Source organism: Flavobacterium panici (genome assembly GCF_024499525.1).
Taxonomy (GTDB): domain Bacteria; phylum Bacteroidota; class Bacteroidia; order Flavobacteriales; family Flavobacteriaceae; genus Flavobacterium; species Flavobacterium panici.
The window spans coordinates 5,536,457-5,651,799 of sequence record NZ_CP100437.1 but is presented as its reverse complement, the minus strand read 5'-3'; the positions used below and the strand labels follow the sequence as shown (position 1 = coordinate 5,651,799).

At 33.6% G+C, this 115,343-nt stretch carries 101 protein-coding genes, 5 tRNA genes and 1 other RNA gene (2 of these 107 running past the window's edge); 51 read left to right on the top strand and 56 right to left on the bottom strand.

Annotated features, from left to right (window positions below; genetic code table 11):
- Both zwf and gndA read right to left on the bottom strand, forming a co-directional pair.
- Positions 1 to 1,162 carry the 5' portion of a glucose-6-phosphate dehydrogenase gene (gene zwf / locus NLJ00_RS23610; protein ID WP_256635630.1) on the bottom strand. Its footprint begins 368 nt before the window's first position, so the window shows 1,162 of its 1,530 coding nt (coding positions 1-1,162); it begins with the start codon at positions 1,160 to 1,162; its stop codon lies beyond the left edge, outside the window.
- 28 nt (positions 1,163 to 1,190) lie between these two features.
- Complete coding sequence (gene gndA / locus NLJ00_RS23605) at positions 1,191 to 2,600, bottom strand: NADP-dependent phosphogluconate dehydrogenase (RefSeq protein ID WP_256635629.1); 1,410 nt, start codon at positions 2,598 to 2,600, stop codon at positions 1,191 to 1,193.
- Positions 2,601 to 2,929: 329 nt separating this feature from the next.
- On the opposite strand from gndA, the gene NLJ00_RS23600 reads away from it, so the two are divergent.
- On the top strand, positions 2,930 to 3,376 hold the full coding sequence (locus NLJ00_RS23600; RefSeq protein ID WP_256635628.1) for a YybH family protein: 447 nt from the start codon (positions 2,930 to 2,932) through the stop codon (positions 3,374 to 3,376).
- Between the two features lie 2 nt (positions 3,377 to 3,378).
- Here the strand turns inward: NLJ00_RS23600 and NLJ00_RS23595 are convergent, their stop codons facing one another.
- The gene (locus NLJ00_RS23595) at positions 3,379 to 4,194 is read right to left on the bottom strand and encodes a helix-turn-helix domain-containing protein (RefSeq protein ID WP_256635627.1); all 816 of its coding nucleotides are present in this window, start codon (positions 4,192 to 4,194) and stop codon (positions 3,379 to 3,381) included.
- A 255-nt stretch (positions 4,195 to 4,449) separates the two neighbouring features.
- A complete protein-coding gene (mug, locus tag NLJ00_RS23590; RefSeq protein ID WP_256635626.1) occupies positions 4,450 to 4,947 on the bottom strand; it encodes a G/U mismatch-specific DNA glycosylase in 498 nt (165 codons plus the stop codon).
- Positions 4,948 to 5,192: 245 nt separating this feature from the next.
- Between mug and NLJ00_RS23585 the strand changes: the two genes are divergently transcribed.
- From NLJ00_RS23585 to NLJ00_RS23550, 8 genes are all read left to right on the top strand, one after another.
- Positions 5,193 to 5,981 (top strand): SDR family NAD(P)-dependent oxidoreductase, encoded by a 789-nt coding sequence (locus tag NLJ00_RS23585; protein ID WP_256635625.1) that lies wholly within the window; start codon positions 5,193 to 5,195, stop codon positions 5,979 to 5,981.
- A 231-nt stretch (positions 5,982 to 6,212) separates the two neighbouring features.
- Positions 6,213 to 7,019: a phytanoyl-CoA dioxygenase family protein gene (locus NLJ00_RS23580; RefSeq protein WP_053474248.1), complete on the top strand. Its 807-nt coding sequence runs from the start codon at positions 6,213 to 6,215 to the stop codon at positions 7,017 to 7,019.
- Positions 7,020 to 7,172: 153 nt separating this feature from the next.
- Positions 7,173 to 7,859, top strand: a complete 687-nt coding sequence (locus NLJ00_RS23575; protein WP_256635624.1) for a CDP-alcohol phosphatidyltransferase family protein — start codon at positions 7,173 to 7,175, stop codon at positions 7,857 to 7,859.
- 1 nt (position 7,860) lies between these two features.
- The gene (locus NLJ00_RS23570; RefSeq protein WP_256635623.1) at positions 7,861 to 8,292 is read left to right on the top strand and encodes a GtrA family protein; all 432 of its coding nucleotides are present in this window, start codon (positions 7,861 to 7,863) and stop codon (positions 8,290 to 8,292) included.
- A 212-nt stretch (positions 8,293 to 8,504) separates the two neighbouring features.
- Positions 8,505 to 9,080: a DUF4833 domain-containing protein gene (locus NLJ00_RS23565; protein ID WP_256635622.1), complete on the top strand. Its 576-nt coding sequence runs from the start codon at positions 8,505 to 8,507 to the stop codon at positions 9,078 to 9,080.
- Positions 9,081 to 9,288: 208 nt separating this feature from the next.
- Positions 9,289 to 9,843 carry an REP-associated tyrosine transposase gene (locus NLJ00_RS23560; protein ID WP_256635621.1) on the top strand — a complete coding sequence of 185 codons (555 nt, stop codon included), beginning with the start codon at positions 9,289 to 9,291 and terminating at the stop codon, positions 9,841 to 9,843.
- A gap of 387 nt (positions 9,844 to 10,230) precedes the next feature.
- Positions 10,231 to 10,863 carry a ribonuclease H1 domain-containing protein gene (locus NLJ00_RS23555; RefSeq protein ID WP_053474252.1) on the top strand — a complete coding sequence of 211 codons (633 nt, stop codon included), beginning with the start codon at positions 10,231 to 10,233 and terminating at the stop codon, positions 10,861 to 10,863.
- A gap of 252 nt (positions 10,864 to 11,115) precedes the next feature.
- On the top strand, positions 11,116 to 11,670 hold the full coding sequence (locus NLJ00_RS23550; protein ID WP_256635620.1) for an REP-associated tyrosine transposase: 555 nt from the start codon (positions 11,116 to 11,118) through the stop codon (positions 11,668 to 11,670).
- 504 nt (positions 11,671 to 12,174) lie between these two features.
- On the opposite strand, the gene NLJ00_RS23545 is transcribed toward NLJ00_RS23550, so the two are convergent.
- From NLJ00_RS23545 to NLJ00_RS23535, 3 genes are all read right to left on the bottom strand, one after another.
- A complete protein-coding gene (locus tag NLJ00_RS23545) occupies positions 12,175 to 12,579 on the bottom strand; it encodes an XRE family transcriptional regulator (protein WP_256635619.1) in 405 nt (134 codons plus the stop codon).
- A 244-nt stretch (positions 12,580 to 12,823) separates the two neighbouring features.
- Positions 12,824 to 13,221: a transfer-messenger RNA gene (ssrA, locus tag NLJ00_RS23540) on the bottom strand.
- Between the two features lie 134 nt (positions 13,222 to 13,355).
- Positions 13,356 to 14,558, bottom strand: a complete 1,203-nt coding sequence (locus NLJ00_RS23535) for a serine hydrolase domain-containing protein (protein ID WP_053471814.1) — start codon at positions 14,556 to 14,558, stop codon at positions 13,356 to 13,358.
- A gap of 241 nt (positions 14,559 to 14,799) precedes the next feature.
- Here NLJ00_RS23535 and NLJ00_RS23530 point away from each other — a divergent pair, with 241 nt between their 5' ends.
- Complete coding sequence (locus NLJ00_RS23530) at positions 14,800 to 16,002, top strand: NAD(P)-dependent oxidoreductase (protein WP_053471813.1); 1,203 nt, start codon at positions 14,800 to 14,802, stop codon at positions 16,000 to 16,002.
- A gap of 111 nt (positions 16,003 to 16,113) precedes the next feature.
- On the opposite strand, the gene fumC is transcribed toward NLJ00_RS23530, so the two are convergent.
- Complete coding sequence (gene fumC / locus NLJ00_RS23525; protein WP_256635618.1) at positions 16,114 to 17,499, bottom strand: class II fumarate hydratase; 1,386 nt, start codon at positions 17,497 to 17,499, stop codon at positions 16,114 to 16,116.
- Between the two features lie 393 nt (positions 17,500 to 17,892).
- On the opposite strand from fumC, the gene NLJ00_RS23520 reads away from it, so the two are divergent.
- A complete protein-coding gene (locus NLJ00_RS23520; protein WP_026984685.1) occupies positions 17,893 to 18,066 on the top strand; it encodes a hypothetical protein in 174 nt (57 codons plus the stop codon).
- Positions 18,067 to 18,254: 188 nt separating this feature from the next.
- Here the strand turns inward: NLJ00_RS23520 and NLJ00_RS23515 are convergent, their stop codons facing one another.
- Positions 18,255 to 20,768, bottom strand: coding sequence for a TonB-dependent receptor domain-containing protein (locus NLJ00_RS23515; RefSeq protein ID WP_256635617.1), 2,514 nt, complete (start codon positions 20,766 to 20,768; stop codon positions 18,255 to 18,257).
- Between the two features lie 89 nt (positions 20,769 to 20,857).
- The gene (arsC, locus tag NLJ00_RS23510) at positions 20,858 to 21,202 is read right to left on the bottom strand and encodes an arsenate reductase (glutaredoxin) (protein ID WP_180858221.1); all 345 of its coding nucleotides are present in this window, start codon (positions 21,200 to 21,202) and stop codon (positions 20,858 to 20,860) included.
- Positions 21,203 to 21,316: 114 nt separating this feature from the next.
- On the opposite strand from arsC, the gene NLJ00_RS23505 reads away from it, so the two are divergent.
- Positions 21,317 to 22,270, top strand: a complete 954-nt coding sequence (locus NLJ00_RS23505; protein ID WP_256635616.1) for a CPBP family intramembrane glutamic endopeptidase — start codon at positions 21,317 to 21,319, stop codon at positions 22,268 to 22,270.
- 7 nt (positions 22,271 to 22,277) lie between these two features.
- A complete protein-coding gene (locus NLJ00_RS23500) occupies positions 22,278 to 23,318 on the top strand; it encodes an AMP-binding protein (protein WP_256635615.1) in 1,041 nt (346 codons plus the stop codon).
- A 523-nt stretch (positions 23,319 to 23,841) separates the two neighbouring features.
- On the opposite strand, the gene NLJ00_RS23495 is transcribed toward NLJ00_RS23500, so the two are convergent.
- The 3 genes from NLJ00_RS23495 to NLJ00_RS23485 form a co-directional block, all read right to left on the bottom strand.
- The gene (locus NLJ00_RS23495; protein WP_180858227.1) at positions 23,842 to 25,059 is read right to left on the bottom strand and encodes an RsmB/NOP family class I SAM-dependent RNA methyltransferase; all 1,218 of its coding nucleotides are present in this window, start codon (positions 25,057 to 25,059) and stop codon (positions 23,842 to 23,844) included.
- A 149-nt stretch (positions 25,060 to 25,208) separates the two neighbouring features.
- Positions 25,209 to 27,188 (bottom strand): KUP/HAK/KT family potassium transporter, encoded by a 1,980-nt coding sequence (locus NLJ00_RS23490; RefSeq protein ID WP_053471806.1) that lies wholly within the window; start codon positions 27,186 to 27,188, stop codon positions 25,209 to 25,211.
- A 132-nt stretch (positions 27,189 to 27,320) separates the two neighbouring features.
- Positions 27,321 to 28,631, bottom strand: a complete 1,311-nt coding sequence (locus NLJ00_RS23485; protein WP_256635614.1) for a hypothetical protein — start codon at positions 28,629 to 28,631, stop codon at positions 27,321 to 27,323.
- A 238-nt stretch (positions 28,632 to 28,869) separates the two neighbouring features.
- On the opposite strand from NLJ00_RS23485, the gene NLJ00_RS23480 reads away from it, so the two are divergent.
- Positions 28,870 to 29,931: a WD40/YVTN/BNR-like repeat-containing protein gene (locus NLJ00_RS23480; protein WP_256635613.1), complete on the top strand. Its 1,062-nt coding sequence runs from the start codon at positions 28,870 to 28,872 to the stop codon at positions 29,929 to 29,931.
- 74 nt (positions 29,932 to 30,005) lie between these two features.
- On the opposite strand, the gene NLJ00_RS23475 is transcribed toward NLJ00_RS23480, so the two are convergent.
- The 4 genes from NLJ00_RS23475 to NLJ00_RS23460 form a co-directional block, all read right to left on the bottom strand.
- On the bottom strand, positions 30,006 to 30,461 hold the full coding sequence (locus NLJ00_RS23475; protein WP_053471803.1) for a hypothetical protein: 456 nt from the start codon (positions 30,459 to 30,461) through the stop codon (positions 30,006 to 30,008).
- An 18-nt stretch (positions 30,462 to 30,479) separates the two neighbouring features.
- On the bottom strand, positions 30,480 to 30,893 hold the full coding sequence (locus tag NLJ00_RS23470; RefSeq protein WP_053471802.1) for a hypothetical protein: 414 nt from the start codon (positions 30,891 to 30,893) through the stop codon (positions 30,480 to 30,482).
- Between the two features lie 33 nt (positions 30,894 to 30,926).
- A complete protein-coding gene (locus NLJ00_RS23465) occupies positions 30,927 to 31,469 on the bottom strand; it encodes an RNA polymerase sigma factor (RefSeq protein WP_053471801.1) in 543 nt (180 codons plus the stop codon).
- 75 nt (positions 31,470 to 31,544) lie between these two features.
- A complete protein-coding gene (locus NLJ00_RS23460) occupies positions 31,545 to 32,786 on the bottom strand; it encodes an SRPBCC family protein (RefSeq protein WP_256635612.1) in 1,242 nt (413 codons plus the stop codon).
- 343 nt (positions 32,787 to 33,129) lie between these two features.
- Between NLJ00_RS23460 and NLJ00_RS23450 the strand changes: the two genes are divergently transcribed.
- Positions 33,130 to 33,510 (top strand): pyrophosphohydrolase domain-containing protein, encoded by a 381-nt coding sequence (locus tag NLJ00_RS23450; protein WP_053471798.1) that lies wholly within the window; start codon positions 33,130 to 33,132, stop codon positions 33,508 to 33,510.
- A 242-nt stretch (positions 33,511 to 33,752) separates the two neighbouring features.
- Here NLJ00_RS23450 and NLJ00_RS23445 read toward each other — a convergent pair whose 3' ends face one another.
- Positions 33,753 to 34,823: a branched-chain amino acid aminotransferase gene (locus NLJ00_RS23445; RefSeq protein ID WP_180858237.1), complete on the bottom strand. Its 1,071-nt coding sequence runs from the start codon at positions 34,821 to 34,823 to the stop codon at positions 33,753 to 33,755.
- A gap of 311 nt (positions 34,824 to 35,134) precedes the next feature.
- Here NLJ00_RS23445 and mnmD point away from each other — a divergent pair, with 311 nt between their 5' ends.
- Both mnmD and NLJ00_RS23435 read left to right on the top strand, forming a co-directional pair.
- Positions 35,135 to 35,800, top strand: coding sequence for a tRNA (5-methylaminomethyl-2-thiouridine)(34)-methyltransferase MnmD (gene mnmD, locus NLJ00_RS23440; protein ID WP_256635611.1), 666 nt, complete (start codon positions 35,135 to 35,137; stop codon positions 35,798 to 35,800).
- A gap of 166 nt (positions 35,801 to 35,966) precedes the next feature.
- Entirely contained in the window at positions 35,967 to 36,164 is a 198-nt protein-coding gene (locus tag NLJ00_RS23435) for a hypothetical protein (protein WP_053471796.1), read from the top strand.
- A 34-nt stretch (positions 36,165 to 36,198) separates the two neighbouring features.
- Here NLJ00_RS23435 and NLJ00_RS23430 read toward each other — a convergent pair whose 3' ends face one another.
- Positions 36,199 to 37,140, bottom strand: coding sequence for a LysR substrate-binding domain-containing protein (locus NLJ00_RS23430; protein WP_053471795.1), 942 nt, complete (start codon positions 37,138 to 37,140; stop codon positions 36,199 to 36,201).
- A 110-nt stretch (positions 37,141 to 37,250) separates the two neighbouring features.
- Here NLJ00_RS23430 and NLJ00_RS23425 point away from each other — a divergent pair, with 110 nt between their 5' ends.
- The 4 genes from NLJ00_RS23425 (at position 37,251) to can (ending at position 40,629) form a co-directional block, all read left to right on the top strand.
- Positions 37,251 to 37,730, top strand: coding sequence for a Dps family protein (locus NLJ00_RS23425; protein ID WP_256635610.1), 480 nt, complete (start codon positions 37,251 to 37,253; stop codon positions 37,728 to 37,730).
- A gap of 133 nt (positions 37,731 to 37,863) precedes the next feature.
- A complete protein-coding gene (locus tag NLJ00_RS23420; RefSeq protein ID WP_235992049.1) occupies positions 37,864 to 38,142 on the top strand; it encodes a hypothetical protein in 279 nt (92 codons plus the stop codon).
- A gap of 80 nt (positions 38,143 to 38,222) precedes the next feature.
- Positions 38,223 to 39,869 carry a SulP family inorganic anion transporter gene (locus tag NLJ00_RS23415; protein WP_256635609.1) on the top strand — a complete coding sequence of 549 codons (1,647 nt, stop codon included), beginning with the start codon at positions 38,223 to 38,225 and terminating at the stop codon, positions 39,867 to 39,869.
- Between the two features lie 121 nt (positions 39,870 to 39,990).
- Positions 39,991 to 40,629, top strand: coding sequence for a carbonate dehydratase (can, locus tag NLJ00_RS23410; protein WP_256635608.1), 639 nt, complete (start codon positions 39,991 to 39,993; stop codon positions 40,627 to 40,629).
- A gap of 33 nt (positions 40,630 to 40,662) precedes the next feature.
- Here can and NLJ00_RS23405 read toward each other — a convergent pair whose 3' ends face one another.
- Positions 40,663 to 41,865, bottom strand: coding sequence for an LETM1-related biofilm-associated protein (locus tag NLJ00_RS23405; RefSeq protein ID WP_256635607.1), 1,203 nt, complete (start codon positions 41,863 to 41,865; stop codon positions 40,663 to 40,665).
- 118 nt (positions 41,866 to 41,983) lie between these two features.
- Positions 41,984 to 42,511, bottom strand: a complete 528-nt coding sequence (locus NLJ00_RS23400) for a superoxide dismutase family protein (RefSeq protein ID WP_256635606.1) — start codon at positions 42,509 to 42,511, stop codon at positions 41,984 to 41,986.
- Between the two features lie 214 nt (positions 42,512 to 42,725).
- On the opposite strand from NLJ00_RS23400, the gene NLJ00_RS23395 reads away from it, so the two are divergent.
- The 3 genes from NLJ00_RS23395 (at position 42,726) to NLJ00_RS23385 (ending at position 44,280) form a co-directional block, all read left to right on the top strand.
- The gene (locus NLJ00_RS23395; RefSeq protein WP_256635605.1) at positions 42,726 to 43,154 is read left to right on the top strand and encodes an META domain-containing protein; all 429 of its coding nucleotides are present in this window, start codon (positions 42,726 to 42,728) and stop codon (positions 43,152 to 43,154) included.
- A 29-nt stretch (positions 43,155 to 43,183) separates the two neighbouring features.
- Positions 43,184 to 43,705, top strand: coding sequence for a DUF4251 domain-containing protein (locus tag NLJ00_RS23390; RefSeq protein ID WP_256635604.1), 522 nt, complete (start codon positions 43,184 to 43,186; stop codon positions 43,703 to 43,705).
- Positions 43,706 to 43,794: 89 nt separating this feature from the next.
- The gene (locus NLJ00_RS23385; protein WP_053471824.1) at positions 43,795 to 44,280 is read left to right on the top strand and encodes a hypothetical protein; all 486 of its coding nucleotides are present in this window, start codon (positions 43,795 to 43,797) and stop codon (positions 44,278 to 44,280) included.
- A 70-nt stretch (positions 44,281 to 44,350) separates the two neighbouring features.
- On the opposite strand, the gene NLJ00_RS23380 is transcribed toward NLJ00_RS23385, so the two are convergent.
- The 7 genes from NLJ00_RS23380 to NLJ00_RS23350 all read right to left on the bottom strand — a co-directional run bounded on the left by NLJ00_RS23380 (position 44,351) and on the right by NLJ00_RS23350 (position 53,756).
- Positions 44,351 to 45,445 (bottom strand): glycoside hydrolase family 18 protein, encoded by a 1,095-nt coding sequence (locus NLJ00_RS23380; protein ID WP_256635603.1) that lies wholly within the window; start codon positions 45,443 to 45,445, stop codon positions 44,351 to 44,353.
- Between the two features lie 470 nt (positions 45,446 to 45,915).
- Entirely contained in the window at positions 45,916 to 47,721 is a 1,806-nt protein-coding gene (locus NLJ00_RS23375) for an acyl-CoA dehydrogenase family protein (protein ID WP_256635602.1), read from the bottom strand.
- Between the two features lie 222 nt (positions 47,722 to 47,943).
- Positions 47,944 to 49,125: a thiolase family protein gene (locus NLJ00_RS23370; RefSeq protein WP_035647215.1), complete on the bottom strand. Its 1,182-nt coding sequence runs from the start codon at positions 49,123 to 49,125 to the stop codon at positions 47,944 to 47,946.
- A 32-nt stretch (positions 49,126 to 49,157) separates the two neighbouring features.
- Complete coding sequence (locus NLJ00_RS23365; protein ID WP_180858257.1) at positions 49,158 to 49,538, bottom strand: four helix bundle protein; 381 nt, start codon at positions 49,536 to 49,538, stop codon at positions 49,158 to 49,160.
- Positions 49,539 to 49,568: 30 nt separating this feature from the next.
- The gene (locus NLJ00_RS23360; RefSeq protein WP_256635601.1) at positions 49,569 to 51,959 is read right to left on the bottom strand and encodes a 3-hydroxyacyl-CoA dehydrogenase/enoyl-CoA hydratase family protein; all 2,391 of its coding nucleotides are present in this window, start codon (positions 51,957 to 51,959) and stop codon (positions 49,569 to 49,571) included.
- Positions 51,960 to 52,011: 52 nt separating this feature from the next.
- Positions 52,012 to 52,497, bottom strand: a complete 486-nt coding sequence (locus tag NLJ00_RS23355) for a MarR family winged helix-turn-helix transcriptional regulator (RefSeq protein ID WP_256635600.1) — start codon at positions 52,495 to 52,497, stop codon at positions 52,012 to 52,014.
- Between the two features lie 221 nt (positions 52,498 to 52,718).
- Positions 52,719 to 53,756: a helix-turn-helix transcriptional regulator gene (locus tag NLJ00_RS23350; RefSeq protein WP_180858263.1), complete on the bottom strand. Its 1,038-nt coding sequence runs from the start codon at positions 53,754 to 53,756 to the stop codon at positions 52,719 to 52,721.
- Between the two features lie 275 nt (positions 53,757 to 54,031).
- Between NLJ00_RS23350 and NLJ00_RS25065 the strand changes: the two genes are divergently transcribed.
- Together NLJ00_RS25065 and NLJ00_RS23330 are read left to right on the top strand one after the other, a co-directional pair.
- Positions 54,032 to 58,405: a PKD domain-containing protein gene (locus NLJ00_RS25065; RefSeq protein ID WP_269468182.1), complete on the top strand. Its 4,374-nt coding sequence runs from the start codon at positions 54,032 to 54,034 to the stop codon at positions 58,403 to 58,405.
- 15 nt (positions 58,406 to 58,420) lie between these two features.
- The gene (locus NLJ00_RS23330; protein WP_256635599.1) at positions 58,421 to 59,422 is read left to right on the top strand and encodes a PorP/SprF family type IX secretion system membrane protein; all 1,002 of its coding nucleotides are present in this window, start codon (positions 58,421 to 58,423) and stop codon (positions 59,420 to 59,422) included.
- A gap of 370 nt (positions 59,423 to 59,792) precedes the next feature.
- Here the strand turns inward: NLJ00_RS23330 and NLJ00_RS23325 are convergent, their stop codons facing one another.
- Positions 59,793 to 60,407 (bottom strand): HD domain-containing protein, encoded by a 615-nt coding sequence (locus tag NLJ00_RS23325; protein ID WP_256635598.1) that lies wholly within the window; start codon positions 60,405 to 60,407, stop codon positions 59,793 to 59,795.
- Positions 60,408 to 60,529: 122 nt separating this feature from the next.
- Between NLJ00_RS23325 and NLJ00_RS23320 the strand changes: the two genes are divergently transcribed.
- The 4 genes from NLJ00_RS23320 to NLJ00_RS23305 all read left to right on the top strand — a co-directional run bounded on the left by NLJ00_RS23320 (position 60,530) and on the right by NLJ00_RS23305 (position 66,053).
- On the top strand, positions 60,530 to 62,056 hold the full coding sequence (locus NLJ00_RS23320) for a TROVE domain-containing protein (protein WP_256635597.1): 1,527 nt from the start codon (positions 60,530 to 60,532) through the stop codon (positions 62,054 to 62,056).
- Between the two features lie 1,053 nt (positions 62,057 to 63,109).
- Entirely contained in the window at positions 63,110 to 64,531 is a 1,422-nt protein-coding gene (locus tag NLJ00_RS23315; RefSeq protein ID WP_256635596.1) for an RtcB family protein, read from the top strand.
- Positions 64,532 to 64,837: 306 nt separating this feature from the next.
- Complete coding sequence (locus NLJ00_RS23310) at positions 64,838 to 65,173, top strand: S24 family peptidase (protein ID WP_256635595.1); 336 nt, start codon at positions 64,838 to 64,840, stop codon at positions 65,171 to 65,173.
- A gap of 79 nt (positions 65,174 to 65,252) precedes the next feature.
- Positions 65,253 to 66,053: a TatD family hydrolase gene (locus NLJ00_RS23305; protein WP_256635594.1), complete on the top strand. Its 801-nt coding sequence runs from the start codon at positions 65,253 to 65,255 to the stop codon at positions 66,051 to 66,053.
- Between the two features lie 92 nt (positions 66,054 to 66,145).
- Here the strand turns inward: NLJ00_RS23305 and NLJ00_RS23300 are convergent, their stop codons facing one another.
- The 5 genes from NLJ00_RS23300 to NLJ00_RS23280 all read right to left on the bottom strand — a co-directional run bounded on the left by NLJ00_RS23300 (position 66,146) and on the right by NLJ00_RS23280 (position 70,456).
- Positions 66,146 to 66,541, bottom strand: a complete 396-nt coding sequence (locus tag NLJ00_RS23300) for a hypothetical protein (protein ID WP_256635593.1) — start codon at positions 66,539 to 66,541, stop codon at positions 66,146 to 66,148.
- 34 nt (positions 66,542 to 66,575) lie between these two features.
- Entirely contained in the window at positions 66,576 to 67,055 is a 480-nt protein-coding gene (locus NLJ00_RS23295) for a hypothetical protein (protein WP_256635592.1), read from the bottom strand.
- Positions 67,045 to 67,986, bottom strand: a complete 942-nt coding sequence (locus NLJ00_RS23290; RefSeq protein ID WP_256635591.1) for a hypothetical protein — start codon at positions 67,984 to 67,986, stop codon at positions 67,045 to 67,047. Before NLJ00_RS23290 ends, NLJ00_RS23295 begins: the two co-directional genes overlap by 11 nt.
- 2 nt (positions 67,987 to 67,988) lie before the next feature.
- On the bottom strand, positions 67,989 to 69,800 hold the full coding sequence (locus NLJ00_RS23285; RefSeq protein ID WP_256635590.1) for a type VI secretion system Vgr family protein: 1,812 nt from the start codon (positions 69,798 to 69,800) through the stop codon (positions 67,989 to 67,991).
- Between the two features lie 251 nt (positions 69,801 to 70,051).
- Positions 70,052 to 70,456: a helix-turn-helix domain-containing protein gene (locus NLJ00_RS23280; RefSeq protein WP_213256636.1), complete on the bottom strand. Its 405-nt coding sequence runs from the start codon at positions 70,454 to 70,456 to the stop codon at positions 70,052 to 70,054.
- Between the two features lie 158 nt (positions 70,457 to 70,614).
- Between NLJ00_RS23280 and NLJ00_RS23275 the strand changes: the two genes are divergently transcribed.
- From NLJ00_RS23275 to NLJ00_RS23230, 10 genes are all read left to right on the top strand, one after another.
- A complete protein-coding gene (locus tag NLJ00_RS23275) occupies positions 70,615 to 70,761 on the top strand; it encodes a hypothetical protein (RefSeq protein WP_256635589.1) in 147 nt (48 codons plus the stop codon).
- A gap of 813 nt (positions 70,762 to 71,574) precedes the next feature.
- A tRNA-Asn gene (locus tag NLJ00_RS23270) sits at positions 71,575 to 71,647 on the top strand.
- Positions 71,648 to 71,668: 21 nt separating this feature from the next.
- Positions 71,669 to 71,741: transfer RNA gene (locus NLJ00_RS23265), tRNA-Asp, on the top strand.
- 289 nt (positions 71,742 to 72,030) lie between these two features.
- A tRNA-Tyr gene (locus NLJ00_RS23260) sits at positions 72,031 to 72,114 on the top strand.
- Positions 72,115 to 72,279: 165 nt separating this feature from the next.
- Positions 72,280 to 72,353, top strand: a tRNA-Leu gene (locus NLJ00_RS23255).
- Positions 72,354 to 72,562: 209 nt separating this feature from the next.
- Positions 72,563 to 73,087 carry a 3'-5' exonuclease gene (locus NLJ00_RS23250; protein WP_256635588.1) on the top strand — a complete coding sequence of 175 codons (525 nt, stop codon included), beginning with the start codon at positions 72,563 to 72,565 and terminating at the stop codon, positions 73,085 to 73,087.
- 13 nt (positions 73,088 to 73,100) lie between these two features.
- On the top strand, positions 73,101 to 73,886 hold the full coding sequence (locus NLJ00_RS23245; RefSeq protein ID WP_256635587.1) for an ATP-grasp domain-containing protein: 786 nt from the start codon (positions 73,101 to 73,103) through the stop codon (positions 73,884 to 73,886).
- A 67-nt stretch (positions 73,887 to 73,953) separates the two neighbouring features.
- Positions 73,954 to 74,343, top strand: a complete 390-nt coding sequence (locus NLJ00_RS23240) for a hypothetical protein (protein ID WP_143055958.1) — start codon at positions 73,954 to 73,956, stop codon at positions 74,341 to 74,343.
- Between the two features lie 757 nt (positions 74,344 to 75,100).
- The gene (locus tag NLJ00_RS23235; RefSeq protein WP_256635586.1) at positions 75,101 to 76,198 is read left to right on the top strand and encodes a slipin family protein; all 1,098 of its coding nucleotides are present in this window, start codon (positions 75,101 to 75,103) and stop codon (positions 76,196 to 76,198) included.
- A gap of 177 nt (positions 76,199 to 76,375) precedes the next feature.
- Positions 76,376 to 76,921, top strand: a complete 546-nt coding sequence (locus NLJ00_RS23230) for a 3'-5' exonuclease (protein WP_256635585.1) — start codon at positions 76,376 to 76,378, stop codon at positions 76,919 to 76,921.
- A 150-nt stretch (positions 76,922 to 77,071) separates the two neighbouring features.
- Here NLJ00_RS23230 and NLJ00_RS23225 read toward each other — a convergent pair whose 3' ends face one another.
- Both NLJ00_RS23225 and NLJ00_RS23220 read right to left on the bottom strand, forming a co-directional pair.
- Positions 77,072 to 78,850 (bottom strand): AMP-dependent synthetase/ligase, encoded by a 1,779-nt coding sequence (locus tag NLJ00_RS23225; RefSeq protein ID WP_256635584.1) that lies wholly within the window; start codon positions 78,848 to 78,850, stop codon positions 77,072 to 77,074.
- A gap of 178 nt (positions 78,851 to 79,028) precedes the next feature.
- The gene (locus NLJ00_RS23220; protein ID WP_053471762.1) at positions 79,029 to 79,460 is read right to left on the bottom strand and encodes a hypothetical protein; all 432 of its coding nucleotides are present in this window, start codon (positions 79,458 to 79,460) and stop codon (positions 79,029 to 79,031) included.
- Between the two features lie 247 nt (positions 79,461 to 79,707).
- On the opposite strand from NLJ00_RS23220, the gene NLJ00_RS23215 reads away from it, so the two are divergent.
- Positions 79,708 to 79,992, top strand: a complete 285-nt coding sequence (locus NLJ00_RS23215) for a hypothetical protein (protein WP_053471761.1) — start codon at positions 79,708 to 79,710, stop codon at positions 79,990 to 79,992.
- Between the two features lie 227 nt (positions 79,993 to 80,219).
- Here NLJ00_RS23215 and purL read toward each other — a convergent pair whose 3' ends face one another.
- The 4 genes from purL to NLJ00_RS23195 form a co-directional block, all read right to left on the bottom strand.
- A complete protein-coding gene (gene purL / locus NLJ00_RS23210; protein WP_256635583.1) occupies positions 80,220 to 83,873 on the bottom strand; it encodes a phosphoribosylformylglycinamidine synthase in 3,654 nt (1,217 codons plus the stop codon).
- Positions 83,874 to 84,718: 845 nt separating this feature from the next.
- Positions 84,719 to 86,563 carry an endonuclease gene (locus NLJ00_RS23205; RefSeq protein ID WP_256635582.1) on the bottom strand — a complete coding sequence of 615 codons (1,845 nt, stop codon included), beginning with the start codon at positions 86,561 to 86,563 and terminating at the stop codon, positions 84,719 to 84,721.
- A gap of 182 nt (positions 86,564 to 86,745) precedes the next feature.
- Positions 86,746 to 87,345: an XAC2610-related protein gene (locus tag NLJ00_RS23200; RefSeq protein WP_256635581.1), complete on the bottom strand. Its 600-nt coding sequence runs from the start codon at positions 87,343 to 87,345 to the stop codon at positions 86,746 to 86,748.
- Between the two features lie 117 nt (positions 87,346 to 87,462).
- Positions 87,463 to 88,971 carry a hypothetical protein gene (locus NLJ00_RS23195; RefSeq protein WP_256635580.1) on the bottom strand — a complete coding sequence of 503 codons (1,509 nt, stop codon included), beginning with the start codon at positions 88,969 to 88,971 and terminating at the stop codon, positions 87,463 to 87,465.
- Between the two features lie 313 nt (positions 88,972 to 89,284).
- Between NLJ00_RS23195 and NLJ00_RS23190 the strand changes: the two genes are divergently transcribed.
- The 5 genes from NLJ00_RS23190 (at position 89,285) to NLJ00_RS23170 (ending at position 92,164) form a co-directional block, all read left to right on the top strand.
- On the top strand, positions 89,285 to 89,716 hold the full coding sequence (locus NLJ00_RS23190) for a PaaI family thioesterase (protein ID WP_053471822.1): 432 nt from the start codon (positions 89,285 to 89,287) through the stop codon (positions 89,714 to 89,716).
- 5 nt (positions 89,717 to 89,721) lie between these two features.
- The gene (locus NLJ00_RS23185; protein ID WP_256635579.1) at positions 89,722 to 90,786 is read left to right on the top strand and encodes a chorismate-binding protein; all 1,065 of its coding nucleotides are present in this window, start codon (positions 89,722 to 89,724) and stop codon (positions 90,784 to 90,786) included.
- 81 nt (positions 90,787 to 90,867) lie between these two features.
- A complete protein-coding gene (bshB1, locus tag NLJ00_RS23180) occupies positions 90,868 to 91,584 on the top strand; it encodes a bacillithiol biosynthesis deacetylase BshB1 (RefSeq protein WP_053471820.1) in 717 nt (238 codons plus the stop codon).
- Between the two features lie 66 nt (positions 91,585 to 91,650).
- Positions 91,651 to 91,724 (top strand) — tRNA-His (locus NLJ00_RS23175).
- Between the two features lie 269 nt (positions 91,725 to 91,993).
- Positions 91,994 to 92,164, top strand: a complete 171-nt coding sequence (locus tag NLJ00_RS23170; protein ID WP_082356417.1) for a bacteriocin — start codon at positions 91,994 to 91,996, stop codon at positions 92,162 to 92,164.
- 122 nt (positions 92,165 to 92,286) lie between these two features.
- Here NLJ00_RS23170 and ypfJ read toward each other — a convergent pair whose 3' ends face one another.
- The 8 genes from ypfJ to NLJ00_RS23130 all read right to left on the bottom strand — a co-directional run bounded on the left by ypfJ (position 92,287) and on the right by NLJ00_RS23130 (position 104,254).
- Complete coding sequence (gene ypfJ / locus NLJ00_RS23165; protein WP_053471757.1) at positions 92,287 to 93,132, bottom strand: KPN_02809 family neutral zinc metallopeptidase; 846 nt, start codon at positions 93,130 to 93,132, stop codon at positions 92,287 to 92,289.
- A gap of 92 nt (positions 93,133 to 93,224) precedes the next feature.
- Entirely contained in the window at positions 93,225 to 97,277 is a 4,053-nt protein-coding gene (locus tag NLJ00_RS23160; protein ID WP_053471756.1) for a PAS domain S-box protein, read from the bottom strand.
- Positions 97,278 to 97,369: 92 nt separating this feature from the next.
- On the bottom strand, positions 97,370 to 98,164 hold the full coding sequence (locus NLJ00_RS23155) for a DUF2189 domain-containing protein (RefSeq protein WP_053471755.1): 795 nt from the start codon (positions 98,162 to 98,164) through the stop codon (positions 97,370 to 97,372).
- Positions 98,165 to 98,280: 116 nt separating this feature from the next.
- Positions 98,281 to 99,609 carry an aldehyde dehydrogenase gene (locus NLJ00_RS23150; RefSeq protein WP_053471754.1) on the bottom strand — a complete coding sequence of 443 codons (1,329 nt, stop codon included), beginning with the start codon at positions 99,607 to 99,609 and terminating at the stop codon, positions 98,281 to 98,283.
- A gap of 76 nt (positions 99,610 to 99,685) precedes the next feature.
- Positions 99,686 to 100,375 (bottom strand): RluA family pseudouridine synthase, encoded by a 690-nt coding sequence (locus tag NLJ00_RS23145; RefSeq protein ID WP_053471753.1) that lies wholly within the window; start codon positions 100,373 to 100,375, stop codon positions 99,686 to 99,688.
- Positions 100,376 to 100,592: 217 nt separating this feature from the next.
- Positions 100,593 to 101,411: a 3-methyl-2-oxobutanoate hydroxymethyltransferase gene (gene panB, locus NLJ00_RS23140; RefSeq protein ID WP_053471752.1), complete on the bottom strand. Its 819-nt coding sequence runs from the start codon at positions 101,409 to 101,411 to the stop codon at positions 100,593 to 100,595.
- 50 nt (positions 101,412 to 101,461) lie between these two features.
- Positions 101,462 to 102,658 carry an SH3 domain-containing protein gene (locus tag NLJ00_RS23135; protein WP_256635578.1) on the bottom strand — a complete coding sequence of 399 codons (1,197 nt, stop codon included), beginning with the start codon at positions 102,656 to 102,658 and terminating at the stop codon, positions 101,462 to 101,464.
- 168 nt (positions 102,659 to 102,826) lie between these two features.
- Positions 102,827 to 104,254, bottom strand: a complete 1,428-nt coding sequence (locus NLJ00_RS23130; protein WP_053471750.1) for an L-serine ammonia-lyase — start codon at positions 104,252 to 104,254, stop codon at positions 102,827 to 102,829.
- A 319-nt stretch (positions 104,255 to 104,573) separates the two neighbouring features.
- On the opposite strand from NLJ00_RS23130, the gene NLJ00_RS23125 reads away from it, so the two are divergent.
- The 4 genes from NLJ00_RS23125 (at position 104,574) to NLJ00_RS23110 (ending at position 108,642) form a co-directional block, all read left to right on the top strand.
- Positions 104,574 to 106,721 carry a cation:proton antiporter gene (locus NLJ00_RS23125; RefSeq protein WP_053471749.1) on the top strand — a complete coding sequence of 716 codons (2,148 nt, stop codon included), beginning with the start codon at positions 104,574 to 104,576 and terminating at the stop codon, positions 106,719 to 106,721.
- Between the two features lie 24 nt (positions 106,722 to 106,745).
- Positions 106,746 to 107,489 carry a DUF2625 domain-containing protein gene (locus tag NLJ00_RS23120; RefSeq protein WP_082356416.1) on the top strand — a complete coding sequence of 248 codons (744 nt, stop codon included), beginning with the start codon at positions 106,746 to 106,748 and terminating at the stop codon, positions 107,487 to 107,489.
- Between the two features lie 114 nt (positions 107,490 to 107,603).
- Positions 107,604 to 108,266 carry a hypothetical protein gene (locus NLJ00_RS23115; protein ID WP_256635577.1) on the top strand — a complete coding sequence of 221 codons (663 nt, stop codon included), beginning with the start codon at positions 107,604 to 107,606 and terminating at the stop codon, positions 108,264 to 108,266.
- Between the two features lie 13 nt (positions 108,267 to 108,279).
- The gene (locus NLJ00_RS23110) at positions 108,280 to 108,642 is read left to right on the top strand and encodes a VOC family protein (RefSeq protein WP_256635576.1); all 363 of its coding nucleotides are present in this window, start codon (positions 108,280 to 108,282) and stop codon (positions 108,640 to 108,642) included.
- Positions 108,643 to 108,723: 81 nt separating this feature from the next.
- On the opposite strand, the gene NLJ00_RS23105 is transcribed toward NLJ00_RS23110, so the two are convergent.
- From NLJ00_RS23105 to NLJ00_RS23085, 5 genes are all read right to left on the bottom strand, one after another.
- A complete protein-coding gene (locus NLJ00_RS23105; RefSeq protein WP_256635575.1) occupies positions 108,724 to 109,404 on the bottom strand; it encodes a 2'-5' RNA ligase family protein in 681 nt (226 codons plus the stop codon).
- A gap of 5 nt (positions 109,405 to 109,409) precedes the next feature.
- Positions 109,410 to 109,778, bottom strand: a complete 369-nt coding sequence (locus NLJ00_RS23100; protein WP_256635574.1) for an iron chaperone — start codon at positions 109,776 to 109,778, stop codon at positions 109,410 to 109,412.
- 87 nt (positions 109,779 to 109,865) lie between these two features.
- Positions 109,866 to 110,333 (bottom strand): SRPBCC family protein, encoded by a 468-nt coding sequence (locus NLJ00_RS23095; protein ID WP_256635573.1) that lies wholly within the window; start codon positions 110,331 to 110,333, stop codon positions 109,866 to 109,868.
- Between the two features lie 185 nt (positions 110,334 to 110,518).
- Positions 110,519 to 111,469 carry a polysaccharide deacetylase family protein gene (locus NLJ00_RS23090; RefSeq protein WP_256635572.1) on the bottom strand — a complete coding sequence of 317 codons (951 nt, stop codon included), beginning with the start codon at positions 111,467 to 111,469 and terminating at the stop codon, positions 110,519 to 110,521.
- A gap of 5 nt (positions 111,470 to 111,474) precedes the next feature.
- Positions 111,475 to 111,867 carry a DoxX family membrane protein gene (locus tag NLJ00_RS23085; protein ID WP_256635571.1) on the bottom strand — a complete coding sequence of 131 codons (393 nt, stop codon included), beginning with the start codon at positions 111,865 to 111,867 and terminating at the stop codon, positions 111,475 to 111,477.
- A gap of 84 nt (positions 111,868 to 111,951) precedes the next feature.
- Here NLJ00_RS23085 and NLJ00_RS23080 point away from each other — a divergent pair, with 84 nt between their 5' ends.
- Positions 111,952 to 112,788, top strand: coding sequence for a helix-turn-helix domain-containing protein (locus NLJ00_RS23080; RefSeq protein ID WP_256635570.1), 837 nt, complete (start codon positions 111,952 to 111,954; stop codon positions 112,786 to 112,788).
- Positions 112,789 to 112,806: 18 nt separating this feature from the next.
- Here NLJ00_RS23080 and NLJ00_RS23075 read toward each other — a convergent pair whose 3' ends face one another.
- The 3 genes from NLJ00_RS23075 to NLJ00_RS23065 all read right to left on the bottom strand — a co-directional run.
- Positions 112,807 to 113,388 carry an LOG family protein gene (locus NLJ00_RS23075; protein WP_256635569.1) on the bottom strand — a complete coding sequence of 194 codons (582 nt, stop codon included), beginning with the start codon at positions 113,386 to 113,388 and terminating at the stop codon, positions 112,807 to 112,809.
- Positions 113,389 to 113,642: 254 nt separating this feature from the next.
- Complete coding sequence (locus NLJ00_RS23070) at positions 113,643 to 114,767, bottom strand: lactonase family protein (protein WP_053471741.1); 1,125 nt, start codon at positions 114,765 to 114,767, stop codon at positions 113,643 to 113,645.
- A gap of 170 nt (positions 114,768 to 114,937) precedes the next feature.
- A protein-coding gene (locus NLJ00_RS23065) for an MBL fold metallo-hydrolase (RefSeq protein WP_256635568.1) crosses the window boundary here: on the bottom strand, positions 114,938 to 115,343 show its final stretch. The gene runs 698 nt beyond the window's last position; the window shows 406 of its 1,104 coding nt (coding positions 699-1,104); the start codon falls outside the window, past its right edge; its stop codon occupies positions 114,938 to 114,940.

Sequence of the window (115,343 nt, the reverse complement as noted above, 5' to 3'; positions counted from 1 at the left end):
CAGGCTGAATATTGATAATCAATCGGTTTGGTGTCATTCCTTCTTTACCATAAGAAAATGCAGAGTGCGGCACTGGTTTAAACTGGATAATAATAGAAGATTGTTTTTCTTCCATTCTTTTTCCGGAACGTAAATAAAATGGAATTCCCTGCCATCTCCAGTTGTCCAGATAAATTTTCATTGCTACATAAGTTTCTGTATTAGAATCTGGTGCAATTCCTTTATCCTCACGATATCCCGGAACCGGAACTCCTTTTATTTCTCCTGCACCATATTGACCTCTTACAATATAATGATCGACTTCTTCTGGTTTGATTCGGCGAATCGATTTTAAAACATCGGCTTTACGATTACGAATATCATCAGCATTTAATGAAGCAGGCGCTTCCATAGCCGTCATACATAAAATTTGAAGCAAATGGTTCTGAATCATGTCTTTTAATGCACCAACACCTTCGTAGAATCCGCCTCGTTCTTCAACGCCGACTTCTTCAGCCACGGTAATTTGGACAAAATCAATAAAATTACGACTCCATAAAGGTTCAAACATGGAATTTCCAAAACGGAAAGCCAAAATATTCTGAACCGTTTCTTTACCTAAATAATGATCAATTCTGTAAATCTGTTCCTCTTTGAAAGTCTCAGAAAGCATTTCGTTCAATTCAATCGCAGAAGCTTTATCGTAACCAAAAGGTTTTTCGATAATGATACGATCTTGTTTCGGATTTGCCGCAAGTCCAATCTTTTTAATATTGCTTGAAATTGTCGAAATGAAAGAAGGCGTTATCGAAAGATAGAAAAGACGATTGGCACGTTCTCCAAAAGCCAGATCAAAATTGTTGATTTTTTCGTTCAATCCGATATAAGATTCTTCTTTGTCAATATCAAGACTGTGATAGGTTATGTGAGAAAGAAATTTTTCAGTTTCAGGATCAGAAATTCCTTTTCTTCTTGAAAAAGTATTTAGGTTTTCTAATACATAACTGCGAAAATCTTCATTGGTTTTTTCTGCTCTTCCAAGAGCAATAATCTGAAACTTTTCAGACATACGTCCGTCAAGATACAGATTTTGAAAAGCGGGAAAGAGCTTTCTCTTTGCTAAATCTCCGGTTCCTCCAAAAATCACGATGATTGTTGGATTCTTAAGTTTATTTTTAGTCATTGTGTGTAGTTGTGTTGCTTTAAGTTGCTTATTCAGACCATTGTGTATGGAAAACTCCTTCTTTGTCGATACGTTCGTAAGTATGCGCCCCGAAGAAATCACGTTGCGCCTGAATTAAATTTGTTGGCAGATTTGCAGATCTGTAAGCATCAAAATAAGCTAATGAATTCATTAATCCCGCTACAGGTATTCCTTTCTGAACCGCAAACTGAACTGCAGTTCTCATTCCGGCTTGATTCTCTGTTAATTTTGAAGCGATTCCAGCATCTAAAAGCAAGTTTGGTAAATCTGATTTTGTAACATATGCTTTTCTGAAATCTTCTAAAATAGTCGCACGAATGATACATCCGCCGCGCCATATTTTAGCGACAGTTTCTAAGTTTAATCCGTAATTGTATTCTTTAGAAGCCGTATGAAGCTGAGCCAATCCTTGCGCGTAAGTCACAACAATAGAAAGGTATAATGCCGATTTTAAGGCAGCAATTGCTTCGCTTGTATTTACATTACTTTCACCAGCGTTCCAAACTAATTTTTTAGCAGCTTCAATTCTTTCAGGTTTGGTTTTAGACATATCGCGCATGTTAACCGCCGCGTCGATAGTTGGAACCGGAACCTGCAAATCCATTGCGTTTTGCGAAGTCCATTTTCCTGTTCCTTTAGATTTTGCCCAATCCGAAATTTTATTGATTAACAGACTTCCGTCTTCATCTTTTTGTTTCAGGATCTTTCCGGTAATTTCAATTAAATACGATCTAAGATCATCGGTTTGGTTCCACTCTTCAAAAGTTTTCTGAATCGTTTCATCATCCAGATTATAACCTCTTTTCATAAGGTCATAAATCTCAGAGATCAATTGCATGATTCCGTATTCGATTCCGTTGTGAACCATTTTTACATAGTTACCCGCAGAACCATTTCCTAAATATTCTACACAAGGCTCACCGTCTACTTTTGCAGCAATCGCTTCAAAAATAGGGCGAAGTCTTTCGTATGCTTTTTGATCACCGCCCGGCATCATTGCAGGACCGAAACGAGCGCCTTTTTCTCCACCAGAAATTCCCATTCCGAAGAAATGAATCCCTTTTTCAGATAATTCTAAAAATCTTCTGTCAGTATCCGTAAAAAAAGTATTTCCACCGTCGATTATAATATCACCTTTATCTAAATGCGGTAATAAACTTGCGATTGCGCTGTCAACTGGTTTTCCCGCAGGTACCAATAACATAATCGCTCTTGGCTGTTGAATAAGCTCTACAAAATGCTTCACATCTGTAGTTGCTTCAATTGTATGATCAGAATCGGCTTCTTGTTGAAGTGAGTTGACTTTTTCGGTGTCTAAGTCTAAACCTGCAGCCGCAAAGTTATGGCTTGCAATATTTAAAAGTAGGTTACGACCCATTACGCCGAGTCCTACAATTCCAAAATCAAATTTGCTCATAGTTTTTAATTAACTAAATTATTAGAAGTATGTTTTTGCAGCAAAAAGTAAGAGAAAGTATGGTAATTCTTTTTCAATCAATGTTTTGCAGAAAAACAAAGTTTATTTTAATCTTACATTTTAAAATGTAGACCGCTAAGTTAGAGAAAAATGCTGAAACATTAGGAGTAAAATAGTTCACTTTTAGGGTATATTGTGATACTTTTTTAAGTGTTGAAATTAAACTTATTTTGAGTTTAAGTCCGTTTGAAAATCAAAACAAAAGTTGTTCGTTATTTTACAATTTTCCGCTCAAAGGAATGAATTACTTTGAGAAAAAATTATTTAAGATGAAAAGAGCACTTATTTTAAACGGATTATTGCTGCTTACCTGTTGGTGTAATGCGCAAAAGTCAAATTCTGAATTGAAAAACGTCAGAAAGATTATAGAAGCCAGCAATGCAATTTATGCAGATCTCGCTAATAAAAACGACGGATCAATTCTAACAAGGTATACCAATGATGCCTGTTTGTTCCCGCCCAATGCATCTCCTATATGCGGAAGCGAACAAGTTGCTGCGTTTTTTAAAGACGGTCCAAAAGTACACGTTAAGTTTACCATTCAAAATCTGTATGGAGATGGTAAAACAGCCGTAACAGAAGAAAGTTATTATGAAATGACTGATCTGGAAGGTAAAAAATTAGACGATGGAAAAGTAATTGTTATTTGGAAGAAAACAAAAGACGGCTGGAAAATGCACCGCGATATGTTTAGCAGCAACCATCCTGCAAAATAAACCTAGAAACCTACATTGACAGCTTCTTGAAAATCGGTTCCATTTTTTATTAACGAAGCTCTTGATGCAAAAGGAGTAATGCCTGTAAATTTTTTAAACTCTTTTATAAAATGTGCCTGATCATAATATCCGCAGTCATAGGCTATAGTAGTTAACGATTCAGAAGTATTAAGAACTAAATGCAGGCTTTTGTTAAATCGTATTACAGAAGTAAATGCCGAAGGACTTATTCCAATATTGGACAAATAAAGTTTTTGAATATATCTTTCCGATAATCCCGAATGCTTTGCCATTGCAGGCAAATCGAGTGAATTAGTAACAAAAAGATTTTGACTGAGATCTTGAAGCATCGACACTTTTTTTAATCGGGGTTCGTTTTTTTTGAGCTGCTGCAGAAAGTGATTTTCTAAAATATTGATTTTGGAGGCAAGACTATCTGCCTCCATTATTTTTTCATACAATTCCCTATTTTCAACTTGTGCGACATCGTACATATCGGTAGCATAATTTGTAAATTCTGATAATGGATCAGAGAAAAACAACGCACTCGCATGCGGATAAATTCGCGCAATAAGTACCGAAGTTCCTTTTGCAACCGAAAGCCGGGTAGGAAGGGTTAAATGTCCTAAAAGTTCAATCGCCGGAGTATCTTTTCGTCTGCCATTAATAATAGTAGCCGCCATTCCTTCAGAAATATTGATAATGAAATCTACATAACCGCTTGGATAAAACACTTCATTGTCAAGATCTTTTTCGATTGTAACAACAGTATAATTTTTTATATATGGCGCTAAACTGGCGGAAGGTAAAATCTGCATCTGATTTGTCTTAATTCTGAAATTAATTTGTTGACTTATAGCGGATTCTAAATTAAAAATAAATTTGATAAAATGGATGAAACGGTTAGCGGAATTGCGCAAGGAAATATGGTTTGGCTGGTGATTCCGTTTAGTGTTATATTTCCTGGATGTACACTTCACTTGTACAAGTAGGAGAGCACCGAAAATCCTTTTGAAGGAAATGCTAATGATGTGTCTATTTCGCAAATATCTAAAAGGAGTTTTTTTATTTAGTTAAATAATTGTTTTGTATAATTCTGAATATGAAATAACGAGATCGCTAAGTGTAAATCCACGATTTAAACCACTAGGATTAGGTAATATCCAAACTTTAGCCCCGCAAAAATCTTCAGATTGTAATCCCCACGTGATTTGCTTTTTACCAGAAAAAGCTTTGTAAGCTGCTTTACCAAGAAAAGCGATATATTTTGGTTGGAATTTTTTTATCTTTTTCCTGAAAATTTCAATAGAATCATCAAATTCTTCTTTTGAAAGTTGATCTGCACGAGAAGTTGCTCTTGCTACTGCAGTAGTCAAACCATATCCAAGATTTAAAATGTCAATATCGTTTATAGCTTCTATTTGATGTTGAGTAAAACCAGCCTGATGTAATACTTTCCAAAATCGATTGCTTCTTCCCGAAAAATGATGTCCATCTGCTGCTGATTTTAAACCGGGATTAATTCCGCAAAAAAGTACAGTGAGATCTTCTTTAATAATATCAGTTAACATTTATGAAATTCAAATAGTTAATTATAAGTTTTAAAATATCAATGACTTTATATAAGATTTTTGATAACAACAAAGTTAATTAAAGATTTATGTTTTTACACCTTAAAGCCTTATCATAATGGGCTAAAGAAATATTTTTATATAAAAAAGGCTGTCTTATAATTGAATAGTTAGACACTTTAAAAAGTTATTTTCGAGGTACTGGGTTACAATTAATCTTTATATTTGATAATTAAATTAATAAAATGAGCGAAAAAACTAAACCGTATGCCTTAATAACCGGCGCCAGCAAAGGCATTGGAAAATCTATTGCTTATGAATTGGCTAAACAAGGTTATCCATTATTGCTTGCTGCTAGAAGTGAAGAGGAATTAAAAGCATTATCAAATGATCTTCAAGTTAAATACGGCATTAATGCTTTTATTTTATCAATTGATCTTTCGATAAATGGTGCATCGCAAAAAGTAACAGATTGGATAAAAATGAATAACTATCCAGTTGAGATTCTGGTTAACAATGCGGGTTATGGTGTGTGGGGCAATTTTAGTCAGTCTTCTCTAACCGATCAGCTGGGTATGATGCAGCTTAACATGAATGTAGTGGTAGAACTTTCGCATTTATTAGTTCCTATACTTTCACAAGAAAAACAAGCTTACATTTTAAATATATCGAGTACTGCTGCCTACCAAGCCGTTCCTACGCTGGCTATTTATTCGGCTACAAAAGCTTTTGTTTTATCGTTTACTCGTGCCTTGCGTTTCGAACTTGCCCAAACTTCAATCTCAGTAACCTGTTTTAGTCCGGGTCCGGTCGATACCGGTTTTGCTGCAAGAGCTGGTTTAAGTGCTTTAAACAAAATGGCTGAAAAGTTTAATATGCAGCCAGATGAAGTGGCAAAAATGGCAGTAAAAGCCATGTTCAGCAAAAAATCAGAAGTTATTCCGGGTTTTACAAATATTATTTCAGTCTACGCCAATCGCATACTACCAAAGGCTTTTATCGAAAAAACGGCAGCAGGGATTTATAAAATTTAATTTTTTTTCGAAAAAAATATAAAAATATTCTTTGGAAAAGAGAAAATATATATTATGTTTGTATTAAATTCTACTAATTCTATAGAGTATGTCAGATAAAAGAAAAAATATGTTTAATTTTCCTAAAGGTCGAATGCACAAAAACATGCTAATGTATTGTTGTTGCTGTTGTTGCAATCTTTTAGATAAAATTACAAACACTATTATTTCATTTATTAAATCTATATTATCATGGGATCTTCTTATAAAACCTTTACCCTTACTGAGCAATTAACTAATGAGCAAATTGCCTTTTTTAACGAACATGGCTTTATCCATTTCAAAAAATTTATAAACCCTGAAACGGTTTCATCCATCATTGATGCCTCCAAACAAGTGGAGCAAAAATGGATTGAAAATGACCTTCAAAAAATAAACGGTGTTCCAATTAAATATGGAAAAGATTTAGATGGCTCTGCTATTGTGCAGCGTTTTGCTTTTATCAATCAACATCATCAAACCTTAAGTGGTCTTTTACTTGATCCAAGATTTAATGGTTTATTACCATTAGCAGGCGATGGGGCAAGATTAGGAACGGAAGAAAAAGACGGAATGGTTTTCAATCATTATATCAATGGGCCAGAAAGTAAGTTTACTAAAATGGGCTGGCATACAGATGGTTTGAGAGATATTTTTTATGGTGGAAAATTAAACCCAATGCTAAATGTGGGTATTCATTTAAGCACTTTAAAACCTGAAAACGGCGGACTTAAAATTATTCCGGGTACGCACAAGCAGAGTATTTATCAAATGCTTTTCCGTAAAAAATACTTTTTAGATAATAAACCAGATCCACAGGAAGTTTCCATCACTCCAGAAGCTGGAGACTTAACCATTCACGATGGACGTTTGTGGCACAGAGTTGCAGAATCATCTATTCGTGGCGAAGAAAGCAGAAGAAGGGTTATTTATATTCCAATTATAGCAGGAAAATATGCTCCTAAAAACGAGAACAGTCCAACGGTTTTTTATCAACGTTTTGCAGGTATTGTTAAATAATTATGCTGTTTGTTATCGCATTTAGTTATCTGGTTAGATCAGGTAAGCTAAAAAGTGCCACCGATTTTTTTAAAAATACACAAAGAAAAATAAAGTTAAAAATTATAAGCTAGAAGTGATTATACTTTCTGGCTTATAAATACTGGGCTAATAATGGGAAAAGAAACACAGGTTGAAGACTATATTGTAATTGCACAAAGGACATTTTCAGACCGTAAGCGAACTAATATTTTAAAAAAAGCAGAACAGCTAACGATTGTATTTTTGCTTCCAAAAGTGCCTAAATTCATTTCGCCAAACTTACTTACTTTAATTGGTACACTTGGTTCGGGATTAGTTTTTTTAGCTTTTGTTTTAGGAATGTATGTAACAAATTGGTATTTGCTTTTGGGTATTATCGGTTTGGGTATAAATTGGTTAGGCGATTCTTTAGATGGAAGACTGGCTTATTACAGAAATATTCCGCGCCGTTGGTATGGTTTTGCACTCGATATTATTGCCGATTGGATTGGTATTGTACTTATTGGCTTTGGCTACTACATTTATGCTGAAAATGGCACACAAGTATTAGCCTTTGCTTTTGTCGCATTATATGGCTGGTCAATCATCATCAGCCAGTTACGCTACAAAATTACAAATGAATACAGTATAGATTCCGGTTTTGTTGGTCCAACAGAACTTAGATTTATTATTACTTTAATTTTAATTGCAGAAGTTTTATTTCCCGGATCAATTACCTATTTGGCTAGCTTAATCACTATTGTGTTATTTATAATCAATACCATAGATAGCTTTAAACTTTTAAAGCTTGGCGATTTAAAAGATAAAACCCAAGGCTGAAATGTTTAAGAAAAAATCCATTTTAACTTTTCTACAAGCACAAGTTGCGGCATTTGTAGGCGGTATTACCGATTATGGCTTAATGATTTTATTGACAGAAGTATTTAAACTGCATTTTACCTTTTCTATTCTAATCTCCGGAACCGTTGGCGCCATTATCAATTTCAGCATCAATAGATTTTGGGTATTTAAAAATCAATCTGGTTATAGCAGTCCCATTAATAGTCAGCTTTTTAAATTTGCTTTGGTTGTATTGGGAAGTATTTCCTTAAAATCATTCGGCACGCTTATTTTACAACAATCATTTCAAATCGATTACAGAATCGGGAGATTAATCACGGATAGTTTTGTTTCTTATGGATTTAATTATCCACTAATTAAATATTGGGTTTTTAAGACAAACGAAAAACAGAACGCAATCGAATCAAATTAAATTAATCCGTTGCGTGCAATTATTTCAACACATAGAGACATAGTTTAGGACGCTTAAAAAAGGCGTTTCACTTGTTTAAAATAAACATAGCTAGCTATGTGTTAGAAACTAGTTTCTTTTTTATATTCTTTTTTCCGCATCTAACAACTATGTTTCTATGTGTTGAAATAATTGCACGCAACGGGTTTAAATTAGTATATATGCATCTTGTTATGAATAAATTATCATTTAAATATTTTACAAAATCACTAATCGTTATAACGATCTTAGTAAATATAATTTCTGGAAATCTATTGGCGCAATCCAAAAATCCATCGCCATTAAATTTTCCTACTCCTAAAAATATAGATAATATGCTATTTTATATTCAGCGCGACCCAAATATAAACACGGCTATTTATGCCATAAACTATCAGGAAAATGGAAAAATAAACAAAAGCAATCCTATAAAAGCGTATTGGATTCGATATGCGGAGAAAGGAGAAAAAAAAGATTTTAGTTATATACAACGCAAATTTGCCTACGGAATAGAAACTAAAACGGTAAATAATGAGGAGTTTGAGCTTAAATTTGTATCCTATAAAAAGTTACCCTTAACCTTGAAAAAGATAGATTCAGATCAAAAATATCATGTTTTTGTAAGTGTAAACCAGAAAAAAATACAGGTAGAAAAAATATTTGTGCGCATTGAAGGAGGTTCTTTTTGGCTGCCAAATGTAAAGTATGCCGAAGTTACGGGAATTGAGACTTCTTCAAATAAAACAATTACTGAAAGGATGTTGTTATAATAAAAATTCGAAAGTTCCAGGTGTGTTGATTCTTTTTAGAATATTAAAATAAAAGTTGTTCGTAATTTTACAATTTCTCATTTGACAGAATGAGTTCCGCAACGATAGCGCAGATTTGCAATCTGTGCCCGCAAAGTAATTTCTTCAAAACATAAATAAAAAGATTAAAATTTTCCGTTATACTTTTTATTTTTGTAAGAAAAAAGACATGTCAACAAAATACAAAGCAACAACAACTGAGGAAGCATATTTTATAACTATAACTGCTGTAGGATGGATAGATATATTTACAAGACTAAATCAGAAAAATATTTTAATAAATGCTTTAAAATATTGTCAGGAAAACAAAGGTTTGGAAATTTATGCTTACTGTATTATGAGCAGTCATATTCATTTGATTTGCAAAGGGACAAATGGTTTTGTATTATCTGATATTATTAGAGATTTTAAAAAATTTACATCAAAAAAAATAATACAAACTATAATAAATGAACCTGAAAGTAGAAAAGAATGGATGCTTGAATATTTTCAAAAATCATGTGAACATTTAAAAAAGGATCAGAATTATAAAGTTTGGCAAAATGGTTACCATGCAGAACATATTTATAGCAATAAGTTTATTAAGCAAAAAATAGATTACATCCATAATAATCCTGTAAAAGATAAAACTGTTAATTCGGCTGAAGATTATTATTTTAGTTCGGCAAGGAATTATTCCAACTTAGAAAATGATTTAGATGTTGTTTTGTTATACTTATTTTAAAATACTCAACTGCTGTCTTGACTTAGCTTTGTAGGCACAGATTGCAAATCTGCGCTAACGGTAACTGGTAGCGGGTATGCACAACGATAGCGCGGAAATTCTTTCCGTCCCCGTTCCTATATTAATAAAAACTGGTTTTATGCTCAATAAAAATTAAAAACAGGTATTTATACTTTATGAATTTATTTATTAAAGAAGTATTTTGCCTTTTATACAGTTACGGAAAACCGTAAAGTAAAACAATGAAGGTTTTGTATGTTTGGTATTGGACATTGATCAGGCTGGAACTATATAGCTTTTAAAATTGGTAGTTGAAATCATTTTATGGAGGGAATAAGTAAGTTGGGCATAATCTTAATTACGAAATCGTAAATAAATTAAAAAGATATGGCAAAAAAGAAGTTTTACGTTGTTTGGGAGGGTAGAAAAATTGGAATATTCGAAACGTGGGATGAATGTAAGGAAAGTATCCATGGTTTTAATGGTGCCAAATATAAATCTTTTCAATCTTTAGAATTAGCAAAGCAAGCGTATTCAGAAGAATATGATAACTATAAAGGCAAGACATTTTTTGAATCCGAGTTATCTGAAGAAGAATTAAAATTGATCGGTGCACCTATTTTAAAAAGTATCTCTGTAGATGCAGCCTGTAGTGGTAATCCAGGTTTAATGGAATATCAAGGAGTTGAAACTGAAACTAAAAGGGTAATTTTCAAACAAGGTCCTTTTAAAGATGCATCAAATAATATGGGTGAATTTTTAGCTTTAGTACACGCATTGGCACATATGAAAAAAAGCAACGATATACGTCCAATTTATTCTGATAGCAAAATAGCAATATCTTGGATTAGAGATAAAACTTCCAGAAGTAATATTCAAGAAACAGAAAATAATAAAGAAGTTTTTGAACTTATGGAACGCGCAGAAAAATGGCTAATCTCAAATGAATTTACCAACAAAATATTAAAATGGGAAACAAAAGCTTGGGGTGAAATTCCAGCTGATTTTGGTAGAAAATAACTAAAACCTAAATCCAACAGCAGATCGCTCGTCTATACACAACGATAGCGCGGAAATTCTTTCCGTGCCAGTTCCTATATTAATGAAAACTGGATTTTCTTTTTTAAATCTGTCAAGATATACTTTGCGGGCACGGATTACAAATCCGCGCGATCGGGTTTGCAATCTGTGCCCGCAAAGTAATTTCTTCAAAACATAAATAAAAAGATTAAAATTTTCCGTTATACTTTTTATTTTTGTAAGAAAAAAGGCGTGTCAACAAAATACAAAGCAACAACAACTGAGGAAGCATATTTTATAACTATAACTGCTGTAGGATGGATAGATATATTTACAAGACTAAATCAGAAAAATATTTTAATAAATGCTTTAAAATATTGTCAGGAAAACAAAGGTTTGGAAATTTATGCTTACTGTATTATGAGCAGTCATATTCATTTGATTTGCAAAGGGACGAATGGTTTTGTATTATCTGATATTATTAGAGATTTTAAAAAATTTACATCAAAAAAAATAATACAAACTATAATAAATGAACCTGAAAGTAGAAGAGAATGGATGCTTGAATATTTTCGAAAATCATGTGAACATTTAAAAAAGGATCAGAATTATAAAGTTTGGCAAAATGGTTACCATGCAGAACATATTTATAGCAATAAGTTTATTAAGCAAAAAATAGATTACATCCATAATAATCCTGTAAAAGATAAAACTGTTAATTCGGCTGAAGATTATTATTTTAGTTCGGCAAGGAATTATTCCAACTTAGAAAATGATTTAGATGTTGTTTTGTTATACTTATTTTAAAATACTCAACTGCTGTCTTGACTTAGCTTGTGGGCACAGATTGCAAATCTGCGCTAACGGTAACGAGTAACGGGTATGCACAACGATAGCGCGGAAATTCTTTCCGTGCCCGTTCCTATATTGATAAAAACGGGTTTTCTTTTTTAAATCTGTCAAGATATACTTTGCGGGCACGGATTACAAATCCGCGCTATCGGGGTACAGATTGCAAATCTGCGCTAACGGTAACGGGCTTTTTGGTATGCGCAACGATAGCGTATGCACAACGATAGCGCGGAAATTCTTTCCGTGCCCATTCCTATATTGATAAAAACGGGTTTTCTTTTTTAAATCTGTTAAGATATACTTTGTGGGCACAGATTGCAAATCTGCGCTAACGGGTTTACAAATCCGCGCGATCGGGGTTACAATCCGCGCTAACGGGTTAAGATAATATAGAAAAACTCTAAACAAAAAAGAGACTTCAAAAGTCTCTTTATAGAATTAAATATATTTTACAAATTATTATTTATTTATCAATTTTTCAAGCCTCACCATCATTTCATCTTTCTCTTTCAACATACGCTCATATAAAGCAATCTTTTCTTCATGTAGTTTGATCAATTGATCAATTTGATTAACAGTAGAATTGTAAAATACAGATGCAGGTTGTTGACAATTATCAAAAGTATTAGAAATAATATTAATCGCCTGTTCTTCATCAAAATTCTGAAAAGCTTCAACAGGAATTTTTAATACAGCAGAGATTTGTTTCAGCAAGTTATCTTCAATTACATCTTTTTGCTCCAGTAAAGAAATTTTCTTTTGGTTCCAGTCTTCACCCAAATCATAAGCTAACCCTTCCTGCTTTATGTTAAGCATTTCTCTGAAACGTTTTACGTTTCTTCCCTGATGTATTTTCTGTTCCATAATGAATATCAATTTCTAAAGGCTCAAAGTTAAAGCCATTTGGATAAAAAATCCTGAATTTCAAAGATAAAAAAATATACCATAAAACATCGTTTTTGTCAGATATTATGCCAGTTATATTTATATTTTACTTCAATGTTTCGGGTATTATATCAATTTTTGAAAAGCAAAAATTAGAAAATTACTTATTTTATTAAGTTTTAACATTAAAAAAAGCCTGTAAACAATAAGTTTACAGGCTTTTTTGTGGAGTCGCCGGGAATCGAACCCGGGTCCAAACAAGCAACTAAAGAGCTTTCTACACGCTTATTTCCTGATTAGATTTTCGATGTTAAGCTAGGCCAGAAACAGCCACCGAACACTTATCTTCTTAAGTTTCGAAACCCACCCGAAGCTCATGGATTTCTAGGTTTATTTTTACGGTTCCCCTTGACGGAACGCCACAAACCAAGGCTTTCCAGGAGAATCCAGCTTCTCTACCTTGTAGAGACGTGGCGCAATCTTACTATGATTCGGATTATGCAGCTAAAGCGTAATTATTTTCGCCGTGTAAAAGTTTGAGATCTTATATTTACGAGCAAGGTCTCAATGCTCGACGTGCTTACTGTTCAATTCGACTTGCTGTCAAAACCAGTCGACCCCAAAAATTAAGTCTGCAAATTTAGAGTATTTGAAATTACTTTCTGCTAAAAATTTCAGAAAAATTCGAAGTCAAAAGCGTAAAGTCTTTAAAGTATTTGACTTTAAGACTTTTGACTTTCGACTTTAGGACTATTTTATTCCTCGTCTTTAAAATTAAAAGGATAATCTCCAAAAATTGGAGCTAATTTGCGGACAGCATAAGTGTTTCTTGTCATTTTGTTAGATAACGCTATAATGGTAACGTTCTCTTTCATTAAAGTAATGTAAGATGAGGTATTGCCATGCCACCAGCCATTATGGAAATAATAGTTTTGGCCGGTTTCCCAATTAATCATTCTAATTCCTAGACCGTAATTTTTAGTTCCCTTACGCTCGTTGCTGTAACCTGTATAAACTTGTTTTAATAATTCAGGTTTTAAAAAGTCAGGTGATTGTCTTGCACGGTCAAATTTTAGAAGATCTCGTACTGTCGAAAAAACATTTTTATCTCCATAAACATTGTCCAAGTAATCAAAACCAATTTCTACACCATTTCCTTTATATGATGGAACAATTGTTTTTCTGTCTTTGTCATCGTCAAAAACATACGTATGCGTCATTCCTAAAGGTTTAAAAATCATTTGAGACATTGCTTCTTTATATTTCAAGCCGGTAATTTTTTCAATGATAAGTGCCAGCATTGCATAATTGGTATTGCAATAGCTGAAACGAGTTCCGGTTTTAGATTCTAAACCAATATCTTTAGTTGCCAAAAGATTTAAAATATCCTTATTTGTCAACTGATTATGTCTGTCCCAAACCGATTTATCGTGATCAGTAAAATAAGCATAATTACGCATTCCGGTGCGGTGGCTTAAAAGCATTCTAATGGTACAGTCTTCGTAAGGAAACGTTTTTAAAATTGTATTTACTTTTTGGTCTAAATCTATTTTACCCGCATTCACCAATTTTAAAATGGCTGTTGCCGTCAATACTTTGCTGACAGAAGCAATTTGTACAGGTGTTTCTGCCGTTATTTTAGTTCCTTCATTTTTATTGGCAAAACCATTGTATTTTTCATAAATAATCTGACCATTTCGGGCAACTAAAAAACTTCCGTTCATGCTGTTGTTGGGCCAGTTTTTATAATAAAAATGATTTATTCTGCCAATTACCGAATTTTTATAAGCCTGAGAAATTTTCTTTTCAGGACCTAACGGCTTCATTTTAGGTAATGTATCTTCGACTGTAGGAGTAGTAGCTGTTTTTGTTTTATTGTCATTACCACAAGAGCTTAAAACTAATACTGAGAAAAGTATTTGTGGTATCTTTGTTTTTTTAAGGAAAATCATTTGCATCGTTCTTTAAAAACAAATATATCGAATTCAATTTTGTTGTATTCTCAGTTTTTGATGGTTTAAAAACGTCTTTTTAACATAATTTTAAGAACTGTTTTTTTTATTTCTTTGTTTTTCAGCTACTAACGGTTTTTAAACATTCTAAATAGTAAATTAGAAACAAAAATTTAACTATATTTGTTATATTTGAAACAAATACGATGTAAAAAGTTATATTATTAAATGCTTTAAATTTATTTAAATGAAATTTGGAATCATAAAAGAAAGAAAAAACCCACCAGACAGAAGAGTTGTTTTTTCTCCAAATGAGCTGACAAAACTAAAACAAGTCTATCATGACGCTTCTGTTGAAGTTGAAAGCTCAGATATTAGAGTTTTTTCTGATGCAGAATATAAAAATATGGGAATAAACGTTACAGAAGATGTTTCGGATTGTGATGTTCTTTTTGGTGTAAAAGAAGTTCCTGTTGACAATTTAATTCCAAACAAAGCATATTTCTTTTTTTCTCATACGATAAAAAAGCAGCCACATAACAGGAAATTACTTCAGGCGATTTTAGAAAAAAATATTGATTTATACGATCATGAAACTATTGTAGATTCGCTGGATCGTCGATTAATTGGTTTTGGTAAATATGCCGGAATGGTTGGTGTATATAACGGAATCCGTGCTTTCGGAATTAAATTCGAATTATTTAAACTTCCAAAAGCTGAAACTCTTTCTGGAAAAGAAGCTTTGATTATGCATTTAAAACGCATTACAATGCCAGCTTTAAAATTTGTCATTACCGGAACAGGAAAGGTTGGGAGCGGGGCAAAAGAAATTTTGGATGCTATTAAAATAAAAGAAATCACGGTAGACAATTATCTGACTAAAAAATATGCGCAGGCAGTTTATGTTCAGTTAGATGTTTTAGAATATAACAAACGTATTGACGGTCAGGTTTTAGATTTTAATGATTTTGTCGAAAATCCTGAAGCTTATACTTCTGATTTTGAAAAATTCACGAAAGTTTCAGATATCTATTTTGCAGGTCATTTTTATGCAAGTAATGCTCCAATGATTTTGACCAGAGAAATGTTAAACGCAAGCGACTGTAAACTAAAAGTGGTGGCAGATATTTCATGCGACGTAAACGGACCAATTGCAAGTACACTTCGTTCTTCGACAATTGCAGAACCTATTTATGGTTATTTTCCTTTAGAAGATAAAGAAGTAGATGTTTTTCATCCGGCGGCAGTTGTTGTTATGGCGGTTGATAATCTTCCATGCGAAATTCCAAAAGATGCCAGCGAAGGTTTTGGAGAGCAATTTATGGAGCATGTAATTCCGGCTTTTTTCAATGGAGATAAAGATGGAATTTTAAAACGCGCAAAAATCACCGAAAACGGAAAACTTACAGAAAGATTCAGCTATTTACAAGATTATGTAGACGGTAAATAATTGTGAATTGTTAATTATAAATTGTTAATTAATTAAAAGAGCTTTCTAAATTTAGAAAGCTCTTTTTTTATAGTATTAAAAATAATTAACCATTTATAATTCACCATTAAATTAAACCATTTCTTCCGGTTTAACCCAAGCGTCAAAATCTTCAGGAGAAACGTAGCCTAAACGAACTGCTTCTTCTTTCAGCGTCGTTCCATTTTTGTGAGCGGTTTGAGCAATTTCAGCGGCTTTGTAATAACCAATTTTTGTGTTTAAAGCGGTTACAAGCATTAGAGAATTATCTACTAATTCTTTAATACGTTTGTGATTTGGTTCGATTCCTTGTGCACAATGTTCGTCAAATGAAACACAAGCGTCACCAAGCAAACGTGCCGATTGAAGAAAGTTTGCGGCCATAACTGGTTTAAAAACATTCAATTCATAATGTCCCTGCATTCCGCCAACTGCGATTGCCATATCGTTTCCAATAACTTGGGCGCAAACCATAGTTAAAGCTTCACATTGTGTAGGGTTTACTTTTCCGGGCATAATTGAAGATCCAGGTTCGTTTTCCGGTATATGAATTTCTCCAATTCCTGAGCGTGGGCCAGAAGCTAACATTCTAATATCATTGGCAATTTTATTTAAGGAAACAGCCAATTGTTTTAAAGCTCCGTGTGTTTCCACAATGGCGTCGTGTGCAGCCAAAGCTTCAAATTTGTTTTCGGCAGTAATAAAAGGATGTTTGGTAAATTGAGCGATATATTCGGCAACTTTTACGTCGTAACCTTTTGGAGTATTTAATCCGGTTCCAACTGCAGTTCCTCCTAAAGCAATTTCAGATAAATGGGCTAAAGTGTTTTTAAGTGCTTTTAATCCAAAAGCTAATTGCGCTGCATATCCTGAAATTTCCTGTCCAAGAGTTAAAGGCGTTGCGTCCATTAAGTGCGTACGGCCAATTTTTACAACATCCTTAAATTCATTTGCTTTTTTTACCAAAGTTGCGTGTAGTTTTTCAACTCCCGGAATTGTGGTTTCAACCACCATTTTGTATGCAGCAATGTGCATTCCGGTTGGGAAAGTATCATTTGATGATTGAGATTTATTTACATCATCATTTGCTTTTATAAATTGTTCGCCTTCGCCAATTTCAAAACCTTTTAATACTTGGGCGCGGTTGGCAATTACTTCGTTTACGTTCATGTTACTTTGTGTACCTGAACCTGTCTGCCAAATTACAAGTGGGAATTGATCATCTAGTTTTCCTTCCAGAATTTCGTCACATACGGCAGCGATTGCGTCTCTTTTTTCTATTGGTAAAACTCCCAGATCAAAGTTGGCATAAGCGGCTGCTTTTTTAAGATAGGCAAATCCTTCGATGATTTCCTGCGGCATTGAAGCTGAATTTCCAATTTTGAAATTATTTCTTGAACGTTCTGTTTGAGCACCCCAATATTTATCGGCAGGGACCTGAACTTCGCCCATGGTGTCTTTTTCTATTCTGTATTTCATTTTGTGTAAATATGTTGTTTGTAATATTGTATTTTGTTTGGGTAAATGGAACGCTGATAACGCTGATTTACTTCGTAAAGACTCGGATTGAAACGGATTTTTTATTTTGGTGTTTAAGATTTCTTTTGAATACGGATTCTAGCCCCGATAGTAGCGGAAATCCTTTTATGTTTTTTCTTTAAAAACATAAAAGATTGCAGCGGATAGCGGGAAATAGCTCCTGAAAATACTCATGTTCTTCTGATAGTTGAATAATTTATCGAAAAATAAGCTTATTTAAAATGAGTATAAATATACGGATAAATGTTATTTAACGAAAATTGATTTAGATTTTATTGCTGAGGAAAAATATATAGCCTACATTTGTGGTAACATTCAAAAATTCCGGAAAACATGTTTGAATTTTCACAGTACTTAGGCTTTTTACTTTTCTTAACCATACTAACTATAGGGTTTTGGTTAATGTTTTTCTTGGTTGGTTTCGTATCTTATTGGGTTACGGGAGCTAGCTGGGAAATGTTCAAAGAAAAGAGAGCTAAAAAAAGACAAGAAGAACAATCAATTTAATTTGAATTGATTTCATAAAAGGATTCGTGAAAACGAGTCCTTTTTTTATGCTAAAAACTAAAATAAAATTTCAATAAAAAAATCCCAAATTCCAATGAGCTAATCAATTGGAATTTGGGATTTTTAGTATTGAAATTTATCCAGTGAAATTGGAATTTGGGATTTTTAATATTGGAATTTAACTTATGTTATCCAGGGAAATCTCCACCGCCATCACCGCCGCCATCATTTTTAGGCTGTGCGTTTCTGTCTCTATCACTTTTTGGTTTGTTGAAACGATATGTAAATGATAAATTGAACTGACGTTTACGGAACTGCATTTCGCTATACGATTTTTGACTTTCACGAGTGACATCATTTTGAAGATAGGTGTCAGACTTCATGATACGTGAGTTGAAAATATCGCTAATATTGAATGCAATTGTTGCTTTGTCTTTTAAGACATCTTTACTAAATGCCGTATTCATACCAAACTGACCTAAGTTTTTACCCTGAGCCGTTTTTTGTTCGCCATTGTAAACAGCACTTAACTGCCAGTCTATTTTGTATGGCAACGTTAATTTTGAGTTGATTCTGGCAAACCATGTATTAGCTTGATTATCCAGATCTTGTACAACTGTATTTCCTTTAGTGTCTATATAAGTATTTTCACCGGTAGTTTTTACATTGTAAAAGTTGAAGTTACTGTTGATTCTCCATACTTTGAATGGTGTATAATTAAGAGTAAACTCAAAACCAAATTTTTGCTCTCTTCCTAAGTTAATTGGACGGCTTAAAATAACCGGAATTCCATCAACTGGATTATCCGGTGTAGGAGTTACAACATCACCATCTGGAGTTACAACGTCACCTGTAGGGGTTCTCACAAAACTGAAAACGTCTTTTGTGTTTTCGAAATATGCCGAAGTATTAAAGGTTAATTTATCCCAGCGTTTGATGTATCCAATATCGTATTTGTCTGTCAAAGATGGATCTAAGTCCGGATTTCCCTGAAAAATATTAACATTACTAGAATAGTTTGTCGCAGGATTCATGAAACGTCCTCTAGGTCTTGATAAACGCTTACTATAACTTGCTGTGAAGTTACTTTGATCTGAAATTTCATAACTAATGAAAGCACTTGGAAACAGGTTATTGTATTTTTTAGTGTTGAAATCGTTACTATCTAATAGGTTTACCTGAATATTAGTGTCTTCCCAACGTAATCCAAATAAATAAGAGAATTTATTGACTTTGAAACCGTATTGCGTGTAAATTGCGTTTATGTTTTCCTTGTATTCTAAAGTATTTGATAATTTTGGATCTGGTTGACCATCAATCCCAGTTATTACATATTCGTTGTTCAGGTCACCAAAACTTCCTTTATATCCGGCTTCAAACTGGCTTCCTTTTCCTAACGGTAATACATAATCTGCTTGTAATTGTACTTGTTTTTGAACCTGATCGTTCAAGGTATTATTGAAATTTGGTGATGCTGTAATGGTACTGTTACTATCATCTGTATTTCTTGAAATCGATAAATCGGCAGTAAGTTTATGTCCTTTATCGTTGAAATTTTTGATTAAGTTTGAGGTATATTCTACGTTTTCACTTCCGGTAACACCATCATTTAAACGGTATGAATTACCAGTAAAATCATGCGCTGCGCCAAAATTACTATAAGTGATATAGTCTCTTGTGTCACCAGAACTCTTTTGATAATTAATGGCATTTGTCCAGAATGTGTTTGGAGCAACAGTCCATTCTATACCAGCTCTTCCGTTAAATCCGTCAGAAGTTCTTTTAGTATCACGATCTTCATCAAGAAATCCTTTTGGAGTTCCGTCAGCATTTAAATATTCTGTGTTAGTTAAACCTGCACCTTCACTTGTTCTGCGGTTGTAACCAAGAGTGGTGAAATAGTTTAATTTCTCTGTTTTGTAATTTAAATTTCCGCTTAAACCATACGTTTCAGGAAGTCCTGTCGAAGCAATAAAAGTTCCATTTAAACCCTGATTTTTTCCTTTTTTAAGAATAATATTGATGATTCCTGATCCACCTTCGGCATCATAACGTGCTGATGGATTGGTAATAACTTCTACTTTATCAATGGCATCTGCAGGAAGCTGACGTAAAGCTTCTGCAACATTTATAGCGTTTGAAGGTCTTCCGTCAATTAAAATTCGGATATTGTCACTTCCTCTTAAACTTACATTTCCTTCGGTATCAACAGAAACAGATGGGACATTATCTAAAACGTCGCTTACAGTTCCTCCTTTTACCATCATGTCCTGACCAACATTATAAACTTTTTTATCCAGTTTAATTTCTACAGATGATTTTTCGGCACGAACCACAACTTCGTTTAATTGTGCAGCATCTTCAGATAAATTTACAACACCTAAATTGGTGTCTTCCTGGATACTTTTTTGTTTAATTTCAGTCGATTTAAACGAAATGAATTCTACTTTTATATCGTAAGTTCCCGGAGCAACAGCTACTTCAAATTCACCTTTAGGATTGGTTATCCCGCCGGCAATAACTTTTGTGTCATTTGGTGCCATAATCGAAATTGTAGCATACTCAAGCGGCTGCTTGCTTACTTTTTCGAAAACTTTTCCGGTAACTTTTACTTTATTTCTTGCTTGTGGTCCTTGTTGCGCATAGTTGTAAAAGCCTGTAAAAAGCATCACGAGCATTACAACAAAATTGATTTGTTTCATTTTTTTCTGGTTTCTTTTCTTAGACAGCAAATGTACCTTTTGGTTTAAAAAGCAAGATCACAAAAAAATGTTAATTGATTATTTTATAATCAGTCTAAAAAAGAGGCAACTTTGTCTAAATCCCTTCCAATAATAGCTTTTCCGTCCTTTACAACAATAGGTCTTTCGATTAAAATTGGGTTATCTGCCATTGCCTGAATAATTTGGTCATCGCTCAAATCTTTTCCTTTGTAGTTTTCAATCCAGATTTTTTCTTTGGTTCGAACCAATTCATTGGGCTGAATATTTAATTCTTTAAGAAGTTTTTTTAGGTCCTCAAAACTCGGAGTATCTGTTAAATAAGGAATTATCTCATATTCTTGTTTGGTATCTTCAATAAAAGCCAAACAGCTTCTTGATTTTCCACAGCGTGGATTATGGTAAATTTGTATCATTTTCTTATATTTAAAGTCTGCTAGAATAAAATCTCTCAAAAAGAGTTCTATTTAGTACAACAAAAATAGGATTTCCTATTTAAATCGAATTCTCATTTCAAAAATTTTAAATATATGTTTTTAGAGCAAGGAGTTAAACCTGAAAATCATTTTTGGAAATATCTTTTAGGATCTGTTTTTATTATTACAGCTTCATTTGTAGGTCAAATTCCTTTTTCTATTGCAGTTCTTTATAAAAGTTTTAAAGAGCACGCCGCTTTCCCGACGGATAATGATTCGGCTTTAAAAATGTTTGAGCCCAATCTTACCTTATTTTTAGTAATGCTTTCATTTGTTTTTGCTTTTGCAGGAATATATTTTGTGGTAAAATATATGCATCATCAAACACTTTTATCGGTAACAACGGGAAGAAAAAAAGTAGACTGGAACAGGATTTTATTTTCTTTCCTTCTTTGGACAATATTTTCTGTAATCAGTTTTTTGGTGCTTTATTTTCAATCTCCAGAAAAATTTGTCTGGAATTTTAAATTAGTTCCTTTTTTGATTTTAGTGGTTGTAGGAACAATTTTAATTCCCATTCAAACCAGTACAGAAGAATATGTTTTTAGAGGATATTTGATGCAGGGTTTCGCTAATCTGGCTAAAAATAGATGGTTTCCGTTAGTTATGACTTCACTGATATTTGGTTCCATGCACATTCTTAATCCCGAAGTGACCAAGATGGGATATATTATCATGGTTTATTATATAGGAACAGGTTTATTTCTCGGGGTTATAACTTTAATGGATGACGGAATGGAACTGGCTTTGGGCTTTCATGCTGCAAATAATCTTATTGGGGCTTTATTGGTCACTTCAGATTGGTCGGTTTTTCAAACACATTCTATTTTTAAAGATATGTCAGATCCTTCTGCCGGAGCAGATGTTATTTTGCCGGTTGTGATCGTTTATCCTATTTTGCTTTTTATTTTTAGTAAAAAGTATAAATGGACGAATTGGAAAGAGAAATTAACGGGTAAAATCGATGAATCAAATAATGAGGTTTCAGAATTTTTAAATTTAAACTAACAGGATCATGCCAAACTTAACACATAAAAATGTACATAATTATTTTAAACTTGATGGATACCATCTAAACGCTGCAGATTTGTGCCGTATTGGATATAGTTTTATTAAAGAAGGCGATGTCTACGAACGTGCCATTGGAGAATTTTTTCTGGATTGGTTTGATCATAAGGATTATATCGAAATGACCACTTCTGGAACTACCGGACTTCCTAAGTTAGTTAGATTAGAAAAACAAGCCATGATTCAGTCGGCATTAGCAACGGGAGATTTCTTCGGTTTAGAACCGGGAAATAAAGCTTTGCTTTGTCTGCCAACTCAGTTTATCGCCGGAAAAATGATGCTGGTTCGCAGTTTGATTTTAGGATTAGAATTAGATGTCGTAGTTCCGAGTACAGAACCTTTGGCTTATAATAATAAAAAATATGATTTTGCTGCGATGGTTCCTTTACAGGTTCAGAATTCGCTTGAAAAATTAAGTAATATAAAAAAGTTAATTATTGGCGGAGCAAAAACCGACAGTGACCTCATAGAGAAACTTCTGCCTTTTAAAACAGAAATTTACGAAACGTACGGAATGACCGAAACGATAACGCATATTGCTGCTAAAAGAGTGGGAGAAAGTGCTTTTACAATCTTGCCAAATGTAAAAATCGAAAAAGATGATCGCGGCTGTCTGGTAATTTATGTTTCCTCTATTTCTGAAGAGCCAATTGTTACTAATGATTTAGTTGATTTAGTAAATGAAAATCAGTTTATATTTTTGGGAAGAATCGATAATGTAATTAATAGTGGAGGAGTGAAGCTGATTCCGGAGCAGATTGAAGCAAAATTAATTGGCAGAATTAGTAATCGCTTTTTTGTAACGGGTGTTCCCGATACTGTTTTAGGTGAAAAACTAATTTTAGTTATTGAAGGTGAAAAATATGATTTCTCTGCTGACTTTTTTGATGTTTTAGGGAAATTCGAAAAGCCGAAAGAAATTGTTTTTGTTCCGAAATTTAAGGAAAATGAAAATGGTAAGTTATTACGTAAGTCGAGTTTAAGATAGATAAGGAAATTCCTATATTTTAAATTCCAAATTCCAATTTTTCGCAATCTTGTCATTTCTCCCTTCGGTCGAAATGATAAATAAGGAGTTGTTTTGAATTATAAAAATCCCAAAATATAAAATTCCAAATTCCAATTTTTATATTGGGATTTGGGATTTTTTTGTGGAATGTTTAGTCCCTACGGGACAAATGTTGACGGCGTCTTTCTATGTTTTTACCGATATTTAATCTCTACGAGATATTCTGAAAGAGTGTGGAGTATTTTTAAGGTATTACATTCTTAAGAGAAACTCTATTAGGAATTAGGGGTAGATAAAAAATAAGCAACAGAAAAAAATATTCTATGAGAAAAAAACTCCGTTAGGAGTTACATGTCGGTAGAAAAATAAAGACGACCCATAAAAATGTCCCGTAGGGACTAAACAAATTTGGCAGTAAAATATCCCAAAGTAAAAATTCCAAACTCCAACTAAAAAATTGGAATTTGGAATTTAAGATATTAGAATTTAAAATATTAAATTTTTATTTTGTTTTACGCTCTAATAAAGCCATATAAAATCCATCAAAACCAGATTCTGAAGCCAGTATTTTACGATCCTGAATAAACGTAAATTCTTTTCCGATATCTGTTTTTAAGAATTTCTCTACTTGTTCCTGATTTTCTGATGGTAAAACAGAACAAGTTGCATAAACTAATTTTCCGCCTGGTTTTACAATTTTAGAATAGCTTTCTAAAACCTCACTCTGAACTTTACGAATGTTATCGATAAATTCAGGCTGTAATTTCCATTTAGAATCCGGGTTTCTTTTTAAAACTCCTAAACCGCTGCAAGGTGCGTCAATTAAAACACGATCTGCTTTTTCATGCAGTTTTTTGATCACTTTTGTAGTGTCAATAATGCGGTATTCAATATTAAAAGCACCATTTCTTTTGGCTCTTAATTTCAATTGTTTTAGTTTGCTTTCGTACAAATCCATTGCAATCAATTGCCCTTTGTTTTCCATTAAAGAAGCAATATGCAATGTTTTTCCACCCGCTCCGGCGCACGTATCAACAACACGCATTCCTGGTTTAACATCAAGAAAACCGGCGACTAATTGTGAGTTAGCATCCTGAACTTCAAAAAGTCCTTGTTTAAAAGCATCTGTCAAGAATACATTTGCTCTTTCTTTTAAAACTAAAGCCTCAGGCTGATCTTTTAAATATTCAGTTTCAATATTTAAATCCATCAAGGTGTTTCTCAGGTTTTCTTTAGTTCCTTTAAGGGTATTAGTTCTTAAAATAACTTTAGCAGGCTGATTTTGAGCAGCAATTTCTTTTGCCCATACTTTTTCGCCAAGTTCTTTTACGCCTAATTCGTCCATCCAGTCCGGGATAGATTCTTTTAATGCTCTAACTTTTGAAAGTTCGTCAAAACGTCCTTTTATTTTTCTTTCAGGAGTTCCTTCTAATTGTCTCCAATCCGGAATTGGATATCCTCTTAAAACTGCCCAAACCGCAAACATTCTCCATAAATTGTCTCTGTCGAAAGGTTCTTTTACTTCTGCAATTTCTGCATATAAACGTTTCCAGCGAACAATTTCATATATCGTTTCAGCAACAAACTTCCTGTCAGAACTTCCCCAACGTTTGTCTTTTTTTAATGCTCTTGCTACCACTTTATCTGCATATTCTCCTTCATTGAAAATTGCGTTCAAAGAATCGATGGTAGTATAAACTAAATTTCTGTGTAATCTCATTTTAATTATTTGAGTTGCAAAGGTACTATTAATTGATTGAAAGTTAAATTTTTAATTATGATTGTTATTTAGCTTTCCTTTTTAAAAGAGAAAAACACTCTTATAAAGTTTTAAAAGAGTGTTTTTCTGAAGAGATTTCTGCTAGCAGATTATTCTTTTGCAGTTATCCTTGTCAATCCGATATTTTCCGGAGCATGAAGCACCATCGGGAATTTTTCTACTTTTACCGAGCTGCTGTCTAATCCAAAAGCTCTTTCTTCAGATAAACTCAGTTTCTTAATAAAGAAATAAGAATTCATGATAATATTTTCGTGCCATCTTAAATCATTGTCATTTGATAAGAATTTCTCAGACAATACAAATTTAAAGTCACCAATAATATTGTTTTTGTTTAATGATTCGTAACGGCTGGTTATATCAACTTCTCCGCGTTTTACCATGTCACGAATTACTTCTCTAAACATTAAATTGATTTTTGTAGGTTCTCTAAATCCTAAGTTAAAATCGATTCTATAAATATCGTCTTTCGCGATTTCGGTAACTTTATATTGTGTTTTATAAGGTTCAGTCAAAATATTTACGTGTACAAACCAGTAAATATCAGCTCTTTTTGGACGTTTTTGTAAAATCGAATAAATTACTTTTTCCTCCAGCTCATCAACACGGTTCGCGTTTGTCATATAAACTAGATGCGTTGCGTATTTTGGAATCGATAAGTCTTGGCTTAATTCTACTAATACTTTTTTATAATCCTCAATTTTGATGATTTTAGTATAGCTTTTGTTGATTTTCTTAGCTAAATACCAAATTGTCATTATCGAAATAAGAAGTGTTGCAATGATTAAAGTTACATAACCTCCTTCGGCAAATTTTGTAATGTTCGCGATCAGGAAACTGAATTCGATCAATAAATAAATTGTGATAAGCGGAACCATGAAATACAATTTCACACGCTTCATAATTAAATAATAATTCAGCAAAATGGTTGTCATAATCATACATAAAATGATCGCTAAACCATATGCATGTTCCATATTTCCTGATTTTTCGAAGTGTAATACAATTCCAACACAACCAAAAAACAATAACCAGTTGATTGACGGAATATATAATTGTCCTTTAACTTCTGTAGGGTATTTGATTTTTACTTTCGGCCAGAAATTCAAACGCATTGCTTCATTTATCAAAGTAAATGATCCGCTGATAAGTGCCTGAGATGCAATTACGGCAGCTAAAGTTGCCACTACAATTCCGAATGGTAAAAACCAATGCGGCATAATCAGATAAAACGGATTCCCATTTTCTCCTCCTAATTGCTGTAATGTACTTCCTTCATGATGAATTAAATAAGCAGCCTGACCAAAGTAATTTAATACTAAAGTAGTTTTTACAAATATCCAGCTGATTCTAATGTTTTTTCTACCGCAGTGTCCCATATCTGAGTACAAAGCTTCGGCTCCTGTTGTACATAAAAATACAAATCCAAGAACAAAAAAGCCGTCAGGATGAACAGAAAGTAAATGGTAAGCATAATAAGGATTTATAGCTTTAATAACTTCCGGGAAATGGATAATTTGTATAAAACCCAGAGTTCCAAGCATAGCAAACCAAATCAGCATCATTGGTGCGAAAAACTTACCAACTAACTTAGTTCCAAACTGTTGTATGGTAAATAAGATGAAAAGAATAGTGATTACAATAGAAATAATGGTCTTTGTTTCCATTGTAGGGTAGAATGCCCTAATACCTTCAACTGCAGACGAAATCGAGATGGGCGGTGTTATAATACCATCGGCAAGCAAGGCGCTTCCTCCAATAATGGCGGGCACAATGAGCCACTGAATTTTTGTCTTTTTGACTAAAGCATATAATGCGAAAATTCCACCTTCACCATGATTATCGGCACTTAAAGTAATTAGTACGTACTTTATTGTAGTTTGTAAAGTAAGAGTCCAAAAAACACAGGAAATACCTCCTAATACAATATCAGCATTTATGGTATGATCGCCAAGAATAGCTTTCATTACATACAAAGGAGACGTTCCAATGTCTCCATAAATAATCCCCAATGTTATCAATAAACCCCCTATAGACAACTTACTATGTAAGTTTTTATGCGATGCGCTCATGTATATTTTTAATAAAAGACGGTTGCAAATTTACTCTTTTAAAACAAATTAGCCGCTATTATAATTAAAAAGATAAAAAAAAGCACAATCCCCAAATTGTGCTTTTAATTTTTGATATAAATTGAGATATTCTTAACCTCTTCTTCCGCCGCCTCTAGAGCTTGAACTGCTTTCTCTTTGCGGTTGGCTGCCTCTTGATTCCTGACTCATTCTTGGTGATTCAGAACGTTGTGGAGCACTTTGCGGTCTTGAAGCATTTGAATTGCTTTGAGAGCTTGATCTGTTTTCGTAGCTTCTTGGAGCTTCAGTTCTTTGAACAGGAGCAGATTGAGTTTGAGCTGGTCTGCTTGCTCTGTTTTCAGAATAGCTTCTACTAGGCGCTTCATTTGTTTGTGAAGATGTTCTGTTGCTATAATTTCTATTTTCTGAGTTTCCTCTTGGAGCAGTAGCTGTTGAGTTGTTTCTGTTATAATCACCTCTTGGCTCTGTTCTCGGAGTATTATCAGTTCTTACAGGAGTATTTACAGTACCGGCATTATCTCTGTTGGCTGCTGCACGATTTGTGTAACTTCTGTCAGAATTATTTCTGCTGCTATTGTTGTAATCTCTGTTTGTATTTCTATTTTCAGTAGAAGTTACTCTTCCTGTGTTTGATCTGTTAGAACCGTAATTGTTTTGAGATCTGTTAGCTTCTCTGCTTGCAACTCTTCTTTGATCTAAATCATATCTGTTGCTTACATTAGCATGTCTTTGAGCAAAACTATTGTTTGGTCTCATTCTTTCATAACCATAAGTACGTCTTGATTCATAAAGAACCGGAGCTCTGTAACTTCTTCTTGTAGTTACATAATTGTAATTGTTGTGAACATTAATACATACATTTACATTGTTTCTGTATCTGTAAACTGGATAAGGTCTCCATGCTGAGTAATAAGTAGGGTAGTAACCCCAATACCAGGTAGAGTAGTATGGTCTGTAATTAGTAACCCAAAATGAAGTATAAATTACCGGAGCTACACTATAAACCGGCTCATAAATATAGTTGTCACCATATAAATAAGTATTACCTACAACCTGAACGCTTACTTTATTATAATTATCTCTTTCAACATCAATCGTAGCCACATCCTGATAAACATCGCGATCTAAAACGGCCTGAATAATTACAACGTGAGTTCTGTCTTCTACAGATTCAATTACACGTAAATAATCAACCTCGTCATCGCCATTTAGGTCAAGGTTTGATATTTGATATTTAGGATCATTTAATCTTCTTTCAAAATCCTGAAGATTAGCAGATTCTCCAAACATTGAAGCAACTGCTCTTAAATCTAAATTATCACTTATATCTGAGTTTTTTGCGTAAACAGTAGTTTGGTTTTGTGCCGCACATGAACCAAAAACTAATGCTACAACCGCTATTAAAAGTAATTTCGTTTTCATGACTAAATCATATTAAATTATTTGTGATAGGAGTTATCCAATTACTGTGCCACAAATTAATGTTAGAGGTTTTTGGTTTGTAAATAGCACGTTTGTAGTTTGTTATGTTTTTGTTGAATTGTAATTGGATTTTGATTGAACAAAAAATACAGGAAATTATTATTTTCTGAAAATAAACAAAACATATTTGAGATGTTAGAAATAATTGTATTTTAGCATTGAACAAATCTTAATTTTTATGAAAAAACTAATTTTATTTTTTGGTGTTTTTATTTTATTAATGTCTTTTAGAACGCTTAATATCAGCAGTAAAAAAGCTTATAATAGTGGTTTTATATCAGTAAAAATCGATACATTATTTCAGGATAAAATTAGCATACGAGCAATCTTAATTGATAAAGATAAAGTTTGGTATGGAGGAGATAACTCACGTTTTGGTTATTACGATTTAACTAAAAAAGAAAAATTTGAAGAACATATTTATCGTGATACGTTAAAATTAGAGTTTAGAAGTATTGCACAAAACTCAAAAAACATCTTTTTACTAAGTGTTTCTAATCCGGCTTTGCTTTATTCAGTTTCTAAAAAAGACCATAAAGTTAAGTTAGTGTATAAAGAAGTGAATGCAAAAGTTTTTTATGACAGTATGCAGTTTTGGAATGATAAAGAAGGAATTGCTATTGGAGATCCTACAGAAGATACTTTTTCTGTAATTGTAACTCGTGACGGAGGAGAAACGTGGACAAAATTATTGTCTGATAAATTGCCTACAAATGCAATCGGAGAAGCCGCTTTTGCCGCAAGTAATACGAATATAGTTGTAAAAGGAGATGATACCTGGCTGGTTTCTGGTGGAAAAAAGGCTCGTGTATTTTATTCTCCTGATAAAGCAAAAACATGGAAAGTAGTTGAAACTCCTATTGTTCAGGGAAAAGCTATGACAGGTATTTACACAGCTGATTTTTATGATGCAAAACATGGTTTTATTGCAGGCGGTGATTATGATCTTCCAAATAAAAAAACAGGCAATAAAGCTTTTACCAAAGATGGCGGAAAAACATGGGAATTAATTGGTCAGGATCTGGGCTTTGGATATGCTTCGTGCATACAATATGTTCCGGGTGGAAATGGTAAAGAAATTATCTGTGTTGGTTCTGAAGGAATTCAATATTCTCAAAACGGAGGCGAAAACTGGACACAATTATCTACAGATTCTAAACTTTTCACGATTCGTTTCGTGAACAGAAATACTGCAATTGCTGCAGGTTATAACAAAGTAGTTCGTTTAAACTTTAAATAAAAAACAAGAACCCTAAATAATAAAGTAAGTATTATTATATAGGGTTCTTATCACTGTTGTTTCTTCAAAGGAATTTATTTTCCTGCTTTATCCCGATATTGTTTTAATAATTTTCGGTTAAAATCATCTTCAGATTTCTTAAGCTTTAATATTTTTTTTGCCGGCAATACCTTTTTTATATTTGTCATAAACTTTTCACGTAAAAGATATAATTCTTTATCCGTGCATTCAATTTGAGATAATAGCGTAGTAGCTTCTTTTTCTGAAATTGAATTTATATTGTCATCGTCCAGTTTTTTCAGGTACGTTTTCATTTTATCATGACGCAATTCAAATTGTTTGTCATCGTATGCATTGTAAATGGGCCAAAATTTCTCTGCTTCTGTTGGTGTAAGCTCAAGTTCTGTAGTCAAAAACGAAACTTTAAAAGCTTTAATTTTTTCACGTTTTTCATCTGTTTTATCATTTTGGGCATAAAATGAAAAAGTAACTAAAAACAGAAGTAATGCTAATATATTTTTGATTTTCATATTTGTATAATTTTGTTTTTATTCAGAAATTAAATTTTCAATATTAGGATTTGTAGCCAAAATATCCTCTAATGTCTCTTCTTCAAGGGCTACATTCTTATTTAGTTTGTCAATATCTTTAGTATCTAATTCTTTAATTAAATCGTATTGATTTAAGTTTGACTGATAAGCCAGATAGGTTTCTAATGTTGCTTCGTCAAGTTCTTTTGATGCTTTATAATAGTGATTAGCAGTTGGGATCAAAAAGGCAATAAAAATTGCGGCCGCAGCAGCTATCGAAATAACTTTTTTGCGTTTATAAAGAGGAATTACTTTTACTTCTCTTTCATTAATCTGTTCTAAAACTTTTGCCGAAAGGGTATCAAAATAATGATCCGGAGTTTTAAATCCTGATTTTACTTTCGGTTCGTTTTCTAATTTAAATTCTTTCATAATGTCTGTAAGATAAGATTAGCTATAAAAGGTTTAATTTGTTGTAACATATAATTCTATTTTTTTTACCGCATGATGGTAAGATGCCTTTAATGCACCAACGGATGTGCCAAGAATTTCTGCGATTTCTTCGTACTTTAATTCCTGAAAATATTTCATTTTAAAAACCAGCTGCTGTTTTTCCGGCAGTGTAACGATTGCTTTTTGAAGTTTGATCTGGATTTCATCTCCATCAAAATAAACATCTGCTTTTAGATTGTCGATCGTTTTATTTTGTAAATCTTCAGAAGTTATACCTTTTAATTTTGCTTTTTGGTTTAAAAAAGTCAAAGCTTCGTTTGTCGCAATTCGATACATCCAGGAAAAGAGTTTACTTTCTCCCTTAAAGTTTTTTAAGTACTGAAATACCTTTACGAAAGTATTCTGCAAAACATCGTCTGCATCATCATGATTCAAAACAATATTTCGAATATGAGCATACAGCGGTTTTTGATAATCAGATATAAGTTTTTGAAACGCTGTGTTTTGCGTTTTAGGATCTAATAATTGTTGTATAAATTCCTTTTCGTCGATCAAACTTCTTGATTTATCAATCCTTATATTAACTTAGAATGAACTTTAAACAAAAGGTTTAATCCAACCTTAAAAAAATTAAAATTCAGAGTCTTCTTCTGTTTTTGCAGGAGTTGTTGTTGCGGGTGCTGCAGGTTTTGGTGTAACTGGTTTTTGTACAGCAGGTTTCTGTACCGCTGGTTTTTGCACTGCTGGTTTTGGTCCAGTTGCCGCAGGTGTAGTTGTTCCTGAAGCGTCAGTTTCTGTTTCAGCCTGATAATCTGGTGGTGTAACGGTTGTAGTTGCAGAAGCCGGAACTACTTTTGGTTTAATTGGGAAATAAATTTCTGTAACTAATTTAGAAGGGCTTTTTACATCTAATTTGCTTACAGACAGAATTTCAAGATGTGACCATCCTAATTCTGGTATAATTTTTTGATTGTTGATATAAGCTGTTGTTTTTGCAATAGCTTCGTTTGTATGTGTATAATCTCCTTTTAAAGTGGTTTTAACAGCGTCAAAACCATTTAATTTTCCTGATAAAATATCACTTCCGGAACTAATCGAAATCTCTTTATTAATAGGTAAACAAATCGAGATTTTCGCAAGTCCTTTTGCAGTATCATAAGTATGATAAATAATAAAAGGTTTTCCGTTTGCACTTAAATCATTGGTTTCGCTAAAATGAATCAGTTTCGGAATTACAATTCTCGCATTTTTATTAATCTTAGAAATTTCGCTTGTAAATGTCTGCTTGATATATGGCGTTTCGGTTTTTTTAACCACTCCATCTACTTTTACGGCGTAAGTTTTGGTTTCGTAATCCAGGTTTTTGTCAATGTTTACAAGACTTTTTTCGTAAATAGTTCCAATAACTTTATCTGAACCGCCATTTAATGCTGCATATATTTTAAACAAAAAGCTCATTGTTCCTTTTGCTTTCCAGGTCACTTTTGTTTTTCCTGCAAGAGTATCTTTAAAAGTCCATGTTACATCAGCTTCTGTGCCGTCATATTTCATTTTTTGCTCAATACTTTCTCCGTCCTTTGTTTTTAGTGTAATGGCATTTCCGGCTTCTTCTTCGCTGGACCATGAAAATGAACCTCCGTTTCCGGAAGTTTTATTTGGGAAAGTAAATTTTAAAGACGGATCTTCAACTGCCCAAGATTCAAAATCTTCGTAGTTTCTAAAGTCATTTACATAATTATATACAGTAGCTTTTGGCGAATTGATTACTTTGCTTCTTTCAACAGAAAAAATCCCTTTTTGGGTAGCAACAAAAACGGTAAGAGCAACTAAACTTAATAAAAGTAAAAGAAATAAATATTTTAGAATCTTCATTGGTGCAGGTTTTTCGTAAAGTTATAAATTTTCTTGGGAGTCTAAACTAATAACTAAAAATAATAGATTGTATTATCTTTTTAAAAAGATTTTGATAACAAATAAAAGGGCAATAAAAAGAAGAAATACAAGTAATACTTTATAATTTCCTTTATAAAAAACTTTGTGAAGTGCAAGATCTTTGCGGTAAGCGAAAATCATTACGATTACAAATGCAATAAAAAAACAGAGTCCGAATATTAATTGTCCTTGACTAAACATACTTAAAAATAATTTTTGACAAATTTAGAGAATTGTATACGATTTGTTGCTAATTTGCCGACTCATTTAATAGAATAAAAACATGAAAAAACAACTAGACGCAGTTACTGAATTTCATACTGCTTTTAAAATAGGTCACAGCCAGACGCCAATTGCTGATTTAGGAGAAACTAAAAAACTACTTCGTTATAATTTAATGAAAGAAGAAAATGAAGAATATCTTGAAGCGGTTCAAAATAATGACTTAGTCGAAATTGCTGATGCTCTTGGAGATATGATGTATATTTTATGCGGAACTATTATTGAACACGGTCTTCAGGATAAAATCGAAGCTGTTTTTGATGAAATCCAACGCAGTAATATGAGTAAACTTGGCGAAGACGGAAAACCTATCTATCGCGAAGATGGAAAAGTAATGAAAGGTCCAAATTACTTTAAACCAGATTTTTCAAAGTTGTTATAAAAATAAAATTCTGTGTGCAAATGTTTTAACACGTAGAGACATAGTTTTTTGGTGCTTATAAAAAAGGCGTTTCACTTGCATTAATGCACATAGCTATGTGTGAGAAACGTGTTTCTTTTTGTATTCTTTAATTAAACACATTAAATCTATGTTTCTATGTGTTTAGATATAAGTAATAGAGATATAATAAAAAACCCGACAACGAAATGCTGTCGGGTTTTTGTTTTTATTCTGATTTTGGATTATTGAACTTTAACGGTCCATCCATAAGTATCTTCAGAAAGTTTATTTTGAAGACTTGTTAGTTTTTCTTTTAAGAATGAAGCGTATGAATTCTCGATTGGTGTTAATTCAAAATACTCATCTTTATACGAGAATCCTTTGATAACACTGATAACTGCAGCAGTTCCGGCTCCGAAGATTTCTTTTAAAGATCCGTTTTTAGCCGCTTCCACTAATTCTGAAACAATTACCGGACGAACTTCAACATTCAAGCCTTCTTTTTCAGCCATTGCAATTAAACTTTTTCTGGTAATACCATCTAAAATTCTTTCGCTTGTTGGAGCTGTTAATAAAGTATCGTTGATTCTGAAGAAAACGTTCATTGTTCCGGCTTCTTCTAATTTTGTATGCGTTGCATCATCAGTCCAGATAACTTGCTGGAAACCTTCTTTGTTTGCTAAGTTAGTTGGGTAAAACTGTGCAGCATAGTTTCCGGCAGCTTTTGCAGCACCAATTCCACCATTTGCGGCTCTACTGTAATGTTCAGCAATAATTACTTTTACTTCACCTCCATAATAAGATTTTGCAGGAGAAAGTAAAATCATGAATTTATATTCGTCAGATGGATTTGCAATAACCCCAGGGCCAGTAGCAATCATAAAAGGACGGATATACATACTTGCACCGTTTCCTCTTTGAATCCATTCCTGGTCGATTTTCAATAATTCATTTAAACCTTCTAAAAATATATCTTCTGGAACTTCAGGCATAGCCATACGTACAGCAGAATTGTTGAAACGCTTGTAGTTTTCATCAGGTCTAAACAACCAAACATCATTATTTTCATCTTTATAAGCTTTCATTCCTTCAAAAATCGCTTGTCCATAATGAAAGACTTTTGAAGAAGGATCCATTAAAATCGGTGCATAAGGCTTAATGACCGGAGTCTGCCATTGTCCGTTTTTGTAATCACATTCAAATAAATGGTCTGTAAATACAGCACCAAAGCTTAAGTTTTCAAAGTCTACAGAACTTATCTTAGACGAAGTAGCTTTTCTGATTTCAATTTTGCTTGTTTGAGTTGTACTCATAATTATGTAAAGTTTTTATCTAATTTGTATTCTTAACAGATGAAAATATAACGTAATGATCTGATGAAGAATAGGTTTTCTTAAATGCAAAATTACGGAAAAATATATAATTTACTTGGTAAAACTGCATTAATTCCTGTGTTTAACTGAGATTTATTTATCTTATAATAAACCTAAAATTTTTGCGGAGTTTTATAAGGAATTTATGAAAAAACTATCATTTTTTAAGGCTTTACGCATTTGTTTTGAGTAATTTTGACTTAGAAAATGGGTTACAGATCAATAATTATCCATTGCAAAATTCGAAAATTGTGAAAAGAGAAATAATTAAAACGCTAGATGGTTCAACCACAATTCATTTAGAAGAATGGAACGAAAGTTACCATTCAAAACATGGTGCCATACAAGAAGCAAAACATGTATTTATAAAAAATGGTTTGTCCTTATTTGATAGTAATCCGGTGTCAATTCTTGAAATTGGTTTTGGAACGGGTTTGAATGCTTTTATAACCTTTTTAGAATCAGAACATAAACAGCAGCAAATAAATTATGTTGGGGTAGAAGCGTATCCTGTAAATGCCGAAGAAATTCTGGGAATGAACTATGTTGCCGAACTTGAGGCATTGGAATTTGAGAACATTTTCGAAAAAATGCATAAAACGGAATGGAATGAGAAAAACGAAATTAGCAGCCAATTCTCGTTAACTAAAAGGAAACAATTTTTTGATGAAATAAACGATTTTGAAATTTTTGATTTGATTTACTTTGATGCCTTCGGATATCGCGTGCAGCCGGAGCTTTGGAGTACTGAAATTTTTCAGAAAATGTACAATAGTTTAAAACCTAATGGAGTCCTTGTTACTTATGCAGCCCGCGGAGTTGTTAAAAGAAGCATGATTTCTGTTGGGTTTACAGTCGAAAAATTAGCAGGCCCGCCGGGAAAACGAGAAATGTTTAGAGCCTTTAAAAAGGTGTAATTTAGTTGTTTAGAATGGTTCTATATTGATTTATCTGTACTAAGAAAACGTATTCGTTGCTAAAGTTTTTAAAAAAATAAGTTAAAAAGAAACTTTATATGTGATTTATGTTTACATTTGGTGCGAGTTTAAAAATATAGATAACCCCCAAAAATCTTATTTTATTATGTCAAAAATGATGTTTGATTACACGAAATCAATACTTGAGAGAGTTAGTTTCGACCCGGTACTTTTCTGCAGAGAGTTAGAAAAAGCTATCAAAACACTGTTACCATACGAAATGGAACAATTGCAAGAATGGTTATTAAATTTCATTATTGAAAAACCAGAATTAAAACAAAGTCTACTACTAATTAAAGTATAAAAAAAAGGAGCCAAATTGGCTCCTTTTTTTATGCTTACTTTTTTTGTAGCGGACTAATGATTTGAACGTTCTGAAAAACAATTGCGCCTTTTACAACGCCGGCAATTGTAGATCGAATCGCGTCAATGATTTGCATTTTTAATTCACTCTTTGGGTAAATCAAACTTACCTCACGGGCAGGTTTTGGTTCCTTAAAGTTTCGTAGTTTCAGTTTGTCGGATTCTTTTAAGTCTAATGTGTGCAAGTACGGAAGTAACGTTGTACCCAAACCTTCGTCGGCTAATTTTATTAAAGTTTCAAAACTACCGCTTTGAATCTGAAAATTATTTTGCTCGACGTCAGTACCATTTTTGCATAAATTTAAAATTCCGTCTCTAAAGCAATGTCCGTCTTGTAAAAGTAAAATCTCATTAATGTTTAAATCAGCCACTTCGATTTCTTCTTTTTGAAAGCTGTGATGATGCTCCGGAATGTAAGCTACAAATGGCTCAAAGTATAAAACGATTTCTTTTATTTTTTCATCTTCAAGCGGAGTTGCTGCAATTGCTGCATCAAGATGACCATTTTTTAGCTTTACAATAATTTCATCTGTATTAAGCTCTTCAATTAAAAGCTTCACCTTTGGATATTTCTTAATGAAATTATTCAAAAACATTGGTAAAAGCGTTGGCATAATGGTTGGAATAATTCCTAAACGAAATTCTCCGCCAATAAAACCTTTTTGCTGTTCGACAATATCTTTAATACGATCTGCTTCGTTTACAATATTTTTTGCCTGATTTACAATCTTTTGTCCAATATCTGTAAGCTGAATAGGTTTTTTACTTCTGTCAAAAATTAAAATATTAAGTTCTTCTTCAATTTTTTGAATCTGCATACTTAATGTGGGTTGTGTTACGAAACATTTTTCGGCCGCAAGAGTAAAGTTTTTATGCTCTGCAACTGCTAACACATATTGTAATTGAGTTATCGTCATTTTGATAGTAATTTTTGATACAAAAATAAGTAAATATAATTTTTTTTTATAATTTTTTTAATGAAGATAATTTAAATTTGTAGTAAACTTAGTTATAAAAAATGAAGATTATGAAAACAAATATTTTAGGATTACCTGTAAAAGAGTCAGAATTGTTAGTGAAAGAATTAAATGTTTTATTATCAAATTTTCAGGTATACTATCAAAATTTAAGAGGAATTCACTGGAATATTCGTGGAAAACGTTTCTTCGATTTACATGTAAAATTTGAAGAATTATATACAGATTCACAATTAAAAATAGATATGATTGCAGAAAGAGTTTTAACAATTGGCGGAACTCCATTACATACTTTTGAAGATTATATCAGCAACAATAAATTGACAGTTGGAAAAAATATCTCAAACGATGAAAAAGCAGTTCAGTTAATTGTAAATTCATTATCGGATTTGTTAAAAATTGAAAGAGAAATCCTGAATAAATCTGGCGAAATTAATGATGAAGGTACAAATTCAATGATGAGTGACTTTATTGCAGAGCAGGAAAAAACAATTTGGATGATGAATGCATGGCTTGATGAATCGCTGTAATTTGTTGTTTATGAATGTATTAAAAAGCAGAATGGTCTAGTTTGATTATTCTGCTTTTATGTTTTTGTTAAAATTGTATAAAATTTTTGCCTTGTCGCTTTGATTTTATTTGTTTAACGCTATTTTTGCCACAATGAAAATATTAGCACGCATATTATTATTCATATTTATTGCCTTCTTATCGACCCCGACAATTGTTCAGGCGATTAAGAAAGGAAGTTCGTGCGTGTCTTTTAATTTTTCTGAAGAGGAAGTGCATAAAGAACTAAAATCTGTAGTGCATCCTGTAATTTTAGAACATGAAGCACCGCTTCCTGTTTACATTCAAAAGAAAACGATCGTTTCTGAAAACATCGTAAAACTAGATAATATTTCTCCGAGCATATTTGCTCCACCACCCAACTTGGCATAATACTTCCGATTATTTGAAGAACAACTGTATTTACAGCAAATGCGGCATGGTTCTAATGTATCAATTTTTAGTATTGTATTATGACAAAAAAAATTAATCTTTTTGCCAACCTTAAGTCTGACTTTGCTTCAGGTTTAGTGGTTTTCTTGGTGGCTCTTCCATTGTGTTTAGGTATTGCAATGGCTTCTGGAGCGCCGTTATTTTCTGGAATTATTGCGGGCGTTATTGGTGGTATTGTGGTAGGTTATTTAAGCCAGTCACACATTAGCGTTTCTGGCCCTGCGGCTGGATTAACAGCAATTATTTTAACTGCTATTACTGATTTTGGTGCCTTTGATGTGTTTTTACTGTCTGTGTTTATTGCAGGTCTAATTCAATTGGCATTAGGATTTTTAAAAGCGGGAAGTATATCAAACTATTTTCCAACAAACGTAATTGAAGGAATGCTTGCAGGTATCGGAATCATTATTATTCTGAAACAAATTCCGCATGCATTTGGTTACGATGCTGATTTTGAAGGCGATCAGGCTTTTATTCAAAACGACGGAAGCAATTCATTTTCATTTCTTTTTGATGTCTTAAATCATATCAATTTAGGAGCAGTTGTGATTTCATTGGTTTCACTTGTAATATTAATCTCATGGGATAAAGTTCCTTTTTTAAAGAGATTAAAATTAGTTCCGGGCGCCCTTGTAGCTGTTATCCTGGGTGTTTTATTAAACGAATTTTTTATATCAACAGGAAGCTCATTAGCAATTGCAAAAGAACATTTGGTTTCTTTGCCAGTTCCAAAGTCTTTTGATGATTTTAAATCTATTATAATTACACCAAACTTTTCTGCAGTAACAAATCCGCAGGTTTGGGTTGTAGCTGTTACAATTGCCATTGTAGCTTCTATTGAAACACTTTTGTGTATTGAGGCTTCTGACAGAATGGACGTTCAAAAACGTTATACTGATACTAATGTTGAGCTTAGAGCGCAGGGTATTGGGAATGTTGCGAGTGCACTTTTAGGAGGTTTACCAATGACATCTGTTGTGGTGAGATCATCTGCAAACAATAATGCCGGTGCAAAGTCTAAAATGTCGACTATTATTCATGGTGTACTTTTATTGATCAGTGTATTGTCGATTCCGGCAATTTTAAATAAAATTCCTTTGGCAACTTTAGCTACGGTTTTAATCTTGGTTGGATATAAATTAGCAAAACCAGCAACCTTTATGCATTTCTGGGAAAAGGGTAAATACCAGTTTGTCCCTTTTATCGCAACTTTGGTCTTTGTCGTTGCGACAGATTTGCTTAAGGGAGTTGCTTTAGGAATTATCATTAGTATCATTTTTGTTTTAAGAGGAAATTTAAAAAGAGCTTACATCTTCAAAAAAGAAGAATATGAAGACGGCGATGTCATTCATATCGATTTAGCGCAGGAAGTTTCTTTTTTAAATAAAGCCGCAATCAAACAAACATTAAGTGAAATTCCGGAAAATTCTAAAGTAATTATTAATGCGCATGATACAGAATATATTGCTCATGATGTATTAGATTTAATTCGTGAATTTAAGGAAACCCGCGCTATCGATGAAAATATCAAAGTAAAGCTAAAAGGTTTTAAAGAAGCATACGAATTAGAAAATACTCCGGATAATAACAATCACGTTACGATTGAACATTATTATGATGTTGCAAAACGAGCATTGGTTAAGAAAGAACAAAAAGAAAAATTTTAAACAAATTATATAAATAAAGATATTATTCAGGTTTGAGAAATATCAAAATTTAAATAACTTTACAAAAAAGTCTTTTTGATATGCTTAAGCATTGATAATACCAAGAAAAAACCTAAGAAAGATGAGAAAGTTCTATGAACAAATATTAGAGAACAATAAAAAATGGGTAGAAGATTCATTAGCAAAAGATCCTAATTATTTTGCTGATTTAGCAAAAGGGCAATCTCCGCCATTATTATGGATTGGATGTTCTGACAGCCGTGTTCCTGCAAACGAAATTATTGGGGCAAAACCTGGTGAAGTGTTTGTACACAGAAACATTGCTAACATGGTTGTTCACTCAGATATGAATATGTTAAGCGTACTGGATTATGCAGTAAACGTTTTAAAAGTAAAACACGTTATTGTTTGCGGACATTACGGATGTGGTGGTGTAAAAGCGGCTATGGGTAATTTATCTGTTGGAATTATCGATAACTGGATTCGTCACATTAAAGATGAATACCGTTTACATGATAAATATTTGAATTCTATTGAAGATGAAACAGAACGTTTTAATGCTTTTGTAGAAATCAATGCTAAAGAGCAAGTTTACAATTTAGCTAAAACATCAATTGTGCAATCTGCTTGGAAAAACGGTCAGGATTTGATGCTTCACGGATGGGTTTACGGATTGAATTCTGGTTTTGTAACCGATTTAAATGTAACCATTGCTTCGAATCAAGAACTTGATGATGTTTACCAACTGAGTAATCTATAAAAAATAAAAATCGCCTCAAAAGGGCGATTTTTTTTATTCGTTTTCGTCTAGATTTTCATTAAATGCAGATGGTAACATCGTTGGAATAAACTTGATTAAAATCGGCAGTAATAAACTTCCGCCCGGAAGTAGAAATATAGTCAGGGACGGAATCGTTTTACAAATATCTAAAAGCTGTTTTTTTACTTTTTTCTTTTCTTTCGCATCTAAATCCCTTGTTGTAGAATAAGCTAATAGAACCATTAATTCTTTACTCTGAACAATTTCCTTAATTAACCTGTTTTTGTTTCTTATAATCAATTTTACAACGCTGTGCGTCATCTGATCATAGAAATGCTTAACGGGATTTGAGTAATTAAAATAGGGGATCTTCTTTTTATGAGTCGTAATAAAATCATGAGTGGTGTCAATGCTTGCTTTTACAAAATCATCAGCAACGCCCATCATTGAACCTAGAGAATACAAGAAATACGATTCTTCATTTTCGACAACGCCATCGCTCCACAACGCCATTCCCGCCATGTCAATTAAATAATAATGCTCTAAAGTATTTTTGAAATAATCTAATTGTAAAGTATCTAAAGTGTCTACGGTAACTTTCGAAAATTTAGAATAACGTATAGAAGCTTCAAAAAGTTTAATTAACAAATCGTCGTGCTGCGATTTGATTGTTTTTGTTTTTAAAGCCAAGCCTACGATTCCAAGAACTGTTTCTTCAATTCTTTTCAGATATTTTTCTGGAATTTCTCCGTGTTCTAAATATTGTCTAAAGGCCAAAACATCAATAAACAAAAGCGCATTAGTTACTAAATGCGAAAAGTTTTTGCTGATGATACTGTCATTGGTCTGTACCCTTTCATCAATTATACTTTCTAATGAATGAGAAGGAGTGTCTTTTGGAAGCAGAATCTTAAACAAATTAAACCCTTCCGGATTCATTTGCTTATAGAATTTCAATACTTCCGTAATAAAGTTATTTGGTTCAGAATTTCTTTTTTCTAAACAAAAAACATGATAAAGAGTATTTAATAAGGCAATTTTAGAAATTTCGGTTTTAAACCAGCCTTTTATCGGAATTGGAATTTGAGAATCAATTGCAATGATATGACCGTAGATAAAACCAGTTTCTCTAACTTTATAGTAAAAGGAATCTGTAGTTTCAAAAGGAATTGCCTCTGAAAACTTCTGCTCACTAAAAAACTTATCGATCCAGCCGTGTGCTGATGGGTTAATCATTGAATTGAATTTATAGCTGCAAAGCTATATCTTTTTCTTGTTTTAGAGTGAATTAAAAATAAAATAACCACTAGATTTTTGTGAAATATAGTGGTTATTAGCGTTTTATTATTTTTTATTATTTAATTATACCGGCACAGGCAACTCTTCCGCCCGCATTTCCGGTTGGCTGAGTAGTAAAATCATCTGTTCCCTGATGTACAATTAAACCTTTTCCTAACACATCTTTAGTTGCATCGCCGCAGCCTACGCACCATTCGTCAGTAGTTAAGGTAATAGTTCCGTTACCTTTTTCATCAGCGGTAAAGTTTCCAATATCACCTTTATGATATTCTCCAACTCCCCATTTTCCATGTTTTTTAAAAGTTGGGTTCCAGTGTCCGCCGGCAGAACTTCCGTCGGCAGCAGTACAATCTGCTTTTTCGTGAATATGTATCGCGTGAACTCCGGGCTGTAAACCAGAAACCTTTGCAGTAAAAGTTACTTTTCCATTTTTCTCTGTAAAAGTAGCAGTTCCGGCTACGTTACTACCGCTTTTTGGTTCTAATGCTACAGTCAAAGTTTTAGCATCATTTGATTTTGTATTGGTCTTACAGCCAATGAATAAAGCTGTAATTATAGCGAATGATACGATCAGTTTTTTCATAAATACGGGCATTTTAAATTAAAGATTAAGTAAATTTAACATAAAATAACGGAATAATTTGACTCTAAAAGTTAAAAAAAAGTCAAACTATGCGTCGTAATTTAAGATCGATTGAGCACAAAAACGAAAAATATTGCTTAAATTCGTAATGGTTTTAACGAAAAATTTCTTAAAACATATTCTTCTAATTCGTTCATATTTAATACTTAATGTTATGATGAAAAAGATTTTTATCCTCGTTTTTATTAGTTCGTTTTTATTTTCCTGTAAGTGTCAAAAAACAGATTCAGCCGCAAAACTCGACGGAACCTGGGAACTCAATTATATTACCGGACCGCAAATTACTTTTGATGGTTTGTACCCAAATAAAAAACCGATAATAACATTCAATACAAAAGACAATCAGGTTTCTGGAAACAATAGTTGTAATTCCTATACAGGAAAATTGGTTCTAAATGGCAATAAAATTGACTTTACGCAGCCAATGGCCGTTACGAAAATGATGTGCATTGACGGACAGCAAGGCGAACAAACTTATATGAGTACGCTTCAAAAAATTACATCGTATGATATTACAGATGATGGAAAAACGCTGAATTTAATTTCAGGAGATATTGCAATGATGAGATTTACGAAAAAGTAGACGACTTGTTTTACTTAAAATGATGTGAGATGAAAACTAAATTATTCCTTTTATTAGTGTTGTTTGGCTTTTTGAATTTTTCTGTATCTGCGCAGCAAAAAAGCAAGAAAGAATTAAAAGCCGAAAAAGCATTGCAAAAACAAAAAGAGATTGAAGCTTTAATTGATTCTAAAAATTTTGTTTTTGAAGCCCAAAAAGTCACTCCACAAGGAGGGCGGCTTATTATTTTAGATTACAATACTTATTTTTTGAAGTTTAATGCTGAAAAAACAACTTGTGATCTTCCTTTTTTTGGCCGCGGCTATAATGTGGGTTACGGAAGTGACGGCGGAATTAAATTTGAAGGGATGCCGGAAAATATAAAAATAGGGAAGAAGTCAAAAAATTATAGTGTGAGAGCTACTGTAAAAGGCAAAGACGATGTTTATGATTTAATATTTACTATTTTTTTTGATGGAGGAGCTTCACTTTCTGTCACCAGTAACAATAGATCCCCAATTTCTTATGATGGAGAAATAAGTGCTCCAAGAACACAAGAAACGAAAAATTAAAAAACTTTTTTTATAATATACTCCCATTTTTTAAATCAATATATTTTAGAATGCATAATTATTTAGAAACAAATTTAAAAATCAATACTATGAAAAAATTAAGTCTTATTTTTATTATGGCAGTTGCCGTGTTTTCATCTTATGCACAATCTTCGTTTAAAGAAGATGTAGATGTTTTACAAAGTGTTTACGGAAAATCTAAAGCCGATTTAGTAAAGCAGTATATGAATTTATCAGATGCTCAATCAGCAGCTTTTACAAAAGTGTATGATAATTATGAAACAGAACGAAAAAATCTCGGGCAGGAAAAATTTCAATTAATAAATGATTATGCACAAAACTATGCAACGCTTACAGATGCAAAGGCAGATGAATTAGCAAAAGGAACTTTAAAAAATCATCTGGCTTATGAAAAATTATTCTCTAAAACATACGGACAGGCAAAGAAAGCGGTTGGAGCAATAAATGCTGCAAAATTTATTCAGTTAGAAGTTTATTTGCAGACAATAATAAGAGCAGAGATTTTAGAATCAATTCCGTTTATTGGAGAATTAGACAAATCAAAAATCCAATAAAAACATCTTTATAAAATAAACGGCAGTTACTTAAAAAATAACTGCCGTTTTTTATTTGCTTTAATGAAATTTATTTAGACGTTTTAACTTCATAAATGGCATTAACCATTCCGTCACGGAAACTGTCTAAAGTCAATTCCCAAAACATGATTCCGCCTAGTTTTTTAGATTTTACATATTCTGTTTTTGCTTTAATAGATTTAATGTCATCTGAAGTTGCGAAAGTTTTCGTTCCTACATTATACCAGTATGGAGCTTTTGCTTTATCATCCCAAAAATATTTCCAGCCGTTAGCTTCTGTATAAGTTGTAGCATAGTTTTTAAAGTCAGCACCTTGAAAATGCTCTCCTGCCTGATACAATCCGTTATTGATATTTTCTACATTTTTCCATTGTCTGGTATAAAATGCGCCTCCAATTACTAATTTTTCAGCAGGAACTCCAGCTTTTAATAAAAACTCAACTGCTCTGTCTGTAGATTCTTCTTTTGGATTTGTGCTGTATAAAGGTGTGTGATGCCCCGTAACTTTAGAATATCCATTTACTAAATCATAACTCATAATATTGATACGGTTTACTAATGGAGATACGGCTTTCCAATCAATCGATTCATCAAGATATTTTTGAAAACCTCCCGCAGCAAAACTCAATTCATATTTTTTACCTAAAGTTGAACGAAGAATTTTAAGCAATTCGGTAAAGTTAGTTTTATCAACAGCTTGATATAAATGTCCAGGAAGACCTTCAATTGCAGGATATTCCCAATCTAAATCTAAACCGTCAACTTTAAAATAATCACTTACTTCTTTTACTGATTTTGCGAATTTCAAACGACCATCAGCAGTAGAAAAAGCATCCGAACAAGGTTCGCAGCCTCCCCAGCCGCCAAGAGATAAAACGATTTTTAATTGTGGATTTTTAGCTTTTAGAGAAACTAAATGTTTTATTGTTAGGGAATCTTTAGGAGAATCAACACTTAGTTTTCCATCTTTTAAATGACAAAAGCTAAAGATAATTTGATCTAGTTTATTGACTTCGTACTCGTCAATTAGTTTAGAATCACCAGTATAATAAGCGATGATATCTAATTTCTTATTCTTCTGCGCAAAAATGTTTGTGGATATAAGGCAGATAAATAAAAGGGCAATTAGGCTAATTTGTTTCATTTTATGTTTTTTGAAGATTTAAAACGCTAAATATAAAACATTAGAATTTAAATTTTGCTATCAATCCTGTAACATAACCTCAATTTTAATAAAGATTTGTGAAATAGGTTTAAACCATATAAGTGATATAAGTTCATTTTAGAGTGGACAGAATTTTATTCCGTTCCAATATTCCGTAGAGACGCACAGCAGTGCGTCTAACATAACGTAGATGCACTGCTGTGCGTCTCTACAAAAAATGCCACAGATTTACAGGATTAAAATGATTAAAAAATCTGTGAAAATCCTTTAATCTGTGGCAAAACAAAAAAACATAGTTAGACGCACTGCTGTGCGTTTCTACAAAAAAACATTTTTTTTTAAATGAACTTATATAACTTATATGGTTCAAAAAAACAAAAAAAATAAACCCGCACAGTTTCGGACTTGTGCGGGTTTAAACAAATTAAAAGCTAAAAACTATTTTTGAATTAGAAGCAGTATGAATTTTCTGCAACTAATTTAGAGGCAATTGTTTCTCTTAATGCCACAACATTTGGCAGGTTGGTGTATTTTGTAAAACGTTTTAATCCCATTAACATCATACGTTGTTCGTCACCTTCAGAGAAAGAAGCGATTCCTTCTTTTCCTCTTAAGTTTACGATATCAACCGCTTTGTACAAGTATAATTTTGCCATAGCGATTTGTTCTTTTACTTTATCTTCACCTTCTCTTTTCGCTAATTTCTCAGTTCTAAGAATAGTACTTTCAGCCATGTAGATTTCGATTAAGATATCGGCAGCAGCCATCAATAATTGTTGGTGAGAATCTAAATCCGGACCATATTTTTGAACAGCGCTTCCTGCAACCATTAAGAAAACTTTTTTCAGGTTAGCCACGATTGTTTTTTCTTCTGCAAATAATTCAGAGAAATCTGGAGTATCAAAAGAAGGAATTCCCATTAATTCTTCCTGAACTTTCATTGCTGGTCCAAGTAAATCAACGTGACCTTTCATTGCTTTTTTGATCAACATACCTACAGAAAGCATTCTGTTGATTTCGTTTGTTCCTTCGTAGATTCTCGCAATACGAGCATCTCTCCAGGCACTTTCCATTGGGGTATCTTCAGAGAATCCCATTCCGCCAAAAACCTGAATACCTTCATCAGAACAGTTTTGAACGTCCTCAGAAACGGCTACTTTCAAGATAGAACACTCGATAGCATATTCTTCAACACCTTTTAATTCTGCTTCCTGATGACTAGTTCCTTCAGCTTCACGAGCAGCGATTCTGTCTTCGATATCTTTTGCAGCACGGTAAGAAGCACTTTCTCCAGCGTAAGCGCTAGTCGCCATTTCAGCTAATTTATAACGTATAGCTCCAAAAGATGAAATAGAAGTATTGAACTGAATTCTTTCGTTAGCATATTTTACAGCTCCTGTAGTAACTCTTCTTTGAGCATCAAGACATGCAGCAGCTAATTTAATACGACCAACATTTAAAGCATTCATTGCGATTTTGAAACCGTTTCCTCTTTCAGATAACATGTTTTCGACTGGAACTTTTGTATCGTTGAAGAAAACCTGACGAGTAGAAGAAGCACGGATTCCTAATTTATGCTCTTCTTCATTCATAGAAATTCCGTTTGATGGATCGTTTTCTACGATGAAACCTGTAATATTTTTATCATCACCAATACGAGCAAAAACGATGAAAACGCTGCAGAAACCTGCATTCGAAATCCACATTTTTTGACCTGTAATTAAATAATGAGTTCCGTCTTCAGATAAAACAGCTTTTGTTTTTCCTGAGTTTGCATCAGATCCTGCGCCTGGTTCAGTTAAGCAATAAGCTCCAAACCATTCTCCAGAAGCCAATTTAGGAACGTATTTTTTCTTTTGTTCTTCGGTACCGTAAAGTGTAATTGGCATAGTTCCAATTCCGGTATGCGCACCAAAAGCAGTTGAGAAAGAACCAGTTGCTCCAGAAATATAGTCACAAACCAACATTGTAGAAACAAATCCCATTCCTAATCCACCGTATTCCTCAGGAACCGCAACTCCTAAAAGTCCCAGTTCACCAGCTTTACGCATAGAAGCTTCTGTATAAGCGTAATCTTTTTTCTCAAAACGATCTTTATGCGCCCATAATTCTTTGTCTACGAACTCTTTTACAGAGTCACGCATCATTAACTGCTCTTCAGAGAAATCTTCTGGTGTAAAGATATCTTCGCTCTTTGTTTCTTTAACTAAAAACTGACCACCACGGGTTACGTTTTTTTCGATTGTATCTGCCATTGCTTATGTTTTTTTGTATGTTTTTTTATGATATAATTACCTCAATCTTGTCATTTCGACGAAGGAGAAATCTCCGCAAGTAGCTCTACAAAGATTATCAGCTGTGTGGAAAATCGTCGCGGAGATTTCTCCTTCGTCGAAATGACAAACTGAGCGGTTACTTTGTGGAAATACTAGTGCGATTTCTCGTTCCTCGAAATGACAAACTAAACGATTACTTTCTTATAATACCTCGTAAATCCCCGCAGAACCTTGTCCAGTTCCCACACACATCGAAACGATTCCGTACTTATTACCTCTGCGTTTCATTTCGTCAAATAACTGAACAGAAAGTTTCGCTCCTGTACATCCCAGAGGGTGACCTAAAGAAATAGCTCCACCGTTTACGTTTACGATTTCCGGGTTAATGTTTAATTCGCGAGTTACTGCTAAAGCTTGTGAAGCAAAAGCCTCATTTAACTCAATTAATTCAATATCATTTAATGTTAAACCAGCTTGTTTCAAAGCTTTCGGAATTGCTTTTACAGGACCAATACCCATGATTCTTGGTTCAACACCAGAAGAAGCAAAGTTTACTAAACGTGCAATTGGTTCAAGGTTTAATTCTTTTACCATTTCTTCGCTCATGATTAAAACAAAAGCGGCACCGTCACTCATTTGAGAAGAGTTTCCGGCTGTTACACTTCCGTCAGCGGCGAAAACTGGTTTTAAACCTGCTAAAGCTTCTTTAGAAGTTCCTGCTCTTGGACCTTCGTCTTTATTTACAACGTATGATTTTGTTTCTTTTTTACCATTTTCATTGATGAAAGTCTGCTCAACAGTAATTGGAACGATTTGTTTGTCGAATTTTCCTTCTGCTTGTGCTTTTAATGCTTTCATGTGAGAGTTATAAGCAAACTCATCCTGATCTTCTCTTGAGATTTTGTATTGGTTAGCCACCGCTTCAGCAGTTAAACCCATTCCCCAATAGTAATCTTCGTGACCTGCAGCAGCAACTTTATAATCCGGAGTTGGTTTGTAACCTCCCATCGGAATAAAACTCATACTTTCTGCTCCACCGGCAATGATACAATCTGCCATCCCTGATTGGATTTTAGCAGTCGCCATTCCGATAGTTTCTAATCCAGAAGCGCAATAACGGTTAACTGTTACACCAGGAACATCTTCCACTTTTAGTCCCATTAAAGAGATCAAACGTCCAACGTTTAAACCTTGTTCTGCTTCCGGCATGGCATTTCCTACCATAACGTCATCGATACGTTTTTTGTCAAAATCAGGCAGTTCGTCCATCATAAACTGAATGGTTTCTGCAGCTAATTCATCAGGTCTTTTAAATCTAAAAACACCTTTTGGAGCTTTTCCAACTGCTGTTCTATATGCTTTTACTATATATGCTGTTTTCATAAATGATTGTATTAAGATTGGAGAATTAAGTATTAAGATTTTCCAATTGTTTTGTTGATTTTATCCTTTAGTGATCTTTGAAATGAAAAATTCATATTCGAAACTTCTACTAATTGATTAATAGTTGGTTGAATTAAATCTTCATTAACAAGCTTAAGTCTTTTTGCAAGTATTAATTGGGTTATTAATTCAAAAGTTGAACCATTTGCAATTCCTAAAAAATGCATAAATTCTTTATCTGAATTTCTACCTGAACCTTCAGCAATATTTGAAGGAATAGAAACAGCACATTTTTTTATTTGATGAATTAAATTGAATTTTTCATCATTTGGCAGCAATGCTGAGATTTCATAAACATAAACCGCTATATCCATTGCTTTTTGCCAAATCTTTAATTTTTCAAACTGGTGCATTTCTTAATACTTAATTCTTATTACTTGATACTAGTTTCTCAAAGGTTTTCCTTTAGTTAACATGTACTGGATTCTTTCTAACGTCTTGCGTTCTGTACATAAACTCAAGAAAGCTTCACGTTCGATATCTAATAAATATTGTTCAGATACTAAAGTAGCTTCAGATAAATCACCACCAGCCATTACGTAAGCCAGTTTGTTAGCAATTTTCTTGTCGTGCTCAGAAATGTATTTTCCAGCTTCCATTTGATCTGTTCCAACTAAGAACATACCTAATGCTTGTTTTCCTAGAACTTTAACATCCGTTCTTCTGATAGGTTGTGTATAACCAGCTTCAGCTAATAACAATGCATGTTTTTTAGCTTCAGCAATCTGACGATCTTTGTTTACCACAATAACATCTTTTCCATGTTGAAGAAGTCCAGTGTCAAAAGCTTCATAACCAGAAGTTGAAACTTTTGCCATTGCGATAGTTAAGAAATACTCTTGAAGAACGTTCAATTCCACATCATTTTTGCGGAATAAATCTGAAGCTCTTAAAGTCATTTCTTTAGAACCACCACCACCAGGGATAACTCCAACACCAAATTCAACTAATCCCATATACGTTTCTGCAGCAGCAACTACTTTATCAGCGTGTAAGCTCATTTCGCATCCACCACCAAAAGTCATTCCGTGAGGCGCCACTACAACTGGAATTGAAGAATAACGAACACGCATCATTGTATCTTGAAACAATTTAATTGCCATGTTCAATTCGTCGTATTCCTGTTCAACTGCCATCATGAAAATCATTCCGATATTAGCCCCAACAGAGAAATTCGCTGCCTGGTTTCCAATAACTAAACCTTGGTATTCTTTTTCAGATAAGTCAATTGCTTTATTGATAGCCTGAAGTACATCGCCACCAATTGTATTCATTTTAGATTGGAATTCTAAGTTCAAAATTCCGTCTCCTAAATCCTGAATGATTGCACCACTATTGCTCCAAACTTTTTTGCTTTCGCGGATGTTGTTCAGAATAATGAATGAATCTTGTCCAGGAACTTTTACTTGAGATTTTGTTGGAATGTTATAGAAATAAGTTGCTCCTTCTTTAACAGAATAGAAACTTTCACTTCCAGAAGCCAACATTTCACTAACCCATGCAGCAGGCTCTAAACCTTCAGCTTTCATGATTTCAATTCCTTTGGCAACACCAATGGCATCCCAGATTTCGAATGGACCATTTTCCCATCCAAAACCAGCTTTCATCGCATCGTCAATTTTGTATAATTCGTCTGAGATTTCAGGAATTCTGTTTGACACATAAGCAAACATTCCAGCGAAACTCTTACGGTAGAATTCTCCCGCTTTGTCTGTTCCTTTAACTAAAACTTTAAAACGATTGATTGGTTTATCGATAGTCTTTGTTAGTTCAAGAGTAGCAAAATTTGCTTTTTTCGCAGCGCGGTATTCTAATGTATCTAAGTCTAAAGAAAGAATATCTTTGTCTACTTTTTTATAAAAACCTTGTCCGGTTTTGCTTCCTAACCAATTATTTTCCATCATTTTGTTGATGAAATCAGGAAGTTTGAACAATTCGTGTTGTTCGTCATTTGGGCAGTTTTCATAAATACCGTTGGCAACGTGTACCAAAGTATCTAAACCAACAACGTCAACCGTACGGAAAGTAGCTGATTTTGGACGACCAATTACTGGTCCAGTCAATTTATCAACTTCTTCGATTGTTAATCCCATTTCTTTTACCAAGTGGAATAAACTCTGGATTCCGTAAATACCAATTCTGTTTCCAATAAACGCCGGAGTATCTTTAGCAACAACAGATGTTTTTCCTAAAAATTTAGATCCGTATTCGTTTAAGAAATCCAATACTTCAGTAGAAGTTTTTGGACCAGGAATAATTTCAAATAATTTTAAGTAACGCGCAGGGTTAAAAAAGTGAGTTCCGCAGAAGTGTTGTTGAAAATCTTCGCTTCTTCCTTCGCTCATAAAATGAATTGGAATACCAGAAGTGTTAGAAGTAACTAAAGTTCCCGGTTTACGGAATTTCTCGATTTGTTCAAAAACTAATTTCTTAATGTCTAAACGCTCTACAACAACCTCGATAATCCAGTCAACATTGGCAATTTTTGCCATATCATCAGTTGTATTTCCAGTCGTGATTCTGTTTGCGAATTTTTGACTGTAAATAGGAGAGGGTTTTGATTTTAATGAATTCGCCAAATGTTCGTTTACCACACGGTTGCGAACGGCTTTACTTTCAAGTGTTAATCCTTTTTTAGCTTCAGCTTCAGTCAGTTCGCGAGGTACGATGTCCAGAAGTAAAACTTCAACACCAATGTTAGCAAAATGACAAGCTATACCTGAACCCATAATTCCGGATCCAATTACAGCAACTTTTTTAATTGTGCGTTTCATATTTGTAAAATTTGTTTTTTTGGGTAGAATCTGAATTTTCCTTTAAAAAAGATTATTCATTTTCTGGGTTTTCTGTTTGCTTTGCCAGATCGCTGGCGTTCGTGTGATTGAAAATATTTTTATCCTGAATTAATTCATTTATGATTTCAGAAACTTCGATAAAATGTTTCAGTTTCTCGTCTGATACATGTTTTCTAACTGTTTCATTAAATTTCAGAACTGTATTTTTAGATAAATCTCTTTTTTCTTTTCCAAAATCGGTCAGGTAGATTAAAACACCTCGTCCGTCACTTGGGTTTTTTTTGCGAACAATTAAACCTTTTTCTTCCATAGATTTAAGTGTTCTTGTTAAGCTGGTTGCTTCCATACCCATTCTTGGGCCTAAAGCGGTTGATGGAGTTCCTTCTTCCTTATCCATACTTAAAAGAGCAAATCCTGTTGCCATGGTAGCATCGTACTTTGCAGCCTCTTCATTATACATTCTTGAAACAGCCTGCCATGTAGCTCTCAAAATATAATCTATTGTTTTGTCTTTCATAGGTAACTATATCGATTTCAAATATAATTAAAAAATACTATGCATGCATATAATTTTTTAATAAATTTTTGGTTAGTTAAAAAATCCCACTGATTTAGTGTGGTTTGGTGGTTTATTTAGAGTGAAATATACTATTCTTTTTTTGGATTTTAACATTTTTGATGGTGTCAAAATCTTTTTTTAATTTTAAAATCGGGTTTAATTCTTCATTCTTCAAAAAATTATGAATTTAATTCAATAGAATTTTCAGGTTCGTATCTTGAAATTGAATCCTGAAAAATCTTTTTTATACGATTTCTGAGTCCTTCGGGTCTTAAAATTTCAACACAGCTTCCAAAACCCAGAAAAAGCCTTTCCATTTCATAATTTGGTATTACAAACAAATGCACGATAATACTTCCATCTTCATTTTCTTTAATAACACGCTGAGAAGTATGCAAAGGTTTTGTGATGACGTACGGGGCATTCGAAGCATCGACCCACAATTCAATTCTCCTTGCTTTTAATCCTGAATTGACTGTAACTCCAATTACATCCCTATAATAATTATCTGCATCAAAATCTTCTTCTAAATAAGGAAGATTAAAATCATAATCAATAGAAATTATTCTGTCCAAAGCTAAATTTGTAATTGGCTGTGATGCTTTTTTCTTCCCAATTAAAAACCAGCGGTTGTTGAATTCCTTTAATATAAAAGGATGAAAATGAAATTTAGTTTCTTCTCTCGATTTAAAAGATTTATAAGTAATAATCAGAACCATTTTCTTTATAATCGCCTGATAAATTTCATCTAAATAATGAAGACCTTTTAGATTCTCATTTTTATCCAAATAAATTACAGGTTTTGTATGTGATTTTTCGGCGTAGATTTTATCTTCTAAACGCTGTAAAATATCAGATACATCATTAAAAAGGGAGAAATCTTTGAATTGTTTTAACATCGAAACCGTTTCGGTCAAAACATTCATATCTGTTTCCGTCAATGGAATATCGGTTATCGTGAAATCTTCGTCTTCATATTTATAATACTTTTTATCGTAAACAACAATTGGCGCATTGTAACCCAGCTTTTCACTTCGCATCAATTGAATGTCCATTTGAATAGTTCGCTTACTTATGGGGTTTTCGCGGCCTTCATATTCAAATAAAGCTTCAGAGCAGCATTCGATTAAATCTTCTAAAGTCCATTGCCGGTATTTATTCTGCAAACATTTGTCAATCGTTTTGTACCGAATTAAGGCGTTTTTATTTTGTGACATATATTATATGGGTTTTGGTCGCAAAAGCGTTAATTTTTATTTTATGCCACAGATTAAAAGGATTAAAAGGATTAAAAAAATCTGCTGAAATCTCTTAAATCGGTGGCATAAATAAAACATAGTTTATATTTATTTACAGATAAAAATACTGATTTTATTGTAATACGCAACAGCTTTGCGTAGTAGTTTTAAAACTTATTCAAAATGAGTATTTCTACTATTTTTTTGTTAAATAAAATCGTCTACTTTTACCGCTCAAATTTTAACAATACCACATGGGGAAACTTTACTCGCTGCACATATATTGTGTTTTTTTTATTACTACTTCATTATTTGCCTTTAATACAAATGACAGAAGTAATTTAGCCCTTAAGGATTGTTATAATCTTACTGTTCCTCCAACTGTTGATTTTAATTTTACCAATAATAATGCCTGCTCAGGTACTCCTGTAACATTCAATGCAGTAGTTACCGGCGCGGCACCTTTTACTTATAAATGGGATTTTGGAGATGGCACTTCAGCAGCAATAAATAACCCGAACCATGCTTTTACAGCACTTGGCTGCGGATCTCAAGACTTTACTGTAAAACTTACGGTTACAGATGCAAATGGCGAAGTAAATTCGGTTACCAAAACCGTTTCGGTAAAGCAAAAACCAGATTTAAAATTCGTTGATTTAAGTGCTCCGACATCTGCAAAACCTTTTGAAAGATGTGGTGATAATAACTCAAATCCAAAATATACAATAAATGTTGGAAACAGCTCGGCTTCTGCTTCTTGTGTCACATCTTACAATGTAGATTGGGGAGACGGCAGCACCGAAACTAATGTTGTTTTTCCTAAAAAACATGAATACAAAAAATTAGGTTCGTTCAACATGGTAATTACTGCAATGGGAACAAGTACCTGCAATAATTCGATTACCTATGTTGTAAAAAATTCTAATAACCCAATTGGGGCACTTATTGCACCGGGTAATACAACAAACTTATGTACACCTGTACCGCCAATGGATTTTGCAATTGGATCATGGGGACTAAATCCATCTGATACTAATTATCAGGTAAATTATGGTGATGGAACGTTCCAAAGTTATACGCAGGCGCAATTAGAAAGTTCTCCATATTATAACAGTTTAAATCCGCAGGCGTCGCAAAATTTCCCTATTCCGCATACGTTTACACGATTTAATTGTCCATCAGGAAATACGGTTACATTAACTATAACAACTTCTTGTGGAAGCACTTATTTAACCGCCGGGCCAATTATTATTTTAGATGTTCCTGTAATAAGTTTCAACGTACAAAGTATTGCATGTGCAAATACGTATACTCAATTTCATAATACAACTCAGGCAGGTTATACAAATGATTGCAGCACTTATAATGTATACACTTGGGATTTTGGAGACGGAACACCTGTTTCCAGAGAAGTAAGTCCTTCTCACGTCTATACTCAGCCGGGAACTTATACCATAAAATTATCTGCTCAAACTCCCTGCGGAATTGGAAGATCAACCACGCAAACCATTTGTGTAGAGCCTGTATTAGTACCAAGTTTTACTTATGCAACAGCTTGTGCTTCAGAAAATGTTCAGATAACGAATACAACAGACACAAGTTTAGGCTGCGGTGCAGAAAGTTATTATTGGGAAGTTTTGAGTTATTATGAAGGATTTTGCGGAAAAGGGCTGGGACAATCTTATTTTGTAAATGGTCAGTATGTTAGAAATCCAGTTATTAATTTCAGTATTCCGGGAACATATGAACTAAGGTTAAGAACACTAAACTCTTGTGGTGTTTATCAATATACTACAAGATATATTGATGTAAAAAAGAAACCAGTAATCAAATTAGATCCTATTTCTGATTTCTGTAAATCTGCCACAATCAGACCAGTTGGTACAGTAGTAGAAACTTGTTCTCCAAGTTCAGAGATTACCTATTTATGGAGTTTTCCGGGAGGAACGCCTTCAACATCTACATCATTAAATCCGGGTTCTATTAATTATACCAAAACTGGAAATTATACCGCTACTTTTAGTGTTACAAATAGCTGCGGAACAACAAGTGTATCAAGAAATTTTTCTGTAGATATGGTTCTTTCGCCTGTAATAACACCTAAAACGGCAGTAATTTGCAGTGGCAATTCATTTCAGATTACGCCAGTCAGCAACGGAACTACAGATAATGTACCAGCCGGAACAACTTTTGTTTGGTCGAATCCGGTAGTTACTCCTGCGGGAGCGATAAGCGGTGCATTTGCAGAAACAACACCAAGAACAAGTATCGGTCAGACTTTAACCAATCTTACTAATAATCGCGCAACAGTTGTTTATACCGTTTCACCAATTTCTAAACTATGTCCGGGACCAGATTTTACGATTACAGTAACAGTCGATCCATTGATAAATGTAACAGAAATTATAAAGCAGGGAACTTGTTTTGGAGCTAACGATGGTGCAATAAACATAACCGTTGCGGGAGGAATTCCGTTTACAACAGGCGCACCTTATACGTATACATGGACAGGACCTGACGGATACACGAGTTCAAACCAAAATATTTCGAACTTAAAACCGGGATATTATAATTTAACGGTAGGAGATAATGGAAATTGTCCGTTTTCACGATCGTATTATGTGGGTGAACCGGGGAAATTTCAAATTTTAGGAGAATACAAACAAGATATAACCTGTTTTGGTCTTAACGACGGAAGAATTAATGTAAACGTATCTGGCGGAAATTTACCTTATACCTATCTATGGACAAAAGATGGAAATCCTTTTACCGCAAATTCCGGAAACCTGAGTAATCTGGAGCCGGGAGTTTATGATGTAACCATTACAGAAAAAAATAACTGTGGAATTCTCCATGGAAATTACAAGATCGAAGAACCGCCATTGTTAGAACTTAGTTTTGTAAGCAAAGTTGATGTTTTATGTTATGGTTATTCAACAGGAGAAATTGATGTAAAAACAGTTGGAGGAAGAGTAACAGAAACTTCTCCGGGTGTTTACAGCTACAGCTATTTTTGGACAGGACCAAACGGATATACGAGTTATTCTCAAAATCTAAGAAATGTTCCAGCCGGAAATTATCATCTAACCGTTTCAGATAATTCGGGTTGTACAGATGATCTTGATGTGATATTACTTCAAAATGATGAAATAAAAATAGATTATACTAAAACCGAAATTGCATGTTATGATTATGCCGATGCTTCGATAACGATTAACAAGATAACTGGCGGAGTTCCATTTGCAACCGGAGATCCGTACATTATTAAATGGAGTAATTTAGGAACCGGACTTGTACAAAATAATTTATCAGCAGGAACTTATATTATTTCTATTACCGATGCTGTAGGCTGTCCTAAAGATTTTACGATAGTAATCGACAACGCACCAATTTTTAAAATCGATCCAGATATTAAAAAAATATCTTGTTATGGCGAAAAAGATGCTCATATCCGTTTAAATCTTGTAGGCGGAAAAGCGCCTGTAAAATTAGTTTGGGATGATGACGCAACAGCTGGAATTGAGAGAAACAATTTAGGGCCGGGAAAATATTCGGTAACCATTACCGACGACAAAAACTGTATCATTAAAGGTTCATGGATAATTGATAATCCTTTATTATTAGAATTAAATGCCGATGTTAAAAACCCATTAGACTGTCTTAATGCTAATACAGGTTCTATCAATTTGGTAGTAACAGGTGGAACACCGCCATTTACATACGAATGGTCAAATGGTGCAAATACTGAAGATTTAGAAAATTTAATACCAAATAACTATACCGTAAAAGTAACCGATGCAAACGGCTGTAATAAATCGGCATCGTTTAAAATCACCCGTTTCGAACAGCTTACGCCATCAATCGAAGTGTTAACAGATTTTAATTGTGATACCAAACATGTTAAACAAACATTTGTAGGACATGTAAAAGGAGGAATTCCGCCTTATACACTTAGTTGGTCAGATGGAGTAGTTTCTGGAGTAAATGGTGAAATTATGAATACCGATAATAACGGTTTGGTAATCTTTACTGTAAAAGACAGTTTTGGCTGTTCTGCAGATGTTTCATACAATGTCGATACGCCAGTTTTAGGTATTGCGAACTTCTCGACAGGTTCTTACGGAAAAGACATGTACGATTTATATTCAATTTACGATCCTATCACGTTTACCAATTTAGCGACTGGAACTTTCACATTAATTTCCTGGGATTTTGGAGATGGAAATTTCTCAGACGAAGAAAATCCAAAACATATCTATACTAAAGAAGGAACGTATACTATAAAGCAAACCGTAACCTATCCTTTTGGCTGTCAATACACGTATAGCACAACATTAAAAGTAGAAAAAGGATACAGCTTAATTATGCCAAATGCCTTTACACCAAATAATGACGGAATGAACGATACGTTTGCGCCAGTATTTCTTGGTTTATCAGACATTACCTTAGACGTTTATGACACTTGGGGCGCTGTTATTTACTCAGAAACCGGAACAAACATTAGAGGGTGGAATGGAAAAGTAAAAGACATAGATGCCGAAAACGGGAACTACTATTATAAAATAACCTTAAATACCTTTTACCACCATACTGTAGTAGAAAAAGGAGCATTTACACTAATTAAATAAGCAACAGAATAACCAATGAGATTAAAACTATTTATTATAATTATTACATGTTGCTTCTATTCTCAGGCAAAAGCGCAAGATCCTATTTTTACACAATATTTTCTAATTCCAGAAACCCTAAATCCGGGATTTACAGGATTTATGGAAACCACTTATGCAGGTATAATTCACCGTGAACAATGGCCGGATTTAGATCTTAAAATAGATACCGATTATGCATTTGTAAATACCTGGAGCGACAAATTAAACAGCGGTTTAGGAATTAGTTTTTTAAACCAAAGAGAAAACCTGACCAGCTATAATTATTCGCAGATAAACGCCAATTATGCCTATAAAGTAAGATTAAATGACGACTGGTATTTTAGACCCGCTGTCGAAGCCGGTTTCGGACTTAAATCATTTGGATTTCAAAATTTATTGCTCGAAGATCAAATTAATATCCGAACAGGTGTGATCAATTCAAGAACAAACGACCAGGCGGCTTTAAACAGAAAAATGACCTTTTTTGATGTTTCTGCCGGAATGGTTTTCAATAACGACAACGCTTGGGTTGGCCTTTCGATGAAACATCTTAACAAACCAAATATTGCCTTTAGTTCAGATGGAAATGTGCCCTTAAATACCTTTTTCTCCTTGAGCGCAGGTTACGAATTCCTCGTAATAGATTATATCGATGTATTGCTGCTTCCGTACGAAACCAAGTTTTTTGTAACCTCAAATTACATGCAGCAAGGCCGATACAACCGACTTGATTTAGGAGCTTCGATATTATTTGAAAAAATATTCTTTGGCGCAACAGCCGTAACAAATCCCGCAAAAAATGGAATCAACGGCGATTTGCTGACTTCTGTAAATCTTTTTACAGGCTTGCAGTACGAACATTTAAGATTTGGACTTTCATACGATTTAAACACAACAAAAATTGGGAAAACAGGCGGAATCTACGAACTTTCGTTAACCTATCAGTTTGATTTAAGCAGAAAATGTTTCGGCTGTCCTAACTATTCAGGGAAATAATATAAGGATAATAATTTGGGCGTGTCCCTTCGGGTCGGGCTTTCGGCTATATCTTTTGTTCCGTTTCTCTTCACAAAAGGATACCGCCTCAATCCCTCACGCATCTGAGATAACAAAAAAAATCGTTTTTAATAATTATAAAATGATTTCAATTTTCCGCCCAGATATTCCACACAGATATTCCGTAGAGGCGCACCGTAGAGGCGCACAGCAGTGCGTCTCCGCAACGATGATCCACAACGTTAAAAATAAAACAAACCCGACAGGTTTTTAAAACTTGTCGGGTTTAATCATTATGTTATATTGGTATCGAATTACTTTGCGTAGACGCACTGCTGTGCGTCTCTACGGAATATCTTTGCGTATAATTTTACGTTAATAAAGAAATCTCTTTTTCAATATTAATTCTCGCTTTCTTCTCATATAAATTTCGGAATTCATTGGTCTGAAAAATAAACTCATTTTCCAGAAAATGTTTCAGGGCTTTGGCACGCCCGGGTTTGTATAGAAAATCAGGATAAATTCGGTATTCCTTTCTAATTTGTTCAAAATAGATCTTATAATCTTCCCAGTTTCGGGCAAGAATTTTCAAATCAAAATCAATCAGCCAGTTAATATCCTCAATATTATTATGCTGATGTTGCTGCGTAGCACAAATCGCATCAAAAACTAATTGCTTATTTAAATTGATATTTTCAGGTAAAATCGCCAAAGCATATTCGGCACTTTTGAGTTCGTTATCTTTTTTAGAACTCGAATAAACAAAATCATGATAAAAAATAGAAAATAATATCTCATTTGGATTTTGAAGTTTATCACGATACGTTTCAAAACTCTCAATCATAGCCGAAATATGAGTTAAGTTATGATAATGTCTTGATTTTGTTGAATATGCCTTTTCTAAATCCTTCCAGTTCTGCTGAATTTCATTTGCTGAAAAGCCAATATTCAAAAGTAATTCAGAATAGATTTTCTCTAAATTCATCTTGTTTTTTACTCAAATTTAAAATTTCTTTTTTACTGCGCAAAATAACTGCGTACTACTTTTGAAATCTTTGCTCAAGAAATAAAACAATAACCATTGTCTAATTTTAAAAACCAGAAATTATGAAATTCAATTTTTTAGCAAAAGAGAAAAACAATAAAAGCAATATAGTTAATCATGAAAATGCACCAGCTTTTTCTTTAACATCAGAATACGAATTGTACGCAGCAGTTGTAACAACAAGTTTAAACGCTTCATTTTATGAAAAAGATACAACTCGTTTACAAAGAATACAAAGCTTAATCAAAAAAAGCAATCCGGTATTTGTAGCAAAATTGGCTGTCTATGCCCGTAACGAAATGCATATGCGTTCTGTACCATTAGTTTTGGTAGTAGAATTAGCCAAAATATATTCTGGCGATTCATTAATCAGTAAAATGATAACTCATGTTATACAACGTGCAGACGAAATAACAGAATTGTTAGCGTATTACCAAATGGCAAACGAACGAAATGGCGTTAAAAAGTTAAACCGTTTATCAAAACAAATACAAAAAGGTTTAGCCGTTTCGTTCAACAAATTTGACGAATACCAATTCGCAAAATACAATCGTGATGGTGCAGTAAAATTAAAAGATGCCTTGTTTTTGGTACATCCAAAAGCAAAAGACGAAGCACAGCAAGTAATCTTTGATAAATTGGTAGACAACACTTTGCAAACGCCATATACATGGGAAACAGAATTGTCGCAATTAGGTCAAGTAAAATTTTACAACCATATTGAAAAACAAAAAGCATTCAAACAAAAATGGGAGGAATTAATCGATAGCGGTAAAATAGGTTACATGGCTTTGTTACGTAACTTACGAAATATCTTAGAAGCGAATGTTTCAGGTTCTCATATGTTGAAAGTATGCGATTACCTTTCTAACGAAAAAGCAGTCGCCAACTCAAAACAATTGCCATTCCGATTTTTAGCAGCGTATCGTGAAGTGAAAGACTTGAATTTCAAATACACTTCAATGGTTTTAGATGCTTTAGAAGATGCTGTTATGGCGAGTTCACAAAACATAAAAGGTTTTGATGTTAATACATCGGTTGTAATTGCCTGCGACGTTTCCGGTTCTATGCAAAAAGCAATCTCACCAAAAAGTAAAGTAATGCTTTACGATATTGGTTTGATGTTGGGTATGTTAATGCAAAGCCGTTGTCAAAATGTGATAAGCGGTATGTTTGGTGACCGTTGGAAAATAATCAATATGCCAAAACGAAGCATATTGGCTAACGTTAACGAATATTACAAACGCGAAGGGGAAGTTGGTTATGCTACAAACGGTCATTTGGTTGTAGAAGACTTAATAAACCGAAAAGAAATTGTAGATAAAGTAATGTTGTTTACAGATGTTCAAATGTGGAATAATACGTACACAAAAGACTCATTTGCAAACTCATGGAACCGATACAAAACTATCGCACCAAACGCAAAATTGTATTTGTTTGATTTGGCTGGTTACGGTCAGTCGCCAATAAACATCGAAAAAAACGATGTATATTTAATAGCCGGCTGGTCAGATAAAGTATTTGATGTTTTGAATGCTTTAGAAGATAAAAACAGCGCGTTGAATTACATCAACCGAATAGAATTATAAAAAAAAAGAATCTACTGCGCAAAATAATTGCGCAGTAGTATTTGAATATTTGTAAAAGAAATAAGTTCATTGAAAATAAAAACAAGTACCGTAAAAAAGAATTACTTCGTGTCGTGGGTTCAATTCCCATCAATTCTATTTTAAAAATTAGAGATGTAGCTCAGCTGGTTAGAGCAGAAATTTCTTTTTGAATGTTGTCTTGTTTTAAAAAAACATTGGTGTCGTAGACAAGAGTTACTTCGAGGGAATTGTGTTACAGGTTCGAATCCTGTTCAGATAATCTGATGGTGTAAGTGGAAACACGCATAAATAGTCTCTTGTCGCTCATAACCCGATAAAATAAAAAGAATGTCGTAAATAAGAGATACTTCGTCTCCAATTTAGGGGAGGAATAACGAAGTTGTAAAATCAGCAAGGTTATCCAGTTCGACTCTGGCACAGACAAAGCCCCGCCCAATTCTCTTATTGATTTTTACTTCTTTTAAAAAATGGAAAATGTCGTGTGTGAGAGTTACTTCGTATAGGGTTCAAAATACTCTCATCAATTATTACTTTTTCAAAAAATAAGATGCCGTTTATAAGTGTTACTTCGTTGGTTGATTTATTAGGTTCGAGTCCTAAATTATCACTTATACAATATTGCTCTTAAAAAAAGAGTGTCGTCAGGAAATGGTTCCTTCGTTCCAAAGAAAATTAAACCATTCCTAAACATTACCTCTTTTAAAATTATTAATTAAAATGGATGTAGAATAAACATCAAATAAATAAAATTAAACACCAGGTTTGTCATTTCGAGGAACGAGAAATCGCACTAGAAACTCGACAAAGATTGGCGATTCTCTTTGTAGATTAACTCGTGCGATTTCTCCTCCGTCGAAATGACATAAAATGAGAAAAAAAAATCATTTTAATCCTTTTAATCTGTGGCTAAATAAAACTTTGCGACTTTGCGAGAAATATGTCTTCGCTGAGAAAAAAACTTAGAATTAAAACAGCTGCGCAAAATAACTGCGCAGTACAAAACAACCTTTGTACTATCAAAAAAACAAAACCATGAATACACAAATAAACGGTACAGATATATTAGAATTAGGATTCCCAGAAGGAAAAATAATTGGGATTGCATTAAAAATAAACAGCAAAAGAAACGGATTTAACCGCGATCAAATGATCACAAATTTTAAAAACGTATTAGAAACTCCAGAAAACTATATAGATGATAAAATATTCAGCAAACTAGCCGTTGCTTTGATCGAAAAAGCAAATGAAAAACCAGAAGATTTCATCGCTTTAAACGAAACTCCAAATGCGTATTCGGCTTACGGATTAGACCAAATCGAAGACGGAGCTAGAAAACAAATGGAAGTTGCCATGAAACTTCCCGTTACCGTTGCAGGCGCTTTAATGCCAGACGCGCATCAAGGTTACGGATTACCGATTGGAGGAGTTTTAGCCACAAAAAATGCCATTATTCCGTATGGTGTTGGTGTCGATATTGGTTGTAGAATGGCGTTATCAGTTTATGATATTGCAGAAGATTTTTATTTTGAAAACGAAGCCAAATTCAAAAGAGAATTAATTGCCAATTCTATTTTTGGAGCAGGTCACGGATTTCACGGTCAATACAAATCAGATCATGCAGTTTTGGAGAACGATACTTTTAACATGACTCCTTTTGTGAAAAATTTAAAAGATAAAGCCTGGTCACAATTAGGATCTTCTGGCGGTGGAAATCACTTTGTCGAATTCGGAATCATGGAATTTGCAAAAGACGATGCCGTTTTGAATATTCCAAAAGGTAAATATGTCGCTTTGTTAACGCATTCAGGTTCACGCGGAATGGGCGCAACAATTGCCGGACATTATACTAAAATTGCCAAAGACGAATGCAAACTTCCAGAAGTAGCCAGAAACTTAGCTTATTTAGATATGAATTCACAATTAGGACAAGAATATTGGCTGGCGATGAACCTTGCGGGAGATTACGCTTCGGCTTGTCATGAAATTATCCATAACAAAATGGAAAAAGCTTTGGGAGCAACGATTTTAGCCAAAGTCGAAAACCACCATAATTTTGCGTGGAAAGAAATCTGGAACGGAGAAGAAGTAATCGTACATAGAAAAGGAGCAACCCCGGCCGGAAAAGGCGTTATGGGAATTATTCCGGGAAGTATGACCGCACCGGGATTTTTAGTGAGAGGAAAAGGTGAGGAGAACGCCATAAATTCTGCTTCGCATGGTGCAGGAAGACAAATGAGCAGAACTCAGGCCATAAAAAATATCACAAAAACCGAAATGAAAACGATCTTAAAAGATCACGGCGTTACGCTTATTGGTGCAGGTTTGGACGAAGCACCAATGGCCTATAAAGATATCAATCAGGTAATGGAAGCACAACAAGAATTAGTTGATGTTGTCGCCAAATTTACCCCAAAATTAGTGAGAATGGCCGATGATGGAAGTAGAGAAGACTAGTGGTCAGTGATCAGTTTTGAGTGTTCAGTCACAGTCGCAGTTTTCAGCGTAGAGACGCACAGAGCAGTGCGTCTAACACAACGTATCCTCATTTTATGTCATTTCGACGTAAGGAGAAATCTCCACGAGTAGCTCCACAACGTGAGTCTAATCTTTGTAGAGTTTCTTGCGGAGATTTCTCCTTACGTCGAAATGACAAACTTTGTGTAAAAAACTTTGCGACTCTGCGACTTCGCAAGATTAAAAACAAACCAAAGATCAAAAAGAAACTTTGCGTCTTAGAGCCTTCGTAGCAAAAATAAAAATATGAATAACAAATACGAACGACTGAAAACAGAATTAGAAACAGTCGGCAATGGAAAAATGAAAGCATTTGGAGACTCAATGCGGCCCATATTAAAAAGCGGAAGTCTCTTAACATTTATAAAAAGCGAAAATTACCAAATAGGCGATATCGTATTCTGCAAAGTAAAAGGCAGATACATCAACGCCCATAAAATCATAAAAACCGACACAAACAAAGGTTTCCTAATCGCCAACAACCACGGATTCGAAAATGGCTGGACAAAAATCATTTACGGAAAAGTAATTCAGGGCGAGTTTAAAAATGAGGTAATTTATATGAAAATGGACAAAGATTAAATTCCAAATTCCAATTTTAATCATCTTAAAAATAAAAAACTTTGTGTCTTAGTGCCTTAGTGGCAAAAAAATAAAAAAAATGAAAACATACATAGACATAGGAATCAACCTAACCAATAAACAATTCCAAAACGACTTAGACGATGTTGTACAAGACGCGCTCGACGCCGACGTATCGCAAATGATCCTGACCGGAACGAGCGTACGAAACAGCGAAGCTTCATTAGAAATCGCAAAACAATATCCGGGAATATTATATTCCACAGCTGGAATTCATCCGCATGATGCGAAGAGTTTTGACGAAAAAAGCATTTCGAAACTGCGGAATTTATTAAAGCAGAAACAAGTCGTTTCCGTTGGCGAATGCGGACTCGATTTTGATCGTGACTTTTCGCCCAGAAACAAACAGGAACAATGTTATAAAGCCCAATTAGAATTGGCGATCGAAGTTCAGAAACCTTTGTTTTTGCACGAAAGAGCTGCTTTCAATAGTTTTATGAATATCACCAAAGACTATTTACCGCAATTGCCAAAAGCCGTTGTGCATTGTTTTACGGGAACGCTGCAAGAAGCCAAAAGCTATCTTGATAACGGATTTTATCTTGGTTTTACCGGAGCGATTTCTGATACCAAACGTTTCAGTCATTTAAAAGAAGTCATTCAGTACGTTCCGCTTGACCGAATGATGATCGAAACCGATGCGCCGTTTATGCTTCCAAAAAATGTTCCGAACAGTCTCTTGAAGAAATACCATGAACGAAGATGCGAACCTGCTTTTCTGCCTTTTGTTGCCGGAACAATTGCACAGTTTAAAGGAATTACTTTAGATAAAGTGGCGGAGGAAACGACTAGGAATTCTAAAAGCTTTTTTGGGATTTAGGCTTGTTCTTACTATATACTTGTTTAAATGGTCGACGTTTAGTATGTTCACGAGCAAGACGCTCAAGCCAGCATGGGAAGTTGTCTCTTATATCATTTACTATCCTTTAATACCTTTTTTACAAAATTATTCAGTTCTTTTGATTCATAAAAATCAAAACAATTACAAAAAATAATGTTTTTATCTCCCGTTTCAAAGTGTAAATTATTTTGAAGAGAATAGTATAATCCTGTTACATTAATCGTAAAATCTATTATTTTAGTTTTCAATATATCATCTTCTATGAAATTTCCATTTACAGAGATTTGTACTCCCGAAGCATCTTTATAATTTTTATAAAAGGTTGAATCAATTTTTTGATAATTATAAATTATGCACTTATTAAACGCATATTTTTTTACGTCTACTACTTTGTTCTGCGAAATTGTTTTACTATAAATTAATAGTAGAATTAATAAATATATGCCTTGTTTTATTTTAGTTCCCATAATTTTATTTCATCCGTTTGTACAAATTTTTTGATTAGTTTGCTAATTTTAAAAAAGCATTTTTTTTATTTAATTTATTTATAGGTAGTTTTTTAAATTGTATCACTTGGTTGTTTTTGTTAAGTTTAAATAAATAATAGTGTTTGTATTTATAAGAAAATCGAGAGGGTTCGGAAACTTGAGAGACGACAAATAAATATTTATAATTATTATAATCCACATTATAAAAATCCATTCCTTGTTGATCTAATAACTCATTAATTTCAAATAATCTGGTATTTATTTTAAATGAATCGTGATAATTACTATAATCTGCTTGATCTCTAATGTGCTCAATACTAAAAGAACAATTAATACAGCTGTATATCAGCAAATTTGAAATATCATCAGGAGTGTATAACATAAAATTTGCTTTGGGAATATTTTTAAAAATGAGATCTTCTTTATTTTGAGAAAATGAAAATTGTAACACAAAAATGATTATCCAAATACATTTTATATATTTATTGCCCATTGCTTCCTGTTGCTATTTTAAATTTTTCCGAAACCTTCATAAAAGTTGTGCCTGATAAATTTCCTTTTGAGTTTTTACCACTATAGGCGGCTGTACTTTCCCATTTATAATCCCATTTTCCTCTTAGGGTAGGAGCTTTTCCATTTTTATATTTAATATAATGCTCTCCAGAAACGGCATTATCTCCTAACTTAAATAAATCATGATCACAATCTATAAAAATTAGTCCCTCATTCCATTTTTCAAATTTACTCCCAATATCATTACCTGCCCAGTGTGTACCTTTATTCGAGTAATCTTTACCTCCCATTAGCGCATTAATTCCTCCTGCAAGCGCCGTTTGCATAAAGGTGTTATTTCTTTTTTCATTAATAGCTTTTTTAAATTTGTCAAACATAATATTGCCGTCAGTTGCAGCGTAAGCTAAGGTTTTTTTACTTCCCAATCTTCCATAATTTACCATTGCATTAGCAATAGCATAAACTTCATTTTTAATTTCAACTCCATTACCCACAGAGCTTTCAGCGTAAGCAATTCCAACAAATTTTATAAATTCATCGTTTGTGATTTTTGCATCATTTTCCTTCAACAATTGTGTTCCATTATATGTTACAAAATCATCTCCATTTTTATCTTTTTGAGTAGATTTTCCATCGCATATATAAACATCTTCCACACTTCCTTGAAAATCAGGCTCATTTATTTTTCCCTCAAAAGTTCCATCTTTATTATAAAAGTGTCCATTTACATAAACTATTCGATCTTCAAGTAAAAAAGTTGGAGCTTCAATGGGATCTCCGTAAGAATGACTTTCTGCTGTTTCATTAATAAAACCACCTGCATTAAAAGTAATATTTCCCTGTGAATACATATAGTGATTCCCTTTTGTGTATATTGTGGTTGTTCCTTGAACAATTCTTATTCTGCTCATAATTAATTCTGTCTGGTTTGTTCTCCACTGTTGTTTTGTATCTCTTTTTGGGCATTTTTATTCAAGTCACCTTCGGTGTAATGATTTAATCCTTGCTTACTATTATCATGTCTGTCTTTTTCTGTTGTTGATTCAAAATTCCCCTTAATATGCTCAGAATATTTACCATTTATAATGGCATTAAAATCTCCAGTTACACCAAGGCTTTTTAGACCGCCGACACTTTCGCTATGATTTACTCCAATATTGTCTGTTTTATTAAGTCCAACATTTGTATTCATATTTTGGCCAGCATTTATATTAATATTTTCCCCAGCATTTAGTGTTATATTTTTAGGGGCATCGCAAGTTATACTGCCTTTCCCGTCCATAAAATATTTGTTACTACTCGGATCTTCAATTAAAACACTACCATCTGCATCATTCATAATAATTTTTATTCCAGAGCGTGTGTGTATTGCTTTAATGTCATTTTTTGGTGTATAATATCCCGAAGATTTCTGCCCGTTATAATGTGCACCCATAACATAAGGATTTTGAGCATTGCTTCCTTCAAAACCAACTAAGACTTCTTCGCCAATTTCTGGGATAAAATAAAATCCTTTTCCTAATCCGCTGTGAGGTTGTATCATTCTAATCCACTGACTAGACTTACTGCCCGCTCCCCAAAAGAATTCAACTCTTACACGTCCCAAACCTTTGGGATCGTTATTGTCTTTTATTTTTGCGGGTTGTGTTTCTGCTTTTGCAAAAACATGAACATCAGTATAATTAGGAGCTGCGACGTCGGCAGGAATGGCTTTGAACTCACAAGTATAATTTCCGTGTACTTCTGAGTGATGTATAGCTTCTATACAAACTAGATTATGTTCTACGGTTTGATTTATAACCGTAAAGGTTTGTCCTAATCCTAAAGGAAAATAGGATATTCCGCTATAGTACACACTATTTGCATCGTTTCCTGCAGTCTGCAGTTCGACCATTTCTACTATTTCTTCTTTGTTTTGTGCGTTATTGGTATAAGTTCCCAAGCTAAATTCAGGCTGGGTAACGGTTCCTTGATTATAGCCAACATTAGATGCAAATCCATCTTGACTGCCAACAGAAGTTCGCTCTGATGCATTTCGAATATTTACCTCATTATTATAATCGTAACCTCCTAACGAAATTCTCTGCGCAGTCATATTGACTTCAATCTTAAAATTATGCATTGATGCTCCGTTAATGAGTTTTATTTTAGATGCTTTAGTCTGCCCAAACTGCATGCGCATTCCATCAAAATAAAACCATTGTCCGTATCGGGAAGCCAGCCTTTTTAGAAAATTAAAATTAGATTCATTATACTGTGCCATATAATTGAATTCTTTCATATAGGTTGACCGGATAGCTTCTCTCTGATAAAACTCGGTTGGTCCTTCTGATAGAATATCTAAAACAATATCATCCATTCCTCTTTCCAGATATGTTCTTGATTTTGGTCTGTCATCTAAAACTATAGTATGACTTATCCCGCTTACGTGCAGGTTTACAGCACTTCCATTTAAATCGACCGAAGTTAATTTGTTTATGATACCTTTGCTCATAAGCTTGATTCCAGTTAAACTTTTGAAGGTGAAAATAACTTCGTTTCCATTATAACTTCTTATTGCTTTGGCCTGATCTACTGGGTTTATAACTGCTTTTCCTGTATATTGCCAAACAAATGAAAAATGATGGTGATCTGCCATTTTTTGCGAAAGCTTTAAATCATAATAAATAATGTTTTGAGTAAAACCTCCAATTGTAATATATACTTGGTCTGAAAAATGCGACATATGTTTTGATATGTATTTTGGTTAGTTTATAAAGTTTGATCTTAATATATTTTTAGATAGCTTCTAAAAGGTATTTAAGTATTAGAATAAGTTTTTTTAATTAAGCTCATGAGTTATGCAAAAGAAAAACGGCTGTCTCTTTATGATACAGCCGTTTTTCTTTGCAAAAACAATTTTCAATTAAAATAAAAGCGCAAACCCTTTTAAAAAGTTTGCGCTTTTCCAATTTAATATAAAAGAAAAAGAAAACCCTATTTCCCTTTCATCAATTTTTCTAAATATTCAACTTTATCTTTTTCAGCCTGAACCAAACGCTCATAAAGTTCCACAACTTTATCAAGAGGATTGAAAGTGCAAGCATTATGATTAGTGTTTCCATTTCCCTGACCATTATTAGCACTATTATCGTAAAAATTATTAAAGAAATTAAAAACAGATTCTTCTGTAAAATTTTCAATAGCTTCTACCGTCACGCCAAGTGCTTTTGCAATTTGTACCAATTTTTCGAAATCAACAGTTTCGCTGGTTTCAATGCTGGAAATAGTCTGCTGGCTTGTGCCAATGGCATCCGCAAGTGCTCCTTGTTTCATTCCGCGAAGCTCTCTTATTCGGCTGATATTTCGGCCAATATTTCTGGGTCTGGTTTCTGTGCTCATAATTCAAAGATATTTAAAATTTTTGACAAAAATAACTGTCCGTAAAATACAAGATCGATTTGATATTTTACGGCTTTAGATATTTTTCAATTAGTAAATATATTCTTTTTCTTACTTTTGTAAAACTTCAATTTGGGAATTTTTAAAAATAATTTGTCATGAACTATAAAATAACATTCAAAGAACGATCTAAAATAGGTATGGAACAACTGGCTAAACAGAAACCCGTTACTATAGAACAAGCAAGAGCGCAGGCAGAACGCATAAGTCAGGCAAGCAAATCGAAAGAAAAGAAACAGCGATAATAAAAATTAACAAGAGAATTATATAAATAGAAAAAAACTTCTACATTTGCACCCGTAATAAAAAAACAAAAAATACAGATGATACTTTCAGTAAGACAATATTTTGATCACTTAGCAGGAAATCTTCCGGCTAAAATATCAGGATGTATCATGTATTTTTATGAAATTGAAATGTAAATTTTAGAGTTCAACTCAACATAAAATATAAAGGCGTCCTTATTTCGGGGCGCTTTTTTTGTTTTTAGGCACTTCGATTTCGTTTAAAAAGCACTTCGACTTCGCTCAGTGTGACAAAAAAATGTTTCGACTTCGCTCAACATGACAAGAAAAATGATAAAAAAGAAACCATAACTAAAAATAATTAAAAAAATAATTGACCAAATGTTTAATGCATAATCTAAATAGCGAAATATAATCTTGAAAAGTAATCTGATGAGAGACAGTCATTTGATACAAAAAGGAATCTGCACCAGTATGCGGACAAGGATTTCTATGTTTTAATTTTAAATATAACTATTTGATAATCAATAAAATAATTTTAAAAATGATTTGGATAATTGATTTTTTCGACTTTATCTTTGCCGAAGAAAATCTGAAAACAGAAATTCAAATATCAACAACAATTTCAAAATATAATACAACATATAAAATGGCTTTACATATCAACATATATAACACACAACTGCTAGACCCGAGATTCGATCTTGGACGTTTAACAATACAGGTGCATCAATACAGGCAATAGGATAGTTATATCATATTGAATTTATAAAGCACCTTTAACCGAGTGCTTTTTTTATGCCCAAAAATTATGATTTCGTAGCTCAATTGGCAGAGCGCTTGACTGTTAATCAATAGGTTGAAGGTTCGATTCCTTCCGAAATCGCACTGTTCTCTAGAAGGAACTGGCTCATTGGGGTTACTGGCTAACCTTCCCGACTGTCTCTCGGGAGAAACGGGTTCGACTCCCGTATGGGCCGCGAGTTTGCCGCAAAGGCACTAAGGCGCAAAGGTTTTTGTTTCACGCAGATTGAACAGGTTTACTTAAAGTAAAAACTTTGCGACTCTGCGACTTTGCGAGAGATTGACAAAGTATTGTAAAAAGAGCTGGCGAGCAATTTTATCGCAAAGTCGCCAAGACGCTAAGAAAAATAAACTTAGTGCCTTCGTGGCAAAATAAAAATAACTGGGAAGATAACGGTGGTTGTTTACCCGCCTTGGACGCGGGAGGTCGCAGGTTCTCCCGATAGCTATCGGGACCAGACAAATGGAAATACGCTAAAGTTGGAGAGTTAGGTCGGTCTGTAAAACCGTTGTCTTTTGACTGAGTAGGTTCGAATCCTACTATTTCCACAAATTGAGCAGATGTACTTAAAGTAAAAACTTTGCGACTCTGCGACTTTGCGAGAGATTGACAAAGTATTGTAAAAAGAGCTGGCGAGCAATTTTCTCGCAAAGTCGCAAAGACGCTAAGAAAATAACCTTTGTGTCTTTGTGCCTTAGCGGCAGAAAAAAAATGCAGGAATGGCGCAATTGGTAGACGCGGCTGACTTAGAATCAGTTTTTTGAGAGTTCGAGTCTCTCTTCCTGTACTATAGCCACAAAGGCGCAAAGACGCAAAGTTTTTGTTTCACGCAGATTGAGCAGATTTACTTAAAGTAAAAACTTTGCGACTCTGCGACTTTGCGAGAGATTGACAAACTATTGTAAAAAGAGCTGGCGAGTAATCGGGAAATTGTGTATTTATTTAAAAGTAATAATTAAGAATTTAGAAATCATGGTGTTATATGATAAAATTATAGTGATTGATATTGAAGCAACTTGCTGGGAATCTAAGGAGGAAACACTCTTAAATCAGAGAGAAATTATCGAGATAGGAGTATGTAAGTTAATATTATCGTCGGGAAAAATTGAAGATAAACAAAGTTTTTATATCAAACCAGAAGTTTCTCAAGTTTCTTCTTTTTGTCACCAATTAACTGGAATTACAAATGAAAAACTACAGATAGAAGGAACTTCACTTGAGAAAGCATTGAAGAAAATTAATTCCAAATATTCGGCAAAGTATAGAACATTTGCCGGTTATGGCGATTTTGATAAAGAAATATTAGAACAAGAATGTAAATCAAAAGCAATTGAAAACCCATTTAGAAATGACTATTTGAATATAAAGACACTTTTTAATTTAGTTTACCTTCAGGAAAAACCTAAAGGATTATTGAAAGAGCTAGAGTTAATAGGAGAATCTTTTGAAGGAGAGAATCATAATGGAGCGGATGATGCTTACAATGCAGCCAAATTGCTGTATAAAATTTTAAAGAAATAAAAAATTAAAAACGATGAAACAAAAATACAACCGAATAGCCCTTGTTGGAATTGAACAGGAAGAATATGACATTATAAAAGCCCAGTATTCAGGACATATTATCTGGCATCAGTCTATACCTAAAATTGTGGTTAAGGATGAGGTTTTGTATATGGAAAAATCGATTGGAGTTGGAATGTTGCCTGTAGATAAAGTCGTCTATTACGGAATTTACGACAATGATTTTGATTTTATTACGGGTCTTGCGATCTGGAATGGCGATTGTTATCCAAAGGCTTCAGCAATGCTCGACTGCCGTTTCAAAATTCCTTGTCTGGTAAAAGCATTGTCTCTTTCAAGATTCAGTGCCCCACGCGGATTTATAAGTGCAGGCGCTTCTGTTAACACAACCGGAGATACCATTGCAAAATGGGGAAACTGGCATTGTGGTGAAAACAAACATCGCTTTACAGGAGAATGGGAAAGCGAATTTACCGCAATCATAGAACCTTATTTTGAAGGTGATGCCGTTCGTATTATGATGATTGGCGATACCTATTGGAAGATAAAACTAGAAGGTGACGATTGGTTAAAATCTATTCATCCTGATAATGCCAATTTTATGCCTGTTGATCAGGATTTGTTAGAAGACACGCTTTATATCAAGAATGTTTTGCAAATGGACATGATAGGAAATGATTACATCGTTGCAAAAGACGGTTCTAAATATTTATTAGAAGTCAATCATATTCCCAATATAACCCGATTTGAAGAGGTTAGACAAGTCTATTTATCGACTGTAATAGAATGGATTAACTAAAATTTTTGCACTGCGCAAAATTACTGCGCAGTGTAATTTGAATATTTGTTCAAGAAAAATAATGGTTATGAAAACGATTAGAATTTATTGTAAAAAATGTAAAGAACAGCTAACTCAAAATTTAGTTGAAACAGAATCAAAACATTTAAGATTTGAAGATGGAACTAGAGCAATTAATTCAGGTAAATTTTCAATTTATGAAAACGAGAATAATGTTAAAGAAGTTATTGTTGCTATTGAGGATTATGAATTAAGAAATCATAAAGATTTGAGAAGATTTACAGGATGTTGTGGAAGTTCTGGAACGGATGGAATGAATAAGACTTGTAAAAATGGTCATGAAGTAGCAACAGAAGTTTCAGATTGCTGGACACCGCATTATATAAATTTCGATTTAAACAATATTATTATAAAAGAAGTTATAGATGATTATAATCTTAGAATAATGAAATTTTAAAAATATCAAACAAGCCCAGTTGCGTGTTTCTGTATAGCACCATTGTAGGGAACTTTCCGCGAAAGCGAATTATGTTTTTCTATGCAGCTTGGTTTGGAGGTTTTGGGTGGTTTTCCAAAAAATTATCCGTCACTCTATGTGTCATGGGTTCGACTCCCATTCGCAGCAATGCGATAGCTCAGTTCGGTAGAGCAATAGAAATTTGCAGGTTCGAATCCTGTACTGATACGCTCAGTTTGACAATGGTAGTCACGCGGGTCTCAAAAACCTGTTGAAAAGAGACCATCACTCTTAAAAAGATGCTCATAAGAAAAACTAATTTGTCTTTGTCAGTGAAACTAGGATTTTCTCCCGAGGCTTCGGGACTGAAATTTCACACTCATGATAAAGCCAGTGCGAAAAGCAATGTTTTTTGAAATACTTGTTTTCTTCTCGATTTGATTGTTTAGATGATTTGGGGATCGTCTCTGCAAAATACAATCGAAAACAATTCGGGTAAACAAATAACAAACTCTTCATCCGTTTTTTTCGGAGGAGAAAGGCAAAGAGGTTTTTTTATTTAGAAAGAGAGATTAGAAGCAAGATTATAGAAGCAAGAGAATAGAGTAAAGAACATAGAATAAAGAATATAGAACAAAGATTTTCGACTGTTCTACAACTTGAAACTTGAAACAAAAAATAAAATTATAGAACAAAGATTTCCGACTGTTTCACAACTTGAAACTTGAAACAAAGAAAACTTGAAACAAAAAATATTATGATAAAAAGAATTAAAATCGAAGCATACCAAGTGGGTTTGCTTTTCGAAAACAGAAAATTAATTAAAGTATTAGAAGAAGGTTTACACTGGACTTTTGGAAACAAAAATGTGATGATCTATGATATGAATGCCATTTTTCACGCTCCTTTTGAATTGAACATCTTATTGCAAAATGAAGTTTTGGCTTCAATGCTTGAAGTTGTTGAGGTTGCCGATAACGAAATTGTTTTGCATTTCGTAAACGGAAACTTTAAAGGAACGCTGACTCCGGGAAGACATCCTTTCTGGAAAGGAATTGTGAAAAACGAATTCAAAAAAGCAGATCTTTCTAAAATTGAAATCACAGAGAATGTTCCAGTAAACTTATTAGAACATAATCAATTGAAATACTTTGTTAGAAAATTTATTGTAGCAAGCAACGACAAAGCTTTGTTGTTTGTGAATGGAACTTTCGTTAAAGAATTAAAATCCGGAACACATTACTTTTGGAATAACTCCATTACAATCGAAGTTAAAACGATTGATATGAGACAACAACAAGTAGAAATTTCAGGACAGGAATTATTGACCAAAGATAAAGCAGGATTAAGAATCAACTTTTTTGTGAGATACCAAGTTGTGAATATCATGAAAGCTTTGGTAGATAATAAAGATTTTGAAAAGCAATTGTATGTCGCCATGCAATTGGCTTTAAGAGCTTTTGTAGGCGGATTGACTTTAGACGAATTATTGGCTAAAAAAGATACCATTGCCGAAGCTATATTGGCTGAAGTAACAACTAAAATAGAAGATTTAGGTTTAACGATTTCTGATGCCGGAATTCGTGACGTAATCTTGCCTGGAGATATGAAAGAGATCATGAACCAGGTTTTGGTTGCTGAGAAAAAAGCACAGGCCAACAGTATTATGCGAAGAGAAGAAACCGCTTCAACAAGAAGTTTATTGAACACAGCAAAGCTGATGGAAGAAAACGAAATGTTGTGGAAATTGAAAGAGATGGAATACGTTGAAAAAATCGCCGATAAAATTGGAGAAATCACAATTTCAGGAAGCGGAAACGTAATTGGTCAATTGAAGGAAATCTTCGTGAAATAAAGAAAAGAGATTTATAAACACATAGAAACATAGATTTTGTTCTTCAAAAAAGAGAATGAAGAGAAATATATTTCTTTCACATAGCAACTATGTGAATTTAAAATAGTGAAACGTCTTTATGAGGTATAAAACAACTATGATTCTATGTGTTTAATTAATTACAAAAAATTAGAAAAAATGAAAACTACAGATAAAATTATTATCATTGATTTAGAAGCCACATGTTGGCAGGGCTCGGTCCCGCAAGGCCAGCAAAATGAAATTATCGAAATCGGATTAGCCGTTTTAGATTCAGAAACCGGACAAATTACTAAGAACAAAGGTATTTTGATAAAACCGCAGCGTTCGCACGTAAGTCCGTTTTGTACCGAATTGACAACCATAACTCAGGATTTACTGGATAAAAACGGAGTAAGTTTTGAAGATGCCATTAACGAGTTAATCGACGAGTATAATCCCGATTTATATACGTGGGCAAGTTACGGTCAGTACGACCTGAATATGCTTAAAAAACAATGTAAATCGTTTGGTATTTCATACCCAATGGGTGACGAGCATATTAATGTAAAAGAACATTTTGCCGAAAAGTTTGGCCTGCAAAGGTCAACCGGAATGAATGGGGCTTTACAAATGCTGAATATTCCGCTAGAAGGAACACATCACCGCGGAATTGACGATGCTAAAAACATCGCGAAGATTTTGCATTGGTGCCTTAAAAATTAGAATTTAATTTGTTAATAGCAGTTATCTAAAGGATAGCAGATAACTGTGCAAAGAAACTGCAAATATATATTGTTTGCAGTTTTTGTTTTTTAGATATTAAAAAAGGCTGTCTTATTAAGACAGCCTTTTTCTTTGGTTAAATTATTTTGATTAATTGTGATTATAGATTTTAGCGTAAAGATCTTTATAGATTTCTTTAATGATTTTACGTTTTAATTTTAGAGTAGGAGTAAGCTGTCCGCCATCAATAGACCAAGCATCCGGAGTAAGTTCAAAACGTTTAATTTGTTCCCAATGCCCAAATTTCTTATTGATGCCTTCTACTTCTTCATCAATACGTTTGATAACATCTGGATTTTCGCTGATTTCTTTATCTGAGTTTCCTACAGTAATTTTATGGATTTTAGCCCATTCTTTTACAAACTCAAAGTTTGGCTGAATAAAAGCTGCCGGCATTTTTTCACCTTCACCAATAACCATAATCTGCTCGATAAAACGAGATTGTTTCATAGCATTTTCGATCATTTGCGGTGCAATATATTTACCTCCGGATGTTTTGAACATTTCTTTTTTACGATCCGTAATTTTTAAGAAACCTTCGCTGTCAATTTCGCCAATATCTCCCGTGTGGAAATATCCGTCTTGTAAAGCTTCGGCTGTTTTTTCAGGATCTTTAAAATAACCCAACATTACGTTTGGTCCTTTACAAAGAATTTCTCCGTCTTGTGCAATTTTTACTTCAATATTACGGATTGGTTTTCCAACAGTTCCAATTTTAAAACCTTTGTTTCTTTGGTCGTTAACGGCAATTACCGGAGAAGTTTCAGATAATCCGTAACCTTCCATAACCGGAATTTCTGCAGCAGCAAAAACTCTAGTTAAACGCGGCTGTAAAGCAGCACTTCCGGAAACCATTAAATCTAAATTTCCACCCAAACCTTCTTTCCATTTACTGAAAATAAGTTTGCGGGCAATTTTTAATTGAAACTCATACCAAAAGCCATTTGCTCCGTATGGTTCGTATTTTAAACCTAAATCAATAGCCCAGAAAAACAATTTTTTCTTGATGCCGGTTAATTCAGTTCCTTTTGCATAAATTTTATCGTAAACTTTCTCTAAAAGTCTCGGAACAGCCGTAATAACGGTCGGACGAACTTCTTTTAAGTTATCACTGATTTTATCAATCGATTCTCCAAAATAAACCGAAACACCATAATATTGATAAATGTATAAAATCATTCTCTCAAAAATATGGCAGATTGGCAAGAAGCTCAAAGCTGAACTTTTTCCCGGATCAAACGGAATTCTTGGCGCGCTGTCTAAAACATTAGAAACAATATTGTTGTGCGAAAGCATAACACCTTTTGGTTTTCCTGTAGTTCCGGATGTATAAATAATAGTAGCTAAATCATCCGTTTTAATGCTGTCTTTTCTGGCTTCAACTTCACTTTGATTGCTTTCGTCTTCTCCGGCTAATAATAAATCAGACCAGTGTTTGCAGCCCGGAATTTCATTAAAAGAATAAACCTCTTTTAAAGTAGGAACGTTAGCTCTAATGGCTTGTACTTTTTGATATACTTCATCATCAGAGACAAAGCAATAAATACTTCCGCTATGGTTTAAAATATATTCGTAATCTTCCTCAGCAATAGTTGGATAAATAGGAACATTTTGCGCACCAGTCTGCAAAATACCAATATCCATCACATTCCATTCGGTTCTGTTATTTGAAGTAATTAAGGCAATTTTATCGTCTTTTTGAACGCCCATACGCAATAATGCTCTCGAAACGGCATTAGCTTTTGCAATATATTCTGCGCTGGATGTTTTTTCCCAGACTCCGTTTTTTTTAGTTGCAAGTGCAACCGGAAGGTTATAAGTTTCTTGTTGATAATAGGGAAAATCAAAAAGTCGTGTGATTGAAACCATGTTTAATATATTGAATTTTACTGCAAATTAAATAAAAATAAGGTACGATTTTTTATTTTATGGAATTTTATGGGAAAATTTATAGACACTATTAAAAATTTACGAAAACGTTTTCTTTTTTACAGCGAATATTCCCAAAAACCAAGAAAAATTTAATTTGCGAGGATGTTTTAAAAGACTATTGTACGTTATAATCTTCGTATTCTTTTACTCTTTCACCCATTAAGAACATTTTTTTCTTAACAAAATGAATCGAGAATTGAGAATAGAACCATTCGTTGCCTTCAACGGGTCTGTACCAAAATGTATAGGACTTACTGTTGAAACCTTCTTTAAAAATAGGAGTTCCATCTTCATTACATTCAATTCCCCAATTGATCTTTTGCTTGCTTAAATCTTCGGCCTGAATAGTACCTGTTCCATCAGGATTTAAAACTGTAATTGGCTGTTTTAAGCCAATAGGAGCATAAGTTCCCTGAACAGGATAACCAATTGTGGTCGTGATATAACGCTCTTTTGAATTGTGGGTAATTACATTTACTTCAGCTTGTGAGTATGATTTTGAGGCAGCAAAAAATAACGTAATAAGTAATAAATGTACGGCTTTCATTTGTATGAAGGTTTAAAAGTGTTTTTTGGCGTTTATAAAAATCAGCGGCTAATTTTTATGTAGCGAATATAACTTAAATTTTGATTAAAACAGAAGAATTTGATTTAACTAAAAAATACCGTGTTTTTCCCCTTTTAAAAACAGTAGATTACCTTGTTAATTTAGATTAGGCTTATTCTATTTTTATCCCGTTCAATGCGGAAGCCGAAAAGCACATAGAGTAGGCACTAATCAACCAAAAATAATTATGGAAACTGCCTTCTATTTAGCAATGGGCTGGTGCGGTACCAAATATCCAGGCTGGTGGAAACGCTTTTGGAGAAGCCCTCCGCCGCCTCCGGATCCGGAACCCTGGTGGACTATTGCATTAATTGGAATCGGACTGGTTGCGGGAGCAGCCGGCGGCTTATTCTTTAGTAATGCAATTGCAGAAAATCAATTTTTTGCAGGTCAAAATGCAGTCGCTTCAGGGCTATTTGCATTTGGGACAGCCAATGTCATAACCGGAATTGCATCAGCATTTAAAGACTAAAAAAAATGCCTCGATTTAGGGATAGCGTCGGGGTATTTTTATTTTATTTAAAGGCTAAAACATTTTAAGATTATATAAAAATCGCCAAGAATCATTTTTTTTTATAGCCACAAATTAAAAGGATTTAAATGATTTCTTTATGCAGAAAAAATCTGTGCTTATCTGTTTAATCTGTGTCAAAAAAAAACGCCCGATAAAATTCGGGCGCTTTAATAAAAATATATTTTTTAGATTTTCTCAATCCATTTTCTGGCATTAACAAAAGCTTCATGCCAAGGCGAAACCTCGTCATTTCTGTCTTTTGGATAATGTGCCCAGTTCCATTGGAAAGTAGAACGCTCAATGTGAGGCATCATAACCAAATGTCTTCCTGTTTTATCACACATCATTGCTGTGTTGTAATCAGAACCATTAGGGTTTGCAGGATAACCTTCGTAAGCATATTTAGAAACAATGTTGTATTGATCTTCAGAATAAGGCAATTTAAATTTACCTTCTCCGTGAGAAACCCAAACTCCTAAAGTACTTCCAGCCAAAGTCGATAACATAACAGAATTGTTTTCCTGAACTTTTACAGAAGTAAAAATACTTTCGTGTTTGTTACTTTCATTATGAAGCATTTTTCCGTGAACTTCGTGCTCTGGATTAATTACTTCCAATTCCATAAACAACTGGCATCCGTTACAGATTCCCACAGATAAAGTATCTTCTCTTTTGAAGAATTTATCCAATGCTGTTTTTGCTTTTTCGTTGTATAAGAAAGCTCCCGCCCAACCTTTAGCAGAACCTAAAACATCTGAATTAGAGAATCCTCCAACAGCCCCGATAAACTGAATGTCTTCAAGCGTTTCACGACCAGAAATTAAATCGGTCATGTGAACGTCTTTTACATCAAATCCAGCTAAGTACATAGCATTTGCCATTTCACGCTCAGAATTACTTCCTTTTTCACGAATAATAGCAGCCTTAGGTCTTGGTTTAGAATTGTCGATTTCTGGTTTCTTTCCTGTAAAGTGTGCAGGGAAAGTATAATTTAAAACCTGATTTTTATAGTTTTCGAAACGTGCCTGAGCTCTTCCGTTTTTAGATTGTTTTTGATCTAATAAATACGAAGTTTCAAACCAAACGTCTCTGTACTCTGCAATATCCAAATTATAAATTCCAAATTCCAAACTTGCTTTGCTTTGAACTGTACCTAATTTGAAGAATTCGATATTGTTTGCGTTTAATTTAGCTTCAACAGCTGCGTCAGATTTAGCTTGGAAAACAATTCCGATGTTTTCTGCGAAAAGGATTTTCAACAAATCTTTTTCCGCGAAAGCGCTGAAATCAATTTTTGCTCCAAGGTTTACGTCAGCAAAACACAATTCTAATAAAGTTGTAATTAAACCACCGCTTCCGATATCGTGACCCGCTAAAATTTGGCTTTCGCCGATTAATTCCTGGATTGTATTAAAAGCATTTTTGAAGAAAGAAGCATCTTTAATAGTAGAAGTTTCGTTTCCGATTGTGTTTCTAATTTGTGCAAAAGAGGAACCTCCAAGTTTGAAATCATCTTGGGACAAATTGATATAATAAATAGAATCTCCGTTTTTCTGTAAAACTGGTTCCACTACTTTTCTAATATCTGTACAGTTTCCTCCAGCCGAAATAATAACCGTTCCCGGTGCAATTACTTCGTCATTTGGATATTTTTGTTTCATCGAAAGTGAATCTTTTCCTGTCGGAATATTGATTCCCAATTCGATTGCAAATTCAGAACAACCTTCAACAGCAGCGTATAAACGAGCGTCTTCACCTTCGTTTTTACATGCCCACATCCAGTTTGCAGATAATGAAATACCTTTTAAACCATCTTTAATTGGCGCCCAGATAATGTTTGATAACGATTCTGCAATAGCATTTCTGCTTCCTGCAACCGGATCAATCAAAGCCGCAATAGGAGCGTGGCCAATAGAAGTTGCAATTCCTTCTTTACCTAAATAATCCAGAGCCATAACCCCAACATTATTTAAAGGCAATTGTAAAGGTCCTGCATTTTGCTGCTTAGCTACTTTTCCTCCAACACAACGGTCAACTTTGTTAGTTAACCAGTCTTTTGAAGCAACAGCTTCTAAACGTAAAACGTCTTTTAAGTATGATTCGAAATCTGCTTTGTCGTATGCAACAGCAGCATATTTTCTATCGATAGTTTTATCAGTCATAACCGTTTTTGGAGAACTTCCGAAGAAATCTTCTAAAGCATAATCCATCGGTTTTGAACCATTTGATTTTGATTCGAAAGTAAAACGGTGATCTCCCGTTACATCTCCAACCTGATACATTGGCGAACGCTCTCTGTCAGCAATTCTTTGTAAGGTATCAATATCTTTTTGACCAATAACCAATCCCATTCTTTCCTGAGATTCGTTACCAATAATTTCTTTTGCAGAAAGTGTTGGATCTCCAACTGGCAATTTGTCTAAATCGATTAATCCTCCAGTTTCTTCAACCAATTCAGAAAGACAGTTTAAATGTCCTCCAGCTCCGTGATCGTGAATAGAAACAATTGGGTTATTGTCGCTTTCTACTAAACCACGAATCGCATTTGCAGCACGTTTTTGCATTTCAGGATTTGAACGCTGAATCGCATTTAATTCGATTCCTGAACCAAAAGCTCCGGTATCTGCAGAAGAAACTGCAGCACCACCCATTCCGATTCTATAATTTTCTCCACCAAGAATTACGATTTTATCACCTTCTTGTGGTTTCTTTTTAATTGATTGATCTAATTTTCCGTATCCAATTCCACCCGCTTGCATGATTACTTTATCGTAACCAATTTTACGATCGTTTTCTGAATGTTCGAAAGTTAAAACAGAACCTGTAATTAACGGCTGTCCAAATTTATTTCCGAAATCAGAAGCTCCGTTAGAAGCTTTGATCAAAATATCCATTGGCGTTTGGTACAACCATTTTCTTTCTTCAAGAGCGTTTTCCCATTTTCTGTCATCGTTTAAACGAGAGTATGATGTCATATAAACTGCAGTTCCTGCTAATGGCAAAGAACCTTGTCCTCCGGCTAAACGGTCACGAATTTCTCCTCCAGAACCTGTTGCAGCTCCGTTGAAAGGCTCAACTGTTGTTGGGAAATTATGTGTTTCGGCTTTTAAAGAGATAACCGAATCAAATTCTTTTATTTCGTAAAAATCAGGTTTGTCTGCTGATTTTGGTGCAAATTGCTGCACTTTTGGTCCTTTTACAAAAGCAACGTTGTCTTTGTAAGCAGAAACAATATCGTTAGGATTTTCCTGAGATGTTTTTTTGATTAATTTGAAAAGAGAAGTTTCTTTTTCTTCACCGTCAATAACAAATGTTCCGTTGAAGATTTTGTGACGGCAGTGCTCTGAATTGGCTTGAGAGAAAGCAAAAATTTCAGAATCAGTTAACTTTCTTCCTAATTTTACAGCAAGATTATCTAAATAATCTACTTCTTCCTGGCTTAAAGCTAAACCTTCTACTTTATTGTAAGCAGCAATATCATCAATTTCCAGAATTGGTTCCGGCTGAATGTTGATAGTGAAAATTTCCTGATCTAATTCATTGAATTTTTGGAAAAGCATCGGATCAAAATCAGTAAAATTTTCCGTTGCCGGATGAAATTCTTCAATTCTGATAATGCCCGGAACACCCATGTTTTGAGTGATTTCTACAGCATTTGTACTCCAAGGTGTGATCATAGTGGCGCGGGGACCAACAAAAAAACCCGTCAGTGCGGATTTTTCGATCTTATTCGAGTCGGCAAAAAGCCAGTTTAATTTTGAAATGTCTTGAGCTGAAATTTCGTTTTGCGTTTGTACGGCAAAAACAGTTTTGCTTTGGTTTTCAAAGAAATGGATCATTGTGATGTGTAGTTTGTTGTATTGAGCTGCAAATTTAGTGTAAATAAATAGTAAGCACAAATTTGATAACAAACTCTTTTAAAAAAGATGGGTATTTTTTTACCATGTGTAGAGGCGCACAGCAGTGCGTCTTTTGGTATGTAGGATTTTCTCGCAAAAATGAGTGTTTTAATCTCGCAAAGTCGCTAAGACGCAAAGTTTTTTTGTTTCACGCAGATTCAGCAGATTGTGCAGATTTTTTTTTGGTAGAGTTATTAATAAATCGGTGTCAATGTTTTGTAGAGGCGCACATCAGTGCGTCTTCTTGTGTGTGAGGTTTTCTCGCAAAAAAATGTATTTAATCTCGCAAAGTCGCTAAGACGCAAAGTTTTTTTGTTTCACGCAGATTTGGCAGATTGAACAGATTTTTTTTGGTAGAGTTATTAATAAATCGGTGTCAATGTTTTGTAGAGGCACACAGCAGTGCGTCTTCTTATGTGTGAGGTTTTCTCGCAAAAAAAATGTATTTAATCTCGCAAAGTCGCTAAGATGTAAAGTTTTTTGTTTCACGCAGATTCAGCAGATTGAGCAGATTTTTTTCGGGTAGAGTTATTAATAAATCTGTGTCAATATTTATTAAGATTTTTTAAATCTGTTATATCTGCCAAATCTGCGTAAAAAAAAAGTTTTTTTATTACAGTGTAGAGGCGCACAGCAGTGCGTCTTCTCGTATGCAAAGTTTTTTGTTTCACGCAGATTCAGCAGATTGAGCAGATTTTTTTGGGTAGAGTTATCAATAAATCTGTGTCAATATTTATTAAAATTTTAATCTGCTTTATCCGCCAAATCTGTGTGAACAAAAATATTTAGTTAATTACAATCTTTTTAATTGTAGTTTTTGAATCTCTTGTAATTTTAGCAATATAAATTCCGCTTGAAAGATGACTTACTGAAATTAAAGAATCTGTTGCGTTTTGTTTTTCGAAAACTTTTTGTCCTGAAAACGAAAGGATTTCTATCGAATATGGAGAATCAGAATTATCTAAAACAATATTAAAAATTCCGTCAGAAGGATTTGGGAAAACAACAATTTCATCTGAAAGTTCAACCACTTCTTCCTCAATTGGTTTCGCTATTTTGCTTGCCAAATTGTTACAAGTATCTTGTGTATATGAATCCCATTGCGAACTTAAATTGAATGTCGTGCTTGGAGAAGTTACCGTTGATTTTCTTCTTAAAGTAACATCGATGGCAAAATTAGCCGTTCCGCCATTAAAAGTTCCGATGATATCGATTAAAACTCCATTTTTAAATAAACCTACAGCATCATTTCCGTTAAAAGTTAATTCTGTTGCCGTTGTTGAAATATTGGCTGAACTTGGAGAAAAACAGCTTGAAGAAATTGAACTGTTTACAATTACAAATTTGCTTCCTGTTGTTAAAGTTCCGCTTAAAGCTAAACCTGTACTCCATGAACCAGCACCGTTCGTTTGTTTTTTTATAGTGTAAGCAGACAAACTAACAGAACTTCCTGTATTGTTGGCAATTTCTAAAGCTTTGTTGTTTCCAGAACCTTCAATGTATTCAGAGAAAAGCAAATCGGTTGCAGTTCCTGTTCCGCTGCTGTTGGTTGTAACCGAAATAGTATTGCTTGATGCAGAAGCATTTCCGGCAGCATCTTTTGCTTTTACATAAATAGAATAAGCTGTAGAAGCGGTTAAACCTGTAATAGTTGCGGTTGTACCGGAAACAGTGGTTTTGTAAGCGCTATTTGCATAAACATCATAACCTGTTACGGCAACATTATCTGTAGAAGCTGTCCACGAAAGTGAAATTGAAGTTGCTGTTTTTGAAGTCGAAGCCAAACTTGTTGGAGTAGTTGGCGCCTGAGTATCGCCAGAAGGAGTTCCATCCCAAATTTGATTCACATATTCCGGATGATCGATATATGGATTTCTATTACCTTGACGTGCGTAAACTGCATTGTTTCTTGCAATTTCTCTCGCACTTACAGGATCTTGTGCATTCCATGCCAAAAGAACATTTAAGAAAGCAGTTGTAAAAACTTTATTGCTAGAACCGTCAAACATTGCATAAGAATATCCGGCAACGGTATTTTCGTAGCGGGTTGCAAAATAAAAATACATTCTGGCAATATCTCCTTTAAAAGCATTGATAGGTTCAAAAACAGTTCCTGAATATCCAGATACAGAACTTGATCCTAATTTCCCTCCGTTTTGAGAAGTATAAGTTGCAGAACTTACCGTTCCGTGTGGATAATTAGAACGCATTCCGTTTACTTTTCCATCTGTTGGAGTTATAAAATGCGCATCGGCAACCATTGGAGACTGCTCATTAAAAACCGACTGTGGAATAATATGTTCTCTGTTGTAGCAATCGCCTTCAGCAGAATAATTTCCACAGCGTTGCGTACTTCCTGTGCTGTAATTGTATGGATCTGTTCCTGATGGATTTTCAGAATATATGTCTAATACTGTTCCGTCGTTTTCGTAAAAATTATCAACGTCAGATGTTTGATACGTGGTATATAAACCAGCATATCCATTATCAGTATGACCTTTAATAATATTATACAATTGCGTTTTTAAAGTGTAACCTGTTCCGGTTGCGGTGTTGTAATAACCAGAAGGAATTTGGGCAAAGCCAATTGTAGCAAGAAATAATAACAGTAAAAAGTAGTTTTTTTTCATAAAAATAGGGGTTTTAAGTTTGGTTGTAATACTTTTTAAAGTTCTGAATTTTAGAATTTTAAATAAGTATTGTAGCAAATCTATTACTTTTATGAATACGAAACGTTAAGTGATGTTTAATTTTGAGGTATATTTTCTTACGCGTTGATTTTATTGCCACGAAGACACTAAGGCACGAAGTTTTATTTTTTTTCTGAAATCTTTTTTAAAGCCTGTCGGTATTCTTTATCGGATTTTTTGCTGCCGTCATCAGTAATTTCAATTTGGTAATCAAAAACTTTATAGTTTTTGATTTTATAAAATGCAGCCCAATTAGTGCCAGAAATTACATGGCTTTCAATAATATTATAAGTTGAATTGTAGCTGGGATTTTTGATTTCTTCAAAACCAATTACACGTTTGAAATTATTTGTTTTAGAGTTGTATAAATATAAATTATATGTCCAATTGCTTCTTACATCAGAAATGTTTTGAATTAAGATATCTTTTATTTTATCGTTATTGAAGTCTCTAAATTCAACTTGTTGAGTACCGCTAAAAATCGAGTCTTTTACTAAAATTGAAGATTTATTATTTACTTTTTGACTAATGATTAAAATTGAATTCTTTTCACCGTCATAACCTTCTTTTTCAGTTTCAAAGTTTATAAGTTTAATTGTAATTCCTTTGTTTTTATAATTAGAATCACACTTAATAGTTTGTTTATTCTGAGCAAATATATAAATACAGGATAAGAAAAAAATAATGGTTAAAAGACTTCTTTTCATTGAATAGTATTGCATTTTTAAACTTTTAGACTTCGCAGTTTTGCGAACAAAATTCACACAGAACTTAAATTTCTTATATAACTTATATGGTAAAAAAAACCTTCGCGTCTTAGTGCCTTCGTGGCCAAACTTCTATTTAGGAAAATCTTTACTTTGATAAGCACCCAAATCTGGCGGAGAAGTTCTTGTAGCTCCTAAAATATCTAATGGAATTATATACGCCGGATTTCCTTTCGCGAAAGCGGCAGAAGTTTTATCAATATTCAGCTGATTTCTAGAGACATTATAAAACTTCGGATTTTCGTTTACAATAATATTGGTGTAATGTTCCGTATCAGTTTTAAATTGATAATCAGGATTTGATGTTGTACCAAATTTCAACAGGCAATTATTTAACTGATAAACAAAAGCAGCACTTGCATTTTTTTGTAAATTAAATTCATTGGTACTGGAACCATAAATAATACAATTATTGAAAGTTGCCTGTGTTAACGGATTTGTTTCCGGTGAGGCTCCGGCTAAACTATTACTTAAGTTCACGGCAAAATGCGAACTGTTTTGCCAGTTATTATTAAAAGTACAATGTGTAAAGCTGTAATTTCCGCCGTAAACACAAGATAAACCTGCAATTCCGGCATAATTGATTACGATATTTTCACCGTTGATGTGAGCATTTTGGGCTAAAATTCCGTATTCGACGCAATTGTAAATTTGTGTGTTTTTGATTTCAATTGTATTTAACGGATTTTTAAAATCCAATCCAACAACAGCATTTTTTAAAGTCAAATGATTGATCGAATGATTTGTGCTTCCGTTTGCAAAAAGAACAGATTTCCATTGTCCCGGAATATCAGAATAAAGAGATTCTAAACGATCGCCTTCAAAAATAACTTCGTTTTCAAGTTTTTCGGTTGTTGATGCAGTTCCGTTAATTTGAAGGGTAGCTTTATCACCAACATACAAACCAGAATTAGCATGAAAATGAACTCTTGCTCCGGCTTCAAAAGTTACGGTTTTATTTTCTGGAACTCCGGCATAACCGTAAATAACGTAAGGCTTTTGTTTGGTAAAGATTAATTCATTTCCGTTTTCAGGATCATTTTCGTCCAGATAAAACCCGTCGACATCTTTCCCTTCAATTTTGATTTTCTCCTTAGTTCCGTCAGCATTTTGTTTTGGAAATAAAAATACAGCATCCTGAATCAAAGTTACCAAAGCCACTTCCTGAAGATTGGCGGCGCTGTCAAACTGAATTTCATCGGTATATAAAAAATCAGTAGGATTTGCATCTGTAATATCTGCTGTTGTTTCTATAAAAATATAAAGACTGTCTTTTGCTAAAAGCGTAACATCTTTAAAAATCTTTCCGTTGTTGCCGCTCATTCCGTCAACCGTCATTCGGTATTTTGAATTTAAACCTTTTTTTAGTTGCACAACTGGAATCGAAATATCGTTTTTACTTCGATTATAAACCTTAAGTTGATACGTGCTTGAACCAATGTTTTTAAAAACAGTATCCAAATAAACGGTGTCTTTTGAAAACTTTAGATCTCCGGTACTGGCAACGGTATCAAAATCAGTTCGGCAAGAACTAAAAGCTAGAATTATTCCGAAAATAAAAAGTACAAAGTATTGACGCATATTTGTTTTGTTTTTTGCCACAGATTAAAAGGATTAAAAAGATTTTTTTCGCCCCGAATTTCACGAATTTTCACAAATTAAAATTCGTGGAAATTCGTGAAATTCGGGGCTGTATATTTTTAAATTCTTTTAATCTGAGTAATCTGTGTAATCTGTGGCAAAAAAAAACTTCCAGCCAAAGATTGATATTTGATTGTTTTTGTAAAAATAACAAAAAACTTACATGTTTGAAGTTGAATTTTAATTTTAGAATATGATTTTCGAATTTGTATCTCATCTTTTCTTTAATTTTACGATTTTAAAGTCCATTTTAATGAATTATACAAAAGAACAAATTTTAGCGTACTGCAATGAGTTTTCTAAAAACACTTTGATGGAAACGCTAAAAATAGAATATATCGACGCTGGGGAAGATTTCTTAACTGCAAAAATGCCTGTAAATCCAAGTGTTCACCAACCAATGGGACTGCTTCACGGAGGAGCTTCTGTAGCTTTGGCAGAAAGCGTTGGAAGTGCAGCTTCGCACTTTTTTATTAATCCAAAAGAACAGGAAGTTCGCGGTATCGAAATCTCCGCAAATCATTTAAAAAGCATTCGCGAAGGCGTAGTTTTTGGTACAGCCAGAATTATTCACAAAGGCAGAAGTCTTCATCTTTGGGAAATTAAAATCACGGATGAAGCCGGGAATTTAATTTCGCTTTGTAAGCTTACAAATATTGTTTTAGAGAAGAAGAAAACAGAATAATGAATATGAATAATTTTTTCTCAAAAACAAAACAACATTACAATCAAAATTTACCTTTTGTAATTTATTCTAAACCTAATACTTCAAGTCTTTTTGGGCTTTTACAGCAAAATGATACTTTATATAAAATTACGGATTACAGCGAAAAAGGATTTGTTTTTGCTTCTTTTGATGAAAAACAACTTGTTTTAATTCCCGAAAATGAATCCGAAATTATTAGTGCTGATAAGGAAATTACTGCATTTGAAACAATTGAAATTGATGATCAAAAATTTGACGCAGAAGCTAAAATTCAATATGAAGATTTAGTTTCAAAAGGAATTGAGGCAATTAAAAACGAAGAATTCAAAAAAGTAGTTTTATCCCGAAGCGAAAAAGTAAATTTATCTGAATTTGATTTTGTTCAGACTTTCCAACATTTGGTTCAATTATATCCTACGACTTTTTGTTATTGTTTTTTTCATCCTAAAATTGGACTTTGGATGGGCGCAACACCGGAACAACTGCTAAAAGCAAACGGAAATGTTTTTGAAACAACCGCTTTGGCAGGAACGCAAAAAGCAAATTTAGAAACGGAAATTCGCTGGGAACAAAAAGAAAAAGACGAACAGCAATATGTAACCGATTTTATTGTAAAACGTTTACGAGAAGTTGCTAATTCTGTTGTAGTTACAGAACCTTATAGTTTAAAAGCCGGATCGATCTGGCATATTAAAACAGATATTTCGGGTGTTTTAAACGAGAATTCAACTTTGCAAGAAGTTATTGATACGCTTCATCCAACTCCGGCAGTTTGCGGATTACCAAAGAAAAAAGCAAAAGCTTTTATTATAGAAAATGAAAATTACGACAGAACTTTTTATACGGGTTTTCTGGGGGAATTAAACAGCGGTTTTGCGGGCAGTAAAACAAGTTCTGATTTATTCGTAAATTTGCGCAGCATGCAGATTCAGGATAAAACAGCGATTTTATACATGGGATGCGGCATTACAAGAGAAAGTATTCCCGAAAAAGAATGGGAGGAAAGCGTCAATAAATCAATGACGATGAAAAGAGTTTTAAAAAAATAGTTTCAAGTTTAAAGTTTCAGGTTTCACGTTCTCAACGTAACTTGAAACATGAAACCTGAAACAAAAAACACAAACAAAATAATGAAACTAGACATATTAGCCTTTGGCGCACATCCGGATGATGTAGAATTGGGTTGTGCCGGAACAATTTTAAAAGAAGTTTCCCTTGGGAAAAAAGTAGGTATTGTAGATTTAACGCGCGGCGAATTAGGTACACGCGGAACTGCTGAAACCAGAGATGAAGAGGCGAAAGCCGCAGCAAAGATTTTGGGTGTTTTGGTTCGTGAGAATCTAGGCTTACGCGACGGATTTTTCGTAAACGATGAAAAACATCAATTAGAAGTCATTAAAATGATCCGAAAATACAAACCTGAAATAGTATTATGCAACGCAGTTGATGATCGTCATATTGATCACGGAAAAGGAAGTAAATTAGTTTCTGATGCGTGCTTTTTATCGGGATTGATAAAAATCGAAACTTCGATTGATGGAGAGAAACAGGATGCCTGGAGACCCAAAGTGGTGTACCATTATATTCAATGGAAAAACATTACTCCAGACTTTGTAGTGGATATTACAGGTTTTGAAGCCAAAAAGGTTGAAGCAATTTCTGCTTATAAAACACAATTTTACGATCCAAATTCAAAAGAACCTGCAACACCTATTACGAGTAAAAACTTCTTTGAAAGCTTAAATTATCGCGCGCAGGACTTAGGAAGGCTCGTTGGGAAAGATTTTGCAGAAGGTTTTACGGTTGAAAGGTGTTTGGCAGTCAATAGCTTAGGAAATTTGATGTAAATTTTTCATTTTTTTCTTTGTAGAAGTAAACCTTTGTTATATATTTGCACTCGCTAAGCAAAAATGGTGGTTGTAGCTCAGCTGGTTAGAGTAGCGGTTTGTGGTGCCGCGGGTCGCCGGTTCGAACCCGGTCAGCCACCCAGAAATTTAAAGCCTTGAAGAAATTCAAGGCTTTTTTTGTTTTCTGTCGAAAACAAATTACAATTTAGAAATTCCAAATTCTAAATTTATATTGATTTTGAAATTTAGTTAAAATTAGATAATGATATTTTTATTTTAATTAGTAAAATACTTACAATTATTTTTTTCATTGAAAATTAATTCTTATGTTTGATGTAATAATCTGCCCGATTAAATCATAAGATGTTCTTGTAAGATTATTAATTTATTAACATAAAAAAAATAACCAATGAAAAAGACAATCAAGAAAATGGATTTGAGTTCAGTAAAGACTCTTTCTAAAAAGGAAATGAAAACTGTTGAAGGAGGTTACCAAACCGAAGGAAGAAGACAAAGCACTAATGTTATTGATCTAAGAGGATTTCCTAAAGTAAAAAACTTGTATGAGAGTTTAAAGTAAAAAATGCATAAATTAAGAAAAGCTTTCGTTTAATCGAAAGCTTTTTTTTATTTTAAAATAAAAGTAGAACAGCCCGACTAGTCGGGCTGTTCTGTTGGTTATTATATTTGGCTTATTGTGTTTTAAATTTCCTCAAAGGTAGTTCCTTGTTTAATATCTCCAGTTTTAAAACCTTTTTTAAACCAGTACATTCTTTGTTCTGATGTTCCGTGAGTAAAGGAATCCGGAACAATTTGTCCTTGCATTTTGCTTTGTATTGCGTCGTCTCCAACGGCATTTGCAGCACTTAAAGCTTCTTCGATATCGCCTTCATCTAAATATTGCTGATTGTCGTGTGCCCATACCCCGGCATAAAAATCGGCTTGTAATTCCAAGGCTACAGAAAGTTTATTGGCTTCGGCCTGACTTTTGCCTTCCTGCTCTTGATGCATTTTTGCAGAGGTTCCTAATAAAGTCTGAATATGATGTCCAATTTCATGGGCAATAACATACGCAATGGCAAAATCTCCGCCTTTGGCACCGAATTTTGTTTTTAGTTCTTCAAAGAATCCTAAATCCATATAAACCTTTTGATCTGCGGGACAATAAAACGGACCCGATGCAGAAGATGCTCCACCGCAAGCAGTTTGAACAGAACCTCTAAAAAGCACCAATTTTGGGTTTTTATACGTCATTCCGTGTTCGGCAAATATTTTTCCCCAAGTATCTTCTGTTTTTGCTAAAACCGATTTTACAAAATGCCCCATTTCTTCATCTTCTTTACTTAATGGAGCTGCAGCTTCAGTTTGCGTTTGTCCGCCCTGCATTTGTTCTAAAATTGGCGTTATTTGCTGACCGGTTTCGCCACCAAAAACATTCAACAGCAAAATAATGATACCAATAACACCACCTCCAACAGCGATTTTTCCGCCAGAGACTGATCTTCGGTCTTCTACATTATCGCTTTCTCTTGAACCTCTCCATTTCATAGTAAATTGTATTTAAGCTTTTTATGTTTTTTCTTGTACGAATTTATATAATTTTTGGGAATAACTTGTGATTTGTCATGATTTAGTTTTAATTATTTTAGCCATTTTACCAAAGTTTCCTCGACAGTGCCTTTCATAATTGGTTTTGAAATATAATCATCCATTCCGGCAGAAATACATTTGTTGCGCTCTTCTTTTTCTGCGCCCGCAGTTACGGCAATAATCGGAATATCTTTGCCTGCAGAAGTATTTCTAATGGCTTTTGTTGTTTCGTAGCCGTTCATAATTGGCATTTGAATATCCATGAAAACAAGCGTTGGATTAATACTTTCAAATTGTTTTACAGCTTCATAACCATTTTCGCATTCAAAAATAAAAGCATTGTGATACAGGTTTTTTACAATCGTTTTTAACAGTAGCATATTTACTTTATTATCCTCCACAATTAAAAAACGTATGTTTTTGCTGTTTGCTTCATTATAATTTTCATCAGGAAGAGCCTGTAAGTTTTTTAATTCTGTATTGTATTTTTCGTTTATGCTTTGATTGCTGGTTTTTAAATTTAAATCGAAAAAGAAATTACTTCCTTCACCAATTTTACTTTCCAGCTGTAATCGGCTTTCCATTAAAGCTAAAAGCTGATTTGAGATTGTTAAACCTAAACCGGTTCCGCCAAATTTTCTTGTTGTTGAACTATCTGCCTGGGAAAAGGCCTTAAAAATTTTCTTCTGATTTTTCTCCATAATCCCAATTCCCGTATCAATTACAGAAAATCGGATGGTCGAAAAGTTATTTTTTGATTTTGATAAAACAGAAACATTCAGTTTGATAGAACCTTCATTGGTAAATTTTACCGCGTTAGAAAGCAGATTAATCAGAATTTGTTTGATTCGCACAATATCTGTCCAGATATATTTAGGAACATCCTGATCTACATTGAGTTCCAATTGCAGGTTTTTTTGATTGGATTCAAAAACAATTAAATCGAAAACCTGACCCAATACTTTTTTAATATCATATAAATCAATAAAAAGCTCCAGTTTTCCGGCTTCAATTTTAGAAAAATCAAGAATATCATTGATAATCTCCAACAGCGAGTGCGCGGACTGATTAATGGTGGTCATGTATTTTTCCTGAATTTCCTCTAATTCAGTTTTCATCAATAAATGGGTAAAACCAATAATTCCGTTTAAAGGTGTTCTGATTTCATGCGACATATTCGCCAGAAAATCAGATTTTGATTTATTGGCGGCTTCTGCCAATTGTTTGGCTTTAATCGCGTCTTCGGTTTCTTTTTTATTGGTGATGTCAAAGTAAATTCCACCCACAAATTCAATTTCATCACCTTTTTTAATAACGTCACCAAATTCTTCCACCCAAATATATTCTCCTGTTTTTCTTTTAATTCGGTAAACATTGTGCAACGGAATTCCATTTTGAAGATTATCAATTTGATTATTAATAACTTCATCGCGGTCTTCATGATGAATAAGGGATAAAAACGAAAGATTATTTTCGATAAATTCTGCTTTAGAATATCCGGTTAAATTTTGAATTTCGTCGTTTAGGAAAATTTTAGTTGAAAATGCATCAAACTTCGATAAATAAACGGTTCCGGGAATATTGTTGGCGATTAATTTGAATTTTTCTTCACTTTCAATAATCTTACTTTCGTTTCGGTTTCTTTCTAATGCAGATGAAATGTTATTGGCCAAAACCTGAAAGATATAAATTTCCTCTTCAGACCATTTTCGTTCTTTGGTACAATCATCAAAGCCAATAAATCCGGTAAAAATATCGTTGATGTACAACGGCAGGATTAGAATTGATTTTATTTCATTATTGATGAGTAGTTGTTTAAAAAACCTGTCTTCAAGCTTTCTGGTATACGTATTTACGATTCGTTTATTTTTTGCGGCTTCAAAGATTTCTTTCAAATTATCCTCGGTCATATGCCGCAAAGGTGTGATTTGATGCGGAATTCCTTTTCGCGACCATTTGTATTTTTGAACAACAGTATTGGTCGTAAAATCTCTTTCATAATAAAACATATGATCTGCTTTTGAAGCTTTTCCAATCAAATCATATGTTTCCTGAAACATTTGCTCTGTAGATTTGCTCATCAAAAATTTCTCTGTACAAAGGGAAAGTGCTGATAAAAGCTGACTTTTAAATTCTAATCTTCGTTCTGTTTCCAAACGCATCTGCATCGAAATAGCGAGCGAAACAACGTCAGAAATAGTTCTGGCATAATTGATATCTTCATTATCCCAATCTCTTTGTTCCTCTGTACTTTCAAAACAAACAACACCGGCCAATTGTCCGCTTAAAAAAATGGGAACATCCAGCATTGATTTAATTTTGTTTTTAGTGAAATAAAGTTTTTCAAATTCAGATGTTTCTAATTTATTAAAAACGTCCGGAGCATTTATAATTGCTTTATTTTTTAAAGTCTCAAAATATATAGGATAGGATTCTTTGTTTAGAATGTTTTTATCGTTTAAATTTTGATTGTCAACACTATATAGATTTTTGCAGCTAATTAAATCTCTGGAGTATTTCCAAAAACTTACGCGATTAGCCTGACTTACAGTCGAGGCTTCTTTTATAATATAATCGATAACCGTATTTAAGTTATTGTAAGTACTAAAATCGGTTGTGGATAGTTTTTTAGTTGAATTATTATAGGCTTCGATTTTTTCGAGACGTCTCTTTTTTTCGTTTTCGGCATTTTTAATTTCGGTAATATCCCTTGCAATTCCTGCAAAACCAATAGTTTGGTCTAAATCATTTTTACGAATGATGATCTTTTGCGAAATCCATAATTCCTGTCCGTTTTTCTTTAAAATAGGAAGTTCAATTATGGGGAATTTATTTCCGTTACTTTCAAAATTCTCATAAAAATCAACCGCACTCATCGAGTACTTTTCATGAATGAAATTTGAATAATGTTTTTGAAGTATTTCGTCTTCAGAATAACCTAAAAGAGAATATGCAAATTCATTTATAAAAGTAAAATAACCGTCGGCATCAACTTCAAAAATAATATCTGTCGCCGTTTGAATTAAGTTTTTGTATTGATCCTGAACAATAATCTGCTCGGTAACATCCTGACCAATACTTATAATTAAATCCTCAGAGAATTTTTTATCTTTCCATTGTATATATCTGTATTCTCCGTTTTTAGTCTTTAATTTTCGAGTATAAATTTTATTTTCTTCATGATGTATGATAGAAATATTTTTGTTGTATTCGTCTCCTTTTGTAAGCTTCCAGAAATTAAGCCCCATAACTTCTTCGGGCTGATAACCTAAAATAGAAGTTACGGTTTCGCTGCAAAATAATATTTCACCTTTTTGATCTGTTGCAATTGTCAATGAATTTCCTTTGTGTACAATTTCGTTTGCAAACCTGAAATTGTCCCGATTATTTTGTAAAACGGCATATTTTACCTGATTAATAATAAAAATCAGGATGCAGAAATTAATTAATAAAATAGAAGATTTTAAAGGAATTAATTGAAATGTAACGGTTGAAAAGAGAAATATAAAAACGAGGGCAACAAAAAACCAGTAAATTTTAATTGGTTTTAAAATGTTGTAGGAGAAGAAAAACGAAATTAAAAAAACGATTATGGGAACAACATCTTCTGCCAAAAAAACAATGTTATAACAAACGTAACTAATGTAAATAAAGAAGCAAAAAATAAAAATATACTGAATTTTATCTCTCAGCCATTTTACTTTATCGGTTATTACATAAGCTACAAGAACAGAAAAACCAATTGAAACGTTTACGACCAATAAACTTTTTGGCCTGATTTTAAAAATTTCATTTATGATTTCGATTACAATAACTGCAATTCCAAAAAATAAAATATAAAGCTGATATTCCCTTCCTGCGGTTTCTGCTTCTTTCTTTTTTTCGATGAAATTTCCAATTTTTGCTTTTATGCGAAAAAATTGATAAACCAAAAGTCCCAAAAATCCCAGCAAAGAGAAGCCGAGAACTATAAATTTGGGATTATTATAAAAAATAATATCTGAATTGAAAACATACCAGTTTGTCATAATTGATTTCAGAGTATTACCAGAACAGGTAATACCTGAAACCAATAGATTGAAAAAACTATAGTTTTCTACCATAGATTTTGGGATATGTTTGGTTTAGTAAATAGCAATTTAAATTCTAATAATAGAGTTGGTTAAGCCCTTTGAAATTTACTAGAACTTTGTTTTTATTCAAAATCCGATCTTCCAATTGAATCAATAGAATCTGCTTGCTCTTCTTCGGTAAAAATTGAATAATAAGTAGCATATGTTACTGATGTATTGAAAATAACAGTAAAAATTACTCCGATGCAGCATGCAACAAGACCCACTAATGACCCAAGAAATCCTATGACAAACAGAGCGAAAATTATTAATGGATTTTTACCTACAATAACAATACTTGATTTAATGGCATCTATTGCTTTAAGATTTCCAAAAATCACTAAGGGAATTGCAAAATAAGTAAAAAACGAAATCATTATTGATATTCCGCCGCCTAAAAACATGATTCCGGTACTGTCTAAAGCATACGAAATTCCAGTACTTACAATAGCTAACAGAAATGCTAAAGAGAATAATTGAAAAAAGTACGGTGCTTTATAATAGGTAAAAATTGTAGAAACATTAAACTCTTCATCTTTATCTGCGCAGTCAGCCATTTTAAGAAACCCGGCTCCAAGCGGTGCAAATATTGCGCTTACAACTGCAACAGCAACTGTTGAAAATAATTGTTCAAGATAAGTAAGTTTTTGATTTTCGAAGTTTTTAATAAAATCTTCTGAAAGAGCTTGTATACCATAAACTACGGTGGCTAATCCCATGATTACTATAAAAGCAAGAATTGAAAACACAAGAATTATCAATCCGGAATACAAAGCTATCTTTTTGTAATTTTCAAAAGCATAAGTAAAAACAGTAGAAAAGTCTATCGAATAGCCATCTTTTTTGATGTCCTCAATTTGTTCAAGTGTAGATTTCATTTTAAAAGTAAAGTTGTTTTATATTCTTCGTCGTAATAAATTAGTTGACGTAAATATAATATTTTAAATCAATTCCGAATAAAAATCTACAAATATTACGAAATTGTTTCCCTAATTTAAAGCCAGTCTAAAATTCGTTTTATCGAAGCGAGTTTGTCTTTATATGGCGCGTAACGCATAGGCAGATCAAGCCAGTTTGCTTTTTTAACTATTGCTTTATGATGCGAAAAAATATCAAAACTCAATTTTCCGTGATAAGCTCCAATTCCGCTGTGGCCAACACCGCCAAAAGGAAGCCTTTTATTAGAAAAATGAACTACTGTATCGTTTATGCAGCCGCCTCCAAAAGAGTAATTTGCAATTAATTTTTTAGCAAATGATTTATTTTCACTAAAAATATAAAAAGCGAGAGGTTTTTCGTACTTACTAATCACATTATGAATGTCAGCTTCGGTTTCATAAATTAAAATTGGTAAGATTGGCCCAAAGATTTCTTCCTTCATTACAGCACTATCTAAACTTGGTTCTTCAATTAAAGTAGGAGAAATGTACAATTTATCAGCATTTGTATCTCCGCCAAAAATTACCTTTTCTTTTTCAATCATTTGATCTAAACGAACCCAATTTTTGGTATTTACGATTCGGGCAAAATCTGGTGATTTATCTATTTTTTTACCGTATGCTTTTACAATTTCTTCCATTAAAAAGGTGATGAAATTGACTTTCATGTTTTTTTGAATCAAAACATAATCCGGAGCAATGCAGGTTTGTCCGGCATTTATAAATTTTCCCCACACAATTCGTTTTGCTGCCAGTTTTAAATTAGCAGTTTCATCAACAACGCAAGGATTTTTTCCGCCTAATTCGAGTGTTACAGGAGTTAGGTTTTCGGCAGCTGCTTTTGCCACAATTTTCCCAACTGGAGCGCTTCCGGTAAAGAAAATATAATCCCAGCGCTGTGCCAGTAATTTATTTGAAACCTCGACACCGCCTTCAAAAACTTCTACATGACTGATATGAAATGTTTTCTCAATAATTTTAGCAATAATTGAAGAAGTATGCGGCGTAAGTTCTGAAGGCTTTAAAACGACTCTGTTTCCGGCAGCAACGGCTGAAATCAACGGGCACAAAGCCAATTGAAACGGATAATTCCACGGAGCAATTACCAGAACATTTCCGTAAGGTTCTTTATAAATATAATCTGAAGAAGGAAAATTAAGAAGGGAAGGGAAGACACGTTTGGGTTTTGCCCAGGAATTAAGATTTTTGATAGTATCTTTTAATTCCGAAATAACATAATTTGTCTCAGTTACAACAGCTTCGAATTCTGGTTTTTTAAAATCATCGTACAAAGCTTTTACAATTAAATCTTCGCTTTTTTGAATGTTATATAATAACTTTTTCAGCGTTTCTTTTCTGTAACCAATGTCGTTTTTGAATTCCATTTTATGATCAGCTTGTTTTTTAGGATATGCAAGTTAATCGATAAAATTTAAAAAATTAACAATTTAATCATAAAAATCAGACGGCATTCCAAATCGTTTCATCTGGAGTTGGCGCAATGATTGTAATGTTTTCTTTTGAAACAGGATGAACAAAAACTAGTTTTCTGGCATGAAGATGAATTCCGCCGTCGGGATTGCTTCTGTCGGCTCCATATTTTAAATCGCCTTTTATTGGAGATCCAATGGCAGACAATTGTGCACGAATTTGATGATGACGCCCCGTATGAAGATTGATTTCCAGAGCTGTATAATTTTGAAGTTCTTTGATTATTTTATAATCCAGACTTGCTGGTTTGCTGTCTGGAACTTCTTTTAAATGTGCTTTTGAAGTATTGTTTTTTTCGTTTCTTTTTAAATAATGAACCAATTTAGCACTAGCTTCAACAGGTTTATTTTTTACAACAGCCCAATACGTTTTTTTAGTTTCACGATTACTGAACAATTCGTTCATTCGCGTCAATGCTTTACTAGTTCTCGCAAAAACCACAATTCCGGTTGTAGGACGATCTAAACGATGAATCACACCCAGGAAAACATCGCCCGGTTTATTGTATTTGTCTTTTATATATTCTTTTACAACATCAGATAAAGGTTTGTCACCTGTTTTATCACCTTGTACAATATCGCCTACGCGTTTGTTAACCACAATAATGTGATTGTCTTCATGCAAGATTTGTAGATTATTTTTATCCGAAAGAATTTTCATATTAGACTTATGGAGGAATTTTAGATTTTAGATTTATGATTGTAGATTGGAAAAGTTTGGCTAAAGCCTTCAATAAAGCTTAAAAAATACCTCCAGCTAAAGCTGGAGGCAATTAAATTTTTGTGTTTTTTAAAACCTTTGAATCTTTGTCACTTTGAACCTTTGTACCAAAAAAAAGCTTAGCGTCTCAGAACCTTAGCAACTTAGCATCTTAAAATTAATACTGTTCCCCAGCATTAGGAAAATCACTCGACTTAACATCAGCAGCATATTGGCCAATTGCTTTTGTCATTAATTCGTATAAGTTTAAATAACGACGCAGGAAACGAGGACTGAATTCATTGTTCATTCCTAACATATCGTGAATAACTAAAACCTGTCCGTCTACACCGCCTCCGGCACCAATTCCAATAACTGGAATCGAGATACTTTTAGCTACTTTTTCGGCCAAATCAGCAGGGATTTTTTCCAGAACTACTGCAAAACATCCAACTTTTTCCAGCATTTTAGCATCTTCAATTAATTTTTCGGCTTCTTCTTCTTCTTTTGCACGAACGCTGTATGTTCCAAATTTATAGATAGACTGAGGCGTTAAACCTAAATGTCCCATAACTGGAATTCCTGCATTTAATATTTTTTTGATAGATTCTTTAATTTCTTTTCCACCTTCAAGTTTTACAGCATGTCCGCCGCTTTCCTTCATAATTCTGATAGCAGAACGCAAAGCCTCTTTAGGATCAGATTGGTAACTTCCAAAAGGTAAATCAACCACAACTAAGCCTCTTTCTACAGCACGAACTACAGATGAAGCATGATAAATCATTTGATCTAAAGTGATTGGCAGCGTCGTTTCGTGACCCGCCATAACATTTGATGCCGAATCTCCCACCAAAATCACATCGACTCCTGCGGTATCAACAATTTTAGCCATTGTATAATCATACGCGGTAAGCATAGAGATTTTTTCTCCGTTGCTTTTCATTTCAATCAATGACTTTGTTGTGATTCTTTTATAATCTTTTTTTGCTACTGACATTTTATTTTTTTTTGAAGATGTAAAAGTATTGAATAATTATAACTTGAGAATCAGCAATAAAAGAATATTTCGACAGAAAAAAGTTTCCCGTCTTTAAATTCTAATCTAAACTGACTGTCTTCCATTATGATAGAATATTTATGTGGTGATTTTATCGAAGCATCGATATAAGTTCCATATTTTTCAATGAAAGCTTTTTCGGACATTGAATTATCTAAAACTGCATTTGGGTTTATTATAAATTTGTTGTTTTCGTTGATGAAAACTTTTACGATTTCTGCCTGATTTTTCTTTTCATCAACAGAAACTTCCAAGTCTGGATAATAGTAGAATAAATCACTAAGATAAATTCCGCATTCGTCACCAACATTTGCTTTTTTTGTTGGTTTGCCAAATACTTTAACTAAATCATTTTGTGATAAATACAACGATTTGGTTTTAGTTCCTTTTAAACTAAATTCTGCTTTTTTGACAAAAGAAACAATTTGTTCCGATAATTTATGTTTCGTTAAACCTTTGGCTATAGCCATATTTAATTCAGTTTCAGCAAGTAATTTAGGATCATTTATCTGCTTAACAACTTCGTAGTATCTTTTGTAAGCTGGTTCTAATTTAAAATATTCACTGTTCCATGCTAGTTCAACAAGTCTTTCGCTTACCGTTTTTCGTTCGGAAACTGCATTGATATCAAGTTTATCAAAATCTTTCAATAAAGTTTCAAAATCAGGTCTTACGCCAATGAATTTTCTCAACGTATATTTAGCATATTCTTCGTCAAAATTTCCATTAATATTAACCCAGTCTTCTTGATTTTTAGGAAGATAGTTTACAGCAACCGGATCTCCGGTAAAAAGGATTTCTTTAATTTTTGAATTTTTATCCGGCAGCGCTCTGGCTTTTAAACCTGCGACTAAAACAAATAAATGATTTCCGCCGTAATATGCATCACCGCCTTCGAGAATAGGACTTTCAGGATCTTTTATTTTGATATCTTTTGCATTTAATCTTGTAGCAACAAATTTCTCGGGGACATATCCTTCGTTAAAATTATCCGCCTGAACTTTATACCAGCCATTTTGGTTTTCTGATAATAACCGAACTTCTGCCCCATATTTAAAATAACCCAAAAAATCAGCCGAAGTACTCGCTGAAATATAAAGTCTGGTATCTGAATTAAGAAAATAACGTTCCTGTGAATGCGATAAAAAAGAAAAGCATATCGCAATTAGAAAGTAGAGTTTTTTCATGAAGTAGTTTTGAGTTTTTGCCACAGATTAAAAGGATTTTCACAGATTTTTATTTATGCAAATTTTAAAAAATAAGAAGATTTAATTTTAAATAAAATCTGCTTAAATCTGCAGGATCTGCGTGAAAAAATCATTTTAATCCTTTTAATCTGTGGCAAGCAAATATTTTTAACAATCCGCCATGTTTACCGCAATGGCAAGTCCGCCTTCTGAGGTTTCTTTGTATTTAGAATTCATGTCTTTTGCCGTTTGCCACATTGTATTAATTACTTTGTCTAACGGAACTTTTGCATTTTTAGAATCCGTTTCAAGAGCCAATTCAGCAGCATTTATGGCTTTTATCGCACCCATTGTATTTCTTTCGATACACGGAATTTGAACTAAACCACCAATTGGATCACAGGTTAAACCTAAATGATGTTCCATTGCAATTTCTGCTGCCATTAAAACCTGAGCAGGAGTTCCGTCCATTAATTCACAAAGCGCTGCCGCTGCCATCGATGACGAAACGCCAATCTCTGCCTGACAACCACCCATTGCAGCAGAAATCGTAGAACCTTTTTTAAAGATACTTCCAATTTCTCCGGCAACCATCAAAAATTGTTTGATTTCTTTTTCGCCCGCATCATGATTTTCAATAACCAGATAATACATTAAAACAGCCGGAATAACACCAGCACTTCCGTTTGTTGGAGCTGTAACAACGCGGCCTAACGAAGCATTTACTTCATTTACGGCCAATGCAAAACAGCTTACCCATTTTAAAATCTGACGAAATTTTACCTCCGTTTTTCTGATTTCTTCCAGCCATGATTGCGGATTAGTATAATTGGAAAGTCCAATTAAATTTTGGTGCATATCAAAAGCTCTTCTGCGAACATGCAAACCGCCCGGAAGGATTCCTCCGGTATGACAGCCAATGTACATGCATTCCAGCATTGTATTCCAAATACGCATTAATTCGGAATGAATTACTTCTTCAGAGCGCATTGATTTTTCATTTTCATAAACAATCTCAGAAATCGATTTGTTTTCAGAAACGGTATAATTTAAAAGCTCAACCGCATTTTGAATTGGAAACGGAAAAGCACATTTTATGACTTCTTTGATTTTAGCATTTTCACGCTCTTCTTTTACAACAAAACCGCCGCCAATAGAATAAAAAGTAGATTCGTATTCAGAATCGTCATTTTTATAAGCCGTGAATTTTAACCCATTTGCATGAAAAGGAAGAAAGTCTTTATTGAAAACAATATCCTGCAGGAAATAAAACGGAATTTTATATTCATTTGCGAGATTGATTTCGTTTGTATCTTCAATGGTTTTAATGATTCCGGCAATATTTTCCACCGGAATATATTCAGGATCCTGACCACTTAGACCCAGCATAACAGATAAATCCGTCGCGTGGCCTTTTCCGGTTAAGGAAAGTGAACCGTACAAATCGACTTTTACACGTTTAATCTGATCTAAAATTGATTCATTTTTTAGCTCTTCTAAAAAACGTTCGGCGGCTCTCCACGGACCTAAAGTATGTGAGCTAGAAGGGCCAACACCAATTTTAAGCATATCAAAAACAGAGATACATTCTTCCATTGTTCAATTTTTGTTAAGACAAAGATAATTGAATAATGCAATGAAGAATTAATTTTGAATGTTAATCTTGCGTATTTGTTAAAAAAAATATTAAATTTTATTAATTCGGCAACGAAATAAATTTAATTCCTTAATATGTGGTTTTCGTAAAAAGTTCACCTTTTTTCGGTATTTTTGTAAAGATGCAACTATCAAAATCTGCTGTTTCTTTTAATTGCCCAAAATTGAAAATTAGCCGAAACTGTAGATGATTTCGTTTTAATTCTACCAATGTCTTTTTACGAAAATTTAGAATACCATAAAAAGATAAAATTATATTATGATAGAATTTTTCAAGCATTTTTTACACGAATTTGAATTACCTCTCAGCAATCCAGTATTGATTTTCTCTTTAATACTTTTCATTATTCTGCTGTCGCCCATTTTACTTAAAAAAATAAATATTCCGGGAATTATCGGTTTAATTATTTCGGGTGTTATTATTGGGCCGCACGGACTTAATATTCTGGCTAAAAACTCTGCTGTCGATTTATTTTCGACAATCGGGCTTTTGTACATTATGTTTATTGCGGGTCTGGAATTGGATATGAATGAGTTTAAAGCGAACCGAAACAAGAGTTTATTATTCGGATTCTTTACATTTATTCTGCCGCTTTCAATAGGTTTTCCGGTTTGTTTTTATTTACTGCAATACGATTTTAATGCCAGTTTTTTAACGGCTAGTATGTTTGCAACACATACTTTAGTAGCATATCCAATTGTGAGTAAACTCGGAATTGCAAAAAATCAGGCAGTTGCTATTACTGTTGGCGGAACCATTTTGACCGATACTGCCGTTTTGATTATTCTGGCCGTAATTATGGGAAGCAGTCAGGGAAGTTTAAATCAGGCGTTTTGGATCAAATTAGGTGTTTCATTGGCGATTTTCTCTGCCATAATGTTTTTATTGATTCCACGAATTGCCAAATGGTTTTTCAAAAAACTGGAAAGTGAAAAACACGCCCATTATATTTTTGTTCTTTCTGTAGTTTTCTTTGCGGCCTTTTTGGCCGAAGTAGCAGGAGTAGAGCCTATTATTGGTGCTTTCGTTGCCGGTTTAGCCTTAAATCCTTTAATTCCGCAATCATCAGCTTTGATGAACAGAATTGAATTTATCGGGAACTCCTTATTTATTCCGTTTTTCCTGATTTCTGTTGGGATGCTGGTTGATATCAGCGTGATTTTAAGCGGGCCAACGGCTTTAATTGTTGCGGGAACTTTGAGTGTTGTGGCTATTTTTGGAAAATGGATCGCAGCCTTTTTTACACAGGTTGTTTTTAAATACAGTAAAACCGAAAGACAGCTTATTTTTGGTTTGAGCAGTGCGCACGCCGCTGCAACTCTGGCCGTAATTTTAGTGGGTTTTAAAGCGAAAATCCTGGATGAAAATATCTTAAACGGAACTATTATTTTAATTCTGATTACTTGTATTGTGGCTTCTTTTGCAACCGAAAAAGCGGCTAAGAAAATAGCGATCTGCGAAGAAGAAATTTCACATGCAGACGCCGATAAAGATCAAATTTTAGACGAACATATTTTAATTCCGTTAGCAAAAACTTCGGCAGCCGCCAGTTTACTGGATTTTGCACTTTTAATAAAAGATAAAAAATCTTCGAATCCAATTACGCTTTTAACGATTGTACCCAATAACGATCAGGCTGAAAAGAATATTTTAAAATACCGAAAAGCAGTTGATAAATTTGTAATTCAAGGCTCAGCATCAGAAGTAAAAATAAATACGATTGCAAGAATTGACCACAATCCGGCGAGTGGAATTGCCAGAACTTCTAAAGAAATAATGTCGGATATTGTGATTGTAGGCTGGCCAAAGAAAACAGGTTTTCTGGATAAAATTTTTGGAGAAAATGTAGATTCAATTATAAACAATGTTGACAAAAGCTTGTTTATCAGCAGATTTCAAAAAACATTTATTGAAGATAAGAGACTGGTATTTATTTGTCCGCCATTTTCAGAAAGAGGAATTGGATTTCAGCTTTTATTGCAAAAAATATGCAGGTTGTCGCAAGAACTAAGTATTCCGATTGTAGTTCATGCCGAATATAAAACACATCAAACCATTCAACAGATTGCGAATAATCTCCGTTTGAATGCTAAATTGGGTTTTAAAAGTGTAATAGAATGGGATGATTTTGAATCAATTTCAGATGAGATTCGTGAAACTGATTTAATTGTTTTCAACTTATCGCGAAAAGGTTCTGTTTCGTATCATTCTATCTTTGACAGACTTCCGCAAAAATTCGAAAAATTCTTCAGCAATAATAATATCATTCTGGTTTATCCGCAGGACGATCGTAAAATTAGTTCTATGGATGCCTATGAAGATTTTACTGCATCGCCATTAACCAAAAGTCTGGAAGCTATTGAACAGATTGGCCGCGGTTTAGGAAGTATTTTGAAGAAGGGTTAGATTTAAATAATTATAAGCCATTAAATGATACCAAAGTTTCCGTTACTAGTACTGACATTTTTAACTTTTGCAGCGACTGCACAAAACAAAATGAAAAAAGCCGAAGAACTTATAGACAAAGCAGATCCAGGCTGGACTCTTGTAGAAGACTGGATTAAAACAGCAACAAATAAAGTGGAGGTTTTACCGGTTGATGCTGTAAAAGCAAAAGACGCTTTGTACAAAACTCAGGTGACAACCCGCTCGACAATGGGAGCAGTTATTTTTAATACTGGAGGAATTTTAATTGATGATGGGTGGATTAGGATTTTAGGTTCGGGGAGTTCAAAATTTAATCGGTCGCTGCCAGATTGGAATAAAGGAAAAACTTTTAATGAATTTGGCGAAACACCCGCTTTTTTATTAATTGCCGACGATGCAATTGGCGGTTTTTATTTTTTAAATGGAGGAGGATTAGGAACTGATGTTGGGAAAATTTATTATTTTTCTCCTGATAATCTGGAGTTTGAACAGCTTGATATTACCTATTCTGAATTTTTAGGATTTTGTTTTAGCAATAATTTGGATAAGTTTTATGAAGGCAACAGATGGAATGGATGGAGAACAGAAGTTTCTAAATTAAAAGGCGACGAAGTATTCAATTTTTATCCATTTTTATGGACAGCTGAAGGAAGTGATATTAATAAAAACTCACGAAAAATAATTCCGGTTCAGGAACAATACAGTCTGAATTTAGATTTACGAAAACAGCTTGGGTTTGATAAATAAAAATTAATTAACCAAAAGTTTGAAAGTGATTGAACAGATGGGGTTTGGTTTAGGAAATATTTTGAAGGGTTAAGGTTATCAAAAAGAAATTTTATTGAAAATAGAAAAACTATTATGAACGATACGATTGGCAGACTAAGAATACCATTTAATGAATTAGTGGCACATAAAAATAGTTTTATTTATATCATTGAAAAAAGCAATGATTTTAATTACTGGACATTAATACCATATATAGTTTCAGCAATATCTATTGGAATAATCATTTATGATAGAACTTTACGGCCAAAGATTTTTGGAAAGATTTTGAGTTGTAGTAGGGCTCAAAAACGAAAATTTTCATATAAAGGATATGATAATTCGGATAAAATACTAAATGGACAAGGATTCATGCTTAAAATTTCTTTGGGAGTTTATAAGAAAGATTTGTCATTTTCTGATGTTAACATTTTTGTAAATTATAAAAATAATGAAAAATTAAAAGGAGAAATTTATTGGGTTAAGGATGAAATAATAAAATTAAAAGGTGGTGAATATAAGATGGTTATTCCGCAAGATCAGTTTTTGACTTACAATAATTTTATTGAAAAGAATAAAGTTCTGTTTTTTTACTTAAAATTTATTGTTCCAAATAAAGAAGATAATGAAATGATTGAAAACATTGAAATTGAATTTTTACAGCCGAATAAAAAAACAGAAGTAGTTACATTATCTTTTATAGATGAAAAACAAGCTTTTTTTGATGAACAAATTCATTTTAAACAAGAATTAGTATAATTTTTTTGTAGAAATGAACCACAACATAAAATCAATTCGACCATTTATTGGAGCAAAAGACTTTAAAGTGTCGAGAAGTTTTTATCGCGATTTAGGGTTTGAAGAAGTAGTTTTAGAATCTAATTTTTCTGTTTTTAAATCAGGTGAAACTGCCTTTTATCTCCAAGATTATTATGATAAAAACTGGATTGAAAACACGATGATTTTTATTGAAGTTGATGATGCAGATCGTTATTATAAGGAACTTTTAGCCTTAGACTTAACTGAAAAATACGGCGTAAAACTAACACCAACCCGCCATTTAGAATGGGGAAGTGAATGTTTCCTACATGATCCGTCTGGGGTTTTATGGCATTTCGGAACTTTTAAAAAATAAAGTTTGCCACTAATTACACGAATTTCCACGAATTAAAAATAAAAAATTAGTGAAAATTCGTGGAATTTGTGGCAAAAAAAATCACAACACAAAATCTTTCAACAGAATTGTATTTTCTTTTCTCTGATACCAATCATTAAAAACTAATTCCAGTTTATCGGCTGTGAATTCTCCAAAATTGTAATCCCGAAATTGCTCAACAACTTCAATTAATTTTTCAGGATTTTGAAGTTTTTCTGTAAAACGCATTACCGTTGAATGTGCTGTTGCAATTAGATATCGGCTGTCGATACTTTGTTGTAAAGTTGAATTTCTAAAATTCTCCCGAAGTTTATTTCTTAAATTATTCAAAGTTTCATCCGAAGGAAATCCCTGAATCATTATTGCAGAATTTGAAGCCGTAACACCGCGAAATTCGATTTTGATTTCACCTAAATTTTCTAAGCTTTTCTCAATGATTTTGATATAATCCTCAACATTAATTTTATTCAAATTAAAATCTTCATAACACGAGATAATCGACATTACTGTAATATGAATATCAGAATCAGGATAATAATATTGGTTGGGTTCAACTGCTTTTAATTCTTCTAAAAATAACTGAATATTGCTTTTTATTTTTTCGCTGGGGCGGAGGAGAAGCGTAATACCAAATCGGGAATCTGAAGGATCATTTATTTTAGAATCTAAGCTGTAATTTTGCTTTAAAATGGATTCAGAAGAAGTTTTATAAAGCTGATTGTAATGTTCTGCTAAATTCATTTTGGTTATTTCTTTTTCGCTTTTTCCAGATTTTCTTTCACTCTAAATTTTACAATTTTAGTAATTAAATCATACGGCATTTTTTCTTTTAAAGGAAACTGAACCGAACCTTTTCCAGATTTATATTTAGAAAGTTCTTCGGCAAAAGCTTCATGTCCGCTTGGTAAAGCATACAATCCAATATGATTTTTAAAAGCAGCAAAATAAACCACGATTCCGTTTTGCTCAAAAGCCGGCATCGAATAACTGATTTTTTCTTTGGCATCAGGTGCTGCTTTCTGAATCGTCATTCTCACTTTTTCTAAAATTTCCTGAACATCATTAGGGAATCCGCCAATGTATTCGTCGATATTTTCGGGTTTCTTAGTATCCATAATTTTTAGTTTTTTTTGTTTCATGTTTCAAGTTTCAGGTTGCTGTAGAGAACTTGAAACTAAAGAAACTTGAAACGTGAAACTTTTCTATGCCAATCCTTTTGGGAATCTGTCTAAAACTAAATTTAGCTGTAATTGATGCTCCAAAAACGCTTTTGCTCCGGCTAAAACTAACGTAAAACCTTCGGTAGAATTGCGAACCTGATCGATTATTTTATCTGAATCTCCTTTTAAACCTGAATTTGTTATACTTACAAAAGTTTCATTTTCGTTTAATGGTGTAAAAATCCATTCTACCAAAGTCGTTTCATCTGGATTTCCCCATTCAATAACAATCTTTTTATTTTCCTGTAAAACTAATGTCGTAACCGAAAGCGAAAAACCATACATTTCCCAAGTCCATTCCGTTTTGTTACCTTCTTCTAATTTTCCGGAACCTTTTGTAAACCAAAATTTACTGGTAATTTCCGGATCAATAAAAGCCTGAAAAACTTCTGAAACAGGTTTTCTAATCAGCATTTCGGCTTTTGCAAATTTGTTGTTTTCTGGTTTCATGATTGATAAGTAAAATGTGAGAGATGAAAATGAGTTGATTTTTGGACTTCTAATTTAAGAAAGAAATTCCAAAAAAGGGAATAAAAAAATCCACACAAGCTTTAACTCATGTGGATTATAATTTTATATGTGAGAAGTAAAATTCCAAATTCTAAATCTGCAATCTAAAATCTAAAATCTGCAATTTATTCTCTAATTGTAGTTTTATCATGAAGTGCAATCTCAGCAATTTCGTCTTTACGTTTAAAACTCACACCTTGATGCTGCTGCATATATTTAATAAGATCGCTTGTTGCTTTTACCATTTGCGGCGTTCCACCAATACGGTCATGAAAACTAATTGACATTTGTCGGCGTTGTGTTTCGCTTTCGGCGTATAATTGGTCAAATTCCAGTTTTGCCTGCTGTAAAAACTGATCTGCCGAAAAGTTTTTCCCTTCAATCAAAACAATATCGTTGCAACGAATGGTATACGGAACAACTGCAAAATCTTTATTTTTTACCTGAATAATAAAAGGTTCATCCCGACTAAGATCGTCAATATGGTATTTGAATCCCAATTCCTGCAGGATCTCAAGTGTATTTTGTCCTCGGCGTAACCAGTTGGCATTGTAACCAACAGGAGTAAAACCGGTAACTTTTTTTATGGCGTCGACACCATCTTTTATAAACTTTTTTTCTTCGTCATATGGCATTGTGTATTGCGTGCTCCAGCTCATTCCGTGTGCAGCGGCTTCGTGGCCTCTTTGTACAATTTCTTTGGCTAATTCGGGATTTTTTAAAACCGCAGTCCCAACCATGTGCGACGTTACTTTTACACCTAGTTTATCCCAATTGTCCAGCATACGCGGAACACCTTCTTTATATCCATATTCGTACCAGGTTGCGGCAGGAAGATCAATAAAACCTTTTTGTATATTTTGAGGAAATGGACTTTCTGCATTTTGAGGCTGTCCTCCAGCTTCAAACTGCATCGAAATTGAAACCACTAATCTTGAACCGTCTGCCCATTTTGTTTTTTGCGGAGAGAAAATTGGAGCATTTTTTGAAACTTCAGAAAAAGTTTCAATAGGATTTATCATTCCAACCATTCCAATTATTCCGGTTTGTTTAATAAAATTTCTTCTTGAACTCATACTATTTATTTTTTAATTAAGGTATCAATAGCCCAGCTATTATAAGCTGCAAAATGCAATAGCAAAGCAAAAAAAGCAATGTGAATTAATTGTGAGGGAACAGCTTCCCAGTTCTCAATCATCGAAGTGCCAAATAATAACGCAAGCATAACAACGGCTCCGGCAATTAAAGCTGGTTTGGTAAATAAGCCTAATAACAGCAAAAGACCAATGGTAAATTCGGCTATTGGTAAAATATAACTAAAAGGTGTTACGAGGATTTTTGGCAGCATTGAATTTTCAAAAGTGCCAACCATCCAATTACTGAAAGTGGTCAGTTTTGGCAGTCGGACTAATCCGTGGCCAAACATGCTGATTGCGATTGCAAGACGTAATAATAAAAAAGAGGTTGTTTCCATATTAAGTGATTTTATACTACAAAGTTGCGGATAACAGCTTTTTGAAATTTGTACAATCATTGGAATAATTTGTACTTTTGCAAGATGGAAATTAGAAATTTATACCATCCTTTTGAACTTCAGTTTTTAGAAGTTGTAGAATATGAAGCGAAAGAACGTAAAAATACTTTTTTTGAAATGGTTTTTGTTCTGGAAGGAAAAGGAACTCAAATTATAAACGATCATCGATGGCCTTACAGCAGTGACAAGTTTTTTTTGATCTTCCCGCAAGATACGCATAGTTTTGAAGTTACAGAGAAAACGAAATTTTTCTTTATACGATTTCATGACAGTTATCTTAAAACACAAAGCAGCGACTGGATCCAGAAACTTGAATTTATTTTTCACAATCACAACCACAGGCCAGGCTGTATTTTAAAAACAGTAACAGACAAACCTTTGGTAAGGGCAATGATTGAAGCACTTATTAGAGAAGAAAATACTAATTTTCCGCAGCAGCAGGAAGTTATTAAGCAAATTCTAAATACGATTATTACAATTGCAGCCAGAAACATTTCGCTTATTGCGCCTTTAAACCTTAATCAAAACAACGTGGTTCCCAGTTTGGATTTATTGAATTATGTACATCAGAATATTTATCAGCCAGAACAATTAAAAGCGTCAAATATGGCGCAGGCATTTAATGTTTCGCCAACTTACATCAGCGAATATTTTAAAACCAAAACAGGGCAGAGTATTCAGGAGTACACAATGGCTTATAAAGTAAAACTAATCGAAACCCGATTAAAATTTACCAATATGCAGATCAATGAAATTGTATATGAATTTGGTTTTAGCGATGCAAGTCACCTGAATCGCTTGTTTAAAAAACATACGGGATTGAATCCAAGTGACTATAAAAAGCAGTTTAAAAGAGTTTAATTGTAGATAAATCTAAATTTAAACTTTGTCTTTTTCAATCCATTTTCCAACCGTTGGCGGAGTGTAATTTTTCATTTGGTTTAATAAATCGTCAATATCATCGCTTACTAAAAGCATTTTTTGATTGGCTTCTTTCAATAAACCCTTTTCACTCATGGTTTGAAGTAATTCTAAAAGCGAATCATAAAAACCGTTGATATTTAAAATTGCGATTGGTTTTTTATGTAAACCTAACTGCGCCCAGGTCAGCATTTCAAAAAGCTCTTCAAGAGTTCCAAAACCACCCGGAAGCGCAATTACACCGTCGCATAAATCATTCATTTTAGTTTTGCGTTCGTGCATGCTTTCTACCAAAATTAATTCGGTTAAACCTTTATGCGCAATTTCTTTTGATCTTAAAAAATTAGGAAGAACGCCAATTACAGTTCCGTTTTCGCTCAAAGCTCCATCCGCAACAGCGCCCATTAAACCCACATTTGCTCCGCCATAAACTAAACCAATATTTTGTTTGGCTAAAGTTTTTCCCAATAATTCGGCTTGTTCTTTATATATTTCTTCGGTACCAAAACTTGATCCGCAGAAAACAGTTATTTTTTTCATTTTTTATAATGTTATTTTATAGCGTTTTTATAGTTTGTTTTTTTGCCACTCCCGATAGCTATCGGGATAAAAGGATTAAAAAGGATTTTTTTTGTCATCCTGAACGAAGTCGAAGGATTACACATGCAGATCGATAAAGATTGATGATTTACTTTGTAGAGTTTCTTACGTATCCTTCGACTTCGCTCAGGATGACAAAACCTCCGTGTTAACCCGTTTCAATAAGTAAAATCCGTGTGCCATCCATCAAGTAATCAAATCCTTCTAATCTGCACACAAGAAACGTTTTCCATTTTAATTTCTTTTCCTGTTTTCTTCAATAATCCGGTTTTAGGATTTCTTCTAAAAACAATAATATTTCCAGTAATTACATTGGTAGCAACCAAGAATTTTCCGGTTTCATCGATGGCAAAAACTCTCGGATGTTTTCCTAAAGTCGATTGATAATCAATGTTTTTCAATAATCCATTTTCATCAATTGAAAAAATAGCAATGTTATTTTCTTTCCCTCGGTTTGTAGCGTAAAGAAACTTTCCATCTGGTGAAATATGAATATCAGAACTTTCAAAACCTTCTTTTATTTTATCCGGATGTGTCGCAATACGCTGGATTTTATTTAAAGTTCCTTTTACATAATTATAAACGCTTATCTGTCCCGCCATTTCTTCAATACAATATCCAAATTTCTGATTCGGATGAAAAGTAAAATGTCTTGGACCGGCTTCTAAATCAGTTTTGGTAAAAGGAATTTGAGCTTCGGTTAAAGGCTGTTTTTTATTTTCATCAAAAGCATAACTGCGAATTTTATCGGCACCTAAATCGGGTAAAAATAAATAATCGAATTGAGGCGAAAATACGGCAGAATGAACGTGAGATCTTGTTTGTCTTTCTTTGTGCGTACTTCCATCAATATATTGAAAATTCTGCGCGATAGAATCAATTTTTCCGTTTTCCAGAACTGGGAAAACCGAAACACTTCCTTCTGTATAATTGGCATTTGCAATCCATTTTCCGCTTTTGTGAACCGTAACATAAACCGGATTTTCACCGCCGCTTCTTTGGCTGTTTAAAAAAATCAGACTTTTGTTTTCGGGATTAAATTCAAAACTGCTTATACTTCCGGCATTTGGCGTTTTGGTATCCGTACAGGCGTAAACATATTTTCCATTTGGCGAAACAGTTAAATACGAAGGGTTTATAATATTTTTTGCCGAGGCTATTTTAGATAGTTTTCCGTTTAAAGTATCTAATTGATATATTTGAATTGCTTCTGCCGTTTTATCCCGATTATATGATCCTAAAAACACATAAGTATTTTGAGAAAACATACTGCAGGTTATCAGAAATACAATCGTTAGGAAGTTTATTTTTTGTTTCATTTTTTTGTGTCAGGTTTTTCAAGTTTCAAGTCTTGTAAGGCTGAGCGAAGTCGAAGCCCTTTGCGTGCCCTTCAACTTCGCTCAGGGTGACAATGCAGTGTTTCAAGTTTTAGGTTTCAAGTTTCAAGTTTCAGGTTTTCAATCTAAAATCTAAAATCTGCAATCTAAAATTATTTAATACCTTTCCACCATTGTTTAAATTCCTGATTTTCATTTTTTAGTTCCACTAATTCTCCAATCATTGGCGTAATTAATGGAACTGGATTTGCTGAATTTGCATTGAGTTCTGTGACTCTAATTAAGGGCTCATCCCAGGAATGCAGTGACAAAGAAAACTTTGACGAATGCACCGGAAATGCTCTTTTTGCTTTTAAATCCTGAATTGCCTGTATCACATCTTCGGGCATATTATGAATGTATTTCCAGTTTTTATTGTATTGACCGTTATCGATTAAAACAATATCAAAAGGGCCGAATTTCTCGCCAATTTCTGCAAAGTGCTGGTCGTAGCCGCTGTCTCCGCCCAAATACATTTTAAAATCTTTGGATTCTAAAACAAAAGAAGTCCAAAGTGTA

Coding starts and splice junctions, on each gene's coding strand:
- NLJ00_RS23530 (WP_053471813.1), top strand. CDS start 14,800: ATGAAATTTGGAATCATAAAAGAAAGAAAAAACCCACCAGACAGAAGA.
- NLJ00_RS23360 (WP_256635601.1), bottom strand. CDS start 51,959: ATGAAACGCACAATTAAAAAAGTTGCTGTAATTGGATCCGGAATTATG.
- NLJ00_RS23080 (WP_256635570.1), top strand. CDS start 111,952: ATGGAAATTAGAAATTTATACCATCCTTTTGAACTTCAGTTTTTAGAA.
- NLJ00_RS23430 (WP_053471795.1), bottom strand. CDS start 37,140: ATGACGATAACTCAATTACAATATGTGTTAGCAGTTGCAGAGCATAAA.
- NLJ00_RS23415 (WP_256635609.1), top strand. CDS start 38,223: ATGACAAAAAAAATTAATCTTTTTGCCAACCTTAAGTCTGACTTTGCT.
- NLJ00_RS23320 (WP_256635597.1), top strand. CDS start 60,530: ATGAAATTCAATTTTTTAGCAAAAGAGAAAAACAATAAAAGCAATATA.
- NLJ00_RS23205 (WP_256635582.1), bottom strand. CDS start 86,563: ATGAAAAAAAACTACTTTTTACTGTTATTATTTCTTGCTACAATTGGC.
- NLJ00_RS23585 (WP_256635625.1), top strand. CDS start 5,193: ATGAGCGAAAAAACTAAACCGTATGCCTTAATAACCGGCGCCAGCAAA.
- NLJ00_RS23120 (WP_082356416.1), top strand. CDS start 106,746: ATGATACCAAAGTTTCCGTTACTAGTACTGACATTTTTAACTTTTGCA.
- NLJ00_RS23155 (WP_053471755.1), bottom strand. CDS start 98,164: ATGAAATCTACACTTGAACAAATTGAGGACATCAAAAAAGATGGCTAT.
- NLJ00_RS23170 (WP_082356417.1), top strand. CDS start 91,994: ATGAAAAAGACAATCAAGAAAATGGATTTGAGTTCAGTAAAGACTCTT.
- NLJ00_RS23365 (WP_180858257.1), bottom strand. CDS start 49,538: ATGCACCAGTTTGAAAAATTAAAGATTTGGCAAAAAGCAATGGATATA.
- NLJ00_RS23325 (WP_256635598.1), bottom strand. CDS start 60,407: ATGAATTTAGAGAAAATCTATTCTGAATTACTTTTGAATATTGGCTTT.
- NLJ00_RS23450 (WP_053471798.1), top strand. CDS start 33,130: ATGAAAAAACAACTAGACGCAGTTACTGAATTTCATACTGCTTTTAAA.
- ypfJ (WP_053471757.1), bottom strand. CDS start 93,132: ATGAAATGGAGAGGTTCAAGAGAAAGCGATAATGTAGAAGACCGAAGA.
- NLJ00_RS23280 (WP_213256636.1), bottom strand. CDS start 70,456: ATGAGCACAGAAACCAGACCCAGAAATATTGGCCGAAATATCAGCCGA.
- NLJ00_RS23545 (WP_256635619.1), bottom strand. CDS start 12,579: ATGGAACAGAAAATACATCAGGGAAGAAACGTAAAACGTTTCAGAGAA.
- NLJ00_RS23110 (WP_256635576.1), top strand. CDS start 108,280: ATGAACCACAACATAAAATCAATTCGACCATTTATTGGAGCAAAAGAC.
- NLJ00_RS23425 (WP_256635610.1), top strand. CDS start 37,251: ATGAAAACAAATATTTTAGGATTACCTGTAAAAGAGTCAGAATTGTTA.
- NLJ00_RS23290 (WP_256635591.1), bottom strand. CDS start 67,986: ATGAGCAGAATAAGAATTGTTCAAGGAACAACCACAATATACACAAAA.
- NLJ00_RS23160 (WP_053471756.1), bottom strand. CDS start 97,277: ATGGTAGAAAACTATAGTTTTTTCAATCTATTGGTTTCAGGTATTACC.
- NLJ00_RS23435 (WP_053471796.1), top strand. CDS start 35,967: ATGTCAAAAATGATGTTTGATTACACGAAATCAATACTTGAGAGAGTT.
- NLJ00_RS23195 (WP_256635580.1), bottom strand. CDS start 88,971: ATGCGTCAATACTTTGTACTTTTTATTTTCGGAATAATTCTAGCTTTT.
- NLJ00_RS23190 (WP_053471822.1), top strand. CDS start 89,285: ATGAATTATACAAAAGAACAAATTTTAGCGTACTGCAATGAGTTTTCT.
- NLJ00_RS23125 (WP_053471749.1), top strand. CDS start 104,574: ATGATAGAATTTTTCAAGCATTTTTTACACGAATTTGAATTACCTCTC.
- NLJ00_RS23475 (WP_053471803.1), bottom strand. CDS start 30,461: ATGAAAATCAAAAATATATTAGCATTACTTCTGTTTTTAGTTACTTTT.
- NLJ00_RS23405 (WP_256635607.1), bottom strand. CDS start 41,865: ATGATTAACCCATCAGCACACGGCTGGATCGATAAGTTTTTTAGTGAG.
- bshB1 (WP_053471820.1), top strand. CDS start 90,868: ATGAAACTAGACATATTAGCCTTTGGCGCACATCCGGATGATGTAGAA.
- NLJ00_RS23600 (WP_256635628.1), top strand. CDS start 2,930: ATGAAAAGAGCACTTATTTTAAACGGATTATTGCTGCTTACCTGTTGG.
- NLJ00_RS23215 (WP_053471761.1), top strand. CDS start 79,708: ATGGAAACTGCCTTCTATTTAGCAATGGGCTGGTGCGGTACCAAATAT.
- NLJ00_RS23070 (WP_053471741.1), bottom strand. CDS start 114,767: ATGAAACAAAAAATAAACTTCCTAACGATTGTATTTCTGATAACCTGC.
- NLJ00_RS23400 (WP_256635606.1), bottom strand. CDS start 42,511: ATGAAAAAACTGATCGTATCATTCGCTATAATTACAGCTTTATTCATT.
- NLJ00_RS23275 (WP_256635589.1), top strand. CDS start 70,615: ATGAACTATAAAATAACATTCAAAGAACGATCTAAAATAGGTATGGAA.
- NLJ00_RS23350 (WP_180858263.1), bottom strand. CDS start 53,756: ATGTCACAAAATAAAAACGCCTTAATTCGGTACAAAACGATTGACAAA.
- NLJ00_RS23535 (WP_053471814.1), bottom strand. CDS start 14,558: ATGCAAATGATTTTCCTTAAAAAAACAAAGATACCACAAATACTTTTC.
- NLJ00_RS23135 (WP_256635578.1), bottom strand. CDS start 102,658: ATGAAAAAACTCTACTTTCTAATTGCGATATGCTTTTCTTTTTTATCG.
- NLJ00_RS23230 (WP_256635585.1), top strand. CDS start 76,376: ATGAAAACTACAGATAAAATTATTATCATTGATTTAGAAGCCACATGT.
- NLJ00_RS23490 (WP_053471806.1), bottom strand. CDS start 27,188: ATGAGCGCATCGCATAAAAACTTACATAGTAAGTTGTCTATAGGGGGT.
- NLJ00_RS23090 (WP_256635572.1), bottom strand. CDS start 111,469: ATGAGTTCAAGAAGAAATTTTATTAAACAAACCGGAATAATTGGAATG.
- NLJ00_RS23555 (WP_053474252.1), top strand. CDS start 10,231: ATGGCAAAAAAGAAGTTTTACGTTGTTTGGGAGGGTAGAAAAATTGGA.
- NLJ00_RS23285 (WP_256635590.1), bottom strand. CDS start 69,800: ATGTCGCATTTTTCAGACCAAGTATATATTACAATTGGAGGTTTTACT.
- NLJ00_RS23470 (WP_053471802.1), bottom strand. CDS start 30,893: ATGAAAGAATTTAAATTAGAAAACGAACCGAAAGTAAAATCAGGATTT.
- arsC (WP_180858221.1), bottom strand. CDS start 21,202: ATGATACAAATTTACCATAATCCACGCTGTGGAAAATCAAGAAGCTGT.
- NLJ00_RS23295 (WP_256635592.1), bottom strand. CDS start 67,055: ATGGGCAATAAATATATAAAATGTATTTGGATAATCATTTTTGTGTTA.
- NLJ00_RS23315 (WP_256635596.1), top strand. CDS start 63,110: ATGAATACACAAATAAACGGTACAGATATATTAGAATTAGGATTCCCA.
- NLJ00_RS23185 (WP_256635579.1), top strand. CDS start 89,722: ATGAATAATTTTTTCTCAAAAACAAAACAACATTACAATCAAAATTTA.
- NLJ00_RS23380 (WP_256635603.1), bottom strand. CDS start 45,445: ATGAAACAAATTAGCCTAATTGCCCTTTTATTTATCTGCCTTATATCC.
- NLJ00_RS23150 (WP_053471754.1), bottom strand. CDS start 99,609: ATGGAATTCAAAAACGACATTGGTTACAGAAAAGAAACGCTGAAAAAG.
- NLJ00_RS23580 (WP_053474248.1), top strand. CDS start 6,213: ATGGGATCTTCTTATAAAACCTTTACCCTTACTGAGCAATTAACTAAT.
- NLJ00_RS23515 (WP_256635617.1), bottom strand. CDS start 20,768: ATGAAACAAATCAATTTTGTTGTAATGCTCGTGATGCTTTTTACAGGC.
- NLJ00_RS23130 (WP_053471750.1), bottom strand. CDS start 104,254: ATGGAAGAATGTATCTCTGTTTTTGATATGCTTAAAATTGGTGTTGGC.
- mug (WP_256635626.1), bottom strand. CDS start 4,947: ATGTTAACTGATATTATTAAAGAAGATCTCACTGTACTTTTTTGCGGA.
- NLJ00_RS23200 (WP_256635581.1), bottom strand. CDS start 87,345: ATGCAATACTATTCAATGAAAAGAAGTCTTTTAACCATTATTTTTTTC.
- NLJ00_RS23095 (WP_256635573.1), bottom strand. CDS start 110,333: ATGAAACCAGAAAACAACAAATTTGCAAAAGCCGAAATGCTGATTAGA.
- gndA (WP_256635629.1), bottom strand. CDS start 2,600: ATGAGCAAATTTGATTTTGGAATTGTAGGACTCGGCGTAATGGGTCGT.
- NLJ00_RS23520 (WP_026984685.1), top strand. CDS start 17,893: ATGTTTGAATTTTCACAGTACTTAGGCTTTTTACTTTTCTTAACCATA.
- NLJ00_RS23390 (WP_256635604.1), top strand. CDS start 43,184: ATGAAAACTAAATTATTCCTTTTATTAGTGTTGTTTGGCTTTTTGAAT.
- NLJ00_RS23085 (WP_256635571.1), bottom strand. CDS start 111,867: ATGGAAACAACCTCTTTTTTATTATTACGTCTTGCAATCGCAATCAGC.
- NLJ00_RS23445 (WP_180858237.1), bottom strand. CDS start 34,823: ATGAGTACAACTCAAACAAGCAAAATTGAAATCAGAAAAGCTACTTCG.
- purL (WP_256635583.1), bottom strand. CDS start 83,873: ATGATCCATTTCTTTGAAAACCAAAGCAAAACTGTTTTTGCCGTACAA.
- NLJ00_RS23495 (WP_180858227.1), bottom strand. CDS start 25,059: ATGAGATTACACAGAAATTTAGTTTATACTACCATCGATTCTTTGAAC.
- NLJ00_RS23570 (WP_256635623.1), top strand. CDS start 7,861: ATGTTTAAGAAAAAATCCATTTTAACTTTTCTACAAGCACAAGTTGCG.
- NLJ00_RS23310 (WP_256635595.1), top strand. CDS start 64,838: ATGAATAACAAATACGAACGACTGAAAACAGAATTAGAAACAGTCGGC.
- NLJ00_RS23385 (WP_053471824.1), top strand. CDS start 43,795: ATGAAAAAATTAAGTCTTATTTTTATTATGGCAGTTGCCGTGTTTTCA.
- NLJ00_RS23300 (WP_256635593.1), bottom strand. CDS start 66,541: ATGGGAACTAAAATAAAACAAGGCATATATTTATTAATTCTACTATTA.
- can (WP_256635608.1), top strand. CDS start 39,991: ATGAGAAAGTTCTATGAACAAATATTAGAGAACAATAAAAAATGGGTA.
- NLJ00_RS23105 (WP_256635575.1), bottom strand. CDS start 109,404: ATGAATTTAGCAGAACATTACAATCAGCTTTATAAAACTTCTTCTGAA.
- NLJ00_RS23500 (WP_256635615.1), top strand. CDS start 22,278: ATGCCAAACTTAACACATAAAAATGTACATAATTATTTTAAACTTGAT.
- NLJ00_RS23395 (WP_256635605.1), top strand. CDS start 42,726: ATGATGAAAAAGATTTTTATCCTCGTTTTTATTAGTTCGTTTTTATTT.
- NLJ00_RS23330 (WP_256635599.1), top strand. CDS start 58,421: ATGAGATTAAAACTATTTATTATAATTATTACATGTTGCTTCTATTCT.
- NLJ00_RS23240 (WP_143055958.1), top strand. CDS start 73,954: ATGAAAACGATTAGAATTTATTGTAAAAAATGTAAAGAACAGCTAACT.
- NLJ00_RS23420 (WP_235992049.1), top strand. CDS start 37,864: ATGAAAATATTAGCACGCATATTATTATTCATATTTATTGCCTTCTTA.
- NLJ00_RS23485 (WP_256635614.1), bottom strand. CDS start 28,631: ATGAAAACGAAATTACTTTTAATAGCGGTTGTAGCATTAGTTTTTGGT.
- NLJ00_RS23075 (WP_256635569.1), bottom strand. CDS start 113,388: ATGAAAAAAATAACTGTTTTCTGCGGATCAAGTTTTGGTACCGAAGAA.
- NLJ00_RS23245 (WP_256635587.1), top strand. CDS start 73,101: ATGAAACAAAAATACAACCGAATAGCCCTTGTTGGAATTGAACAGGAA.
- NLJ00_RS23375 (WP_256635602.1), bottom strand. CDS start 47,721: ATGGCAGATACAATCGAAAAAAACGTAACCCGTGGTGGTCAGTTTTTA.
- NLJ00_RS23305 (WP_256635594.1), top strand. CDS start 65,253: ATGAAAACATACATAGACATAGGAATCAACCTAACCAATAAACAATTC.
- NLJ00_RS23225 (WP_256635584.1), bottom strand. CDS start 78,850: ATGGTTTCAATCACACGACTTTTTGATTTTCCCTATTATCAACAAGAA.
- NLJ00_RS23595 (WP_256635627.1), bottom strand. CDS start 4,194: ATGCAGATTTTACCTTCCGCCAGTTTAGCGCCATATATAAAAAATTAT.
- NLJ00_RS23145 (WP_053471753.1), bottom strand. CDS start 100,375: ATGAAAATTCTTTCGGATAAAAATAATCTACAAATCTTGCATGAAGAC.
- NLJ00_RS23480 (WP_256635613.1), top strand. CDS start 28,870: ATGAAAAAACTAATTTTATTTTTTGGTGTTTTTATTTTATTAATGTCT.
- panB (WP_053471752.1), bottom strand. CDS start 101,411: ATGTCAGTAGCAAAAAAAGATTATAAAAGAATCACAACAAAGTCATTG.
- NLJ00_RS23460 (WP_256635612.1), bottom strand. CDS start 32,786: ATGAAGATTCTAAAATATTTATTTCTTTTACTTTTATTAAGTTTAGTT.
- fumC (WP_256635618.1), bottom strand. CDS start 17,499: ATGAAATACAGAATAGAAAAAGACACCATGGGCGAAGTTCAGGTCCCT.
- NLJ00_RS23575 (WP_256635624.1), top strand. CDS start 7,173: ATGGGAAAAGAAACACAGGTTGAAGACTATATTGTAATTGCACAAAGG.
- NLJ00_RS23235 (WP_256635586.1), top strand. CDS start 75,101: ATGATAAAAAGAATTAAAATCGAAGCATACCAAGTGGGTTTGCTTTTC.
- NLJ00_RS23370 (WP_035647215.1), bottom strand. CDS start 49,125: ATGAAAACAGCATATATAGTAAAAGCATATAGAACAGCAGTTGGAAAA.
- NLJ00_RS23355 (WP_256635600.1), bottom strand. CDS start 52,497: ATGAAAGACAAAACAATAGATTATATTTTGAGAGCTACATGGCAGGCT.
- NLJ00_RS23100 (WP_256635574.1), bottom strand. CDS start 109,778: ATGGATACTAAGAAACCCGAAAATATCGACGAATACATTGGCGGATTC.
- NLJ00_RS23505 (WP_256635616.1), top strand. CDS start 21,317: ATGTTTTTAGAGCAAGGAGTTAAACCTGAAAATCATTTTTGGAAATAT.
- NLJ00_RS23560 (WP_256635621.1), top strand. CDS start 9,289: ATGTCAACAAAATACAAAGCAACAACAACTGAGGAAGCATATTTTATA.
- NLJ00_RS23115 (WP_256635577.1), top strand. CDS start 107,604: ATGAACGATACGATTGGCAGACTAAGAATACCATTTAATGAATTAGTG.
- NLJ00_RS23220 (WP_053471762.1), bottom strand. CDS start 79,460: ATGAAAGCCGTACATTTATTACTTATTACGTTATTTTTTGCTGCCTCA.
- NLJ00_RS25065 (WP_269468182.1), top strand. CDS start 54,032: ATGGGGAAACTTTACTCGCTGCACATATATTGTGTTTTTTTTATTACT.
- NLJ00_RS23565 (WP_256635622.1), top strand. CDS start 8,505: ATGAATAAATTATCATTTAAATATTTTACAAAATCACTAATCGTTATA.